Origin of the sequence: Pantoea septica, assembly GCF_002095575.1 — a bacterium.
Lineage (GTDB): Bacteria > Pseudomonadota > Gammaproteobacteria > Enterobacterales > Enterobacteriaceae > Pantoea > Pantoea septica.
The window spans coordinates 1-103,648 of sequence record NZ_MLJJ01000015.1; the positions used below are offsets into that span (position 1 = coordinate 1).

Consider the following 103,648-nt stretch of genomic DNA (forward strand, 5'->3'; position numbering starts at 1 on the left):
CCCGCGCATGATACCTGCTTTTCACCATAATGAACATCAACCGCCCGAATGTTTGGCCGTATTCAATGATTTACATTGCGACTTTCCAGCCAGCCAAATTAATATGGGAACGCATAAAATATGATCATTTTATGTTTTTAATTTTCATTAAATTTCAAATGGTTAAATTATGCATCAAGCCAAATGTCGGTCTGCGGTTAAATGCAGCGCCGGCAAGCTGTGAAAATTATTCACCTGCTGCTTTAAATAATATCCCGTTGATGAATCGGCCGCGCTGACGCTTCGTTTACGCAGGTAAATGGCGGGCTGTGATATACTGATGCACGGCTGTGCGGAACATGCCGGCACGATCGATTAACCCCCAAGGAGAACACGATGAGCGATGAAGAATTTGTTACCTCGCACGACACGCTAAAGCTGGCCGACGAAGTCGCCTGTCTGAAAATGATGGTGACGCTGATTCTGAAAGGAATGGGCCAGGCGGATGCCGGCAAAGTGATTATTAATATGGAACGCTACGTGAAGACTCTGGGTGATAAGCCGCAGGCGGAAGTGTTTAGCAATACCATCAAACAGATTAAAACCGCGTATCGTCAGTGATGCGTTCGCCCCCGCCTGACGCGGGGGCGCGCTGTCAGGTGTGCGACTGCCAGTTGACAGAGACGCCCAGTGACGGCAACACCTCTTCCGGGCTGAAGCGCCGCGTGCCGCGATACTTTTCCGCCAGCGCCGGCTGCGCCACTGGAATGCGAATGGCGAACAGGTTGTCTTCCGACTGAATCAAGCCCGGCGTGAGCGGCTCATAGGCGACCTGGTGATCCTCAAACATCTTCTCCAGCATCGGCGTCGCCGAGCTAATCAAATACTCCATGCCGTTGAGTTCAGCGAGCTGTACTGCGTGCCATAAGAGGTTGAACGGCAGTTCCGCGTCCACTTCCAGCTTCGCCGAGAAGCGCGACATCTCCCACACTTTTTCATGACTGAACGGCACCACCAGCCCTTCGCTCTGGGCGGGTTCATGCCACGGCATCAGCCGCGCGCAGCCGCTAATGCCCTCGCGCGCACTCCATGCCAGTAGCCAGGTGACATCCGAACGATCGAAACGGTCATACTCCTGACCCGGCGTGCTGAGACGCGGCGGAATCGACCAACCTTCTCCACGCGCAAATACGCTATAACGGTAGCTGCCTAACTCGGCCAGCAGAGAGGACGGCATATCCTTTAACTGGGTTTGAATTATCTTCATCATGCGCCCCTGACATCCTCATGTTTGCACTGATTTACGCTACGCCAGCCTGGCAAAGTCCCGGCGCAGGGTAGACAACTGCTTGCGGCAACGTAACTACTAAATTTAGTAGTTGCCTTTTTCTATATCAGACCAATTGCCGCCGCATAACAGGCAATTTGGGTTTTATTGGAAACATTAAATCGCTTTTGCATATTCTTTTGGTGAAAATTTACCGTATGCTGCGAAATGGCTAAAATAAGCGAAATTTCAGCCGAAGTTTTGCCCTCGGCCGTCCATTTCAAAATCTCCAGCTCACGCTGGCTGAAATCATTTTTTAGCACCATTAGCGCATCATCGGAAAAACGCTGGAGCGCACGCAAACTCAGCTCCGCCAGAAAGTGCAGTTTCACTTCCAGCTCGGTGTGCAAATCCTGCGTCTTGCTTGCCAGGCGAGATGCTATAGATAATATACCAATGGCGCGATTTGACGCCATCGCGGAGCAGGAAAATCCGCTGTTTAGCCCATATTCCTGCGCCTCTTTCCACAAATCGCCGGCCCCAGCGAAGATGTCGTCCGTCCACTCCAGCCCTCGTCCCGGCTGCTGGCAAAGCAATAACACCGGATCGACGGCGTAGTAGTTTTTTTCCTCATAGCGTTTCATCCAGGCTTTTGGATAAGTGTGATGCAAAAAAAGGCGCGGTCGGGTAAAAGGCACAGGATGCTGAATCAAAAAGGAATAGCTATCGAACCCTAATGACACTACCTGTGTCTGAATGAGCGTCTTCAATTCTTCAGTTGAAGCGAGGGCCTGAAATTCTTTTTCCGTCTCTCGGCGCCAGACGAAATAATTTTCGTTAGTCATATTGCCTCGGCGTTATCCTCACGCTGACGCGTCTGGTTATTGAGGTTGTACATTCTTAAAAAAATAAATTTATAAGAGAAAAAAGTTTTATTGAGAAAAAAACAGGGATGCCAGTAAAAGCCACGTCACATCCGGTTGTGCGTGTTTTTCTTAAAGCATGATTCCTGCGCTTCTCGAAAGAGAATCCCATTCTCAGCAGTATAGCCGCTGAAAAAACAGAATAAGATTTTTCTTAAACAGATTCAATCCGCAACACAACAATAAATTTCTCATACATTGGCCATCATTCAGCATAGCTATTAAGTGAAATTAGTTTAGACAGGTAATTTATTTGTAAACATAGAGTTAAAGTATTCTAAAGCGAAAATGCCGATAACAGGGGAAATGCTTCTTTTTTTTTGCCGTTTCGCTTAGGCCCAGATCGCTTCTTTGTGTTGCGATTGGGCTAAGCTTAACCATGGACCCCCTTACCTACCCATTACGCGCGGCATGCAGGCTTCTGGCAGCCTTCGGCCGTTTTTACGGATGCGCTTTTACCTTTGCAGGTGGGAAACACTATGTTGAATCAGCTGGCATTACCCTTCCTGGTATTAGGAGCCTGTACCGCTCTGATGATCCTTAAGGATATTTTCCGCCATCCTCATCCTGTCGGGATAATGAACATTATCTGGCCGCTGACCGGACTCTACATGCCGTTCTTTGGCTGGCTGGCCTGGTGGTATCTTGGTCGAAAACCCTCGCGTCAGCTTAAACTTGCGCTATTGGTTCCGCAAAAAATTCATCATTACGCCGGCTGGCAAACCATATTTATTACCACTTCTCTTTCGGCGGCAGCCTGCATTTTTAGCGAACTGATTACGATTCCGATTATCACTCTGCTAAATCACTATCATTTTGCTACGCCGCTCTGGATGCAGGCAATTATCTGCCTGACTATTTCCTTGATTAGCGGTTTGTTTTTACAATTTATGGCGATCAGGCAGCGCGAAGCATTTTCCATCTGGCGCGCCTTGCTGGTCGCCTTTCGCACCGAAACTTTCCCGCTGCTGGTTTATCAGGCAGGTATTTTCCTCTTTATGAGCCTGGCCCTAAAATTTGTGCTTCATCAGCAAATCAATCCGCTGATGGCGGCTTTTTGGTTCATGCTGCAGCTCGCAACGCTGACCGGGTTTATATTTTCCTGGCCCGCCAATCATTTCCTGATTAAACGCGGGCTGAACCCGGCGGTTTAATTCATCGGCAATATCCGGTTCCGCGCATGCCGAAATGAAAATGGCTGGCATGCGCGGCGTTATAATCCGGCCCAAGCACGTTGCCGAAGTTATTACACCCCTCCTGCCAGAGCTGATGCAGCAGAGCCGACTTATTCTCCGGCTGCGTCCAGTTTTTCCCCACCTCTATGCGTTGCCCATCGCCCAGCTGAAAGCCGGTGACGTCCCACGCGTCCGCGGTAGCATGCTCGCTTAAGCGCCCTTCCGTGCGGTGATAGATATTGCGGCAGGCGTAGCTGCCGACATGGTTGATGCGCGCCAGCGACGCGCCGGGCTGCGCCTGCGCCAGGCGCTGCTGGCTGCGCAGAACAAACATGGTGCTGGCGACGGCCATTGGGCAGCTGGCGAGAAAGCTGCTGCTCAGGCTGACCTTGCCGAAACGCTGGATACGCAGCGGGTCAGGCAGCGGACAGGCGCCCGTGACGGCGGGACGCGCGCTAAACGTCACCAGTCCTGCCTGCTGCGCGCGGCGCATTACGTCGAGGCAGGCAGCGGGATCGCCAGCCAGCCGTTTGAGTTTGTAGCGCGTCATCCAGCCGGGCGGATCGGTGACCGCCAGCGGCGTAAAGGGGTTAAACTGGGGCGGCAGATGCTGTTTCAGCCACGGCAGGCTCCACCATCCAACGGCTATCAGCACCAGCAGCAGAATAATCGTGCGCATTCTCCCTCTCGCAGCAGCTTGATTTAGAGAACAAAAGTGTAGAAGCTACGCGCCGGTTTAGCGCCGGAAATGACGCTTTTCGCTTAAAACAGCCGCGTTGCGCCGCAAGTTTGTGCCGCGTAAAGATTTTCTGACATGTTAATAAGACGTAAAGGTCGCATTTGTACAAAAAAATTAGCGGGCTTTTGCCTTATTCCTCTATCTTATGCCCACTTGCCTCCAGGCAAGCGATCGCAAACAGCCAGCAGAGCTGACACAACATCCAGACAGGAATAACGATTTTATGGTTGATCAAATAAAAGAAGCCGTTGCTGAACAGGAGAATCCTGACAAGCTGCGGCGCAATCTGCATAACCGTCATATTCAGCTTATCGCCATTGGCGGCGCCATCGGCACCGGGCTGTTTATGGGCTCCGGCAAAACCATCAGTCTGGCGGGTCCGTCGATCATTTTCGTTTACATGATCATCGGCTTTATGCTCTTTTTTGTCATGCGCGCGATGGGCGAGCTGCTGCTCTCTAATCTGGAATACAAATCGTTCAGCGATTTCGCCGCCGATCTGCTCGGCCCCTGGGCGGGCTACTTTACCGGCTGGACCTACTGGTTCTGCTGGGTGGTGACCGGCATTGCCGACGTGGTGGCAATATCCGCCTATTTCCAGCTCTGGTTTCCCGGCTTTTCCGTATGGATGAGCGCCCTGCTGTGTGTCTTCGTCTTCCTTGCGCTAAATATCGCCACGGTGAAAATGTTCGGCGAGATGGAGTTCTGGTTCGCCATCATTAAGATCGTCGCCATCGTGGCGCTGATTATCACCGGCATCGTGCTGGTGACTCTGCACTATCCGTCGCCAGGCGGCGGCACCGCGTCGCTGAGCAATATCTGGGATCACGGCGGCCTGTTCCCGAAAGGGCTGAGCGGCTTTTTCGCCGGTTTCCAGATTGCGGTGTTCGCCTTTGTCGGCATTGAGCTGGTCGGCACGGCGGCGGCGGAAACGCACGATCCCCACAAGGTGCTGCCGCGCGCGATTAACGCCATTCCGCTGCGCGTCATTATGTTCTACGTGCTGGCGCTGATGGTGATCATGGCGGTCACCCCCTGGACGCAGGTGCTGGCGGATCGCAGCCCCTTTGTTGAGATGTTCGTACTGATTGGCCTGCCGGCTGCAGCCAGCATCGTGAACTTTGTGGTGCTGACCTCAGCGGCCTCTTCCGCCAACAGCGGCATCTTTTCCACCAGCCGTATGCTCTACGGCCTGTCGCAGCAGGGCGTGGCGCACCGCGCCTTTGGTCGACTCTCCGCGCGTGCGGTGCCGACTGCCGGTCTCTTTTTCTCCTGCCTCTGCCTGCTTGCAGGCGTCGCGCTGATTTATCTGATTCCAGACGTGATGACAGTATTCACCATGGTGACCACAGTGTCGGCGATCCTGTTTATGTTCGTCTGGACCATAATCCTGTGCAGCTATCTGGCCTACCGCAAGAAATATCCGGAGCGCCATGCGGCGTCGGGCTTTAAGATGCCGCTGGGCAAGTTCATGTGCTGGGTGGTGATGGCGTTCTTCGCCTTCGTGCTGGTGCTGCTGACGCTGCAGGAGGATACCCGTCAGGCGCTGATGGTCACGCCGCTGTGGTTTGTCATGCTGACCATGGGCTGGCTGCTGCGCCGTCGCGCTGCCCGTTAATCGCTTTTACCCTGGCGCCAAACCGCGATAAAGACGCCGGCAGCGTTTTTGAACAACGCAACGCGTTGGCCCGGCGACGGGCGCACCTCAGGGACGAGGTGCGTAATTCGCTTTTACAAACGCTCCCCAATCTTTTTAAAACTCTGCCCCAGCGAAGGACGCGCGGAAGGCAGCCGTTCAGGATGCGCAGCAGGCGACTGCGGCGTGCCCAGCCCGAAGGTAAAGGTATAATTCCCCTCTTCCCCCATGCGTAAATCGGCAATGAGCGTTTGCCCATCCTGCTCGCGCAGCGCATAGAAGCCGTGGCTGAACCAGGCGACGCGCTCCGCATACCAGCTGCCCTGCAGCGGCGCGAACAGCGCCGTGTGTCGTGACTGCCAGCGGATCTGTAGCGGCCGCGTCGGGGACAGCAGCGACCACCAGGCTTCGCCATAGCGATCGCCGTCGATAATCACCGCGCGCCACACCAGCGTATTGAACGCGGTTGGCGTCACCAGCACCTTCTCGTCGGATACCTCCTGCTGCGCCAGCGAATGCCCGATCTGCCAGCCGGCCACGCCCTGAATCGCCACGCTCCAGGCGAGATAGAGCGTGCTCAGGGTTAATCCGGCGCGATTCCAGCGCAGACCGCTGGCGCCGCCGCGCCGCAGCGCTACCGCGAGGCAGATCAGCAGCGGCAGCGTATAGAGCGGATCGACGATATAGATGCTGCCGACGGCGAAGGGGTGATCGGTGAGCGGCAGGCCAAGCTGCGTGCCGTATACCGTCATCAGATCCAGCAGCGGATGGGTAATCAGCGCCAGCCAGATCGCCAGCCACCACTGCTGCCAGCTTACTCCGCGCCGGAAAAGGCCCGCGATAAGCCAGGCGAGCAGCGGCGAGGCGAGCGTGAGCCACAGCAGCGCATGGCTCTCGGTGCGGTGCAGCGTCATATTGCGGATGGCGTCGCCGTGATCGATAAACACATCGAGATCGGGCAGCGTGCCGCAGACGGCGCCCACCGCCGCCGCCTGCCAGAGCGGCGCCCGGCGACCCATCGCCGCGACGCTGACCGACGCGCCCAGCAGCAGTTGCGAAACAGAATCCATCGATAACTCCGTGGCAGAGCGGCGGTGCCAGCCGCCAGGCAATTAGCGCACGCGGATCCCTTCGATGATCATGCGCTGCACGTTTTCTACCGTTTCATCAAAAAAGTGGGGATCGCTCAGGGTCTGACCGGTAATCGCCTCGACCTGGCTGGCGAAATCCGCATAGTGCTGCGTCGCCGCCCACAGCATAAAAAAGAGATGCTGAGGCTGTACGCCCGCCAGCCGCCCCTCCTTGATCCAGCGCTCAACGATCGCCGCCTTATCGTCCACCAGCTGTTTGAGATCGCCTGCCAGCTCCCCTTTTAGCAGCGGCGCGCCCTGCAGCATCTCAAGACAGAAGAGTCGCGACGCCTGCGGATGATCGCGCGACACCTCAAGCTTAAGGCGGATATAGCGCCGGATGGCGCTAAGCGGGTCCATGTCGTGCTGCAGCGCGCGCAGCGGCGCCAGCCAGACGTCGAGGATCTCTTTCAGCACCGCGACATAGAGCGTTTCTTTCGAAGGATAATAGTAGAGCAGATTGGTTTTCGAGACGTCGGCGCGCTCGGCGACCTGATCCAGACGCGTGCCGTGAATACCAAACTGAGAGAAAAGCGCCAGCGCAGCCTCCAGAATGGCGGCGCGCTTCGCCGCAGTCGCGCGCGAACGTCGCGTCGGTTTTTTTTCATCGGTTTTCACAGCGTTACCTCATTCCTTAAGCGTACTGGCATCATAGCAAAGCCGCTCTGCCCTGCCCAACCCGGACGCTGCACCTTTTTTGTTCAGCTTGCCTGCAAAACGTGCAGAGATTTTTGACCATATGGTCCATAACGGACCAGCCGTTCCACCTTTCTTGACCCCGACGCATTTAACCATTTGTTAATTATAATCTTTTATTTTGTGGCACAACCTTTGCAAATTTGTCAGCAAGCGCCGCTATCAGGGATGAAGCAGGATGCCGCGCAGCGCACCACATCATTTATCACCTGGCAAAGAGGGTTTGACATGAAGATTGGCGTTTTCATTCCGATTGGTAACAACGGCTGGCTGATTTCTACCCACGCTCCGCAGTACAAACCGACGTTCGAACTGAACAAGGCGATCGTACAAAAGGCAGAGCGCTACCACTTCGACTTTGCGCTTTCGATGATCAAGCTGCGCGGCTTCGGCGGTAAAACCGAGTTCTGGGATCACAATCTTGAATCTTTCACCCTGATGGCAGGCCTGGCCGCCGTGACCTCGCGTATAGAGATCTACGCCACCGCCGCCACGCTAACGCTGCCGCCTGCCATCGTGGCGCGCATGGCGTCGACCATCGACTCCATCTCCGGCGGCCGCTTCGGCGTCAATCTGGTGACCGGCTGGCAGAAGCCGGAGTATGAGCAGATGGGCGTCTGGCCGGGCGATGACTACTTTAGCCGCCGCTACGACTACCTGACGGAGTACGTTACCGTGCTGCGCGATCTCTGGGGCAGCGGCCAGTCCGATTTCAAAGGCGAATTTTTCACCATGAACGACTGCCGGGTCAGCCCACAGCCGCAGAAGCCGATGAAAGTCATCTGCGCCGGTCAGAGCGACGCAGGCATGGCCTTTTCCGCGCAGAATGCCGACTACAACTTCTGCTTCGGCAAAGGGGTCAACACGCCGGCCGCCTTCGCCCCGACCGCCGCGCGCATGAAGCAGGCGGCGGACAAGGCGGGTCGCGACGTCGGCTCCTATGTGCTGTTTATGATTATCGCCGCCGACAGCGACGAGGCGGCGCGCGCCAGGTGGGAACACTATAAAGCAGGCGCCGACGAAGAAGCGCTCGCCTGGCTGACCACGCAGAGCCAGCAGGATAAGCGTTCCGGCAGCGACACCAACGTGCGCCAGATGGCCGACCCCACTTCCGCAGTCAATATCAATATGGGCACGCTGGTCGGCTCTTACGCTAACGTCGCGCGCATGCTGGATGAGGTGGCTCAGGTTGAAGGCGCCGAAGGCGTGCTGCTTACCTTCGACGACTTCCTGCAGGGCATTGAAGATTTCGGCCAGCATATCCAGCCGCTGATGCAGTGTCGCAGCGAGATCAATGACAACAGAGAGGTGGCCTGATGAGTACCGTTTACTGCGCCCATACTTCCACGCTGCCGCAGGTTGAGCTGCCTGCGCGCCCGGAAGCGATCGCTTTTCCGCCTACGCAAAGCGCGCTGATCGTAGTCGATATGCAAAACGCCTACGCCACGCCCGGCGGCTACCTCGACCTGGCCGGCTTCGACGTCTCCTCCACGACGCCGGTGATAGAGAAGATTGCGCAGGCGGTCGCCGCCGCGCGCGCGGCGGGCGTGCAAATCGTTTGGTTCCAGAACGGCTGGGATAACCAGTATGTCGAGGCGGGCGACGCCGGTTCGCCGAATTTTCATAAGTCCAACGCCCTGAAAACCATGCGCAAGCGTCCTGAGCTGCAGGGCTCGCTGCTGGCGAAAGGCGGCTGGGATTATCAGCTGGTGGACGCGCTGCAGCCGCAGCCAGATGATATCGTGCTGCCGAAACCGCGCTACAGCGGCTTTTTCAACACGCCGCTCGACAGCATGCTGCGCAGCCGCGGCATTCGCCATCTGATCTTTACCGGCATCGCCACCAACGTCTGCGTGGAATCGACGCTGCGCGACGGCTTTTTCCTCGAATATTTCGGTGTGGTGCTGGAAGACGCCACTTACCAGGCGGGCCCGCCCTTCGCCCAGCAGGCGGCGATTTTCAATATCGAAACTTTTTTCGGCTGGGTCTCCAGCGTCGACGCCTTCTGCGAAAGCCTGCAAGGACATAAGGAGTAACGTCATGCCGAAGTCTGTGATTATTCCCCCGGGCACCGCCACGCCTATCGCCCCCTTCGTGCCGGGTACGCTGGCCGACGGCGTGGTCTATGTCTCCGGCACCCTGCCGTTCGACAAAGAGAATAACGTGGTGCATATCGGCGACGCTGCCGCGCAGACGCGCCACGTGCTGGAAACCATTAAAACCGTGATTGAAACCGCGGGCGGCACGCTCGACGACGTAACGTTCAACTCGATTTTTCTTACCGACTGGCAAAATTACGCCGCCATCAATCAGGTTTATGCCGAGTATTTTGCCGGCGATAAGCCGGCTCGCTTCTGCATTCAGTGCGGCCTGGTGAAGCCCGACGCGCTGGTGGAGATCGCCAGCGTGGCGCATATCGGCAAGCGGGAGGCGTAATGCATCTGGAGATACTGGGACGGCAGGATCCCGCAGCGCCGACGCTGGTGTTGGCTTCCGGCCTCGGCGGCGTAGCAGGCTTCTGGCAGCCGCAGCTGGCGGCGCTGAGCGCGCGCTATCGCGTGGTGGTTTACGACCAGCGCGGCACCGGCCGTAGCGCGCAGTCGCTGCCCGCCGACTATTCGATGGCGATGATGGCGGCCGAACTGGCCGAGGCGCTGGCGCAGCACGGCATTACGCGCTTCGGCGTCATCGGCCACGCCCTCGGCGGCCTCGTCGGGCTGCAGCTGGCGCTCGATTACCCCGAACGCGTCGAGCGCGTGGCGGTCATCAACGGCTGGCTGCGGCTGCATCCCCATACGCGACGCTGCTTTCAGGTGCGGCAGGATCTGTTGCTCAAGGCGGGCGTCGAGGCCTTCGTGCGCGCGCAGCCGCTGTTCCTCTATCCGGCAGAGTGGATGGCGCAGCATCAGACGCGTCTCGCCGAAGAAGAGGCGGCGCATCTCGCCCATTTTCAGGGGCGCGACAACCTGCTGCTGCGCCTGAACGCCCTGATGCGCGCCGACTTTACGCCGCTGGCCGCGCGCATTCAGCAGCCGGTGCTGGCGATCTGCAGCCAGGACGACATGCTGGTGCCCTGGAGCTGCAACGGGGAGTTGGCGGCCGCGCTGCCCAACGCGCAGCAGATCGCGATGTCCTGGGGCGGACATGCCATGAGCGTCACCGACGCCGACGGATTCAATTCGCTGCTGCTGCAGTGGCTTAACAGGAGCGAAGCCGCGCCGCAGCGCGCGGCGAGCTAAGGAGATAACGATGAGCACCCTTACCCTTACGCCTGAGACCGCGCTGGTCGAGAAGCAGGCCTTTCGTGACGGCATGGCGCGCCTTGGCGCCGCCGTTAATATCATCACCACCGACGGCCCGGCGGGCCGCGCGGGTTTTACCGCCTCCGCGGTGTGCAGCGTCACCGATACGCCGCCGACGCTGCTGGTCTGCCTGAACCGCTCAGCCTCGGTATGGTCGGTGTTCGAGGCCAACCGCCAGCTTTGCGTCAATACCCTGGCGGCCGGTCAGGAGGCGCTCTCTGCTCTCTTCGGCGGCAAGACGCCGATGGAAGCGCGCTTTCAGGCGGCGCAGTGGCGCACGGCGGCGACAGGTTCGCCCGTGCTCGAAGGGGCGCTGGTCTCGTTCGACTGCCGCATCAGCGACATTACGCAGGTCGGCACCCACGACGTGCTGTTTTGCGAAGTGCTGGCGCTAACGTTTAGCAATGAAATGCACGGGCTGGCCTGGTTCGATCGCGGCTATCTACCGCTGCAGCGGCAGGACGCCCGCTAATCCGCCCCGCGCGGCCTGATACCCCTCTTTCTGGAGATAACGATGGCGAGTTCCTGGTTTCCTCAATGGCGTAAAAAGTCGGCGGTATCGGACGGCGGGCTTATCGCCCCGGATGAGACGCTGCCGTTTGGACAAACGGCGATCCTCGGCCTGCAGCATGCGGTGGCGATGTTTGGCGCCACCGTCCTGATGCCGCTGCTGATGGGGCTGGATCCCAATCTGGCGATTCTGGTGTCAGGCATCGGCACCCTGCTCTTTTTTGTTATCACCGGCGGACGCGTGCCGAGCTATCTTGGCTCCAGCGCGGCCTTTGTCGGCGTGGTCATCGCCGTAACCGGCTTCAACGGTCAGGGGCTGAACCCGCATCTCAGCGTCGCCCTCGGCGGAGTAATCGCCTGCGGCGCGCTCTATATGCTCATCGGTCTGCTGGTGATGAAAGTCGGCACGCGCTGGATCGAACGTCTGATGCCGCCGGTGGTTACCGGCGCCGTGGTCATGGCGATTGGGCTTAACCTCGCGCCCATTGCGGTGCACAGCGTCGCGGCCTCTGGCTTCGACAGCTGGATGGCGGTAATGACCGTGCTCGCCATCGGGCTGGTGGCGGTCTTTACCTCCGGGATGGTGCAGCGCCTGCTGATTCTGGTGGGGCTGATCGTCGCCTGGGCGATTTACGCGCTGCTGACCAACGTGCTGGGCTTCGGCAAACCGGTCGACTTCAGCGGCGTGGCGCAGGCCGCGTGGTTCGGCATGCCGCAAACCACCGCACCCAGCTTCGATCTTCAGGCGATGGTGATGATCGCGCCGGTGGCGATTATTCTGGTGGCGGAAAACCTCGGCCATCTCAAGGCGGTGGCGGGCATGACCGGCCGCAATCTCGATCCCTGGATGGGACGCGCCTTTGTCGGCGACGGCCTGGCGACCATGATCTCCGGCTCGATCGGCGGCAGCGGCGTGACCACCTACGCGGAGAATATCGGCGTGATGGCGGTCACCAAAGTCTACTCCACGCTCGCCTTCGTGGCGGCGGCGGTCATTGCGCTGATCCTCGGCTTTTCGCCGAAATTCGGCGCGCTGATCCATGCGATTCCCGCGCCGGTTATCGGCGGCGCCTCGATTGTGGTCTTCGGCTTGATCGCGGTCGCGGGCGCGCGCATCTGGGTGCAGAACCATGTCGACTTCAGCCAGAACAACAATCTGATTATGGTCGCCACCACGCTGGTGCTGGGCGCGGGCGATTTTTCTCTGAAGATCGGCGGCTTTACTCTGGGCGGCATAGGCACCGCCACTTTCGGCGCGATTCTGCTTAACGCGATTCTGCGGCGACGCGGCGCGGCGCTGGCGGAGCGTCCGGCGCGCCAGCAGGGATAACTATTCGCGCGGCGCCTCTGGCGCCGCTTTTTTTCGCCTGAGCTTCAGCTCGCTGACGATGACGCCGCAGACGATCAGCGCGCCGCCGAGAATGGCCGCCGCAGGAAGCCGCTCTCCGGCAAGACGCCCTACTACGCCCGCCCAGACCGGCTCGCCCGCGTAAATGACCGTGGCGCGCGTCGGTGAAACGCTGCGCTGCGCCCAGTTCATGGTGACCTGAATCAGCGCACTGGCCGCGCCGAGACCCAGCGCGCTCAGCAGCAGCGTCGGGCTGAGCGCCGGTATCGACTCGCCGTTCGGCGCCATCAGGGCGAAGGCGCACAGCGAGGCGACCGCCAGCTGAATCAGCGTCACGCGGCGCACGTCTACCTGGCCGGCGAAACGGCTAATCAGGATGATCTCGGCGGCGATGGCAAGCGTGCTGAGCAAGGTGGCGATTTCGCCCTGGTTAAGGCTGATGCGGCCATCCTGCGGCCCGGCCACCAGCAGCAGGCCGAGAAAAGCGAGCAGGATGCCGCACCACGCCATCACGCCCGGCGGCCGCCGCAGAAACAACCACTGCAGCAGCGGCACCACTGGCACGTAGAGCGCGGTGAGAAAGGCGGACTGACTGCTGGAGATGGTCTGCATGCCCCAGGTTTGCAGGCCATAGCCGCCGGCGATCGACAGGCCGATCAGCGCGCCTGCGATCAGCTCCTGCCGCGTGGTGTCCGCCAGCGCGCGACGAAAGACGCAGGCGAGGATCAGCGCGGCGGTGGCGAAGCGCAAGCCGACAAAAAAGAAAGGGCCTGACCAGGCCATGGCGCGATGCACCACCAGGAAGGTGCCGCCCCAGATCATGGTAATGAAAATCAGCACCAGCTCTTCGCGCGAAACGCGCAGTGCCAGGGTGCGGGAAACGTCCGACATATCTCACCTTCAGCGATTTAACGGGCGCCATTGTGCGCAGGTCGCGACCTGAATGCAATGCATCAGAAAAACCGCAAATTTTGCGATCTCGCCGCAGGGCCAAAAAGCTCTTCTATACTTCTGCTTAGGTTTTCACATGCTGAGGAGCGCGCAATGGCCAGAATTTTGGTGCTTTATTACTCAATGTACGGACATATCGAAACCATGGCGAATGCGGTAGCGGAAGGCGCGCGCCGCGTTCCGGGTGTCGAAGTCGACATCCGGCGCGTGCCGGAAACCATGGACGCCGAGCGTTTCGCCCAGGTGGGCGGAAAAACCGACCAGGCGGCCCCGGAAGCAACGCCGGACATATTGCCGCAGTACGACGCTATCCTGATCGGCACGCCGACGCGCTTCGGCAATATGTCCGGCCAGATGCGCACCTTCTGGGACCGCACCGGCGGCCTGTGGGCCTCTGGCGCCCTGCACGGCAAGGTCGGCAGCGTCTTTACCTCGACCGGTACCGGTGGCGGCCAAGAGCTGACCATCACCTCGGTCTGGACCACCTTAGCGCACCACGGCATGGTGATCGTGCCGATTGGTTACGGAACGCAAGAGCTGTTCGATATCTCGCAAACGCGCGGCGGCACGCCTTACGGTGCCACTACGCTGGCGGGAGGCGACGGCTCACGTCAGCCCACGGAAGCGGAACTGAATATCGCTCGCTATCAGGGCGAACATGTTGCCGGTCTGACGGTAAAACTCAAAGGGTAAGTTTCATTAAGGAGAAAAGTATGTCGAACGACCAAGCGAAAGCACACCACGTTGGCGAATGGGCCACGCTGCGCCACACCTCGCCGGAAATCGCCGAGGCTATCTTCGAAGTGGCCAACTATGACGAAAAGCTGGCGGAGGAGATCTGGCGTCAGCAGGGTAACGATGAAGTGCTGTTTCGCGCCTTTGACAAAACGGAAGCCGATGTGCTGACGTGGGACGATACGCCGGTAGAGCGCAAAAATATCTGATTGCGAGGCGGGATTTCCCGCCTCACTTTTTTACTGACCAAGGAGAATCTATGTCTTCCTATCAGAGCATTAACCCCGCCAATAATCAGCTGCTGAAAAGCTGGCCTTCTCACGACGCCGCTGCGGTAAGCCAGGCGCTGGAAACCGCCGATCGCCTGTTCCACTCGTCGTGGAGCAAAGGCGACATCGCGCCGCGTCTGCAGGTGCTCGCCAGGCTGGCTGATTTGATTGAAAGCCGGGTTGACGAACTGGCCGCCATTGCCAGCAAGGAGATGGGCAAGCTGATTGGTCAGAGCCGTGGAGAAGTGAAAATTTGCGCGCAGATCGCGCGCTACTATGCCGACCATGCGGCAGAGATCCTGAAACCGCAGCCCTACCCCAGCGAACTGGGCGAGGCCTGGGTCGAGTATCATCCCATCGGGGTACTGGTCGCCGTCGAGCCGTGGAACTTCCCTTATTATCAGCTGATGCGCGTGCTGGCGCCTAACCTGGCGCTGGGCAATCCGGTGCTGGCGAAACATGCCAATATCGTGCCGCACTGCGCCGACGTGTTTGCAAAGCTGGTCATCGAAGCGGGCGCGCCGGAAGGCGCCTGGACTAACCTGTTTATCAGCAGCGACCAGGTCGCCGAGCTCATTGCCGACGATCGCGTACAGGGCGTCGCCCTGACCGGCTCAGAACGCGCCGGCAGCGCGGTGGCGCAGCAGGCGGGCAAATACCTGAAGAAGTCGACGCTGGAGCTGGGCGGCAACGACGTGTTTGTGGTGCTCGACGACGCCGATATCGACGAAGCAGTGCGTCAGGGCGCGCAGGCGCGGCTTAGCAACTGCGGTCAGGTCTGTACCGCCGCCAAGCGCTTTATTCTGCACGAAAAGATCGCCAGCGCCTTTATCGATAAGTTCAGCGCGGCGCTGAAGGCGGCTCGCCTCGGCGATCCGCTCGATGAGCAGACCACGCTGGGGCCGCTCTCTTCCAAAGATGCGCGCGATCGCCTTGCGAAGCAGGTCGACGAAGCGGTGCAAAACGGCGCGACGCTGCTGATCGGCGGCAAGCCGGTTGAGGGCGTCGGCTGCTACTTCCAGCCGACGATCCTGACCGATATCCGCCCGGATAATCCTGCCTACTATGAGGAGTTTTTCGGACCGGTGGCGCAGATTTACGTGGTTGGCGATGACAACGCCGCTGTCGCGCTGGCGAATGACTCCCATTACGGCCTGGGTGGCTCGGTCTGGACGCAAGACATCGCGCGCGGGCGCCGACTCGCCTCGGCGATAGAGACCGGCATGGTGTTTATCAACTCACAGAGCGATACCTCAGCCGAGCTGCCGTTCGGCGGCGTGAAGCGCTCCGGCTATGGCCGCGAGCTGTCGGACCTGGGTATCAAAGAGTTCGCCAACCAGAAACTGGTGGTGGTTGCCGGCTAGTCCGCCCCGCCCATAAAAAAACCCCGCTGAAGCGGGGTTTTTCACTGGTGCTGGTTTTACTGGGTGACGGTCTGTTTCGCATCGCTGTTCTGCGCGGATTCCACAGGCTTCTGCGCTGGCGCGTCGGCAGCTTTACCCGCGTCGGCTTTGTCTGCCGCCGCTTTATCAGCGGCGGCCTTCTCAGCCGCTGCCTTTTGCGCCGCGGCGCGCTCTGCCTTCGCTTTCTCCTCAGCCGCTTTCGCCTTCTCTTCTGCGGCTTTCGCTTCAGCAGCTTTCTGCGCGGCGGCTTTTTCCGCTGCCGCTTTGTCCGCAGCCGCTTTATCTACGGCGGCTTTATCGGCAGCCGCTTTATCCGCGGCGGCCTTGCTGGCGGCCGGTTTATTTTCCGCCGGCTTAGCGGCGTCCTCAGCGGCTGCCGCGGTCGGCTGCGGCTGCGCGGCCGGTTCCATCGGCGTGCCCTGCAGCGCGCCGTTCAGCGCCTGAGCGAACTGATCCCAGCTGCAGTAGCCGTTGCCGTCGGTCGGGCAGCCTTCCAGCTGCAGCGTCACGCGCTTCGGCGGATTCTTCAGGCTCAGCACTTCGCCGTCGCGCAGCTGATCGGCGGTCTGGTAGACATATTCCAGCTTCAGCAGATCTTTATTGTTTTTCGCATCGTGCCAGCGTTCGAACACCAGCTGGCCACCGATGGGCGTATTTTCCCAGGTGCCCGGCAGCTCGTAAGGCTTAACCTGCAGCGCGCTCAGCAGCGAGGCGATATTGGAGTCGTGTCCGACCATCAGAGTGATTTTCGGCGCGTTGGCTTTGTCCTCATCCACTAGCTGGCTGCGGATATAGTCCACCAGCGGCGCGGCGACTTCACGTGCGATATCCGGGCTGGTGAAAAGCGCGTCCTGATAGCCGTTTTTGATCGCCGACAGGGTTTTCCACTGCTCAGGCGTTTTGATCTGGCCCCAGGCGACCTGCTCAAGCGGGAAGCCTTCGTAGTATTGCAGCGTGAAGGCGTCCATCAGCGAGTTGCCGACCTTCAGCGGGCCGCTGACGTTCGGCTCTTTGCCATTTTCGGCGCTGAAAACGTTGTCGCCGCTGCTTAAATCGCACTGTTTCTTGTTATTACAGGCCGGTGCGGATTTATAATCGACGATCTTATCCAGCTGCTGCAGCGCAGGCTTCAGCGCCAGCTTTTCGTTTTCCGCCGTCATCGCCGCCAGCGCTTTCTTATTAAAGGCCTCGCTGTCGTCGGTGATCACCGGGTTGAACACCGGATCCATGGTGCCCATGGCGTCCTGATGGGTGACGGCGATATCGCAGCCAGGGAACGCGCCGTTAACGAAGAACTGAGCCGTCGCGACGGTGCGCTGCAGGCTGTTGGCGTAGACAAAGACGTTGCTGCTGTCAGGACAGCTGCCGTTCTGCACCAGGCCCTGCTGCGCCAGCCACTGACGCGTGTAGTTGCCCATGTAGACTTCCAGCACGCCGCCTTTAGTGGTGAGCTGTCCACCTGGCACGCTCCACTGCGGCCAGCTTTTCTTCGTCGACTGTTCCAGCACGCTGCCGTTATCGGCCAGCGGCGCGCGCAGGTTGTGGCGGCTAAACATCAGTACCTGTTGCAGCTGCATGTCGCCTTCAGCCGCCTGGGCCGCCATGCCGATCGGCAGCGCGGCGAGCACCGACAGTGCGCAAAGACTCAGTTTCTTGATCATTGTGCCTATTCCATTTATTCAGTAGAGAAACACTCTGGCTATCAACCGATTAGCTCTGATCAGAGCATAGTGGCCCACAGTGTAACCTAAGCTGGCCGCGAAATGCGCCCGATGTTTGCAAAAACGTGAATGGACTATAGCAGAGCAGGCCGAAAGCAGCCTGTGAAGAGCAGCGCGAGGAGAGGCCGAAAGGCAGAAATGCAACAGGCCAGCACATTGTGCTGGCCTGTCTGGTGTGGCGGAGGAAGAGAGATTCGAACTCTCGGATGGTTTCCCATCGGCGGTTTTCAAGACCGCTGCCTTAAGCCGCTCGGCCATCCCTCCGGGGTGATGCTTTTCACATCGGCAAAACGACATTGCCGCATTGCCTCTTCCTGACTGAGCAGGAAAGTGGCGGAGGAGGAGAGATTCGAACTCTCGGATGGTTTCCCATCGGCGGTTTTCAAGACCGCTGCCTTAAGCCGCTCGGCCACCCCTCCGCAATGAGGCGCACTATAAACATCCCCCCGAAGGATGTAAAGCCTGTACGAATTCATTCGCCTGAAAAACAGACAAAATGGCGTTATTCGTTGGCAAAATCGCCATTCCGCTCAGAGAAACAGCGATTTATCGCGTAAAGAAGGGTAAAACGCCTTTCCCGTTTTGCCCCCGCTGCGTATTCTCCTCGCAAACCTCGTGTTCTGATAAAGGAGCGCATTATGGACAGAATTATTACCTCGTCTTCACGGACATCGCTGCTCAGCACCCATAAGGTGCTGCGCAATACCTATTTCCTGCTCGGCCTGACGCTGGCGTTTTCCGCCGTGACCGCCACCGCGAGCACCGTGCTGGGCCTGCCTGGTCCGGGACTGATTTTAATGCTGGTCGGTTTCTACGGCCTGATGTTCCTTACCCATAAGCTGGCTAACAGCCCGATGGGCATCCTGGCGGCCTTCGCCTTCACCGGCTTTCTCGGCTACTGCCTTGGCCCAATCCTCAGCTCGTTTTTAGCCGCAGGCATGGCTGACGTGATTGCGCTGGCGTTAGGCGGCACGGCGCTGGTCTTCTTCTGCTGCTCGGCCTATGTGCTGACCACCCGCCGCGATATGTCCTTCCTCGGCGGCATGATGATGGCGGGCTTCGTGGTATTGCTGGTGGCGGTCGTCGCTAATCTGTTCCTGCAGCTACCCGCGCTGCACCTGGCGATCAGCGCGCTGTTTATTCTCTTTTCCGCCGGTGCCATCCTGTGGGAAACCAGCAATATTATTCACGGTGGCGAAACCAACTATATTCGCGCCACCGTCAGCCTCTACGTCTCGCTTTACAATATCTTTATCAGCCTGCTGAGCATTCTGGGCTTCGCCCGCAACGACTAGCCGCTTCGCATGCAGGTAGCCCCTGCCACGAAGCGCAAAGCGTTCCGCGACAGCTCCTCCCTGACCCCGCTTCGGCGGGGTTTTGCTTTTTCTGACGGCGCAATTTGGTAGAATGCCGCCGGATACCGCAGTCAGGAGCAAACGTGGAATTTAACGGTAAGAGCATCGAGGTCGATGGCGAAGGCTATTTGAAACATCGCGACGACTGGAGCGAGGCGCTCGCAGAGCAGATCGCCGATAAAGAAGGCATCGCCATGAGCGACGCCCACTGGGAAGTGGTGCGCTTCGTGCGCGCCTTCTATCTGGAATACAACACTTCGCCCGCCATTCGTATGCTGGTTAAGGCGATGGCGCAAAAGTACGGCGAAGAGAAAGGCAACAGCCGTTACTTATTCCGTCTGTTCCCGGATGGCCCGGCGAAGCAGGCGACGAAAATCGCCGGCCTGCCTAAACCGGCGAAGTGTCTCTGATCAGCCGGTGGCGAAACGGCGCGGCGGCTCGGCGGGTTGATGCGGCTCCATTAGCACCTTGTCCACGCGCGCGCTACGCGGCCCGCCCGCCTTCAGCCAGGCGATAAGCGCGTCGACCTTGTCTGGCTCGCCCCAGGCCAGCACCTCGACGCTGCCGTCATCCAGATTCCGCGCGTAACCCAGCACGCCAAGCTGCGACGCCTGCGCCTGGGTACTGTAGCGGAACCCCACGCCCTGCACTTTACCGTGCACCCATATTTTATAACAGGCTGATGCCATCACTCTCTCCTGCCGCTGCGCGTTGCAATTTTCCGTTATCCGCCGGACAATGGCGCCTCATTTTTTCAGGTAAGCATAGCAAACTATGACCGTTCGATTGATTCTCGCTAAGGGACGTGAAAAATCCCTGCTCCGCCGCCATCCGTGGGTGTTTTCCGGTGCCGTCGCGCGCCTTGAAGGTAAAGCGCAACTGGGTGAAACCGTTGATGTCTGCGACCATAACGGCAAATTTCTCGCGCGCGCGGCCTGGTCGCCGCAGTCGCAAATTCGCGCCCGCGTCTGGAGCTGGCAGCAGGACGAATCAATTGATATCGCCTTCTTCGTACGCCGTTTCGAGCAGGCGCGGCAGTGGCGCGACTGGCTGGCGCAGAAAGACGGGCTGGACAGCTATCGCCTGATCGCCGGCGAATCTGACGGCTTGCCTGGCGTGACCATCGATCGCTTCGGCAACTTCCTGGTGCTGCAGCTGCTCTCCGCCGGCGCCGAATATCAACGTCCAGCGATTCTCTCCGCGCTGCAGCAGTGCTTTCCCCAGTGCGCCATCTACGATCGATCCGATGTGGCGGTGCGTAAAAAAGAGGGTCTGGAGCTGACGCAGGGCCCGGTGACCGGCGAACTACCGCCGCCGCTGCTGCCGATAACCGAACACGGCATGAAGCTGTTGGTCGATATTCAGGGCGGCCACAAAACCGGCTACTACCTCGACCAGCGCGACAGCCGTCTGGCGACGCGCCGCTACGCGCAAGATGCGCGCGTGCTGAACTGCTTCTCCTATACCGGCGGGTTTGCCGTCTCGGCGTTAATGGGCGGCTGCCGCGAAGTCATTAGCGTGGACACCTCGCAGGAGGCGCTCGACGTGGCGCGCCAGAACGTCGAGCTCAACGAGCTGGATCTGTCGCGCGCCCAGTTCGTGCGCGACGACGTGTTCAAGCTGCTGCGCCGCTACCGCGACGCCGGCGAGAAGTTCGATCTGATAATCATGGATCCGCCAAAATTCGTAGAGAACAAAAACCAGCTGGCGGGCGCCTGTCGCGGGTATAAAGATATCAATATGCTGGCGATGCAGCTGCTCAATCCCGGCGGCATCCTGATGACCTTCTCCTGTTCAGGCCTGATGGCCACCGAACTTTTCCAGAAAATCGTGGCCGACGCTGCGCTGGATGCGGGCCGCGAAGCGCAGTTTATTGAGCAGTTCCGTCAGGCGGCCGATCACCCGGTGATCGCCACCTATCCTGAAGGTCTTTATCTTAAAGGTTTTGCATGTCGTGTGGTGTGACTTGAAAAAGCGCCTTCTGACGCCATATTGATCAGGAGGCAGTTTTTCTGGAGGTCACTATGATTGCCACTAAATTTGGTATTGGTCAGCAGGTTCGCCACCGCCTTTCGGGCGTGCTGGGCGTAATAGTGGATGTCGATCCCGAATATTCGCTGGATACGCCGAAGCTGGACGAGGTCGGCGCGACCGAAACGCTGCGCCGCGCGCCCTGGTATCACGTGGTGATGGAAGATGAAGAAGGCGATCAGGTGCACACCTATATCGCTGAGATTCAGCTTTCCGGCGAAACCAGCTCGGAGCATCCGGAACAGCCGGAGATGGACGAGCTGGCCGCATCCATTCGCCAGCAGTTGCAGGCCCCGCGCCTGCGCCACTAATGGCAGGCGGCATTCATACGCCGCCTGTAATGTTACTGTTTCTGTCGCGTCACGCCCAGGCGCGGAATTTCCATTTTAGGACAGCGATCCATAATCACGGTGAGGCCTGCATCCTGCGCCAGCACGGCAGCCTGCTCGTTGATCACGCCCAGCTGCAGCCAGAGGGTATCCGCGCCCACCGCGATCGCTTCCTGCGCCACGCCCCACGCTGCTTCTGAATTGCGAAACACGTCAACCATATCGATTTTGCCCGGGATCTCTTCCAGTTTCGCGTAGGCCGTCTGGCCCAGCAGCGTCTGCCCGGCCAGTTTCGGGCTTACCGGGATCACTTCGTAGCCCTGATCCAGCAGATATTTCATCACGCCGTAGCTTGGCCGGTCTGGACGATCGCTGGCGCCTACCAGTGCAATGCGCTGAGTGCGCGTCAACACGTCGCGAATCGTTTGATCGTTCATCTTTCTCTCCTTATTTCAGAGCATTAAATGTAGCGTCGCCTGTTAAGCGCGCCGCTCTTCAGAAAGCGGAATTTTGCACTGGCGCACAAAAATATATGTTCAAATGTAAATTTACTGCCATAATGTAAGAATTTGCTACACACAAAACTTTGCGCCCTATTCTGGAGTCTACATGAAACTCTCTCTGGCCGTGACGGGGTTGACTGTTCTCCTCGTCTCGGCAACCTGTCAGGCCATCACGCTAAAGCTTGATCCGCAGATCGATCTGCTGGTGCTGGACGGGCGCAAAATTTCCGGTTCGCTGCTGAAAGGCGCCGACAGCCTTGAGCTGGAACGCGGGCAGCATCAGTTTCTCTTCCGCGTCGAACAGCTGCGCGACGCGCGCAAAGACGCGTCGCTGCGCTATCAGTCTGCGCCGATGATCGTCACCTTCAACGCTCAGGTCAAAACCATTACCATCCGCCTGCCCGCGCTGGAAAATCGTCGCGAGCGTCACCACTTCGACCGCACGCTCAATTTTCAGCTGGTCGACGAACACGGCAAAGAGATCGATATTCGGCGCGATCGCCTGCCGCTCTCAGCGGAAAGCGATATGGAAAAGGCGATGATCCTCTATAACCGCAACGGCCAGGTCGCCTCCGTGCCCCACTTCGCCGCCGTGCGCGACGGTGCGGCCAACCGTCCCCCCGTCGAAGCCGAATTCGTCTGGATAGATGAAGCGCAGTCGCCTGCGATTAAGCGCTGGTTTCATCGCTTCGATCAGGCGACCCGCCAGCAATTTATGTCGCTGGTCAAATTGTTAAGGACAAGTTGATAGGCGGGAAAGACGCAGGGTAAACTCGTGCCACTCTTCTTCGCACGCGACTTCACCAGGACGTCTTTATGGAACAGACCACCCGCACGCTTGGCCTCAGCAAACATATCGCGCTCGTTGCGCACGATCACTGCAAGGCCTCGCTGCTCGACTGGGTAAAACAGAACCAGCCCATCCTTGAACCCCACACCCTTTACGCCACCGGCACCACCGGCAATCTGATTAATCGCCATACCGGCCTGAACGTGAATGCGATGCTGAGCGGCCCGATGGGCGGCGATCAGCAGGTGGGCGCGCTGATTGCGGAAGGCAAAATCGACGTGCTGATCTTTTTCTGGGATCCCCTTAACGCGGTGCCGCACGATCCCGACGTTAAGGCGCTGCTGCGCCTCGCCACCGTCTGGAACATTCCGGTTGCCACCAACCGCGCCACGGCCAACTTTATTATTCAGTCGCCGCTGTTTGCCCAGACGGTGGAGATCGCCATCCCCGATTATCAGCGTTATCTGCAGGCGCGCCTGAGCTAATCAGGCTTTACGCAGCAGCGGCACGCCGAGCTGACGAAACGCCTCGACAAAGCGCGAAGGCTGCTCACGATCGTAGAGCATCCACACCTGCTGGCGCGCGCGCGTTAACGCCACATAGGCCAGACGCCGCTCCTCCGCATCCGGAAAATCCTCCGGCTGCGGCAGCAGTCCCTGCTCGATCACCGATTCGCGCGCCTCGGCGGGAAAGCCCTCTTTGCCCGCCTGCAATCCCAGCAGAATAACGAAATCGGCTTCCTGTCCCTTACTGGCGTGAATGGTCATAAAGTCGAGGTTGAGCTTCGGCCAGCGGGTTTTGGCTTTATCCAGCACATCCGGGCGCAGATGGTGATAGCGCGCCAGCAGCAGCACCCGCTCGTCAGTTTTCACGTAGCCGCTCAGCTTGTTCAGCAGCGGCTCCAGCTGCTCTTGCGGGAGGAGTCCGGCGGCTTTTTTGCTGCCTTTGATCAGGCTGTTGAGCGGCTTGCGCAGCTGGTGCGGGTTCTGCTGGACGAAGCGGTTAGCGATATCGCCGATACGATCGTTAAAGCGATAGGTGGTATCCAGCATGCAGCGATCGCCGTCGCCGAAGTAGTGATGAAAGGCGGTGGTCAGCGTCATCTCTGCGCCGGTGAAGCGATAGATCGCCTGCCAGTCGTCGCCTACGGCGAACAGCGTGGCGCGCTTGTTCTGCTGGCGCAGCGCCGCAAGCAGCGCGGCGCGCTGCGGCGAGATATCCTGAAATTCGTCTACCAGAATATGCTTCCACGGGCTGATAAAGCGTCCCTTGTCGAGAATCGCCACGGCCTGATGGATCAGCCCGGAAAAATCGACCGCGCCTTCCTCTTTCAGCGCGCTTTTCCAGGCTTTCAGCAGCGGCGCCATCAGCTTCACACGCTTGCCGAACAGCTCGCGCACCTCTTCCGGCGCGTGAGCGATCATCGCCGCCTGCGCGCCGCCGTGCATGCGCATCAGTCCCAGCCAGCGTTCTAGGCGCGACGCCAGCAGTTTCGCCAGCCGATCGTCCTGCCAGAAGTGCCCTTCAGGCAGCTCCCACTCCAGCTCGTCGCGCAGCCACTGACGCCAGCCGTTCGCCTGCGCCTTCTTCTCGTCGCACTGCTGACGCCAGGTGTCGATCAGCAGCGCATGACGCGCCGCGATATCGCTCTCCAGCTTGCTGATGACCGGCTGCTTATTGCTGCCTTCGCGGATAATGTGCAGCGCCAGCGCGTGAAAGGTGCGCGCCTGAATGTCAGCGACGCCCAGCCGCGACCGAATGCGATCGTTCATCTCTTCCGCCGCCTGACGCCCAAACGCCAGCAGCAGAATTTGTTCGGGCGCGGCCAGCTTGCGCCGCAGCAGCCAGCCCGCCCGCGCCACCAGCACCGAGGTTTTGCCACTGCCTGCGCCAGCGAGCACCAGCACCGCATCTTCGCCGTTCACCACCGCTTCGCTCTGCGACACATTGAGCGGCGAGGATTCCACCGTGGCGAAAAAGTCGTGATGCGCGCTCAGCATGCGCGCCGTCCAGTCGCGGTTACGCCGGCGCAGCGCCGCGTCGCCCTGCTCCAGCCAGCGCTGGCACAGCAGGTAAGGCTCGCGGCAGTCGCTGAACTCCTCCAGGCGTGCCAGCGGCAGCGGCAGCGCGGCGAACTGTTTTTCGATGGTGCCGCGCAGCGCCTGCAGCTCGCTGCGTTTGATCCAGCGATCCTGCTCGCCGAAGCGCTCGATCTCCTGCCTGAGTTCGCCTAACACTCCGGCGCAAATCGCGCTCATCTCGGCGCTCCACGCCTGCCAGGCCTGCAGCAGATAGTGGTAGAAGCGCTGTGTCTCCTGCCATTCGGTGCCGTGCAGCCGCACTACCTTGTCGTCAGGGAGTAAAAATTCCAGCTCGCCCCAGACCATGCCGCGCTTGCAGCTGATATTGAGCAGCTCGTTGAAAGGAATCAGGTATTCGTGTCGTTCTCCGCTTACTTCCACCCCAGCCGCCAGCAGGCGTACCCGGTTATAGGGATGCTGGGCAAGCCGTTTGCCCATCGATGTCGCTTTGAGTTCCATGTCCACACCGTCGAACCTGGGAAAAGAATATCGGGAGTTTACCTGTCAGACTCTTGGCGCTCCAGCCTTAAAACAGGCTAAACTTGGCGGCACATCTTGCGGAAAGCAAAAGGAAAAAAACGCCATGCGCACTGTGTTGAACATTCTCAATTTTATCCTCGGCGGGTTTATCACCACCCTTTGTTGGCTGTTCGCCACGCTGGTGAGTATCGTCCTGATCTTTACCCTGCCGCTGACGCGTTCCTGCTGGGAAATCACCAAACTCTCTTTGCTGCCTTACGGCAACGAGGCGGTGCACGTGGATGTGCTGCGCCCGGAGAGTAAAAGCGCGCTGCTGAACACCGGCGGCACCTTTCTCAATATTTTCTGGCTGATCTTTTTCGGCTGGTGGCTCTGTCTGACCCATATCTCCACCGGGATCGTACAGTGCATCAGCATCATCGGCATCCCGGTAGGCCTCGCCAACTTTAAAATCGCCGCCATCGCGCTCTGGCCGGTCGGCCGCCGCGTGGTCTCGGTTGAAGAAGCTCGCGCCGCGCGCGACGCCAACGCCCGTCGGCGCTACTGAGGCCGCTATATGATGTCCAAAGCCTTGCCGGGCTGGCGCAACTATCTCTTTAACAGCAGCTGGCGTTATCTGCTGCGCATTTTTCTGGCGCTGACCGGCTGCGCGGCGGTGCCCTGGTGGCTGCATCAGATAGACTGGACCATCCCGCTGACGCTCGGCGTGGTGGCCGCGGCGCTGGCCGATCTCGACGATCGTCTTACCGGTCGGCTACGCAATCTGCTGATTACCCTGCTCTGCTTCTGTATCGCCTCGGTGTCGGTAGAGCTGCTTTTTCCCCATCCGCTGGCCTTTATGGCCGGTCTGGCGATCTCCACCTGGGGCTTTATTCTGCTGGGCGCGCTCGGCCAGCGCTACGCCACTATCGCCTTTGGCGCGCTGCTGATTGCGGTTTACACCATGCTGGGCATCGGGCTTTTTTCGCAATGGTATATGCAGCCGATACTGCTGCTGGTCGGGGCGCTCTGGTACAACGTGCTGACGCTGCTTGGCCATCTGATGTTCCCGGTGCGGCCGGTTCAGGAACAGCTGGCGGGTAGCTACGCGCAGCTGGCGCAATACCTTGAAGCCAAGGCGAATCTGTTCGATCCCGACGGCGAGGCGCAGGACGACGCCACGCTGATCCGCACCGCGATGGTCAACAGCCAGCTGGTGGCGCAGCTGAATCTGACGAAAAGCACGCTACAGAGCCGCCTGCGCGGCGATCGCGGATCGCGCAGCACCCGCCGCAGCCTGCACTACTACTTTGTGGCGCAGGATATCCACGAGCGCGCCAGCTCCTCCCATCTGCAGTATCATCTGCTGCGCGACGACTGGCGCTACAACGAGATCCTGTTCCGCTTTCAGCGGCTGCTGAATATGCAGGCGCAGGCGTGCCGTCAGCTCTCTCAGTGCATTTTGCTGCGCGAGCGCTGGGAACACGATCCGCGCTTCGAGCGCGCCTTCGATCGCTTGCAGACGGCGCTGGAGCGCCTGCAGCAAAACGAGCCTGATGCCCCCCATCTGCGCCCGCTTTTCTGGCTGCTGCGCAATTTGCGCGCTATCGACGCGCAGCTGGGATCGATAGAGTCTGAGCAGTCTTTAGCCAGCGAAAACCTGGCGGGCGATAATCGATTGTCGCGCGAAGGGCTAAGCGGCTGGAGCGACATTCGCCTGCGGCTGAGCCGCCATATGACGCCCGCCTCCGCGCTGTTCCGCCATGCGGTGCGCATGACGGTGGTGCTCTGTATTGGCTACGGCTTTATTCAGATTACCGGCCTCCATCGCGGCTACTGGATCCTGCTTACCAGCCTGTTTGTTTGCCAGCCTAACTATAACGCCACGCGGCGCAGGCTCGCGCTGCGTATCGGCGGTACGCTGGCGGGCATCGCCATCGGCCTGCCAGTGCTCTGGCTGGTGCCTTCAACCGAAGGCCAGCTGGTGCTGATCGTAGTCAGCGGCGTGCTGTTTTTCGCCTTTCGTCAGGTGCAGTACGCGCAGGCGACGCTGTTTATCACCCTGCTGGTACTGCTCTGCTTCAATTTGCTGGGAGAGGGGTTTGAGGTGGCGCTGCCGCGCATCGTGGACACGCTGCTGGGATGCGCGCTTGCCTGGCTGGCGGTGGCGTTTATCTGGCCCGACTGGCGTTTTCGCCAGTTGCCCGCCGTGGCGGCGCGCACCCTGAACGCCAACTGCCGCTATCTGGATGCGATTATGGAGCAGTATCACCAGGGCAAAGACAACCGCCTCGCCTATCGCATCGCGCGCCGCGACGCCCACAACGCCGATGCGGAGCTGGCTTCGGTGGTTTCCAATATGAGCGGCGAGTCGCGGACGCAGCAGAAACATAAAGAGTCCGCTTTCCAGCTGCTCTGCCTTAACCACTCTTTCCTGAGCTATATCTCCGCGCTGGGGGCGCACCGCGATAAGCTGAACGACGGCGCGCTGCTGACGCTGCTCGACGATACGGTTTGCTATGTCGAAGACGTGCTGCAAACCGATGTGGTAAGCGACGCCGAAGCGGAAACGATGCAGAGCGCGCTGACGCAGCGCATCAGCGATATGGCTGCCAATCAGGAGACGCGCGCTCCGCTGGTGCTGCAGCAGCTAGGCTTGCTGGTCGCCCTGCTGCCGGAGATCGCCCGACTGCGCCGCACGCTGGCGCAGCCTTAAGAGGGGTCGCCTTTTAACGTCTCCTGATACCATTCATTCAGTTCCGCCCTGACCGTTTGCGGCAGGGCGGCTTCATGGCGCCCTTCTATCGCCCCTTCCAGCGCCAGCAGCGTTTTAAAGCCGATATGCTGGTTGATCGCTCTGAGCCTGAGCCAGCACCGTTTTGATCCCAGATCCCTCAGATGGCGCACGGTCCTTACGCCCGCCTCGTGCAGCAAGAGCTCCATACGCAGGCTAAGATTGGGCAGATCTTTCAGCCGCAGCGGACGCTGCCTGGCCAGCGTCTCCTGACGGGCGGTGCGCAGCGAGGCGGCGGAGAGCGACAGCAGGCGATCGGTGTCGCGCCATAGCGCGTCGTCGACGCGAAAGTAGTTAAGGCTCACCTCGGCGCCGCGCTTGTGAAACACCAGCGGCTGCATCGGCTGCCGCGCCGCATATTCCCGCAGCGCTTCGCTGGCGCGCAGGTAGAGCGCGTCGTCGTTGACCAGCGCGAAAACCACTTTTTCTACCGCCAGCGCATAGCCGCCGAACTGAGTGCGCGACTCGATTTGGCCTAGCGCGGCCAGACGACTGCGGGACATTTCTACAATGGGATGCTGTTTTTTCATGACACGCTCTCCTTGTGTGCAATTAATAAAAAACCATCTCTATCAATCCGTTAGAGATATAGAAAAAATCAATTAAGGGTTCAATTAATTCTTTTGTTCGAGCCCGACCTTCTCCCTTTTTTGCGAGCCGTTTTCCAAATTTGAGGTTGATCTTTATCCAGGAAGTCATTACTGTATATCCATACAGTCCAATGCTGAGTGGTTAACTTATGCGCACCCAACACTTTAATAATGCAGGCTTCGCTCACCGTCACGTATCCGCTTCTAAACCGTCGCAGCACAGCGGCTGGATTACGGAACTGCGCTACAGCGAACAACCCGGCATGATGCAAATGTTGCTGCTGCCGTTACTGCAACAGCTCAGCCGGGAGTCTCGCTGGCAGCTGTGGCTGACGCCCGCGCACAAGCTCAATCGCGCCTGGCTGCAGCAGTCGGGTCTGCCGCTGGAAAAAAGCATGCACGTCGCCGATTCCGAGCGTTGCACCTCTGTCGAGGCGATGATTAAAGCTTTGCGCACAGGGAATTACAGCGTCGTGCTGGCGTGGATACCTTACGATCTGGATGAGGAAGAACGGCGCGAATTAGAGCAGGCCGCCGCGGAAGGCAAAGCGCTGGGGTTGATTATGCGTCCGAATGGGACGACAGAACCTTCGCTGCGACCAAATAAAGGACTAAAAATTCAGTCGGATTTGTTTCATTAAGTAAAAATAAGATTTTTCTCGGGCCAATTGCCTTTTTTGATTCAGCTAAACCACTGATTCTTTTCCCTCCAGCTTTGACAATGGTTTAGCTGCATTTTGCCTTAAAGCGCGACGGCATTAAGACCGGGCGAAATGTTAGAATATGTGTATAAAGCCCTGTTTTTTTGCAGCATCCCCTCACATCATACTTGTAACTTTCCAATCTCGTTGTAGACTTTACCTCGCCAGGGTGCTCAATAATCTCCGTTTTTTAATCGGTAGAGTCATAAGCGAGCGTATTAACCCGGCGAAGGATTACAACCAAGAGCATCCCTTTTTGCTCATTGCCTATTTGGATGATAACGAGGCGCAAAATGAAAAAGACAGCTATCGCAATTGCAGTGGCACTGGCTGGCTTCGCTACCGTAGCGCAGGCCGCTCCGAAAGATGACACCTGGTATACCGGTGCTAAACTGGGCTGGTCTCAGTATCACGATACTGGTTACTACGGTAACGGTTATGGCAACAACAATGGCCCGACTCACGAATCTCAGCTTGGCGCTGGTGCATTCGTAGGTTACCAGGCTAACCCGTACCTGGGCTTCGAGCTGGGTTACGACTGGCTTGGCCGTATGCCGAACAAAGGCACCGTAAACAACGGCGCATTCAAAGCACAGGGCGTTCAGCTGGCTGCTAAACTGAGCTATCCGATCGCTGACGATCTGGATGTCTACACCCGTCTGGGTGGTATGGTATGGCGCGCTGACGCAACTCAGAACAACGCTGTCAACGGCCGCATCAGCGACCACGACACCGGCGTTTCTCCGCTGGCAGCAGTGGGTGTTGAATACGCTCTGACTCAGAACTGGGCAACTCGTCTGGACTACCAGTGGGTTAACAACATCGGCGACGCACAGACCGTTGGCGCACGTCCTGACAACGGCATGCTGAGCGTAGGCGTTTCATACCGCTTCGGTCAGGATGAAGCAGCACCGGTTGTAGCTCCGGCTCCGGCTCCGGCTCCAGTTGTTGAAACCAAGCGTTTCACCCTGAAGTCTGACGTGCTGTTCACCTTCAACAAATCTACCCTGAAGCCGGAAGGCCAGCAGGCTCTGGATCAGCTGTACAGCCAGCTGAGCTCAATGGATCCGAAAGACGGTTCAGTCGTCGTTCTGGGCTTCACTGACCGCATCGGCTCTGAACAGTACAACCAGAAACTGTCTGAGAAACGCGCTCAGTCAGTGGTTGACTACCTGGTTTCTAAAGGTATCCCGTCTAACAAGATCTCTGCACGTGGCATGGGCGAATCTAACCCAGTTACCGGCAACACCTGTGACAGCGTGAAAGGCCGTCAGGCTCTGATCGACTGCCTGGGCCCGGACCGTCGCGTAGAAATCGACGTGAAAGGTATCAAAGACGTTGTAACTCAGCCGCAGGCTTAAGTTACTACGTAAGAAAAAACCCCGCAAAGCGGGGTTTTTTTATGTCTCTCTTCTGGCGTTTAACGTGCCGCGCTAGTCGCTTCCCGTTTCTGATTTGCCGAGAATCGCCTGAAGATCCTGTTTCAGGCTCGACATCTGGGTGGCGTATTTCTCTTTACGTTCGGCATCTTCGATCAGCTGAACGATAGTTTCCGACAGCGTGCAGCCGCGACGCTGCGCCAGCCCCGCCAGCCGCTGCCACACCAGATACTCGAGATCGATCGATTTCTTACGCGTATGCTGATGCTCAGCGTTGAAGTGCCGCTTACGGCGCGCGCGAATCGTTTGTTTCAACCGGTTATCCAGGTCCGGATGAATATGTTGCGCGATCCATTCAGCCACATCGACCGGACGGTTTTCCATTGAGAGCAGTTCATCCACGGCTGCCTGCGCAGCGCTAAGTTCAAGATGACGCGTGATCAGCTCGCCTTCCCGGTGCTTCTTCACCAGGTATTTCCATTTCCATCCACTTTCAAGATTTTCGAGTTGTTGGTATTTCATCGGAATCTCATCGTGACCGCGTAACAAACTTAGAATAACAGTTTTTTTCCTGGATGCAGTAAGGAAAAAGGCGTTGTATGTCTCAGGGTTAATCCGAACCATGCAGTGCTTAGTAAAGGGGTTTCCTGTATAATCCCGCTTTTCTTTAATTAACCAAATGCGATTATTTTGACCAGCTCCCAACTTTCCTGGCAAGACCTGCAGCCGAATACTACCGGATACGCGTCCGTTTTCTCCCGTATTACCGAAGAAGAAACTGATAGCCTGGCGACGGTACAGCCGCGTTTGCTGAATGCGCTGGCCTGCCTCGATCAGCAGAGCGAAGGCTTTCCCCTTCTGCTGGTGTGCAGTCAGGAGAATCTGGACTATCTGGCGCTTATTGCGCGCCAAATGGAGCGTATCGCCGACGAGCCTACCGAGCTGTTCGGCGGACATTATCATATCATCGCGGATAACGTGACCCTTCAGCCGCCCGGTGATGCCTCGCATCCTTTTACCGGCAGCGGTCAGGTTCAGTTCGCAGAGTGGATTGAAAACGATCAGCTATTTGGCTGCGTGCGCCTGCATCGCGACCGACTGCAGCTTGAGCCGGGCCTGATTCACCGCGCCAACGGCGGAACGCTGGTGCTGTCGCTGCGCACCCTGCAGGCGCAGCCGCTGCTGTGGCTGCGGCTGAAACGTGCTATCCAGCTGGGCCGCCTGGAATGGCAGTCGCCCGATGAACGTCATCCTCTGCCGGTCTCTGTTCCCCCGCTTCCGCTTAGCCTGAAGCTGGTGCTCTGCGGCGACCGCGATGCGCTGGCGGCGTTTCAGGAGAGCGATCCTGAACTGCACGAGATGGCGATCTATACTGAATTCGAAGAGAACATGCAGATCGTCGACGAAGACGACATGCTGGCCTGGTGCCGCTGGGCGCAGGATGTCGCGCTGCAGGCGGGACTGCCCGCTCCGCAGGCCGATTTCTGGCCGCCCCTGATCCGCGAAGCGGTGCGCTACACCGGCGATCAGGAAGTGCTGCCGCTTTGCCCGCGCTGGCTGCTGCGTCAGATGCGCGAAGCCTTCGCGCAGGAGAACGCGCTTAACGAGGCGGCGCTAGTCAGCGCCCTTGACGTGCGCACCTGGCGCGAAGCCTTCCTCGCCGAGCGCATGCGCGACGAAATTTTGCTGAAGCAGATCCTGATTGAAACCGAAGGCGAAGTCGTCGGTCAAATCAACGGTCTTTCCGTGGTGGAGTTTCCGGGCCATCCGCGCCCGTGGGGCGAACCTTCGCGCATTACCTGCGTAGTGCATCCGGGCGACGGCGAGTTTACCGACGTCGAACGCAAAGCTGAACTGGGCGGCAACATCCATGCCAAAGGCATGATGATTATGCAGGCGTATCTTATCGCCGAGCTGGAGCTCGATCAGCAGTTGCCCTTCTCGGCCTCGCTGGTATTTGAACAATCTTACTCGGAAGTCGACGGCGACAGCGCCTCTCTGGCGGAACTCTGCGCTCTCGTCAGCGCGCTGGCTAACCAGCCGATTAATCAGCAGATTGCCGTCACCGGATCGGTGGATCAGTTCGGCAACGTTCAGCCAGTCGGCGGCCTGAACGAGAAGATCGAAGGCTTTTTCACTATCTGCAACGAGCGCGAACTGACCGGCCAGCAGGGCGTAATTATTCCGGCGTGCAATGTGCGTCACCTCTGCCTGAGTCAGGATGTGGTCGACGCGGTTGAACAGGGCCGCTTTCATATCTGGGCGATCGATCGCGCCGATGAGGCGCTGCCGCTGCTGACCGGCGTGGTCTGGCGCAGCGAAGAGGATAACGGCGACGCGCTGCTGCGCCGGATTCAGGATCGTATTACCCAACTCAATCAGCAGGAAGCGAGTCATCGCCCCTGGCCGCTTCGCTGGCTAAACTGGTTCAACCAGAACTGATTGAATTGCTCAGCGTACAGCTGTTCGCTAAACTTCGTGCTTCACTAAAACAAGGCTTATTGAAAACATGGTTGATAAACGCGAATCCTATAGCAAAGAGGACCTGATTGCGTCAGGTCGCGGTGAACTGTTTGGCGAGAACGGTCCGCCGCTTCCGTCAGGCAACATGTTGATGATGGACCGCGTGGTCAAGATGACCGAAGATGGCGGTAAGTTCGACAAAGGTTTCGTTGAAGCCGAGCTGGATATTAATCCGGACTTATGGTTTTTCGCCTGCCACTTTATCGGCGATCCGGTCATGCCGGGCTGTCTCGGTCTGGATGCGATGTGGCAGCTGGTAGGATTCTATCTGGGCTGGCTGGGCGGCGAAGGCAAAGGCCGCGCGCTGGGCGTTGGCGAGGTGAAATTCACGGGCCAGGTGCTGCCGACCGCCAAAAAAGTGACCTACCGCATTCACTTCAAGCGCGTCATTAACCGTAAGCTGGTGATGGGCGTCGCCGATGGCGAAGTCTTCGTCGATGGTAACCTGATTTACTCTGCCAGCGATCTGAAAGTCGGTCTGTTCAAAGACACCAACGCTTTCTGATAGCGCACATGAAAACCTCCGCCAGCGCGGAGGTTTCTTCCTTTTCCTGACGGTCGATTACGCCGTAACCGCCCTGTCCTCCATGGCTTGTCGCCAACCTCCCAACCAGTGAGACTTAGCCTCAATCATCTGATACGGACACATCTCTTTTGAGCGTCCTGTAATACCGGCCTGGTAGCCACGTGCATGAGCGCGTTCAAGGCGGTCTCGTTTCTGTCTCTTCATACTCCGTATCCCTCATATCAGGTCTGTGGAATCTGGTGGAAAGAAATAGAGTGGCGAATTATTACTCAGCCACTATTAAGTTCTACCTGCCCCGCTTCGAAAGGTCAATGCGCAAATTTCACGCCATTGTCATCATTTTGACGCTTTATTGTTCTTTTTCTTCGTTGCGAAGCGTTACAGGTTCGCTTATCGCCTTGAAGCGGCAACAAAAAAAGCCCCCGACCGCCGTCGCATTTCGCGGACGACAATCAGGGGCTGAGCACATCTTTAGCGAATTTTATTCTGTGGTTATCGCTGCGTTGGCGATTTGCTGCGCTGTTTGCTGCCAGCCGATAGCCAGAGTGCGCACCAGCGCGTCATAACCATCCTCGTTCTGCGGCAGCGCCACGTCGAATCCCTGCTTCACCACATGACCATTATGCTGCAGCACCCATTCGCCGCTCACCACGCCGCGCCCGTCATAGCGGCCCTGGAATCCGGTCACCGTCACGCTCAGCGTGTCATGCTTTTCGCCCAGCGGCGCGGCGGAAACCAGCCGGCCCGGCAGCGCCTTGCTCAGGTTCGCCACCAGCGTTTGCTGGAGCTGCTGATCCAGCGGGCTGGCCCAGAGATTATTGGCGGCGATAACGTACTTCACGTCGCTGGTCTGATAGACCAGGCCGTTGCCCGCCAGGTAATCAGGCACCGCCACCTGCTGAACCCACAGCGCCGGCGGCTGCGCTTCGCCGCCGCTGCGTACCTGCATTGCCGCCGGCTTCGACGGCAGCTGGTAGTAGGTGTTATCGATGGTGCTGCTGCATGCGCTTAACAGCAGCGCGGCGCAAAAAACGGCTCCTTTTCTCACTGTTTCGCCCTCTTTGGCTGTGGATCCTGACCCGGTTTGGCCTCGAAGACCAGCGCGTTGCTCTTGGTATTAAGGGTTTTTAACACCGGCTGCAGTTCGCGCAGCACCTGATCCAGTCGCTGCATATCGCCTACCAGCTTGTTATAGGCCGGTGAGCCTGGCTGCAGCCCCTTCATGCTGCGATTCAGCTCGCGCAGCGTTTGCTGCATATCTTCCGGCAGCGTTTTCATCGCCGGGCTGGCGGTGATCTGATTGAGGTTTTTCAGCGTGCCCTGCATTTCACGCAGCGTGCGCTGGCTCTCTTTCAAGGTGCCGGTCGCCTCGGTCACCACGTTGTTAAGCGGCAAGGCGTTGATCTTGTCGAGCGCCGCCACCAGTTTTTGCTGGATCTGGCTCAGGCCGCCGCTGGTGGTCGGAATGATCTCATAGCCTGCGATTTTGTTCGGGCCTTTGTAGGCCGGCACGTTATCGTAGAAATCGAGATCGATATAGAGCGAGCCGGAGAGCAGATTGCCGGTTTTCAGCGAGGCGCGCAGGCCGCGTTTTTTGCCGTCCTGCAGATGCTGCTCCAGGTTGAAGTCCTGACCCAGTCTGGCGGTGAAGCGGTCAGGCTCAATGCGGATCAGCACCGGCACGCGATAATCGTTGTTCAACGCCTGATTCACCCCTTCGGTCATAAAGGGCGCCTGCGCCACCGTACCCAGACGGATGCCGCGGAACTCGACCGGCGCGCCCACCTGCAGGCCGCGAATCGAATCGGGGAAGAACATCAGGAAATCGACGTGATTGGTGTAGAGCGAATCCTGGATGCTGCGCTGATCGTCGAACAGATGATAGTCGGCGTTGTTCGTCGCCGCCTGGCCTAGATCCCAGCCGTCCGGCACGTCGAAGCTGACCCCGCCGCTGAACAGCGTAGTCAGCGAGCCCATCTCGACGCGCATGCCCGATGCCGACATATCCACCGCGATGCCGCTGTCCTTCCAGAAACGGACATTGGTGGTCACCAGCCGATCGTAGGGCGCGGCGATAAACAGCTGATAGGTCATCATGCGCTTATCGGTATCAAAGGTGCTGGTCTCCACGGTGCCGACGCGATAGCCGCGGAACAGCACCGGATCGCCTGCGTTGAGCTGCCCCGCTTTTTTGCTGTCGAGCGTAATGCGGATGCCTTTGGCGTCCGGCGGCGCCAGCGGCGGCGCGTCGAGCAGCTCATAGCGCTCTTTCGGCTCCTCTTTTTTGCCCGGCTGCAGTTCGATATAGTTGCCGGAGAGCAGCGTATTCAGGCCAGTTACCCCTTCGCGGCCAATCTGCGGCTTCACCACCCAGAACACGCTGTCGCCGTGCAGCAGCTTTTCCATGCCGGAGTTGAGCCGCGCGGTAATTTCTACGTGATGCAGGTCGTCGGTCAGCTCCGCTTTTTCCACCACGCCGACGTCAACGCTGCGGCTTTTGATGGTGGTTTTCCCCGCTTCGATACCTTCCGCATTTTCCGTAATCAGGGTCACTTCCGGCCCGAGATGGCTGAAGTGGTAAAACAGGATCCATCCGCCGATCAACAGCGTCACGATGGGGACAATCCAGACCGGCGACCAGCGTTTAATCTGGTCGACCCTGGCATGGCCGTGGTTACTTTCCGTCAAGGCGCGGCTCCTTTGTAGTATGTTCCCGTACGCGATCCCAGGTCAGGCGCGGGTCAAACGTCATGGCGGCGATCATAGTAAGGATCACCACCAGCGCAAACAGCAGCGCGCCCGTCGCGGGATAAACATTCATCAGTTGCCCCATGCGCACCAGCGCAGAGAGCACGGCGATAACAAACACGTCGATCATCGACCAGCGGCCGACAAATTCGACGATTTCATAAATCAGATGCATCCGTTCGCTGTCGCGATGGCCGCGTCCGCTGGCGTTCCAGCAGAGCCAGCCAATCGCCAGCATCTTCAGCGACGGCACCATGATGCTGGCGATAAAAATCACCAGCGCCACCGGATAGGATCCGTCGCTCCAGAGCAGGATTACGCCCGCCATAATATTAGACGGATAAGGCGTACCGAGAGTTTCGGTCACCATAATCGGCAGCATGTTGGCGGGAATATAGATCATCAGCGAAGTAAACAGCAGCGCCAGCGTCCACTGCAGGCTGTGCTTGCGGCGCGGCGCGGCGATCACGCCGCAGCGCGGACAGTCGGGATGGTCCGCGGCCAGGATCGCGGTGCAGCAGGGACAGGAGCGCATCCCCTGCTCCAGCCCGCTGACGCCCTTTTCCGGCGCATGCGGCAGCGGCGGCATCGGCGCGATCTGCTCCCACAGCCAGCGTCGATCCACGCACTGAAAGGCGCGCAGCTGCAGCAGGCAGAACAGGCACCAGGGCCAGAAGCTGGTCTCAAGACCGATATCGCCGTAGGCCATCAGCTTGACGAAGCTGACCAGCACGCCGGCCATAAAGATCTCCGCCATGCCCCAGCTGCGCAGCTGGAACAGGATGCGCGCCAGGCCCAGACGCAGGCTTACCGGCATCGGTATGCGGTTCACCAGCAGAATAATGGTCAGCATGCAGAGCGCAGGGATCGCCTGAACGAATGCCAGAAACAGCGTGGCCAGGCTGCTGTAATCCTCCGACACCATCACCCGCGGGATCTCCAGCAGCGAGATCTGGCTGCTGAGACCCGCGACCTTCATGGTGATGAAGGGAAACAGGTTGGCCAGCAGCAGCATAAACAGCGCAGCCAGCGCGTAGCCGGTCGGCCGTTTACGTGGCTCGGGCCAGTTCGCGGTCAGCACCGAATGACAGCGCGGGCAGGATGCACGGCTGCCCTGCGGCACGTCCGGCAGTTTTACCATTAAATCGCACTGTGGACAAAGCATCCACGCCTGACTTTCAGCGGCTGAACACATCCCGACTCCCTTATGGTTACGCGCCGTTTTTCAGCGCTTCCAGCTCTTCCCAGCGAGCGAACGCCGTTTCCAGTTCCTGCTCGGTCTGCGCCAGCGCGTCCAGTACCGGCTGAGTCTGGTCATGCGGCTGGCTGAAGAAGTCAGGATGGCTCATTTTTGCCTGCAGCTCGCCGATGCGCGCCTCCAGCGTCTCCAGCTTCTGCGGCAGCTGCTCCAGCTCTCGCGTCAGGTTATAGCTTAGCTTGCCGCCGCCGCGTTTCGCGCCGTCAGCTTTTTCCGCCGCCGGTTTCGCCGCGGCGGCAGGCTTGTTTCCCTGGGCGCTTTTCTGCTGTTTGTAAGCGGCGCGCTGCTGCTGCGCGTCGTGATAGCCGCCGACGAAGCTGCCGATTTCGCCGTTGCCTTCGAAAATCCAGCACTCGGTCACGGTGTTGTCGACGAACTGACGATCGTGGCTCACCAGCAGCACGGTGCCCTGATAGCCGTCGATCAGCTCTTCCAGCAGCTCGAGGGTTTCGACGTCGAGGTCGTTGGTCGGTTCATCGAGAATCATCAGGTTGCTGGGACGCAGGAAAAGGCGCGCCAGCAGCAGGCGGTTGCGCTCGCCGCCGGAGAGCGCGCGCACCGGCGTCATGGCGCGTTTTGGATGAAACAGGAAGTCCTGCAGGTAGCCGAGCACATGGCGCGGCTTGCCGTTCACCATCACCTCTTGCTTGCCTTCCGCCAGGTTATCCATCACGGTGCGATCGGGATCCAGCTCGGCGCGATGCTGGTCGAAGTAGGCGACTTCCAGCTTTGTGCCGCTGTGCACGCGGCCGCTGTCGGCTTTCAGCTGCTGCAGCATCAAACGCAGCAGCGTGGTTTTGCCGCAGCCGTTGGGGCCGATGAGCGCGATCTTGTCGCCGCGCTGCACCTGCGCGGAGAAGTCATGCACCAGCGTCTTGCCGCCCACGCCATAGTTGACGTGCTCCAGCTCGAAAACGATTTTGCCCGAGCGCGACGCTTCGCCCACCTGCATATTGGCTTTGCCCATCACTTCGCGGCGCTCGGAGCGTTCGCGACGCAGCGCTTTCAGCGCGCGCACGCGGCCCTCGTTGCGGGTGCGGCGCGCCTTGATGCCCTGACGGATCCACACCTCTTCCTGCGCCAGCTTGCGGTCGAACTCGGCGTTCTGCATCTCTTCGACGCGCAGCGCCTCCTCTTTCCCCTCCAGGTAGAGATCGTAATTGCCCGGCCAGGAGACCAGCTTGCCGCGATCGAGGTCGACGATGCGCGTCGCCATATTGCGGATAAACGAACGGTCATGGGAAATAAAAACGATGCTGCCGCTGAAGGTTTTCAGGAAGGTTTCCAGCCAGTCGATGGTTTCGATATCGAGGTGGTTGGTCGGTTCGTCCAGCAGCAGCACGCGCGGGTTGCTCACCAGCGCGCGGCCCAGCGCCGCTTTGCGCAGCCAGCCGCCCGACAGCGACGACAGCTCGGTATCAGGCTCCAGACCGATCTGCTGCAGCACATCGTTGATGCGGCTCTCCAGCTGCCACAAATTGTGGTGGTCGAGGATAGTCTGCAGGCGTCCCATCTCGTTGAGGTTTTTCTCGCTGGGATCGAGCATCACCGCATGCGAAATCGCGTGATAGGCTTTGAGGTGCTCGGCCTGCTCTTCCACGCCCTCCGCCACAAAGTCATAGACGGAGCCGGTAATATTGCGCGGCGGATCCTGCTGCAGACGCGCCACCACCAGGTCCTGCTCGAAAATGATGCGGCCGTCATCCAGCGGCTGCTCCCCGTTAATGATTTTCATCAGGGTCGATTTGCCTGCGCCGTTACGGCCGACCAGACAGACGCGCTCGTTCTCTTCGATATGCAGCTCGGTGTTGTCGAGCAGTGGCGCATCGCTGAATGAGAGGTAAGCGCCGTGAATACTGATTAATGACATCTGAACTTATTCCTTACCGGCGTGAGTAATCAGCCAGCAGTTGTGAATTTGACGGTTGCGGGCAAAATCCTGCGACAGGGTTTTCTGGGTAATGTCCTGCGCCTTCAGGCCCAGCGATGCCAGCCCCTCAAGGTCCATTTTAAAGCCGCGCTTGTTGTTGGAGAACATGACGGTGCCGCCCGCGCGCAGCAGGCGTTTCAGGTTGCGCATCAGCATAATGTGATCGCGCTGCACGTCGAAATCCTCTTCCATGCGTTTGGAGTTGGAGAAGGTCGGCGGATCGATAAAGATCAGATCGAACGTCTCGTCGCTCTCGCGCAGCCAGCTCAGGCAGTCGGCCTGCATCAGGCGATGCTGACGGCCGGTCAGCCCGTTCAGACGCAGGTTGCGCTCCGCCCACTCCAGATAGGTGCGCGACATGTCGACCGTGGTGGTGCTGCGTGCGCCGCCCAGCCCGGCGTGCACGCTGGCGCTGCCGGTATAGGAGAAGAGGTTGAGGAAATCTTTATCCTTGCTCATTTTGCCGAGCATTTGGCGCGCGATGCGGTGGTCGAGGAACAGCCCGGTGTCCAGGTAGTCCGTCAGGTTCACCAGCAGGCGCGCGTTATACTCCTGCACTTCGAAGAAATCGCCCTTCTCGCCCAGTTTCTGATACTGATTCTTGCCTTTCTGCCGCTCGCGCGTTTTCAGCACCAGACGGTTGGCGGGCAGCTCCAGTACGCTGAGCGTCGCGCCGATAACGTCAAACAGGCGCTGGCGCGCTTTCGCGGCGTCGATGGTCTTGGGCGGCGCATACTCCTGCACCACCACCCACTCGCCGTAGCGATCCACCGCCACGTTGTATTCCGGCAGATCGGCGTCATAGAGGCGATAGCAGGCGATACCTTCCTGACGTGCCCACTTCTCTAGCTTCTTCATGTTTTTACGCAGGCGGTTAGCGTAATCCTCGGCGATCTGCGCGCCGTTTTCGCTGCTGTTTTCCGCCAGCTGATAGTTCTTCTGCACGCACTCGATAGGGCCGTTTTTCGCCTTGAACTGGCGCTCCGCGCGCAGCTGCAGGCAGCTCAGCAGCTCAGGCGAACCGCTGAAGAGCGACAGGGTCCAGCCGCCGAAGTGCTGTTTCATGATGCGGCCAAGCTGGCTGTGCAGCGCGATCAGCGCCGGCTCGCTCTCCAGGCGTTCGCCGTAAGGCGGGTTGCTCAATACCGTGCCGCGCTGCTCGCCAGGCAGCGGGTTTTTCAGCTGCAGCACATCCTGACGCGCGAAGGTAAAGAGATCGGCGACGCCGGCGCGGCGGGCGTTAGCCTGCGCCCATTCCAGCACGCGGCCGTCGCTGTCGTAGCCGAAGAAGCGCGCCTGCGCGGCGGCGGTGCCAGCGCGCGCGCGCTGCTGCGCCTCGCTTTTCACATCGCGCCACAGCGCGTCGTTATGCTGACGCCAATGGGTGAAGCCCCAGCGGCTACGCAGCAGGCCCGGCGCGCGATCGCAGGCGATCAGCGCCGCTTCAATCAGCAGCGTGCCAGAGCCGCACATAGGATCGAGCAGCGGCGTGGTCGGCTGCCAGCCGGAGCGCAGCACGATCGCCGCCGCCAGGTTCTCCTTGAGCGGCGCCTGGCCGGTCTGCTGACGATAGCCGCGCTGATGCAGCGCGTCGCCGCTCAAATCCAGCGCGATGCTGGCGCGATCTTTATTCAGCCAGACGTTGATGCGGATATCCGGCTGCTCGCGATCCACATTGGGACGCGGTAGCTTCTGACGGGTAAAGGAATCGACAATCGCGTCCTTGACCTTCAACGCGCCAAACTGGCTGTTGCGAATCGATTCGTTGGTGCCGCTGAAGTGCACCACGAAGGTATGCTGACTGCCGAACAGTTCGGTCCAGTCGATGCTCTGTACGCCGACATAGAGATCGAGATCGCTGTAGACGCCAAATTCGCCAAGCGGCAGCAAAATACGCGACGCCAGCCGGCTCCACAGCAGACTCTGATACATCGTACGGTCATCGGCTTCAAAGTGAACGCCTCCCTGTACCACCTGCAGATCCTGCGCGCCCAGCGCGTCCAGCTCACTTTTTAACAGCTCTTCGAGCCCACGCGCCGTACTGGCAAAGAGAGAATTCATATCGTCACTATTACTCTTGAGAAAATTGCTGCGCATTATACCCTAATTACGCCTCATTGTTGGAAAGCTACACGCGCCTATCACCCGGCCGATCACGAGGCTATAGCGTCCCGACGCCATGTATCATAAAGTTAGCTTCTTTTGCCGCCCACGCCCGCTTCTCTGGAGATCGCCATGCTTACGCTGTCCCGTCTGTTCATTCATCCGGTCAAATCGATGCGGGGTGTACACCTTTCCCATGCGCAGGCGCTGGAGAGCGGACTGGCTTTCGACCGCATTTTTATGGTGACGGATCTGGACGGCACCTTTATTACCGCGCGCCAGTATCCGGAGATGGTGCGCTTTACCCCGGCGCTGTTGGCCGACGGCCTCTCTCTGCAGGCGCCCGACGGCAGCCAGGCGACGATCCGCTTCAGCGATTTCGCCGCGCAGGAGGCGCCGACGGAAGTCTGGGGCAACCATTTTACCGCGCGCATCGCTCCCGACGACATCAACGCCTGGCTCAGCGCCTTTTTCCCCCGTCCGGTGCAGCTGCGCTGGGTTGGGCCGCAGCCGTCGCGCCGGGTGAAACGCTTTAACGAGGTGCCGCTGGGTTTTGCCGACGGCTATCCGTTTCTGCTGGTTAACAGCGCCTCGCTGCAGGATCTGCAACAGCGCTGCCCGGCCAGCGTGCGCGCCGAGCAGTTTCGCGCCAACCTGATTGTGAGCGGCGCGCCGGCCTGGGATGAAGACAGCTGGGCAACGGTGCAGATCGGCAGTGTAATTTTCGACGTGCCCAAACCCTGCAGCCGCTGCGTCTTTACCACCGTCGGCACCGAAAGCGGCCGCAAGCATCCAGACGGCGAGCCGCTAAAAACCCTGCAGGGCTTCCGCAGCGCGCAGGACGGCAGCGGCGATATCGACTTCGGCCTGAATTTGATTGCGCGCGGCAGCGGCATCGTTCGCGTCGGAGACGAGGTGCAGGTGCTGGCGCGCCATACGCCGCGCGCCTACGGGCCTGGCGCAGTGGTCGAAACCCTTAAGCCGCAGCAGCAAACGGCGGCGGCGGTCTCTGTGACCTGGCAAGGCGAGCAGTTTCAGGGCGATAACCAGCAGGTGCTGCTGGAGCAGTTAGAGCAGCAGGGTTTTAAAATCCCCTACTCCTGCCGGGCTGGGCTGTGCGGCAGCTGTAAAGTGACGCTGGTTGCGGGAGAGGTAAAAGCGCTGAAGAAGAGCGCCATTCGCGACGACGGCACCATTCTGAGCTGCAGCTGTATTCCCGCTGGCGATATAGAACTGGCGTGAAAATCAGACCGCGTAAGCGAAGCGCGGCGCACTCTCCGCATGGTGCGGCAGCAGGCGATCGTTCATGATTTTAATGGCGTCGCCTAACACCATCTGTTTGCCCGCGAGCGTCAGCGTAGGCTGCGCCAGCAGGCAGAGGGTGGCATTGCCGCCGCTTTCCACCGCCAGCAGCCGCGCCTGTTCGCCATTCTCCGCCAGCGTGACCTCCACCATGTCGCCCGCCTCCGGCTGCAGCACGCAGGTCCAGGCGGTAAAATGCCAGCTTTTCGGCATCAGCGGCTTCAGAAAGCGGCTCGCCACCAGCGCGTTGAGCGTCAGCTCGGCGCGCTGATTAACGCTTAGCGAACTCTGTCGGCAGCGTTCTTCGAAGGTATAGTAGAGGGCGGCGTCGTCAACGCTGAATCCGGTCTGGGTGAAGGCGTCGGGGGTCAACATTTTGCGGGGAAAGCGAGAGCGGAAAAGCATACCGTCAGCCAGGTCCAGCATCATCCGGTCATGGTCGGCGTCAAAATACCAGCGCCAGTTATCGTCAGGTTTGATTTTCATAATTTGCCTCGTCATTAACCGCCGCGTTTCTCTGCACAGACTCAGCGAAGCCCTGTTTGTGGGGAAAAAGCTGAAAATACGCACAACAGGGGAAAAATATAAACGAGCCGAAGTGAGAAATAAACCCCCCGGCATCGTTTTATTAGAAATGTCTTAGAGATGGGTCACGATATCTTTTATTAATCCCGGCCCTTTATAAATAAAGCCGGAGTAAATCTGTACCAGCGCGGCGCCCGCGGCCATTTTTTCTCGCGCCGCGGTTAATGAATCAATACCGCCAACGCCGATAATCGGCAGCGCGCCGTCCAGCTCCTGCGCCAGCCGCTTGATCACCGCCGTGCTACGCGACTGCACCGGACGACCGCTCAGACCGCCTGATTCCGTGCTGTATTGCAGGCCGCTGACCAGCGAGCGATCCAGCGTAGTATTGGTGGCTATCACGCCGTCGATATTATGGCGCACCAGGCTGTCGGCAATTTGTATTAATTCTTCTTCAGAAAGATCGGGCGCAATTTTTACCGCGACCGGCACATATTTCAGATGCTGCTGCTCCAGCGCTTTCTGTTTGGCTTTAATCGACGCCAGAAGATCGTCGAGCGCTTCGCCATATTGCAGCGTACGCAATCCCGGCGTATTTGGCGAGGAGATATTTATCGCGATATAGCCGGCATGCGCATAAACCTTCTCCATGCAAATGAGGTAATCCTCTTTGCCGTTTTCCACCGCCGTATCTTTATTTTTGCCGATATTAATGCCGAGAATACCTTTGAGCCGCGCTTTTTTGACGTTCTCCACCAGGTGATCGACGCCGAGATTATTAAAGCCCATGCGGTTGATAATGCCCTCGGCCTCGACCAGCCGGAACATGCGCGGCTTATCGTTGCCCGCCTGCGCGCGCGGCGTGACGGTACCGACCTCCACGAAGCCGAACCCCATCGCGCCGAAGGCGTCGATGCATTCCGCGTTTTTGTCCAGTCCCGCCGCCAGCCCCAGCGCATTGTCAAACCGTAAGCCCATGCAGGTCACCGGACGGGAAGGAAGACGCTGACGTATCAGCGCCTCCAGCGGCGTGCCGCTGATGAAACGCAGTTGCTGAAAAGTGAGTTCGTGAGCGCGCTCGGGGTCGAGCTTAAACAGCGCAGGTCGGACGATAGGATAAAGCATGCACTCTCCTGGAGGTCGGAAGCGATGAGTTGTCGGGGTGCACGGGAAAATGTGCGCCAGAATGTTAAAGGCCTCTGGCGCAAAAGTAAATTACTGACGGGACAAGATTATTGATCGCGATCAGCGCTTGCTGGCATAACGCGCCAGACGGCGACACGCCTGCAGACCGCTGTAAATCGTCGGATAGTACCAGAGCAGTTTAAGACGTTTGCTTTCGCCCGTCACCTTGCGCACCAGCTGATCGATGGTGGTATGCCAGGAGGCGGGCACCGCAATATTGTTTTTGCGGATTTCGATCAGGCAACCATACATCACCGGCTGATAGTAGATGTCCAGCAGCTTCTCTTCCGGGGGCAATCCCTGCTCGCGCAGGAAGCTTTCGCTGCTGCGGCGGGCGATATAGTAGTTCTCCACCCACGAGAAGGTCGCCTTGCCTTGCGACAGCGAAGTCGGCATAAAGCGCTTGTTGTAGTAGCTTTTCCGCGTAAAGCCGATCTGCCGCGCCGACATATAGAGCGCGAACATATAGGGCGCGTCTTCATGGTTCTGGATCGGCAGAAACTGCACGCCGGTGCGCATAATAAGATCCCGCGAGAGAATGCTGCTCCACAACGTGCGGTGGGCCGAACGGTGCGGGATCATGCTGCGCAGCGTGTCGGCGCCGCCGGGCAGGACGGCGTCGACGTGGCGCTGATGGAATTGCTCATACTGGCGCTCGGCGACTGGTTTGTCAGTAAACATGCGCGCGCCGAAGCAGAACATCTCCATCTCGGGATGCTGCGCCAGCGCGCTGCGGAAGTCGGCGAAGAGATCTTTCGAGACAAAATCGTCGGCGTCCATAAAGTAGATAAAGTCGCCGGTGGCGATCTCCAGCCCTTTGGTGCGTGCCGCGCTGACCCCGCCGCGCTCGCCGCGCAGCAGCGTCAGCTGCGGATGGCGAGCGGCCAGCGCCTCCAGCAGGGCGACGCTGTTGTCGGTGGAGCCGTCGTCGATAACGATCACCTGCTCCGGCGGAGATGACTGACCCAGCAGCGAATCGATCGCTTCCGGCAGCCAGGGCGCGCAGTTCCAGTTCGGCACGATAACAGAGATCGTCGCTGCGCGGCTGTCAGGGTTCCGTGTGCTCATTCTCGCTCCTCAATAGTAAAAGCTTTGGCTCGGGCAGGCAGCAGACGCTTAATCACCAGGCTGTGCAGCAGACAGCAGACTGAAAGGTTAACCAGGCCGATCAAACCCAGCCACAGCAGGTTAAGCCAGCGGTTCTGGTTCCACTCGATTGGCAGGAAGGTGCAAAGCCAGGCGATTAGCCCTGCAACCGCCCAGATCAGCAGCACGTCGCGCGTCAGCCAGGTAAAGTGAATGCCCGGCGCGAAACGGCGGTGCACCAGCCATGCCCAGCCGGCCAGATAGAAGACGTTCTGGCCCAGCCACAGCCAGCCGGTGCCCTCCGCACCATAGTGAATCGCGGCCCAGATATTGAGCGGAACCAGGATCACGGCGAAGCAGGAGAAGCCCTTCAGATGCAGCTTGAGATTGCCGTTGACGTACTGCAGATGGTAAAGCAGGCCGCAAATCGCCTGCACGCCGCTGCCCAGCGCGTAGAGGCTAAGCACGAACGACATATCCGTCACGACCTGCGTGTTCTGCGTCCAGGCCCAGAGCAGCGGCGTGGCGAACATCGCGATAGTAATGCTGAGCGGCGCCATAAAGATCGCCACCGCCTGCGTGGTGTAGCGGTAGAGCGTCAGAGATTCGGCATCGCCCTCTTTGCGCGTTTTAATGCCGGTCATGCGCGGCACGATCGCCTGCATAATCGGGCTGCTGAGCAGGATAATGCCGGTAGCCGCGGTGGCGACGACGGTAAAGGAGCCGTAGGCGCTCAGCGGCAGGGTTTTCGACAGTACCAGACGGTCGATTTGCGAAATAAAGGTCCAGATTGCACTGGCGAACGCCGCGCTCAGCGCAAAGCGAATAAAGGGTTTTAACACCGCCTTTAAGTTTTCGTGCTTCTGTTTACGCGCGGCGGCAGGCACCAGCTGATAGGATTTAGCAATCAGGCAGATCGCTTCCGCTATCGACACCGCCAGCTGCCAGATAAAGAAGCTCAGCACCGGATTGGAGAAGAGCTGAATGATCAGCACCGCGCCGAAGGTGCGCAGCGTGACGATGACCAGGTTGACGCCGTTGAGCCATACCTGATGCTCAAAGCCGACAATAACGCTGCGATAGGGGCTGGTACGCCAGCGAATAGCCGCCGTAATCACCATGATAGCGACAGCGAGCGTCACGTCCGCTGAAGGCAGATGGCGCGCGTCGAGCCAGTTATGGGCGATCCATGGCGTCGCCAGCCAGCCGATCACCACCAGAATCACCGTGGAGATAAGAAAGAATTTCGACAGCGCGGAGAAGAGCGCCGGGAACCAGATAAATTCCGCCTGATTGGCGCGATAGCGCGCCGCTTCGCGCATCAGCGTGGTCGATACGCCGGCGTCGAGCAGCTGGAGCCAGGTTAACAGAATCGAGAAAAAACCCACTAGCCCGTAAGCTTCCATCCCGAGATGTTGAATATAGAGCGGCACGACCAGAATGCCTGACAGCGTCAGGTATATCTGACCGACATAATTGGCGATCGCGTTACGTTTAATTGACATAAGTATGATTGTATCTGGGCAGTTTTCTCGGAGGCCACAAGCGTGGCACACATCATCAGACCTGCCTACCAGACATAGTCTTAAATTTATCTCTGGCGCTGCGCGCCAGCTTTAATCTGACCTGCCGCGGGAAAAGTCAGAGGGTGAAATAATATTTATCCGCGGCGAATCGTCCGGTAAGCAGGCATTTCGATGCGAGCGAAAAGTCAGGCGGCTTTTTTCAGCTCTTTTGTAACTTTGTATTTTTGCAGCAGGATAAACATGCGCGGGCGATTAATAAGCAGCCACTCTTTAGCGTTGACCGGCTTAAATTTGCCGCCCATAAAGCGAATCGCATTATTGACATATTCCGGCACCGGCGTGCCGTTGTAGAGCGACAGATAAATCATCAGGCGAAAAGAGTGCATTAAATAGGCTTTCTCCAGCTGCGTCTTCAGCGGCGAATGATCTAAATTATGCTTGAGTATGCCGTAGGTCTGCATAAAGGCGTTATAACGCTGCAGGAAATAGTCGTCGTCTTTGCGACTGTTGGTGAGCGAGCCGCTGCGTACGCGCTGGCGATAGTAAACGTGCTGGCTTACCCAGGCATGCGTGGCGTGAACGAATACCGACAGCGTAAATTTATGATCTTCATGTACCCGGTCGACAAAACGCAGGCCGTGCTGCGTAATCAGGCTTCTTTTCACCGCGTAGTTCCAGGCGGCGGAGGTATAGGAGCCATTATTCAACAGGCGCGACAAAACCTGCTGCGGCGACTGCAGACCGAATTGGTCGTGGCGCACTTTAGGACGGGTCTGATTTTCCCGGCCATCTTCGAACATCTGCGAATTAAAGCAAAAGAGATCAATCTCAGGGTGCGCAGCGGTAACCTGCTGCAGCTCTGCTACGAAGCCTTCCGGCACGATATCGTCCGGGTCGCAGAAGAAGACAAACTCCCCTTGCGCGGCGTCGATGCCGGTATCGCGCGCTTTGCCCGCGCCGCCGTTGGGCGTGGTAATAACGCGAACCTGCGGCTGGTGACCATATTTCTGCTCTACCAGCGCCAGGGTGCCATCGGTTGAGCTGTCGTTAACAATGATAATTTCTGTCGGCGCGTCAATCTGACGCAACAAGGAGTCGACACATTCGACTATATATTTCTCCACGTTATACGTGGGAATAATGACTGATAGCAGCGTCTTTGCCATACATCTTTCTCTGGGTCGATTAAAAGAAAAGGCACGAGCGTTACACAAATATTAAGGTTGTGTTAAAGCATGGCGCAGAAAGAATTAAACGAGACCTAAGCAGTAAGTCTCTCGTGGTGGAATAGTATAGGCAGAAGCTTTTTTCTATTAACAGGGCCAGCGATTTATTCAGACTCGCGCTCAGCGCGTAATCTATCACGCCAGGTAAAGTGTCAGAGGCAAAGCGTGGTTTTTGCTTAACATCATGTAACTTTTCTGGCTAAACCCTCAGCGCTTTTAGAAGAGAAAAAGGTCACAAAGCGTTTCAGTCTGATAGCTTTATTATCACTTAGCGAAAGTTGCCTCTCCCCGGCGCCGGTTATCGGCATGGCGATATTCCGATAATAGCGCCTGCGATCCCCTGACAGAGGCGGCATGATTAGCTCTCCCGCCTTTATGCCGCGTAAAAGGGGTTGCAGCAAATAAATAACTCTGCGCGCAGGTCTGATTAATAAGTCTGCGGCAGAGAATTCGCAGATACTTTTGCTGCTATTTGTTAAGTCGGCATAAACAATGCCTCTGGATCTGTGCCAGCCTTTTAGGATTATTCGGAACTCTGTGCTGCCGCTTCCGGCGAGGCTTTCATTAATAACGCTGTGCGTTTTGCGCTTTTCGCCTTTCGATTGCCGGATAAATCATTTAAGCCCTCCCCCCCTCTCTGTCAGGATGTGAGCATCAGTTCTCAACAATAGCTAATCAATAACTTTCAGTTATAAGGAGTAACGATGCGAGTTATTACGCTAGCTGGCAGCCCGCGTTTCCCGTCACGTTCGACCTCGCTGCTTACCCTGTGCCAGCGCGCGCTGGAAGCGCGCGGCGTTGAGGTGATCCCCTGGAATATCCAGAACTTTCAGCCAGACGATCTCATTAACGCGCGTTTCGATGCCCCGGCGCTGCTGGCGCTGCGCGAAGATTTGCTTGCCGCCGACGGCGTGATCGTCGCCACGCCGGTCTATAAGGCTTCTTTCTCAGGCGCGCTGAAAACCCTGCTCGATCTGCTGCCCGAACGCGCCCTGGAGCACAAAGTGGTGTTGCCGTTGGCCAGCGGCGGCAGCGTGGCCCATATGCTCGCGGTCGATTACGCCCTGAAACCGGTGCTGAACGCGCTAAAGGCGCAGGAGATCCTGCACGGTGTGTTTGCCGAAGATCATCAGATTACCCACTACGATCGCCAGCCCGAGCTGCAGGCGGCGCTGGCGCGCCGACTGGATGAGGCGGTTGAGGCGTTCTGGCTGGCGCTGACCCGCCATCACAAACCTCTGGCACAGGCTGTTTAAAGGAAGAAACCGACATGAAGAGCATCACCGGCTGGCTACTCGCCGCACTTGCCATGTTAAGCCTGCAAACGCAGGCGGCGGAGGCGCCCGCGCAGATTCGCATCGGCTACCAGAAAGGTTCCGTCAGCATGGTGCTGGCCAAATCGCACCGGCTACTGGAGCAGCGCTTCCCCGACACCAAAATTCAGTGGATCGAATTTCCCGCCGGTCCGCAGATGCTGGAGGCGCTAAACGTCGACAGCATCGACCTCGGCAGCACCGGCGATATACCGCCGCTGTTCGCCCAGGCGGCGGGCGCCGATCTGCTTTACGTCGGCTCGGAGCCGCCTAAGCCGCAGGCTGAAGTGATTCTGGTGGCAAAGAACAGCCCGCTGAAAAGCGTCGCCGACCTGAAAGGCAAGAAAGTCGCCTTTCAGAAAGGCTCCAGCTCGCACAACCTGCTGCTGCGCGCCCTGCAGCGTGAAGGGTTGAGCTTTAAGGATATTCAGCCGATCTATCTGACGCCCGCCGACGCGCGCGCCGCCTTCCAGCAGGGCGACGTGGACGCCTGGGCGATCTGGGATCCTTACTATTCCGCCGCGCTGCAGCAGGGCAACGTGCGCGTGCTGGCCGACGGCAGCCAGCTCAATCTTACCGGCTCATTCTACCTGGCGACGCGCAAGTTCGCCGAGCAGAACGGCGCCTTCGTTCAACAGATGCTGGATACCTTTAGCCAGGCGGATGCGCTGACGCTCAGCCAGCGCGATCGGAGCATCGATCTGCTCGCCGCCGCGATGGGCCTGCCGAAGCCGGTTATCGCCAGCTATCTCGATCACCGTCCGCCGACCCGTATTTCGCCGGTCAGCGCGCAAACCGCAGCGGCGCAGCAGCATACCGCCGATCTGTTCTATTCCAGCCACCTGGTGCCGGTCAAACTGACGATCGCCGATCGCATCTGGCATCCCAGCGCCCAACTTCAGTAAGGAGCGAATAATGAGCTTATCCGTATTCTGGTTTCTTCCGACGCACGGCGACGGACACTATCTCGGCACCTCGGAAGGGGCGCGCCCGGTCGACCACGCCTACCTGCAGCAGATCGCGCAGGCCGCAGACCGCATGGGCTTCGGCGGCGTTCTCATCCCGACCGGCCGTTCGTGCGAAGACGCCTGGCTGGTCGCCGCCTCGCTGATCCCGGTAACGCAGCGCCTGCGTTTTCTGGTGGCGCTGCGCCCCGGCGTTATTTCGCCGACCCAGGCGGCGCGCCAGGCCGCGACGCTGGATCGTCTTTCTAACGGCCGCGCGCTGTTTAATCTGGTGACCGGCGGCGATCCCGAAGAACTGGCGGGCGACGGCGTGTTTCTCGATCACCACGAGCGCTATGTCGAGTCGGCGGAGTTCACCCGCGTCTGGCGTCGCGTGCTGGAGGGCGAAACGGTCGATTACGCCGGCAAATATGTCAAGGTGCGCGGCGCGCGTCTGCTGTTCGACCCGGTGCAGCAGCCGCGTCCGCCGCTCTGGTTCGGCGGCTCTTCTGAACCCGCGCAGGATCTGGCCGCTGAGCAGGTCGACGTCTACCTCACCTGGGGCGAGCCGCCGGCGCTGGTGAAAGAGAAGATTGAACAGGTGCGCGCCAAAGCGGCGGCGCAGGGACGCAAGGTGCGCTTCGGCATTCGTCTGCACGTCATCGTTCGCGAAAGCAATGATGAAGCCTGGCGCGCCGCCGATCGTCTGATCGCCCATCTCGACGACGACACCATTGCAAAGGCGCAGGCCGCATTCGCCCGCACCGACTCGGTAGGCCAGCAGCGCATGGCAGCGCTGCACAGCGGGCGCCGCGACCAGCTGGAAATCAGCCCGAACCTGTGGGCGGGCGTCGGTCTGGTGCGCGGCGGCGCCGGCACCGCGCTGGTGGGCGACGGCCCGACCGTGGCCGCGCGCATGCAGGAGTACGCCGACCTCGGCATTGAGACCTTTATTCTTTCCGGCTATCCGCATCTGGAAGAGGCGTATCGCGTCGGCGAGCTGCTCTTCCCGCATCTCGACCTGGAGGTGCCGCAGATCCCGCAACCGCGCGACGTGCAGGCATTCGGCGAAACCGTCGCCAACGATTTCCGTCCGCAAAAAGTGTCGCAGAGCTGAGAGAGAGATCATGGCGAAAACCACTAAACGCATTACCAACCAGCTGGTGCCCTGGATTTTCCCGGCGCTGCTGGTGGCGATCTGGCAAATTGCCTCCCAGACCGGGCTGCTGTCGACGCGCATTCTGCCCTCGCCGGAAAATATCGTCATTACCTTCTGGCATCTGGCCGCCAGCGGCGAGCTGTGGCAGCACCTCGCCATCAGCGGCTGGCGCGCGCTGATCGGCTTTAGCATCGGCGGCTCCATCGGGCTGATGCTGGGGCTGATCACCGGCACCTCGCGCCTTGGCGAGCGCCTGCTCGATACCTCGGTGCAGATGCTGCGCAACGTGCCGCATCTGGCGCTGATCCCGCTGGTGATCCTCTGGTTCGGCATCGACGAAGCGGCGAAGATTTTTCTGGTGGCGCTCGGCACGCTGTTTCCCATCTACCTCAATACCTACCACGGCATTCGCAATATCGATCGCGGCCTGGTGGAGATGGCGCGCAGCTACGGCCTTTCGGGCTGGAGCCTGTTTATTCAGGTGATCCTGCCCGGCGCCCTGCCCTCGATTATGGTCGGCGTGCGTTTCGCGCTCGGCCTGATGTGGCTGACGCTGATCGTCGCCGAGACCATTTCCGCCAATTCGGGCATCGGCTATCTGGCGATGAACGCGCGTGAATTTCTGCAAACCGACGTGGTGGTGGTGGCGATTATTCTTTACGCCCTGCTCGGCAAACTGGCGGATGTCGCCGCCCTGCTGCTGGAGCGCATCTGGCTGCGCTGGCATCCAGCCTGGCAACTGAAGGAGGAGAACGCATGAGCACTTCACTCTCTCCGGCGCGGCTCAACGCCGGCACGCCGGTCGGCGTCAACGGCGTCAGCAAGCAGTACGGCAGCCGCACCATCCTGAATCATATCGATCTGCATATTCCTTCCGGCCAGTTTGTCGCGGTGGTCGGCCGCAGCGGCTGCGGCAAGAGCACGCTGCTGCGCCTGCTGGCGGGGCTGGAGCAGACCACGCAGGGCGAGCTGTTGGCGGGCAACGCGCCGCTGCACACCGCGCGCGAAGATACCCGTCTGATGTTTCAGGACGCGCGTTTGCTGCCGTGGAAGCGGGTTATCGATAATGTCGGTCTCGGCCTGAAGGGTCGCGAGTGGCGCAGCGCGGCGCTCGAGGCGCTGGAGGCGGTGGGGCTGGCGGAGCGCGCCCATGAGTGGCCCGCTGCGCTCTCCGGCGGACAAAAGCAGCGCGTGGCGCTGGCGCGCGCGCTGATCCACCGTCCGGGTCTGCTGCTGCTCGACGAGCCGCTCGGCGCGCTTGACGCGCTGACGCGTATTGAAATGCAGGGGCTGATAGAGTCGTTATGGCAGCAGCACCATTTTACCGTACTGCTGGTTACGCATGACGTCAGCGAGGCCGTCGCGATGGCGGATCGCGTGCTGCTGATCGAAGAGGGTCAGATTGGGCTCGATTTGCTGGTGGATTTGCCGCGTCCGCGCCGTCGCGGGTCGGTCAGGCTGGCGGAGCTGGAGGCGGAGGTGCTGGATCGCGTGATGCGCCGCAGCGAAAGCGAGCAGCCGGCGCGCTACGCCCACCAGCGCTAAAAAGAGTTGGTAACACCGGGATCAGATGACAACGCGGGTAGCAGGGACCGATCGCAAAGTCGCTCAAGGCATCCTTGCGCGCTCGTCCCGCGACATCCCTGTCGCGGGACGCTTTGCTCTCCGGTCTCTGCTACCCGCGTTTTATACTTTTCTGCGGCCTGTAAGGCGGGAATATTTCCCGCCTTTGCCATTTAAGCGTTCAGCGCGCGGGTAATCTTCTCATAAAGATCGCCCGACAGCTTATCCAGCCCCTGCAGCGTTTCCAGCGTCTGACGCATCAGCGCCTGACGGTCGGCGTCGTAGCGCTTCAGGCGAATCAGCGGCTCGATCATACGCGCCGCCACCTGCGGGTTGCGGGTATTAAGATCGGTCAGCATCTCCACCAGGAACTGATAGCCGCTGCCGTCTTTGGCGTGGAACGCTGCCGGGTTGCCGGAGACGAACGCGCCGATCAGCGCGCGGATGCGGTTAGGGTTGCTCATGGTGAACGAGCGATGATGCAGCAGCTCGCGCACCTTCTGCAAGACGTCCGGCGACGGGCTGGTGGCCTGCAGCATTAACCATTTATCCATGACCAGGCCATCGCGATGCCAGCGCTCGTCGTAGTGCGCCAGCAGCGCGCCGCGGCACGGCAGCTGTGCCGCCACCGACGACGCCAGCGCCGCCAGCGCGTCCGTCATATTGTTCGCCTGCTGATACTGCGTCTGCACCAGCCTGTCCGCCAGCGTTGTTTCGCCAAAGGCCAGATAGTACAGGCAGATATTCTTCAGCGCGCGCTGCCCCATCGCATCGTGCTCGATGCGGTACTCGCCCTGCTGATTAGCGTTGTAGACGGCATAAAACTCGTCCGCCAGCTCGGTGGCCAGCGTGCGCACCAGCGCCTCGCGCACCACCGTAATCGCCTGCGGATCGATCACCTCGAACAGCTCGGCAATCTCGTTCTCGCCCGGCAGCGTCAGAATCTGCGCGGTCAGCGCCGGATCGCGCCCTTCGTCCAGCAGCACCGCGCGGAAAGCGTCGGCAACGTGCAGCGGCAGCGACAGCGGCTGGCCCTGCTGATGGCGCGCCACGTTAAGGCGGATATAGGTGGCCAGCAGACTCTGCGCCGCATCCCAGCGTGCAAAGTCGTTGCGCGCATGGCGCATCAGGAAGGTGAGCTGAGCATCGCTCCATTTATAATCCAGCTTCACCGGCGCGGAGAATTCGCGCAGCAGCGACGGCACCGGCTGGAAGTAGACGTTATCGAAGATAAAGGTCTGGAACTCCTCGGTCACGTTCAGCACATGATGCACCGGATGGCCGTTATGCTGCAGCGGAATCACCTTGCCTTCGCCGTCATAGAGTTCGATATCGAGCGGAATATGCAGCGGCAGCTTCTCTTTCTGGTCGGCGGTCGGCGGCGTGTGCTGCGTGACGTGCAGCGTGTACTGCTCCAGCTCGGGGTTGTAGTCATCGCGCACCGTCAGCACTGGCGTGCCGCTCTGGCTGTACCAGCGGCGGAACTGCGACAGATCGACATTCGAGGCATCTTCCATCGCCTGCACGAAGTCGTCGCAGGTCGCCGCACTGCCGTCGTGGCGCTCAAAGTAGAGCTGCATGCCTTTCTGGAAGTTCTCTTCGCCGAGCAGCGTGTGCATCATGCGGATCACTTCCGATCCCTTTTCGTAAACGGTCAGGGTATAGAAGTTATTCATCTCCATCACCTGATCCGGGCGGATCGGGTGCGCCATCGGGCTGGCGTCCTCGGCGAACTGCGCGCCGCGCATCACGCGCACGTTATCGATGCGGTTGACCGCGCGCGAGCCGAGATCGGAGCTGAACTCCTGATCGCGGAATACCGTCAGCCCCTCTTTCAGGCTGAGCTGGAACCAGTCGCGGCAGGTGACGCGGTTGCCGGTCCAGTTGTGAAAGTATTCATGGCCGATTACCGCTTCGATGCCGAGATAGTCTTTGTCGGTCGCGGTTTCCGCCTTCGCCAGCACATATTTGGCGTTAAAGACGTTCAGGCCTTTGTTCTCCATCGCGCCCATATTGAAGAAGTCGACGGCGACAATCATAAAGATGTCGAGATCGTACTCGAGGCCGAAGCGCTCCTCATCCCACTTCATGCTGTTTTTCAGCGAGGTCATCGCCCAGTCGGCGCGATCCAGGTTGCCGCGATCGACGAAGATCTCCAGCGCCACGTCGCGGCCGGAACGGGTTTTGAAACTGTCGCGCAGCACGTCGAAATCGCCCGCCACCAGCGCAAAGAGATAGCAGGGTTTCGGGAAGGGATCCTGCCATTTCACCCAGTGCTTGCCCTGCTCCGCTTTGCCGCCGTCGATGCGGTTGCCGTTGGAGAGCAGATAGGGGTAGCGCGCCTCGTCGGCGATAATGGTAGTGGTGAAGCGCGCCAGCACGTCCGGGCGGTCCAGATACCAGGTAATATGGCGGAAACCTTCGGCTTCGCACTGGGTACAGAGCGCTTCCCCAGACTGATAAAGCCCTTCCAGCGCGGTATTTTTATCAGGATGGATATCGTTGACGATCTTAAGCTGAAACTGCTCCGGCAGCTGGCTCAGCACCAGCGCGCCCTCTTCCTGACGGTACGCGCTCCACGGCAAGCCATCCACTTCAATGGCGATCAGGGTTAACGCTTCGCCATCGAGGCGCAGCTCAGCCTGCGCGTCGCCGAGACGTTTAACCTGACTGACGGCGGTGACGCGCGTCGTCGCGGCGTCGAGCGCAAAGGTCAGGTCGATGTCGGTGATGGTGTAATCCGGCGCACGATAGTCGTGGCGATATTTAATGTGGTGCTGTTGCGTCATATTCCGTCTCGCATTGTTATAGGTTTACCGCCAAAGTCTAAGCGCGTTGCCTTTAGCTTGCCATGCACAATGCGCATCGCGGCGTAAATAGCTACAATTCATTAACAACGGCACGTTTTAACCTCGACCTGCGGGCTTGAAATATGCTGTGATCGGTCGCAGTTACTGATTTATACTCCTGCGTCTTTATGACTCTCACACACCGGGCTCTGCGCCGCCGAACAGGATGCTGAAACGCACCATGACAGGACATGCTTCCCCGATACTGACCTCCCTGCTGGATACTGACGCCTACAAGCTTCATATGCAGCAAGCCGTATTCCACCGTTATCACGATGTCACGGTGGCGGCTGAGTTTCGTTGCCGCGGCGACGATCTGCTCGGTCTCTATGCGAACGAGATTCGCGAGGCCATTAACGCCATGCAGACGCTAGCGCTGACCGATGACGAACATACGTATCTCTCTAGCCTGCCCTTCTTCCACGCCGACTACCTTAACTGGCTGCGCGATTTTCGTTATAACCCCGACCAGGTGCAGGTGCGCAACCGCGATGGCCATCTCGCTATTCGCATCACCGGGCCCTGGCGCGAAGTGATTTTATGGGAGGTGCCGCTGCTGGCGCTGATCAGCGAAGTGGTGCATCGTCACCGCTCGCCGCTGGTGAGCGCGCAGCAGGCGGTCGACCATCTGCAGCAGAAGCTGAGCGCTTTCCGCCGCGACGTCGCCGACATCGATATGTCGCGCTTTCGCCTGATGGATTTCGGCACCCGCCGCCGTTTCTCGCAGGAGGTGCAGCAGGCCATCGTCGCCACCCTGAAGCAGGACTTCCCCTGGCTAATCGGCACCAGCAACTACGATCTGGCACGCCGCCTGGCGCTGACGCCGGTCGGCACCCAGGCGCACGAATGGTTTCAGGCTTTTCAGCAGATTAGCCCGGTGCTGGCCAACAGCCAGCGTGCGGCGCTGCAGGCGTGGCTCGACGAGTATGACGGACAGTTGGGCATCGCGCTCACCGACTGCATCGCGATGGACGCCTTCCTGCGCGACTTCGGCGTCAATTTCGCCAGTCGCTATCAGGGACTACGCCACGATTCAGGGGACCCCGTCGAGTGGGGCGAAAAGGCGCTGGGCCACTATGAAAAGCTGGGCATCGATCCGCACAGCAAAACCCTGGTCTTTTCCGACAATCTCGATCTGGATAAGGCGCTGGCGCTCTATCGTCACTTCGGCCAGCGCACCAACGTCGTCTTTGGCATCGGCACCCGCCTGACCTGCGATATACCCGGCGTCAGGCCGCTCAATATCGTGATCAAACTGGTAGAGTGCAACGGCAAGCCGGTGGCGAAACTGTCTGACAGTCCAGGCAAAACCATCTGTCAGGATCAGGCCTTTGTCCGCGCCCTGCGCAAAGCTTTCGATCTGCCACTGGTTAAAAAAGCCAGCTAATCCTCGCGTTATCGGGGCGTTGATGCGCCCCGCTTCTGCTGTAATAAATCTGCCGTCCCGCCGGATTTTGCTTGTTTCCTTGCGACTCGCAAGTAACATAGCAACACCCCGGTGTGGGGAGATTGTTTAAACTCACTTCTTCTATATAGAGAGATATTTATGAGCGTAGTGCCTGTAGCGGACGTACTGCACGGTCGCGTCGCGGTTGACAGTGAAGTCACCGTACGTGGTTGGGTGCGTACCCGAAGAGATTCAAAAGCCGGTCTTTCCTTCGTCGCCGTTTATGACGGTTCCTGCTTTAATCCCGTTCAGGCCGTTGTGAATAATTCTCTGAATAATTATCAGGACGAGGTTCTGCACCTGACCACCGGCTGCTCCGTGATCGTGACCGGCACCGTGGTGGCCTCGCCGGGCCAGGGCCAGGCGTTTGAAATCCAGGCGACCCGCGTGGAAGTGACCGGCTGGGTCGACGATCCCGACACCTATCCGATGGCGGCAAAGCGTCACAGCATCGAATATCTGCGCGAAGTGGCGCACCTGCGTCCGCGCACCAACCTGATCGGCGCCGTGGCGCGCGTGCGACATACCCTGGCACAGGCGCTGCACCGCTTCTTCCACGAGAACGGCTATTTCTGGGTATCGACCCCGCTGATTACCGCCTCGGACACCGAAGGCGCCGGCGAAATGTTCCGCGTTTCGACGCTGGATCTGGAAAACCTGCCGCGCACGCCGCAGGGCGCCGTCGACTTCAACGAAGATTTCTTCGGCAAAGAGGCCTTCCTGACCGTTTCTGGCCAGCTGAACGGCGAAACCTACGCCTGCGCCCTGTCGAAAATCTACACTTTCGGCCCGACCTTCCGCGCGGAAAACTCCAACACCAGCCGTCACCTCGCGGAATTCTGGATGCTGGAGCCGGAAATCGCCTTCGCCACGCTGGATGACGCCGCCGCGCTCGCCGAGGCGATGCTGAAATATGTATTTAAAGCGGTGCTGGACGAACGCGCCGACGATATGGCCTTCTTTGCCGAGCGCGTGGATAAAGAGGCGGTCGATCGTCTGGAGCGCTTTATCTCCACCGACTTCGCGCAGGTAGACTACACCGACGCCATCACCATTCTGGAAAACTGCGGTCAGACCTTTGAAAACCCGGTCTCCTGGGGCATCGATCTCTCTTCCGAGCACGAGCGCTATCTGGCCGAGCAGCACTTTAAAGCGCCTGTGGTGGTGAAAAACTACCCGAAAGAGATCAAAGCGTTCTATATGCGCCTTAACGAAGATAACAAAACCGTGGCGGCGATGGACGTGCTGGCGCCGGGCATCGGCGAAATTATCGGCGGTTCGCAGCGTGAAGAGCGTCTCGACGTGCTGGACGCGCGTATGGAAGAGATGGGGCTGAATAAAGAAGATTACTGGTGGTATCGCGATCTGCGTCGCTACGGCACCGTGCCGCATTCTGGCTTCGGTTTAGGCTTTGAACGTTTAATCGCCTATGTCACCGGCGTACAAAATGTAAGGGACGTTATCCCTTTCCCACGCACCCCGCGCAATGCAAATTTCTAAAATAATCTATTAATTATAAGAAATTCATATATATAACGAGGTCGGCACTGCCGGCCTTTTTTTATTTTTGTAAATTTTGAGTTCTCTCACAAAGTTCCCCGATATTTACATTTTGTAATACAAATTTTCTTTTAGAAACCAGATTACGAGTTTAGTAGCATTTTCAGTGTGGCATATCCTGCTTCGGGATGGAAAGATGCGTGCAGACACAGGAAGACACCAAACTTCTCTCAGGGTTCCGTAACGGTTTCTTGACGGCAGTGGCAGGTGTCCGAATAAACTCCAATGAGGGTAATAAATAATGATGAAGCGCAACATTCTTGCAGTGGTTATCCCTGCTCTGTTAGCTGCCGGCGCAGCAAACGCAGCAGAAATTTATAATAAAGACGGCAATAAGCTGGACCTGTACGGCAAGGCTGTTGGTCTGCACTATTTCTCTGATAATACTGATAACGATGGCGATAAAACTTATGTTCGCTTCGGCTTCAAGGGTGAAACTCAGATCAACGACCAGCTGACCGGTTACGGCCAGTGGGAATATAACGTTCAGGCCAACAACTCTGAAGGCTCTGACGCGCAGGACGGCAACCGTACCCGTCTGGGCTTCGCCGGTCTGAAATTCGGCGACGCGGGTTCAATCGACTACGGTCGTAACTACGGCGTTGTCTACGACGCCATCGGCTGGACCGATATGCTGCCAGAATTCGGCGGCGACTCTGGCTACTCAGACAACTTCATGAACGGTCGTAGCACCGGCCTGCTGACCTACCGCAACAAGAACTTCTTCGGCCTGGTAGACGGCTGGGACTTCGCGGCACAGTATCAGGGCAAAAACGAGCGTTCAGATAACGATCGTCGCGCTAACGGCGACGGCTGGGGCCTGTCAACCTCCTACACCTCGCCGATTGGCCTGGGCATCGTAGGCGCATACAGCAGCAGCGATCGTACCGACAGCCAGGCTGCGGGCGCGAAAACTACCGTTACTCCTCCTGCTGCAGTTGGCGGTAATAGCGTTACTACCACCACAGGTCAGGGCGCTGGCAAGCGTGCTGAGAACTGGGCTACCGCGATCAAATATGACGCGAACAACATTTACCTGGCGGCAATGTACGGTGAAACCCGTAACTCTACTCCGGTAACGGCAACAGGTACGCTGGCAAACGGCTCAACCTTCACCACTACTGGCTTCGCCAACAAAGCGCAGAACATCGAGCTGGTTGCACAGTATCAGTTCGACTTCGGTCTGCGTCCGTCTATTGCCTACGTACAGTCTAAAGGCAAAGACATCGAAGGCGTGGGCGATACCGACCTGGTTAAATACATCGACGTGGGCGCAACCTACTACTTCAACAAAAACATGTCAGTCTATGCTGACTACCAGATCAACCAGCTCGACGACAACAACGCGCTGGGTCTGAACACCGACGACACCGTAGCAGTAGGCCTGGTTTACCAGTTCTAAGTTACCTGTCGCAGAAAAAACGGAGCTTCGGCTCCGTTTTTTTTATGCCTGCTATTCGCCGCATAGCCGCGCCCTCCTTATCTTTTCCGCAGCCAGCGCACTCTCCGACGCCCGGCGACGTTTTTTTGCGTAAACGGTTGGCAATGCGCAGCGCTGACGTTAACCTGAAGGCTCATTTCGTTAAAGTTCACGCTACTGGACACGACTCATGTTTGAATCTATCTCTGCGGCACCCGCCGATCCTATTCTTGGGCTGGCCGATCTGTTTCGCGCTGACGACCGCCCGCACAAAATTAACCTTGGCATCGGCGTTTATAAAGACGAAACCGGCAATACGCCGGTGCTCACCAGCGTAAAAAAAGCCGAGCAGTATCTGCTGGAAAACGAAACCACCAAAAACTACCTCAGCATTGATGGCCTGGCCGATTTTGGGCGCTGTACCCAGGAGCTGCTGTTTGGCGCAGAGAACCCGCTGATCGCCGCTGGCCGCGCGCGCACCGCGCAGACCCCTGGCGGCACCGGCGCGCTGCGCGTCGCGGCAGATTTTCTCGCCACGCAGACAGCCGTTAAGCGCGTCTGGGTAAGCAACCCGAGCTGGCCGAACCACAAAAACGTCTTTAACGCGGCGGGCCTGGAAGTGTGCGAATACGCCTGGTACGATGCGGAAAATCATCAGCTCGACTTCGACGGCATGCTGGCCGCCCTGCAGGAAGCCAAAGCAGGCGACGTGGTGCTGTTCCACGGCTGCTGCCATAACCCGACCGGCATCGATCCGACGGCGGAACAGTGGAGCCAGCTGGCGCAGCTCTCACAGGCGAAAGGATGGCTGCCGCTGTTCGACTTCGCCTATCAGGGCTTTGCGCGCGGCCTGAATGAAGATGCGGAAGGACTGCGTATTTTCGCCGCCTCGCATCAGGAGCTGATTGTCGCCAGCTCATACTCCAAGAACTTCGGCTTATACAACGAGCGCGTCGGCGCCATTACCCTGGTGGCGGCCGATGCGGCTACCGCAGATACCGCCTTCAGCCAGGTGAAATACACCATTCGCGCCAACTACTCTAACCCGCCGGCGCACGGTGCCGCGGTGGTAGCGACCATACTCAGCAATCAGGCGCTGCGCACTATCTGGGAGCAGGAGCTGGCCGATATGCGCCAGCGCATCCAGCGCATGCGTCAGCTGTTTGTGAATACCCTGGCGGAGAAAGGCGCCACGCGCGACTTCAGCTTTATTATTCAGCAGAACGGCATGTTCTCTTTTAGCGGCCTGACCAAAGATCAGGTGATCCGCCTGCGTGACGAGTTTGCCGTCTATGCGGTGAATTCGGGCCGGGTTAACGTGGCGGGCATGACGCCGGATAATATGTCGGCGCTGTGCGAGGCGATTGTCGCGGTGCTGTAAGTCAGCCACGCTTCCCGCGCCTGTGCGGGAAGCGTCGCGCTGAGACGCGCGTCAGCAAACAGAATGGGCCGCGACGGCCCATTTTTTATTGCAGAAAGGGGTTGCTGATACGCTCGCGCCCCAGCGTCGAGATACCGCCGTGGCCGGGCACGAAGGTGATATCGTCGCCCAGCGGCAGCAGTTTCTCTTTAATCGAGGCGATCAAATCCTGATGGCTGCCCTGCGGGAAGTCGGTTCGCCCTACGCCGCCGTGAAAAATCACATCGCCGGAAATCAGCAAGCGTCCTGCGCGATCGAAAAAGACGATATGGCCCGGCGTGTGGCCTGGCGTATGCAGGATCGTCAGCTCGACGTCGCCGACCTGTACGCTGTCGCCCTCTTCCAGCCAGCGATCCGGCGTAAAGGGCGCGCACTCCGCCAGACCAAACATCCGGCTCTGCGTCGGCAGCGCTTCCAGCCAAAAGGCGTCCAGGCGGTGCGGACCGACAATCGGCGCCTGATAGTGCGCCGCCAGCTCAGCCGCCGCGCCAACGTGATCCAGATGGCCGTGCGTCAGTAAAATCTGGCGAGGAGTAAGATTAAGCTGCTGGAGCGTTTCGATAATGGTCGCCGCATCGCCGCCCGGATCGACCAGGGCGGCGTCGCGCGTCGCCTCGCACCAGATAACCGAACAGTTCTGCGCAAAGGCGGTAACAGGAATAATGTGGTAGTTCATAACGCTCCATGACCGGCGCACGCAGCGTTGCCGGCGTCGTTACCAGTGCCGTACCGGCCCGGTATCAATATGAACGAAGTTGCTGCGAGGATAATATCCTACACCACCGGCGCGCATTGTTAAGGCCGCTTTGCGAATGTTATTCAGCGCAATGCCTTCGATGTGAAAATCCATCGCCTGACCTTTGGTGTGGTAGCTGTGCTTCGCCACGCCCGGGCCGCTTTCACGCAGCATATTGTTGGTTGCCAGCGAGCGATAGCCGGAAATCAGCTGAATCGGCTTACGGGTCTCCAGCAGCGCCTGCAGGCGATAGATCTGATCGAAGAGATGAGGATCGATGCTTTTCGTCAGATTGGCGCGATAATCGCGGAAAAAGTGGTTCAGACGAGCCAGCTCGCTCTTATCGTAACTTTTCCCATTAAAAAACTCAGTTTTAAGGGTTTCACCGGTGTGAAGATTGCTCAGCGTCAGCACGCGAGGACGCGACGTTGAAAGCGAGGCCATAGCTGCGTTGGGCAGCAGCGCCATGCCGGCCGCAGCCGTTCCGCCAAGAAGCAATTTGCGACGTGTTAAGTTAAAACTGGACATGAAAAACGGTTACCTGAGATTGAAGCCATCGAAATGTGCAAAAACCGCACAAGGCCGCACCATAACCGGCCATCCGGGTCACGTCAACCCGCCGTAAAGAGGTTTGTGCGGCGATCCCGGTCGGGATCGCCATTCTGGAATCCTTGTCGCAGCGGCGGCGAAAAGGAACAGGGTTGGAAAATCAAGGATTAGAGCAGCAGCTGGCCAGCGCGCGCTAACGCCTGACTGCCGGAACGGGCAGGATTATCATAATTGTAAATATCTGTGCGGAACTGCGGCTTGCCGTCATCGGCGACCCAGGCGGTCAGATAGTACAAATTCACCGGAATGCGGTGTCGAATCGGCACGTAGCGCGTATCGCCCTGTTTTAACTGGTCGGAAATGCGCGAATCATTCCAGCCAGCATCCTGCAGCAGCAGTCCCGCCAGCTCTGACGCTTTGTTGACGCGCACGCAGCCTGAGCTAAGCGCGCGGATATCGCGCTGGAACAGGGCGTGATTGGGCGTGTCGTGCAGGTAGATGGCGTCCGAACTCGGCATGTTGAACTTATAGCGGCCCAGCGAGTTGGTGTTGCCCGGCGCCTGACGCAGGCGATAGGGGAATGACGAAGCGGAGACCATGCTCCAGTCAATCATGCTGGGATCGATCACCTCCGCGTCCGCGCTCCAGCCGGAGAGCAGCGTATAGCCGTGCTTGTAGAGATAATTCGGATCCTGCTTCACCTTGGGAATGATGTCCTGACGCACCAGCGTCGTCGGCACGTTCCACGGCGGGTTAAGCACCACGTTATTCAACGCGCTGCGCATCAGCGGCGTTTTACGATCGGGACGGCCGACAATCACGCGCGACGACAGGATCTTGTTGCCGTTGTTGTAGTAGGTAAGCGAAAAGTTGGGAATGTTGACCATGATGCCGTTATGCATATCGTCCGGCAGCAGGCGCAAGCGCTGAATATTCAGCGCCAGCAGCGCGGCGCGCATCTGCGGCGTTACGTTGAGCCATTCGCGGGTGCGTGGACCGATAGCGCCGTCGCCGCCTAATCCCTGCCACTGCTGGAAGCGTTTAACGCCCTCCACCAGCGCAGCGTCATAGACGTTGTCGCTAACCGCGTCAGCGGCGCCGTTTTGCACGTTGCCCGTCTGCTGCGGCGTCTGCGCGGCGAGGTCGCCGACGCTGGCCGCTGAAGGGCTCACCGCCGCGGGCTGGCCGCTCAGGCTCGCCGAGACCGGCGCGACAGGCACCGCATCGTCCGCAGGGCCCGGCGCGACAGGCTGCGCGGAGAGCATGCCGGTGCGCTGTAAAATCTCGCGCAGCGCCGGCACGTCGTCGCTTACCTGACCCGGACGCAGCGTTTCGCGGTTTTTCAGCTGCGGCCAGGGACGCGAATCGGCGAGCATCTGCTTCAGCGCGGCGTGCATCGGCGCATATTGCGGGTGCTGCGGCACCAGCGAGGCGACGAACGCGGCGGAGCCGCCCGCCAGCACTGCGTTTTGCCACTGGTTCACTACCGATACCGGCGGCTGCGCCAGCTTATAGGGCACATTGCTGTAGAGCCAGCTTTCGCCCTGGGTCGGCACGCTCGAGACGAACTGCAGATAGCCCAGCATCGCGTCGCTAAGCACCACGTCGCGCGCGAAGCCGTTGATGCCGGGATCGGTCAGCCGATCGACCCAGCGCGTAAACTGCGGCTGCACGCCCGACATCGCGACTTCCGCCAGCTGCTGCTGGAACTGCTGCACCGCCGCGCGATCCTGCCACATCGGCTGCATATTGTGCGCCGCATAGAGGGTCGCCAGCGAGGCTAAATAGAACGGCGGCTCTTTACCGGCGAACGCCTGACGCAGGCGCTGTTGGCTATCGCTGACTGAAATGGTCGTGTGCGTAGTACCAGGCAACGCCGCAATAACGGCCGCATGCGTCAGATGCAGCGGCGTCAAGGCCAGCGCGAGCGCCAGCAGTGAAAACAGATAATTGTTGGTTTTATTGGTCAGCAACATCCCTGCCCCCTCATTTGTTTACCACGCAGCGTTTCCTGAATACGCTGCAACTGGGTTGCTACTCATGACCTGAGTATACAAATAAAAAACGGCATTTGCCTCACAGGACAAATGCCGTTTACAGATTACCCAATGCGGTAATTATTAACCAGATTAAACCTGCGAGTTTTCCGCTTCCGCCCCGGCCAATGCTTCGCTGTCGCGGCGCGTCGTCGGCGCATCGGCAGAGAAGCCGCGCAGACCGACTACGTGCACATGTTCAGTGTTATTGAACACTTTACGGACCAGTTTATACGTCGTGCCTTTTTCCGGGCTGATGTTTTCCGGCGCCGCGATCACCAGCTGCATCTCCAGACGCTCGCAGAGTTCAAACAGCGTGGCGATAGAGCGCGCATCCAGGCGCGCCGCTTCGTCGAGGAACAGCAGGCGACAGGGAGAGATATCCTTGCCGCGCAGGCGGCGCGACTCCTCTTCCCAGCTCTGCACCACCATCACCAGGATCGACATCCCGGTGCCGATCGCCTCGCCGGTCGACAGCGCCCCGCTCTCGGCGCGCAGCCAGCCGTCGGAGCCGCGGTTGACCTCTACCTCCATCTCGAGGTAGTTGCGGTAGTCCAGCAGCTCTTCGCCGATGGTCTGCGGCGTGCGCTGCCCCATATCGATGTGCGGATTGAGGCGCTGATAGAGCTTCGCCAGCGCTTCGGAGAAGGTCAGGCGGCTGCTGTTGAAGAGATCCTGATGCTGCTCATGCTCTTCCGACAGCGTATCAAGCAGCGTGGCGTGGGCTTCGCGCACGTTGACGTTAAGCCGCACGCTACGCACCTGGCCGAAGCTCACCATCTGCAGTCCCTGGTTGAGCTGACGGATACGGTTCTGCTCGCGCTGAATGGTTTTACGAATAATATTCGACACGCTGCGCGAACTGATCGCCAGCGTCTGCTCGCGCGCCGTCAGCTCTTCGGTCAGGCGGTTCAGTTCGATCTCCATCTGCTCGATCGCCTCGACCGGATCGTCGGTGCGAATAATATCCTGACGGATACGCTCGCGCAGATGCTGATAGACGGCGATAAAGAACTGAATCTTGCGCTCTGGACGCTTCGGATCTTCCGACAGGCGCAGCACGTCGCGCAGATGCTCGTTATCCGCTACCGCCAGGCGCAGGGCGCCCAGCGCCTTATCCGACATCGAGCGCAGCTCGTCGCCGCTCAGATAGGCCAGCTCGCGACGGTGCAGGCGTCGCTCGACGCCGTTCTCTTTTACCAGCCGCAGCACGCTGCACCAGCCCGCTTTAGCGCTCACCACCTGCTCGCGAATGCGGTGATAGTCGCGCTCCAGCACGCGCAGCCGTTTCTGCAGGTTCTCCATTTCCGCTTCACAGAAGGTGAGCTGCTTTTCCAGCTGATTGCGACGGGCGCGGTTGTGGCTCAGCGCCGCGTAGAGCTCGTCGCGGCGAATGCGCGCGCGCTCTTCCGCGCTGGCGTCGGCGTGCACGCCGATCTCCTGCATCTCCTGCAGCAGCTCTTTCAGCATGTCGCGCTTGGTGTCGTGCGAGCTCTTCAGGGAAGCCAGCACCTGGCTGTACTGCGCCATCTGCGCCCGCTGCTCGCGCAGGCGTTCGCGCGCGCGGCTGCGCTCGCCTTCCGCCTGCTCCAGCTGGCGACGCAGCTTATCGCTGAGATCGTTGTTGCCGTTCAGCATGCCGGCGGAGTCGCCGTAGCTGAAGTGGGCGCGGCGCTGCACCACTTCCGTCAGCGCGAACGCCTGCTGACGCGCGACGCGCTGCTGCTGCTGCGCCTGCTGATAGTCCGCCTGCAGCTGTTCGTGCTGTTCGGGATCGCTCTGCAACACGCCGATCAGCGACTCGAGTTTCGTCAGCTTCGCGCCGTGCTGATGCAGGAAGCGCGCCGCCTCCTGCGCCTCTTCGACCTGCTCGCGGATTTCGTCGCAGCGATCGGCCAGCGTGTCGTCCAGCAGCAGATTGACGCGCGGCAGCAGGCGGTTTAGCTGCGCTACCCCCTCTTTCGCTAGCTCATACTGCTGACGCTGCTGCTGATTGTCGCTTTCGTGCTGCGCCAGCGCGCGCTCCAGCTCGGTGCGGCGGGCGTTGAACTGGCGGAGCTGCGCTTCGGGATCTTCCTCGAAGGCGACCGCCAGATGCGTGCCGATAAAGCGGCTGAACGACTGATGCAAACGCTGCGTTTTCTGTACGTCGAACGAGAGCGTGGCGTAGCGTTCCGCCAGGCGATCGCGCTCGATGTGCAGCTGCTCCAGCTGATTTTCACGCGCGGCGCGGCCGAACAGCGGCACCTTGGGAAAGCGGGAATAGCGCCACTGACGCTCCGCCACCTTCACCACCACCGCGTTCTGCAGCTCTTCCACGGCGAAGACGCTGTCGTCGAACGACTGCGGATCGCCCTCAATCAGGTAGAGATCTTCCGGGCACTCTTCCAGACCGTCGAGCTGCTCGCGCACCAGCGACAGATCCGGCACCACGATAGCGTGGCGCGACGGGCCGTAGAGCGCCGAGAAGTAAGGCGCATCCTCCAGCGTGACGTCGTCGTAAATTTCAGAAAGCAGCACGCCGCCGAAGCGTTCCGCCAGCTGCGTCAGACGCGCATCTTCCGCGCCGCCAGGCTGGCTGAGGCGTTCAATTTTACGTTCCACGCTGCGTTTGCGCGCGGCAATCTCGTCGCGCTCCACCGTGGTTTCGCGCTCGCGCTCCAGCAGCTGCTGCATGTATTCGGTAATCTGCTGGCTGTTTTCCAGCGCCTCGCCGGTCTGCTCGCTGAGCTGCGTCAGGATCTCCTGCGCCGCCAGCCAGTGCGGCGCGCGCGAGGTCAGGGTCGCGATGCGCTCGCGCAGCGACTCCAGCTCCTGGCGCATCACCATACGGCGCTCGCCGGCATCGGAGACGCTGGCGTTTAGCTGTTCGATCTGCGCTTCCAGTTCGTCGTGCAGCCCTTCCAGCGCGTCGGCGTCATAGTGCGCGCCCTGCCGTTTGCAGAACTCCGCCAGCAGGCGTTCCGCCTCATGCTGTTCGCGCAGGCGCTGCTCCATCTCATTCAGGCGCAGGCGCAGCGAGGAGAGCTGCTCGGCGTAGTGACGCTGATTGGCGGCGTCGCGCAGCAGCTCGCGGCCGGTTTGCCAGGCTTCCTGGCGCGGCACATCGCCGGCGATGCTGGTCACCAGCGCCAGCGCCTGTTCAAACTGGCTGTGCGCCGCCTCCGCCACGCTCAGCTTCTGTTCAAGACGCAGCAGGGTATCCGTCGCTTCTTCTTCGGTCGCCTGGAAACGCGCCTGCCACTCATCGGCGTTGTCGATGGTCAGATCGGGCAGCTGGCACAGCGTCTTCGCGCGCTCCAGCGCCTGCAGCGCCTGCTGATACTGAATCGCCCGCGTCTGCTGAACGTCGAGCGCCTGCTGGAAATCGGCCAGCTGGTTTTTCAGCTCGTCGACCTCCAGCTCTGCCGCTTCGGCGCGCGCCTCGTTCTCTTCCTGCGCCTCGCGCGCTTCCGCCACCACTTCGTTCTGCTCTTCCAGACGATGCGTCAGCTCGTCGAGGTCAGCTTCGTAGCGCTCGATTTTTTCCTGCTGGCGCATCGCGGTTTGCACCAGATTCAGATGATCGCTGGCGGCCTGATAATCCGCTTCCAAATCGTTCTCTGCCCCGCCATGCTCGGCGAGTTCGCGCGCCATCTCGATATGGCGATACTGCTCCGTGGCCAGCTGTTTGCGGCTGGAGAGGAGATCGCGGCGCAGCTGCAGCGCGCCGTCGAGATGAATGCGCCGCTCGTTGGCGTGACGCATATAGTCCGCCGAGACGTAGCTGGTGGCTTCGGAGATCAGATGCTTAAACAGGTCGCGATCGGACTGCGTGACGCGGATCGCCTCGAGCGTCATGCGGTTCTCGCGCAGCGCCGCTTCCATATCCTGAAACGCTTTGCGCACGCCGCCGTTTTCCGGCAGCAGATAGTCGCGCAGCGAGCGGGTGATGGCGCTGGAGATGCCGCCGTAGAGCGACGCTTCGATCAAACGGTAGAATTTGCTGCGGTCGCCGGCGGAGCGCAGGCGGCGCGGCACGATGCCGTGCTCAAACATCATCGCGTGGTAGTCGGTGACCGAACTGAACTGGCGGAACTGCACCTCTTCCTGCGCTTCGACGCGATCTTTAACCTCGCTCAGCGGCAGGACGCGCGCCTGGCGGCTGTTCATAATCTCGGTCAGCATGTCGGTCGGCTGGCTATCCATCGGCAGCCCGTGAATGCTGAACGGTTTAATATCGACCTTTTTATCGCGGCCCGCTACCTGCTGCAGACGCACGCCAGCGATAACGCGCTGGTGACGCGAGTTAACAACGTCGAGCACCGCGTAGCAGACGCCGGCGCGCAGCTTGCCATGCAGGCCTTTATCGCGCGAGCCGCTGGTGGCGCCCGCCTCCGTGGTGTTGCGGAAGTGCAGCAGCGTCAGATCCGGGATCAGCGCCGTCACGAAGGCGGCCATGGTGGTGGATTTGCCTGCGCCGTTGCCGCCCGACAAGGTGGTGACCAGTTCATCGAGATCAAAAGTGCGGGCAAAAAAGCCGTTCCAGTTGATCAGGGTAAGCGAACGAAATTTTCCGCGTTCAATCATGCCTGTTCTTCCTCCGCGCTATCACTCGCGTCGCTGTCAATATCATCCTGTTCGCTGGTCGCGCTCACGCTGTCGAGCGCCATGGCTTCGCCGTCGCGGATCAGGCGCAGCTGCGCCTCGCGCGGATCGTCGCCGCTGCGCACGTCGGCGCCGAAGCGGAACACCGATTCGGTAATGCGGAATTTGCTGCTGTCGTTGCCCATAAACCACACCATGCCGAGTCGACGCAGTCGGCTCAGCGAGGCGCGCATTTTCTCCTGCAGCCTGGCGCGATCGAGATCGGAGCCGGTAGAGCGCTGGTTCACCAGCCTGAGCAGCTTGTTCTCGTCGGCCAGCGTCAGCAGCTCGTCATACAGCTCCTGCTGGGTGAAGATGCCTTCGTTCGCCAGACGCTCCGGGCTGAGATAGAGATAGCAGAGCAGCTTCCCGACCATCATATCCAGCTCAGAGAGCACCGAGCGCGGGATCAGCGTGGTGGAGCGCGGACGCAGATAGAAAAAGCCCTCTGGCGCGCGAATTAATTCGACGTTGTAGCGGGCGTAAAACTCTTCCAGAAAGGTCTGGTAGTCCATCAGAAAAGCGTGCTGGTCCAGCTCCTCGATGCCGATATGTCGACCGGCGCGCAGCTGGCTGTCGAGCGCGGGAAAAATCGGGTTCGCCAGTGCCTGCGCCAGCTTAAGCGGCATCACTTGTTCAATATTTGTCGATGACATGTGCCTGCACCTTGGCTCCGTAATCATTAATGGCCTGCCACTGCGCGGGCAGACCGGCTAAATCGGCTTCCGCCACGCCGAGGCGAACCGCCTGATCGACGACAATACGCGCCAGATCAAAGTGGCGCGCGCGCGGATACTGGGCAAGATAGTCGCGTATCACCGTGGCGAGGTTGAGCGGTTTCTGTTCGGATTTGTAGCTCAGCAGCGCCTCTTCGATCATCGCCGCCAGCTGTTCGCGGATCTCGTTGAACTCTTCATACTCCAGCTCGGCGGGCAGTTCGCCCATCACCTCGTCGTTGCGCAGCGTCAGATCCTCGTCGCGCATATCAAACAGGCGATCGGCGCTGGCGTAGGTCAGCACCCACGGCTGGTCGAAGTAGTTCTGCACCGACTGGCGCAAGCGCTGCGCAAAGACGCGGTTCTTGTCCATATCGATGGCGGTTCGAATGAATTTGTGGACGTGGCGGTCGTAGCCGATCCACAGGTCGATCGCCTGCTGGCCCCAGCTGATAATGCGATCCAGCTTGTTTTGCAGATCGAACACCAGCTTATCGACAAAACCGAGATCGGGGCTGCTGAGCGTGGCGTCCTGGATGCGCAGCAGGTTGGCCTGCAGCTTATCGCCTGCCGCCTCCAGCGTATCCTGCAGCTCGCGCAGCGTGCCGGAGGTTTCCGACAGCAGCATTTCGCAGCTGGAGATCGCCGCGCGCCAGTCTTTGTTCAGCAGATCGGCGATATCGTTCTTGACCGCCTGCTGCTGTTCATCCATCAGGCGCTGCGTCATGTCGATGCTGTCGAAGATCTCAGCCACGGAGTATTTCAGCGGCGCGAAGACGTTGCGGTGCCAGTGGAATTCGTCGCCGTCCTCTTCCGCTGCATCGGCGGCGCGTTTCAGCTCGCCCGCCACGATAGAGAGCTGCATCGACAGGCGCAGCGTCGAGAATTCGCGCTGGCGGATGTAGTAGTCGGTGATGCCGATCGCCAGCGGCGTCAGGCGATAAATGGCGTGTCCTTCCGTCATCTCGCTGGTAAAGCGGTTGATCAGGCGCTGGCGCACCATATCGTTGATGGCGTTGTTGGCGCGCACCACCACGGTTTCATGGGTTTGCTCAAAAGCTTTGCTGACGTGCTGAAAAGCGTCGATCAGCTCGCCCTCGCTCATTTCGCCATCCATTCGCTCGCCGTTCAGGGTGGCGATGGCCAGCAGAAAAGCCAGACGATCGACCGGCAGCGCAAGGGAAAAATCATTTTTGCGCGCCCAGCTGACCAGCTCGGGTACCGTCTGGGAAAATTCACTCATAGTTCGTCCTTCTGCCCTGGTTTACGCGCGGTCACGTGGATGTAGCGTCCCAGGCTTAAAAAGGGTTCCTGGCGACAGTAGCGTCGCTCCATCTCAAGAATGCTCGCGTCGCCTCCGCCGTCCGCCGGCGGGGCTTTCATATAGTCGCTGAAGACGCGCACGCCCGTACGCTGTTCAATTTCGAAGCCGCACGCGGCGAGCCAGCGATAGACATCTTCCGGGTCGCGCGGATAATCCGGCGACAGAGAGCGCTTCTTCTGCTTCGCCATATTGACGCGCAAATAGCCGAAGTTCCCCAGCGTCAGGTTGCGAAACACCAGGCTGTGGCGGTTAAAAAACATCAGCGACATCACACCGCCGGGCCGCAGCGCGTCAAACAGCGCCTGCAGCGCTTTTTCAGGCTCTGCGACCCACTCAAGCACAGCGTGAAACAATACCAGATCCACCGGCGTATCCAAATGCTCGCCCACCTGCTGCACGGCGATTTGTCTGAATTGCATGTTGTGGCTCACCTGCTGCGCCTCTGCATGCTGCTGCGCGCGGCGCAGCATCTCCGCCGAGAGATCGCACAGCAGAATTTGGTGGCCGCGCTGCGCCAGTCCGCTGGAGATTTGCCCCAGCCCGCCGCCGGCATCCAGCACGCGCAGCGGCGCCGCGCCGAGCGTCGGCAGAATCGCCTCAAGCTCGTCCCAGAGGATCGCCTGACGCACGATCCCCTTGGTTGTGCCGTAAATGTTTTGCGAAAATTTTTCCGCGAGATCGTCGAAGTTACGATCCTGCATGGCGTGGGCTCCGGTATGCTGCGCTCAGACTTGTGCTATTTTGTCACAGGCTCATGAAGAATGAACCTTTCATCCCCTTCTTCCTTTCCAGCTGCTGTTTTTTCGGACAACAAGGAGTTTTTTTGATGTTTTTTGGGCTGAAAAAACTGGTGGGCGGTCTGTTGATGCCTTTACCGCTGCTGCTGCTGTTGATGGCAGCAGGTATTTTACTGCTTTGGTTTAGCCGCTGGCACAAAAGCGGCAAAATTTTAGTCTCGCTGAGTTGGGCGCTGCTGCTGCTGCTGAGCCTGCAGCCGGTCGCCGATCGCCTGCTGCTGCCGCTGGAGTCGCGTTACCCTACCTGGAACGGCAGCGAGAAGGTCGACTTTATCGTGGTGCTGGGCGGTGGCTATACCTTTAACCCCGACTGGGCGCCGAGCTCGAACCTGATCGGTAACAGTCTGCCGCGCGTCGCCGAAGGCGTGCGCCAGTGGCGACGCAACCCGCAGGCGACGATGATCTTCACCGGCGCCGCCGCCGGCCAGAACCCCGTCAGCAACGCGCAGGTCGCCGCCTCGGTCGCGCTGAGCCTGGGCGTGCCGCCGGATCATATTCAGGTGCTGGATCGGCCGAAAGATACCGAACAGGAGGCGCGTGCGGTGCGCGGCGTCGTCGACCAGCGTCCTTTCCTGCTGGTCACCTCCGCCAATCATATGGCGCGCGCCCTGAATTTCTTTCACGCTGCCGGCCTCACGCCGCTTGCCGCGCCCGCCAATCAGCTGGCCATCGCTTCGCCGCTCAACTGGTGGGAGCGCGCTATTCCTTCGCCGCTCTGGCTGAGCCACAGCGACCGGGTCGTCTATGAGACGCTGGGACAGGCGTGGCAGTGGCTAAAAGGCGGCGACGCGCCCTCAGCCGAGCCAGGGCAGTAATTGAGCATGGGCGTAATCGAAGCGCGCGCGGTCGAATTCGCCATACTGCACCAGCCCGTCGATGCAGTCCCAGAGTTGATAAAGCCAGCGCCGCCAGAGAAAGCCTTCGGAGACCGGCGCGCACTGTAGGTAGCGCGCCATCAGCGCCTGCTCCGCCGGACTTTCGCCGAGCTGCATGAGCTCATATTCGCGCGGCCCCCATAAAATGGCGCCGGGCTGGGTCATCGCCAGCAGCTGATCGCTGCGCGCATTTTTGACGATGCTGGTCAGACGCAGATTGCCATGCAGCATAACGCAGGGATCGTCGAAGTCGCGAAAGAGATGCGCCAGCTGCTCGCGGCTGCGAAACAGCACCTGGCGGTCGGCATGGGTGAACGCGGGCGGCTGCAGGTAACTGAGCGTGGACCAGAGCACTTCCACGCGCTGATGGAACCAGGCGGGCCAGCTGTTTTGCTGGGTGCTGTCGACGGTGCCGACCAGGCCATGCCCGCTGATGCGATGCCAGGCGAGCAGCCCTTCCACCACCTCTTCGCACAGCTGCTGCCAGCGAGCGGCGTCGCGGGTCGGCGCCTCGGCGGAGACGCCGTTCAGGCGCGCCATCAGCAGCATTTCATGCGCCGGTGGCTGCTGGCTCAGCACCAGACCATAGACCGCCGGCACGGCGATCAGCCCTTCATGACCGAGCAGCGCCAGCTTTTTCGCTTCCAGCGCGGCGCGTCCCTGATGACGGAAATATTTCGCCACCAGCGGCATCGGTTTGTCCTGGCGATCGTAGAGCGCATAGAGCCGCGTCGGCGGCTGTTCGCTGATGGTTTCGAGCCGGCCGACCGTCTCGCCCAGCACCAGCGAGAGTTCAGATTTGAGACTTTCCATGCATCCTCCTCAAGGAAAACATCACACCATCCTGGAGGCCTCAGCGGGCGAAAAAGCAGAAATAGATCAATAAAAGCGTCGGGGATGGCTCCCCGACGCCGTCAGCCCTGCAGCGCGGCGCGCACGCGCGCCAGATCTTCCGGCGTATCCACGCCTGTGCCTGGCACGGTTTCCGCGACGGCGACATGGATCTTTTCACCGTACCAGAGCACGCGAAGCTGCTCCAGCAGTTCGATCCGCTCCAGCGGGCAAGGCGCCCAGGAGACGTAGCGACGAATAAAGCCGGCGCGATAGGCGTAGATGCCGATATGGCGCAGCAGCGTATCGCCGATTTCCTCGCGGGACGCGGCGTAACGCTCGCGATCCCAGGGAATAGTGGCGCGAGAGAAATAGAGCGCGTAGCCCTGCGCGTCCATCACCACCTTCACCGCGTTGGGGTTAAACGCCTCTTCCGCATCATGAATCGGCACCGCCAGCGTCGCCATGCCCGCCTGCGCGCCTGCCAGATTCGCCGCCACCTGGCGTACGATCTCCGGCGGGATCAGCGGTTCGTCGCCCTGCACGTTAACGATAATCTCATCGTCGGCGAACCTGCAGGTTTCGATCACCTCAGCCAGCCGCTCTGTGCCGGACTGATGATCGGGCCGCGTCATGCAGACTTCGCCGCCCGCCGCTTCAACCGCCGTTTTCACATCCGGATGGTCGGTGGCGACAATCACGCGGCTGGCGCCGGAGGCGCGCGCGCGCTCCATCACGTGAACGATCATCGGCTTTCCGGCGATATCGACCAGCGGTTTGCCGGGCAAGCGCGTCGAGGCGTAGCGCGCGGGAATAATCGCCGTGAAACTCATGGATGGATCTCTTCCACGGCGAGCGTGCGCGCTTCGTTTTCCAGCAGCACCGGAATGCCGTCGCGTACCGGAAAGGCGAGCGCGTCAGGTTTGCAGATCAGCTCCTGCTGGGCGTTGTTGTAGTAAAGCTTGCCGTTGCACACCGGGCAGGCAACAATTTCGAGTAAACGGTGATCCATATGTCCTCCATTGCGGACCGATTGCATAAGGCGCTAAGGATACCATAGCGCAGTGTTTCAGCGTGCGCGGAAAGCGGCCGCGAAACTGCGGCGCAGACCGCAAAGCTCAGGAATCGAGCGTCCAGACGCCAGGCCAGTGCGGCTGCAGCGCGGCGGGCATCTTTTCGAACAGCACGCTCTCCGCGCCCTGCCAGGCCGCAAAGCGTTCAATCGCCTGGCGTATATCCCTGACGAATGCGGCGGTGACGCGCGCGTCCGGCTCCAGCCAAAAATGCTTGATCACCAGCTGCCGCGCCTGCCGCTGCATGCGGGCGTCCAGCCTGGCCTTGATTGCGCCGCGATGCAGCACCGGCAGGACGAAATAGCCATATTTGCGCTTCGCCTCCGGCGTATAGCATTCGATGCGGTAATCGAACTGGAATAGCGCCAGCGCACGCCGCCGATCCCAGACCACCGGATCAAACGGCGACAGAATAGCGCTGTGCGTGGCGTTAAGCGGCGCGTCGAGCAGCGGCAGCAGATCGCGATGCAGCCACATCTCGCCGAGTCCGGCCACCTCGACCGGCATAATCTCGCCCGCCTGCTGCGCTTTTTCCAGGTAAGGCTTCAGCGCCACGCGTTTTAGGCGATAGTAATCCGGCAGCCAGGCGGCGCGAAAAATACCGAGGCTGCGCGCGCTGTTGCGCAGCATTTCCCACTGCGCGTCCGTTTCGCTGAGGGCGTGCAGCGCATCCTGCCACTCCGGCAGCACGCGCGATCGAAGATCGTAGACCCGCTGAAAATTGCGCCGCTCGCTGACCATCAGCTCGCCCGCGCTGAAGAGATTTTCCAGATGCCGCTTGTGCGGCTTCCAGGCCCACCAGCCAGGTTTGTGATCGGCGCCGCTGGCGAAGTCGGCGGCGCGAACCGGCCCCTTTTCGGCAATATGCCGCAGCAGGTCGGCGATCTCCTGCTGATGATCCTGCATCCACCGGGCGTTATATTTCCAGCCAAGGCGTTCGGGTTCGAGCATGCGGTGGCGCAGCAGCCGGTAATCTTCGCGGGGAATAAAGCAGGCCTCGTGCGCCCAGTATTCAAACAGCTCGCCCTGCGCCAGCGCCTCTTCCAGCCAGCGCGGCGGGTAGTTGCCGAGGCGGCTGAACAGCACCAGATAAGGGCTGCGCGCAACGACGTGGATGGTATCGATTTGCAGCAGCGACATGCGCCGTACCGCCGCAAGCAGATCCGTATAGCGCGCCCGTTTCGACGGCGCGCGCAGCAGACCCTGCGCCGCCAGATGAAGATTTCGTGCCTGTTGAAGCGAAAGCGAAAGCGTTGTGTTCATTCCCTTCCTGCATTCGGCGAGAGGTTAGTCTGCGGCCCTGCCTGCGTGCTGCCGCGCCAGACGTTCGATATCATCCAGCAGCGGCGCGACGGCGCTGCCGCTCAGCTCGGCTTCGACCGGCAGATACCACCAGTTGGGCTGGGCGAAGCGACGGCACTTAACCGCGTCTTTTTCGGTCATCAGCAAGGTTTGGCCCCTGGCCGCTAAGCCGGCCAACTCCTCCTGACTGTAGGCGTGATGATCGGCGAAGGCGATCTCGGCGACCGGCGTGACGCCATGCTGGTTAAGGGTAGCGAAAAAGCGCGGCGGATGCCCTATGCCGGCCATCGCCACCACATTTTCCAGCGAGGAAAGCGCCGCGCGCTGCTGCGTGTGCAGGTTGACCGCATCGCCGGGCCGCAGCGACATCGCGATTTCGCCCGTTTCGGCGCGGTCGCCGTTAACAATCACGGCGTCCACCTGCCGCAGACGCGAAGCGCGCTCGCGCATCGGTCCGGCAGGCAGCCACCAGCCGTTGCCGAAGCGGCGGACGCCGTCGACCACCACGATTTCGCGATCGCGCTGCAGCGCGTAGTGCTGCAGGCCATCGTCGGTAATGATGAGATCGACAGGCTGGCTGGCGAGCAGCGCTTCAACCGCGGCGCGGCGCTTCGGCGCCACCGCGACCGGTGCGCCGGTGCGCTGGGCGATGAGCACAGGTTCGTCGCCCGCCTGCTCCGTCGACGTATCGGCGTCGACCAGCAGCGGATAGCGCTCCGCTTTGCCGCCGTAGCCGCGCGACACCACGCCGACGCGTAGGCCGCGGCGCTGTAATGCCTGCACCAGCCAGATCGCGACCGGCGTTTTGCCGTTGCCGCCTGCGGTGAGATTGCCGACCACCACCACCGGAACCGGCGCGCGCCAGCTTTTACGCCAGCCGCGCTGATAGCTAAGACGAATCAGAGAGGAGACCGCGCCGTAGATGAGGCTAAGCGGCCACAGCAGCAGCCACAGCGGCGAGCGTCCACTCCAGATACGCTCGATCATTGCCCAAACTGCATCTTATGCAGCTGAGCATAGGCGCCCCGCTGAGCCAGCAGATCGGCATGGGTGCCGCGCTCAACGATACGGCCATCTTCCACCACGACGATTTCGTCGGCTTTCTCGATGGTCGACAGGCGGTGAGCGATAACCAGCGAGGTGCGGTTTTTCTGCAGCTCGTCCAGCGCCGACTGGATGGCGCGTTCCGACTCGGTATCGAGTGCGGAGGTCGCTTCGTCCAGGATCAGAATCGGACAGTCGCGTAGCAGCGCGCGCGCAATGGCGATACGCTGACGCTGACCGCCGGAGAGCAGCACGCCGTTTTCGCCGATCACCGTATCCAGCCCGTTATCCATCTTGTTGATGAAGTCCATGGCGTGCGCCATGGTAGCGGCGCGCTCGATCTCGGCGCGGCTATACTGCTCGCTGCGCGCATAGGCGATATTGTTGGCGATGGTGTCGTTGAACAGGTGAACATTCTGCGAGACCAGCGCGACCTGATTGCGTAGCGAACGCAGCCTGTACTCGCGCAGGTCGTGACCGTCCAGCAAAATTTCACCCTGCTGAATATCGTAAAAACGCGTCAGCAGGCTGGCCAGCGTCGACTTGCCTGAGCCGGAACGTCCAACCAGCGCCACGGTTTTGCCTTCCGGTAGCGCCAGGTTGATGTCGCGCAGCGCTGGCGTATCGCGGCCAGGATAGGTAAAGGTGACATTGCGAAACTCCACGTCGCCTTTGGCGCGCTGAATTTCGCGCGTGCCGGTGTCGATTTCCTGCTCGCTGTCGAGGATCGAGAAGAGCGTCTGGCACGCCGCCATACCGCGCTGGAACTGCGCGTTGACGTTAGTCAGGGATTTCAGCGGACGCATCAGCGCGATCATCGACGAGAAGACCACGGTGATGGTGCCCGCGGTCAGCGTATCCATAACGCTGGGAAAGCTGGCGGCATAAAGCACGAATGCCAGCGCCAGCGAGGCGATCAGCTGGATCACCGGATCGGAGATGGATGAGGCCGATACCAGCTTCATGCCCTGTTGACGCATGCGGTTGCTGACGCGGGCGAAACGCTCCGACTCCACTTCCTGGCCGCCGAAAATCAGCACTTCTTTGTGCCCTTTCAGCATCTGCTCCGCGCTGGTGGTGACCTGCCCCATGGTGTTTTGCATGGTTTTGCTGATGCTGCGAAAGCGCTTAGAGACTGAACGAATCGCCAGAGAGACCACAGGCGCCAGAACAATCAGGATGAGCGACAGCTGCCAGCTGTAGTAGAACATCATGATAAACAGGCCGATAATCGACGCGCCTTCGCGCACTACGGTAACCAGCGCGCTGGATGAGGAAGAGGCAACCTGCTCAGAATCGTAGGTGATGCGCGACAGCAGCGTGCCTGTCGACTGCTGGTCGAAGAACGAGACCGGCATGCCCATCATATGGCTGAAGAGGCGACGACGCATGTTCATCACGACGTTGCCGGAAACCCAGGAGATGCAGTAGCTGGAAATATAGCTGGTGACGCCGCGAACCAGCATCAGCCCAATAACGGCCAGCGGCATCCAGATCAGCACCGACTTGTCCGCTTTACCAAACCCATCATCCAGTAAAGGCTTCAACAGGGAGAGCATGAGCGTGTCGCCCGCGGCGTTAATTATCAGGGCCACAGCGGCCACACATAAACCCGCTTTATGGGGCGCGATCATCGGCCAGAGTCGACGAAATGTCTGCCACGTTGAGAGATCTTTATCTTGATGCATTATTTATTCACGCTGTTTGAAATAGCCGCTCATTCTACCTGGATTCCCGTTTGACGCCAAACCACTGATGGTACCATCGGGGCAAAATTTGCTCTCTCAGGCCAGAAACCACGATTTCACCTCCGATAACAGAAAGGGTTATCTGCCCGGACAGGGCGGTGTCGTGCCAGACGAAGCCGGCGCGGCGGTAGTTTTCCAGCACGCTGGTGACCGGCATTCGCCAGGCGTTGTAGCGCGCCATGGAGGCGATAGCGACAGGTCCAGCGACGTTGCGCAGCAGCAGCGGCGTTGACGAGGTGCGGCTGCCGTGATGCGGAACCTGGATGATGTCGGCCCTCAGACGGCTTTTTTCCAGCGCCACCAGTTGCCGCTCCGCCGGCGCCTCCAGATCGCCCATCAGCAGCAGACGCGTGGTGCCGTCGTCCACGCTCAGCACGCAGGAGTCGTTATTGTTGCTGATTTTCGAGCGCGCTGGCGGCCACAGCGCTTCGATATTCAACGCTTTCCAGCGCCAGCGCGCGCCGCGTACGCAGGGGAGATGATCCGCCTCAAGGGTGGCGCTGCGTATCGGCACCTCGGGCCAGCGCCGTTTTATCGCGTTCAATCCGCCGCTGTGATCGAGGTGGCGATGGCTGAGCACCACCGTCTGAAGGCGCAGCCGTTTGCGCGCCAGCCAGGGAATAACGTGGCGCGTGCCGGCGTCGCCGTTTTCCCAGGCCGGGCCGGTATCATAGAGTATCGCCTCTCTGCCCTGACGGATAACCACGCTTAACCCCTGTCCGACATCCAGCATATCGATATGCCAGCCCGGCTCGTCGCGCGGCCAGCGCCAGACCAGCAGCGCCACAATGACGGCTGCGCAGCTAACCGGGGCGGCGTAAAACAGCGCGCCGCGCCAGACAATCAGCCCGCCCCAAAGCAGCAGCGCCAGCGTGCCGGCGTCATAAAACGCCCACCAGCCATCGGGCAATGCCTCGAGCGCCGCCATCAGCCAGACGACAGAAATGTCGGCCAGTCGCCACAGCGCGGCGCAAATCGCGCTGACTGGCGTCAGCATCGCCGAGAGAATAAGCGGCACGCTGATAAAAGAGATCACCGGTATCGCCAGCATATTCGCCGCCAGCGACGAGAGGCTGAAGCCCTCGAATAGCATGACCTGAAGCGGCGCCATCAGCAGCATCATGCCGAGCTGCAGGTGCAGCAGCTGAAGCGGAAGCCAGCGCCAGCCGCGTCGGCAGCGCGCCGGTAAAGGAAACCAGCGATACCAGGTGAGTAAAATGGCGACCGCCAGCGCCGAGAGCCAGAAACTCTCCGAGAGCACATTGAGAGGATCGAGCAGCAGCAGCCCGCCGACGCACAGGCTCCAGACCTGCCAGCCGCTGAGCTGCACGCCTTTGATACGAAAGATAAGCCACAGCGTCAGGGCGATCAGCGCGCGCTGGGCGGGCGCGTGACTACCGGAGAGCCAGGTATAAAGCGCCGCCAGCAGCCAGCTCGCTAGCAGCGGGAACAGATAGCCAATAAAGCGCGCCGGCAGCGCCAGCTGGACCGCACGCGCCATAATCCAGCCGATGCTGGCGGCCAGCGCGATGTGCATGCCTGAAATCGCCATCAGATGCGCCGTGCCGGTTTCCCGCAGTAGCTGGCGCAGCGCGTCGCTCATTTCCGCTCGCTCGCCAAAAGCGAGCGCCTCGACAACGGCGCGCTGCCGCAGCGCGCTAATCATGGGCAGATCGCGCAGAATGCGCTGCCAGCGCCAGCTGCAGGTCACGGATTCGGGCCGCTGCTGCTGAATACGGCCTCGCAGCCCCATATGATTCGCCAGCGCGAAACGCTGCGCATCGAACTCGCCTTCGTTGAGCTTTGCGTGCACAGGCCGCAGACTGAGCTGCATCGACCAGCGCTGTCCCGGGCACCAGGCCTGCTGGCCCTCTCCGATCGACAGCCAGGCGAAACGCGGCGGAAACAGGTAGCGCCCTTCTTGCTTTATCAGCTGCACCTTTATCTGCCGTCTCTCTTGCCGGACTTCATCAATGCGCACGCTGTAGGTCGCGGGCGCGGCGCTGGCGGTTTCTATCGCGGTGACCGCTGAACGCGCGGCGCCCAACATCCAGGCGCACAGCAGCAGCGCTATCGCCGCGATGCGCAGCCAGGGCGCCTGCGTCCACAGCATTAAGGCGCCTGCGCAGGCGAGCGCCGCGACAGCCGCCGCCGACGGAAGGCGGTGAAGAAACAGCAGCGGCAGCGCGGCGAGAATAGCAATTCTGGCAATTAGCGTCGCTGTCATCTTGCTCTCGTCCCGATTTAACACGCTGAGAGTATGCAGATAACGCGGCGCGCGGTCAGGCGCAGGCTGGCGCGCTTCAGCGCGGCCTCGCAATAAAAGGGGAAGATTTCAGTTCGATTGCAAAGAGCGTCAGGCAGGCTCGCAGAGAAACAGCGGGCAAAAAAAAACGACATCCTGAGATGTCGTTTCTGCGTTCGGTTACGGCTTAACCGTAAATGTTTGCACGGTCTCGCAGCTCTTTGCCCGGCTTAAAATGGGGAACGTATTTACCTTCCAGTTCCACTTTATCGCCCGTTTTCGGGTTACGACCCGTACGCGGTGCGCGGTAATGCAAAGAAAAGCTGCCGAATCCCCGGATTTCAATGCGTTCGCCCTGGGCCAGCGTAGTGGCCATGTGCTCCAGCATCTCTTTTACAGCATCCTCAACGACTTTCGCCGGAATATGAGTCTGCTGGCCAGCAAGTCTTTCAATCAGTTCTGACTTGGTCATGTAACCTCCGGTTAATCCTTGTGGGAAAGGTATGACAGCTTGCTACCGTAACCGGGCAGATTTCCCTGCCCGGTTGCTTCAGGTCGATTACTCGCCTTTAGCTGCTTTGAACGCTTCAGCCATAGCATTAGAGAAATTGCTTTCTTCCTGCTTGTTGTTCACAGTCGCGATGGCATCTTTCTCGTCAGCTTCGTCTTTCGCACGGACAGACAGGCTAACAACGCGGTTTTTACGATCAACGCCGGTGAATTTAGCTTCAACATCGTCGCCAACATTCAGAACCAGAGTTGCGTCTTCAACGCGGTCACGTGAAGCTTCTGAAGCGCGCAGGTAGCCTTCAACGCCGTCTGCCAGTTCAACTGTAGCACCTTTAGCGTCAACTGCCGTTACTTTACCAGTAACGATGGCGCCTTTCTTGTTCAGGGTGATGTAGTTGTTGAACGGATCTTCAGCCAGCTGTTTCACGCCCAGAGAGATGCGCTCACGCTCTGCGTCAACCTGCAGTACAACGGCAGCGATTTCGTCGCCTTTTTTGTACTCACGAACGGCTTCTTCGCCAGTCGCGTTCCAGGAGATGTCAGACAGGTGAACCAGGCCGTCGATGCCGCCGTCCAGGCCGATGAAGATACCGAAGTCAGTGATTGACTTGATTTTACCTTCAACGCGGTCGCCCTTGTTGTGGGTCTCAGCAAACTGCTGCCATGGGTTGGCTTTGCACTGCTTCAGGCCCAGGGAGATACGACGACGCTCTTCGTCGATGTCCAGAACCATAACTTCAACCACGTCGCCCACGTTAACAACTTTAGACGGGTGGATGTTTTTGTTGGTCCAGTCCATTTCAGAAACGTGTACCAGACCTTCAACGCCTTCTTCGATTTCTACGAAGCAGCCGTAATCAGTCAGGTTGGTCACACGACCGGTCAGGCGAGTGCCTTCCGGGTAGCGCTTAGCGATAGCCACCCACGGATCTTCGCCCAGCTGTTTCAGGCCCAGAGATACACGGGTACGCTCGCGGTCGAACTTCAGCACTTTAACAGTGATTTCGTCGCCCACGTTGACGATTTCGCTCGGATGCTTAACGCGTTTCCACGCCATGTCGGTGATGTGGAGCAGGCCATCGACGCCGCCCAGATCAACGAATGCGCCGTAGTCAGTGAGGTTCTTAACGATACCTTTGACTTCCATGCCTTCCTGCAGGTTTTCCAGCAGCTGATCGCGCTCAGCGCTGTTCTCAGATTCGATAACCGCGCGGCGAGAAACCACGACGTTGTTACGCTTCTGATCAAGCTTGATTACTTTGAATTCAAGCTCTTTGCCTTCCAGGTGCAGCGTGTCGCGTACCGGACGCACGTCAACCAGTGAACCTGGCAGGAACGCACGAATACCGTTCAGCTCAACTGTGAAGCCACCTTTAACTTTGCCGTTGATAACACCGGTAACAGTTTCAGCGTCTTCGTAAGCTTTTTCCAGCGTGATCCAGGCTTCATGACGTTTAGCTTTCTCACGGGACAGCAGGGTTTCACCGAAGCCGTCTTCCACTGCATCCAGGGCAACGTCAACTTCGTCACCAACCTGGATTTCCAGTTCGCCGGCTGCGTTCTTGAACTGCTCTGCCGGAATGGCAGACTCAGATTTCAGACCCGCATCAACCAGAACGACGTCTTTGTCGATAGAGACAACAACGCCACGAACGATGGAACCCGGGCGGGTTTCGATTTCTTTCAGGGACTCTTCAAAGAGTTGAGCAAAAGATTCAGTCATATTGATAATCTTAGGATTCTTCAATTTAACGTCCACCTGACGTCATTGTCGGATGGGGTTGTTTCACATGCCCTGCGCGCTTTCCCTGGCACAGGGTTACTGCAATTCTGTTTGGCCGAAAAAATTAAATGCCCAGCTTTGTGCGGGCATATTCCAGCGCCTGATCAATGACTTGTTCGATGGATAACTGCGTAGAATCCAGAACCAGCGCATCGGCGGCGGGGACTAAAGGCGCAATGGCGCGGTTGCGATCGCGGTCATCACGTTCTTTTATCTCGGCTAAAAGGCGATCAAAGTTAACACTAAAGCCGCTCTCCTGCAACTGTAGCATACGGCGCTGGGCGCGCTCTTCCGGGCTGGCGTCGAGGAAAATTTTTACCGGCGCGTCAGGGAAAACCACCGTCCCCATATCGCGGCCGTCGGCGATTAAGCCGGGCTCGTCGCGAAAAGCGCGCTGGCGGCGCAGCAGCGCTTCGCGCACGCGGGGGAAAGCGGCGACGCGCGACGCGGTGTTGCTGACATCCTGCGTGCGGATTTCGCCGGTAACCTCTTCGCCCTCCAGGATCACCCGCAGTTCGCCCTCTTGCGAGACGAAACGCACGTCCAGATGGGCCGCCAGCGGCACCAGCGCCTCTTCGGCTTCAATATCCACCTGATGGTGCAGCGCAGCCAGCGCCAGAACGCGATAGATGGCGCCGGAGTCAAGCAGATGCCACTGCAGCGCCTCCGCCATCGCTTTGCACAACGTGCCTTTGCCTGCGCCGCTAGGTCCGTCGACAGTTATAACCGGGGCAATTGCCGTCATTATTCTCTCCTGTTGCTGCGCGAAATAGTTCAGCCTTCAGGCTGTTCAGAACAGAAAGCATTATACGCGGCCCAGGCTAATGTCGTTACCTTTTAGCGGAGACATCGCTATAAATTGCAGCAGATTCAGAACATATCTTGGCCAATGAGCCCAGAGGCAGTGAGAATGCCGGAGAAACTCGCTCTCCGGCTCGATGAGAATCAGGCGTTCTGGCTGATTTTGGCCAGCTGCTGGAAATAGTCGGGGAAGGTTTTCGCGGTACAGCCGGGATCGAGAATAGTCACGGGCGTATCGGAGAGCGCCACCAGCGAGAAGCACATCGCCATCCGGTGATCGTTATAGGTGCCGATCTTCGCGTGACGCAGTTTTTCCGGCGGGGTGATGCGGATAAAATCATGCCCCTCTTCCACTTCCGCGCCCACTTTACGCAGCTCGGTTGCCATCGCAGCCAGGCGATCGGTCTCTTTAACGCGCCAGTTGTAGATGTTGCGCAGCAGCGTTGGGCCTTTGGCGAACAGTGCCGTCGTGGCGATGGTCATCGCGGCGTCAGGAATATGGTTCATATCCATATCAATGCCGTTGAGCTCGCCGGCGGTACAGGCGATATAGTCGCTGCCCCACTCAACGGTTGCGCCCATTTTTTTCAGCACGTCGGCAAAGCGGATATCGCCCTGCACGCTGTCGCGGCCGATGCCGGTGACGCGCACGGTTCCGCCTTTAATGGCGGCGGCGGCCAGAAAATAGGAGGCGGAAGAGGCGTCGCCCTCTACCAGGTAGTCGCCTGGCGACTGATACTGCTGCTGGCCTTTAATGATAAAGCGCTGGTATTGCTGGTTTTCGACCTCGACGCCGAAGCAGCGCATCAGATGCAGCGTAATATCGATATAGGGTTTGGAGACCAGCTCGCCTTTAATAGTAATGCGGGTATCGCGCTCCGCCAGCGGCGCGGTCATCAGCAGCGCGGTCAGGAACTGGCTGGAAACGCTGCCGTCCACGCTGACGTCGCCGCCGGTGAAACCACCCTTCAGGCGCAGCGGCGGATAGTCGCTGTTCTCCAGATACTCAATCTGCGCACCGCCCTGACGCAGCGCGTCGACCAGATGCCCGATTGGACGCTCTTTCATGCGCGGTTCGCCGGTCAGAACGATATCCTGCTCGCCGAGACAGAGCGCCGCCGCCAGCGGCCGCATCGCCGTGCCCGCGTTGCCGAGAAAAAGCTCCAGCGGCTGAGAGGCGCGCAGCGCCCCTGCCTGTCCCACCACGTCGCACTGCGTGCGGTCGGCTGATAGGGTAAAATCGACGCCCAACGCCTTAAGGGCGTTCAGCATATGTTTAACGTCATCGCTGTCCAGCAGGTTCGTCAGACGTGTAGTGCCTTTCGCCAGCGCAGCCAGCAGCAGTGCGCGGTTAGAAACGCTTTTTGAACCCGGCAGGTTAACGGTGCCGTCAACGCGTGCAATCGGTTGTAAGGTCAGGGAGTCCTGCATGTGAAACCAAATCTCCAGAAAAGGACAAAACCCCGCCGCGAGACGGGGTCTAAAGTCGGCGCTTGCGCCGACGCTACAGCTCAGGCTTAACCGTGGCGACGCGCGAAGTCGGCCATAAAGTCGGTCAGCGCTTTGACGCCTTCCAGCGGCATCGCATTGTAGATCGATGCGCGCATGCCGCCTACCACGCGATGGCCTTTCAGAGCGTGCAGGCCCGCGTTGAACGACTCTTCCAGGAAAAGTTTGTCCAGCGCGGCATCCGCCAGCTGGAAAGGCACGTTCATGCGCGAACGGTTTTCCGTCGCGACGTCGTTGCGGTAAAACGGATTGCTGTCGATCAGGCCGTAGAGCAGATCGGCTTTAGCCTGATTGATTTTGTCGATTTCGCTCACGCCGCCTTTCTCTTTCAGCCATTTAAACACCAGGCCGGAGAGATACCAGGCGAAGGTCGGCGGCGTGTTGAACATAGAGTCGTTCTCCGCCAGCACCTGATAGTCGAGAATAGAGGGAACAGACTGGCGGGCTTTGCCCAGCAGGTCGTCGCGTACGATTACGATGGTTAACCCGGCCGGGCCGATATTCTTCTGCGCGCCGGCGTAGATTACGCCGTAGCGGTTGATGTCCAGCGGCCGCGACAGAATGGTAGAGGAGAGATCGGCGACGACGATTTTGTCGCCGAAGTCGGGCTGTTCGTCGATCGCGATGCCGTCGATGGTTTCGTTCGGGCAGTAGTGCACGTAAGCGGCGTCGCTGCTCAGCGCCCACTGGCTCATCGGCAGGATAGCGCGCTTGCCGTCACGGGTAGTTTTGACGTCCAGGATACGCGGCGTGCAATACTTTTCCGCTTCCTTAATGGCGCTGTGCGCCCAGTAGCCGCCGTCGACATAATCCGCCGTGGTCGCCTCGCCCAGCAAATTGCCCGGCACCGCAGCGAACTGCGCGCGCGCGCCGCCGTGGCAGAATAAAACTTTGTAATTAGCCGGGATTTTCAGAAGATCGCGTAAGTCCTGCTCCGCCTCTTCCGCTACGTTGAGAAACTCTTTGCTGCGATGGCTGATCTCCATAACGGAGGTCCCCAAACCGTGCCAGTTTGTCAGTTCTTGTTCTGCACGACGGAGCACTTCAACCGGCAGCATCGCTGGACCGGAACTAAAATTATAAATCTGCGTCATTTCCCCTCACCACGGTTATCCAGAACGGTTATGAATTGCTTACCGGTTTTATCACTGCCTTATGGCGCCTGCAATGATAAATCGGGAAGGGATCACATTTTCTGAATCTGCCGCGCCGCAGCTTATGTTACAAATGCAGCGCAGCGCGAAATTTTGTGAGGCGGCTCGTCCAGAGCGAAAAGCGAGCCCTTCTGCCACGCCGGTTTCAGGATTATGGCGGGTAGAAATTTATCGCGTCTTCATAGCGCCACGGCGGCAAAGTCCGTATCATTGCGCGCTTTACGCCCACTATATATGAGAGAGCGGTCCCATGACGCAAACGTTCATTCCCGGTAAAGACGCAGCACTGGAAGATTCCATCGCGCGCTTCCAGCAAAAGCTGACCGACCTTGGCTTTAATATTGAAGAAGCCTCCTGGCTTAATCCGGTTCCTCACGTCTGGTCCGTGCATATTCGCGACCGCGACTGCCCGCTCTGCTTTACCAACGGCAAAGGCGCCAGCAAGAAAGCCGCGCTGGCGTCGGCGCTGGGCGAATATTTCGAGCGTCTCTCCACTAACTACTTCTTCGCCGACTTCTGGTTAGGCAAATCGATCGCCAACGGCGATTTCGTTCACTACCCGGACGAGAAATGGTTCCCGATCCCGGCGGACGGCTCGCTGCCGGAAGGCATTCTGGATGCGCGCCTGCGCGCCTTTTACGATCCTGACGACGCGCTGACCGCGCCGGAGCTGGTGGATCTGCAGTCCGGCAACGCCGAGCGCGGCATCTGCGGCCTGCCGTTTACCCGTCAGTCCGACCAGCAGACCGTCTATATCCCGATGAACATCATCGGCAACCTCTACGTCTCCAACGGCATGTCGGCGGGCAATACGGCTAACGAAGCGCGCGTGCAGGGGCTTTCCGAGGTGTTTGAGCGTTATATCAAAAACCGCATTATCGCCGAAGCGATCAGCCTGCCGACTATTCCTGAAAGCGTGATGCAGCGCTATCCCGGCGTGGTGGAGGCGATTGCCCGCCTCGAAGCGGAAGGCTTCCCGATTTTTGCCTATGACGCCTCGCTGGGCGGCAAATATCCGGTGATCTGTGTGGTGCTGTTCAACCCGCAAAACGGCACCTGTTTCGCCTCTTTCGGCGCGCATCCCGATTTCGGCGTCGCCCTTGAGCGTACCGTTACCGAGCTGCTGCAGGGCCGCAGCCTGAAAGATCTCGACGTCTTTACGCCGCCGACCTTCGACGATGAAGAAGTCGCCGAGCATGCCAACCTCGAGACGCACTTTATCGACTCCAGCGGCCTAATCTCCTGGGATCTGTTCAAAGAGAAAGCGGATTACCCCTTTGTCGACTGGTCGTTCAGCGGCACGACCCAGGAAGAGTTCGCCACCCTGATGGGGATCTTCCGCCAGGAAGAGCAGGAAGTGTATATCGCGGATTACGATCACCTGGGCGTCTACGCCTGCCGCATTATCGTGCCGGGCATGTCCGATATCTACCCGGCGGAAGATCTGGTGCTGGCGAACAACAATATGGGCGCGGGCCTACGCGACACGCTGCTGGCGCTGCCTGCCAGCAACTGGAATCCGGAAGAGTATCTCGACCTGATCGCCCAGCTGGATGAGGAAGGCCATGACGACTTTACCCGCGTGCGCGAACTGCTGGGCCTGGCGAGCGGCAAGGACAACGGCTGGTACACGCTGCGCATCGGCGAGCTGAAGGCGATGCTGGCGCTGGCTGGCGGTGACCTGGATCAGGCGCTGATCTGGACCGAATGGACCATGGAGTTCAACGGTTCAATCTTTTCGCCGGAACGCGCCAACTACTACCGCTGCCTGCAGACGCTGTTGCTGCTGGCGATGGAAGATGAGCGCGACCCGCTGCAGTATCATCACGCCTTCACGCGCATGTACGGTGCGGACACGCTGGAAGCGGCGTCGGCGGCCATCAGCGGCGAAGCGCCCTTCTACGGTCTGCAGGCCGTCGACGACGATCTCAAAGCCTTCCCGGCGCACCAGGCTCTGCTGCAGGCTTATGAAAAACTCCAGGCGGCAAAGCGTCGTCACTGGAAAAATAGTTAACCCCTTCAGCTGCGCAACGCTGAATTAAATAGCCATGGCGTCAATATTATTGACGCCATTTTTTTATCGTGGGATAGCATCTTTTATTATTTCTAATCGATTATCACTTGGCTTTTTTAACACTATTGACTCGCTTGATCATATTCCTTAACAAGAGAGGCTGCCGCACATTGCTAACGATTAAAATAAAAACATAAAATTTAAAAAATTTTTATTTATTAAAATTCAGTGTATTAACGCATTTCCACCGCTCCTCACCCCGCTCTTTTCCGCCATCTTCTGGTCAAATATGATCCAGATCAAATCCTGTCCTATACTCCTTTGTTAGTATTTTTCCAGACATCTTTTGGAGAGCGTTAGTGTGAAAGCTGACAACCCTTTTAATCTGTTATTACCGGCCGCAATGGCCAAAGTGGCGGAAGATGCTGGAGTTTATAAAGCCACTAAACATCCCTTAACCACTTTTTTCCTTGCCATCACCGCCGGCGTTTTTATTTCCATTGCGTTTGTTTTTTATATCACTGCGACCACCGGCACCGCAGGCATGCCCTATGGCGTAGCGAAGCTTATCGGCGGCATCTGCTTCTCGCTGGGGCTGATTCTGGTGGTGGTATGCGGCGCCGATCTCTTTACCTCCACCGTGCTGATTGTCGTCGCGAAAGCGAGCGGACGCATCACCTGGGGCCAGCTGGCGCGCAACTGGATCAACGTCTATTTCGGCAACCTCGTCGGCGCGCTGTTTTTCGTCGCCCTGATCTGGTTCGCCGGCGAGCATATGACGGCGAACGGCGCATGGGGCTTGAATGTGCTGCAAACCGCCGATCATAAAATGCACCACAGCTTTATTGAAGCCGTCTGCCTGGGCACGCTGGCGAATCTGATGGTCTGCCTGGCGGTCTGGATGAGCTATTCCGGCCATAGCCTGACGGATAAAACGCTGGCGATGATTCTGCCGGTCGCCATGTTCGTTGCCAGCGGCTTCGAGCACAGCATCGCCAATATGTTCCTTATTCCGTTAGCGATCGTTATTCGCGATTTTTCTGGCCCGGCTTTCTGGCAAGCCGCTGGCGCCAGCGCCGACCAGTTCCAGGCGCTTACGCCCGTCAACTTTATTATCGACAACCTGATTCCGGTCACGCTCGGCAACATCATCGGCGGCGGTCTGCTGGTTGGGTTGACCTACTGGGTAATCTATTTACGCAACGGTTCTACCGCACATTAATGATTCTGACCGACGCCGCGTAGCTGGCGGCGCCAACGTAACGTCTTCTTAGATAAGGCAGGTATATCATGACCGATCTGAATACAAAACAGGCTGCGGCCTGGGAAGGGTTCGCCGAGGGCGAATGGCAGAACAGCGTCAACGTTCGCGATTTTATTCAAAGGAACTACACGCCGTATGAGGGCGATGAGTCCTTCCTGGCTGGCGCGACCGAAGCAACCACTAAGCTGTGGAACGACGTGCTGGAAGGCATCAAAATTGAAAACCGCACGCATGCCCCCGTCGATTTCGATACCGATCTCGCCTCAACCATTACCGCGCACGATGCCGGCTATATCAATAAATCGCTGGAAAAAATCGTCGGCTTGCAGACTGAAGCTCCGCTGAAACGCGCCATTATCCCGTTCGGCGGCATCAAAATGGTGGAAGGCTCCTGTAAGGTTTACGGCCGCGAGCTGGACCCTACGCTGAAAAAAATCTTCACCGAATACCGTAAAACCCATAACCAGGGCGTGTTCGACGTCTATACCCAGGATATCCTGCGCTGCCGTAAATCGGGCGTGCTGACCGGTCTGCCGGACGCCTACGGCCGCGGCCGCATCATCGGCGACTATCGCCGCGTCGCGCTGTACGGCATCGACTTCCTGATGCAGGACAAACTGGCCCAGTTCCATTCGCTGCAGAACGATCTGGAAAATGGCGTGAACCTGGAAGCCACCATTCGTCTGCGCGAAGAGATTGCCGAACAGCATCGCGCGCTGGCCCAGATTAAAGAGATGGCCGCCAAATATGGCTGCGATATCTCTGGTCCGGCGACCAACGCGCAGGAAGCGGTACAGTGGACCTACTTCGGCTATCTCGCCGCGGTGAAATCGCAGAACGGCGCCGCGATGTCCTTCGGCCGCGTTTCTACCTTCCTGGACATCTATATCGAACGCGATATTCAGGCAGGCAAACTCACCGAAGAGCAGGCGCAGGAGCTGATTGACCATCTGGTGATGAAGCTGCGTATGGTGCGCTTCCTGCGTACGCCGGAATATGACGAACTCTTCTCCGGCGACCCGATCTGGGCAACAGAATCGCTGGCGGGCATGGGCGTCGACGGTCGTACTCTGGTGACGAAAAGCACCTTCCGTTTCCTGAATACCCTTTACACCATGGGTCCGTCGCCTGAGCCGAACATGACCATTCTGTGGTCAGAAAAACTGCCGGTGAACTTCAAAAAATATGCCGCTAAAGTCTCCATCGATACCTCGTCTCTGCAGTATGAGAATGACGACCTGATGCGTCCGGACTTTAACAATGACGACTACGCCATCGCCTGCTGCGTCAGCCCGATGATTGTCGGCAAACAGATGCAGTTCTTCGGCGCGCGCGCCAACCTGGCGAAAACCCTGCTGTACGCAATCAACGGCGGCATGGATGAAAAAATGAAAATGCAGGTAGGCCCGAAAGAGGCGCCTGTAATGGACGACGTGCTCGATTTCGATACCGTTATGGCGCGTATGGACCACTTCATGGACTGGCTGGCGAAACAGTACGTGACCGCGCTGAACATCATCCACTACATGCATGATAAGTACAGCTATGAAGCTTCGCTGATGGCGCTGCACGATCGCGATGTCTATCGCACCATGGCGTGCGGTATCGCCGGCCTGTCAGTGGCTGCCGATTCGCTCTCCGCGATCAAATACGCCAAAGTGAAACCGGTGCGTGACGAAGACGGCCTTGCGGTCGACTTTGAAATCGAAGGCGAATATCCGCAGTTTGGTAATAACGATCCGCGCGTCGATGACCTGGCCTGCGACCTGGTTGAACGTTTCATGAAGAAAATTCAGAAACTCACCACTTACCGCAACGCCGTGCCGACGCAGTCTGTGCTGACCATTACCTCTAACGTGGTTTACGGTAAGAAAACCGGTAATACACCGGATGGTCGTCGCGCCGGCGCGCCTTTCGGTCCAGGTGCCAACCCGATGCACGGCCGCGATCAGAAAGGTGCCGTCGCCTCGCTGACCTCTGTGGCTAAACTGCCCTTTGCCTATGCGAAAGATGGTATCTCTTATACCTTCTCTATCGTGCCGAACGCGCTGGGTAAAGACGACAACGTGCGTAAAGCTAACCTTGCTGGCCTGATGGATGGTTACTTCCATCATGAAGCAAATATTGAAGGCGGCCAGCACCTTAACGTGAACGTGATGAACCGCGAGATGCTGCTGGATGCGATGGAACACCCGGAAAACTATCCGCAGCTGACCATCCGCGTTTCCGGCTATGCCGTGCGCTTTAACTCGCTGACGAAAGAGCAGCAGCAGGATGTGATTACCCGTACTTTCACTAACTCGCTGTAAGCCTGATGCTCTAAGCTGTAAAAAGGCTCCTTCGGGAGCCTTTTCTCCAAGGCCCGTTTTGTCTGCGCTCTCACTGCAGAAATCAGTCAAAACCGACTTTATCATTGAGCGCAACAGAGATTGTGCGCCTGCTACAGGCTAACCTGGAGAAACATCGCAATGTCTTGCAACGGTCGTATCCACTCATTCGAATCCTGCGGGACGGTTGACGGTCCCGGCATCCGTTTTATCACCTTCTTTCAGGGCTGCCTGATGCGCTGCCTCTACTGCCATAATCGCGATACCTGGGATACGCACGGCGGAAAAGAGGTTACCGTCGAAGAGCTAATGAAAGATGTACTTTCCTATCGCCACTTTATGAACGCCTCTGGCGGCGGCGTAACCGCCTCTGGCGGCGAAGCGATTTTACAGGCTGAGTTCGTGCGCGACTGGTTCCGCGCCTGCAAGGCGGAAGGCATTCATACCTGTCTGGACACCAACGGCTTTGTGCGTCGCTACGATCCGGTCATTGACGAACTGCTGGAGGTCACCGATCTGGTGATGCTCGATCTCAAGCAGGTGAACGATGACGTCCATCAGATTCTGGTCGGCGTCTCTAACCATCGCACGCTCGACTTTGCCCGCTATCTGCAGAAGAAGGGCAAGCGCACCTGGATCCGCTATGTGGTGGTGCCTGGCTATTCCGACGACGACGATTCGGCGCACCGGCTCGGTGAATTCACGCGCGATATGGATAACGTAGAGAAGATCGAGCTGCTGCCCTATCACGAGCTCGGCAAGCATAAATGGATTGCGATGGGCGAAGAGTACAAGCTTGATGGCGTGAAACCGCCGACGAAAGAGACCATGGAGCGCGTGAAAAACATTCTCGCCGGCTACGGCCATCATGTGATGTATTAACGGAAAGGGAGCCCTGGGCTCCCTTTTCTTTGTCGCGCTTAAGCCGGCCGTACGGTGATATCAGGCGTGCGCCACCGGCGTCGCCTGCTGATCGGCTTTACGCAGCAGCATCATCAGATAGACCAGCGCCACACCGGCGATCATCACAAACAGAATGCGATCGGAATAGCTCTGCATCAGAACCGCCGTCATGCTGGGTCCCGCCAGGCTGCCGATGGTGTAGCTCAACAGCAGCGCCTGATTCATCGCCACCAGCTCATGATGCGCCACGGTCTCGCAAGCCCATGACATCGCCACCGGATAGAGCGTAAAACCTGCCAGGCCCAGCACAAAGAGCGCGGGCGCCATCGCGGCGTTGCTCAGCATGGCAATTGCGCCCAGAATCACGACAAACACCTGAACGCGCAGCACCAGCAGGCGGCCGAAACGATCCGCCAGGCGGCCCACCGGCCACTGTCCCACAATGCCGGCGCTGACCAGCAGCGCCATCCAGTAGCCGACGTTGGCGTCGCTCATGCCCTGATGCGAGAGATAGAGCGGCATCAGGCCATAGAGCGATCCCAGCACGATGCCGGAAATAATACAGCCGTTAATGCCGAGTCGTGAGCTGCGACGACGCAGCATCGGCCAGATTTTGCCCGGCCCGGCGTCGGTCGCCTCGCTGGCGGCAGTGACCTTCACGAACACCAGCGGCAGAATGGCGCAGAGCATCAGCGCGGTCAGCCAGGGAATCACGCTGAACAGCTCGGTGGAGACTTTGCTTACCAGCAGCTGGCCTGCCACGGTGCCCAGATAGTAGACAATCATATAGGCGGCCAGCAGCTGGCCGCGATTGCGTACCGTACCGCTGCAGAGCAGCGCGCTCTCTACCACCACCCAAATCAACGCGCAGCCGACGCCCGCGCCGAAGCGCAGCAGGGACCAGGCCCAGAAGCCGTCCATCATTAGTAAACCGGCGGTCGCGGCCGCAAACACCGTAGTGGCCAGATAGTAGCTGCGGTTAGAACCGTAATGCTTGATCAGCCAGCCGGCCACCAGCGTTCCCGCCAGATTACCGGTATAGAAAGAGGAACTCACCACGCCTACCTGCCAGGTAGCCAGCGCATCGTGAGTCAGCCACAGCGGAACCAGCGTATTGAGCACAGCAATTGCAACCGTCAGCAAAAGCAGGCCGCAAAGCAGCAGCACCACGGGACGTGACCAGGTGGACATAGGAATAAAAACCAAAGAAAAGAGAGGAAGTTGCGCGCAGTTTGCCACTGGCTAATTTAAAGGAAAAGCACAAAAAAATAGCGCAGCACATTTTGCTGCAAGATAATTTAATTTATTAATCTTCAGTAGGTTATAGAAGTGTCAAACGAGACGAGATTTATCGCTATCTTAATGAAAAACAGGCTTTTTAAGCGCGACGCTGCCGCGCAGGTCGATAACGTTTATTTCTGATAGATTTTTACCGCGAACGTGCTTTGCAGATAAAAAAACCCGGACAGGTCCGGGTTTCCGCTTAACGCGCGTATCAGCCGATAAACTCGACGCCGTTCATATAGGGACGCAATACTTCCGGCACCTGGATACGGCCGTCAGCCTGCTGATAGTTCTCCAGCACCGCTACCAGCGTACGACCTACGGCCAGGCCAGAGCCATTCAGGGTGTGCACCAGACGCGGCTTCTTGTCGGCTTTGCTGCGGCAGCGCGCCTGCATGCGACGCGCCTGGAAATCCCACATATTGGAGCAGGAGGAGATTTCGCGATAGGTATTCTGCGCCGGCAGCCAGACTTCCAGATCGTACGTCTTGGCAGAGCCGAAGCCCATGTCGCCGGTGCAGAGCAGCACTTTGCGGTACGGCAGGTTCAGCAGCTGCAGCACTTTCTCTGCATGACCCACCAGCTCTTCCAGGGCGTCCATCGAGGTTTCCGGCGCGACAATCTGCACCATCTCCACCTTGTCGAACTGATGCATGCGGATCAGGCCGCGCGTATCGCGACCGTAAGAGCCGGCCTCAGAGCGGAAGCAAGGCGTATGCGCGGTCAGTTTGATCGGCAGGCTCTCTTCTTCCACGATCTCGTCGCGCACCAGGTTGGTCAGCGGCACTTCCGCGGTCGGGATCAGCGCATAGTTGCTGCTCTCTGACTCCTCTTCCAGCGGTCGGGTATGGAAAAGATCTTCGCCAAACTTCGGCAGCTGACCGGTACCGTACAGGGTCGCATGGTTAACCAGATAGGGAACGTAGGTTTCCAGATAGCCGTGCTGCTCAGTGTGGAGGTCGATCATAAACTGGCTCAGGGCGCGATGCAGACGGGCAATCTGTCCCTGCATCACCACAAAGCGCGAGCCGGTCAGCTTCACCGCAGAGGCGAAGTCGAGGCCTTTCGCCATCTCGCCCAGCTCAACGTGATCTTTCGCCGGGAAATCAAACTGGCGCGGCTCGCCCCAGCGGCTGACTTCCTGGTTCTCGCTGTCATCTTTGCCCAGCGGCACTTCGTCCGCCGGGAGGTTCGGCAGCGCCAGGGTAAAGTCACGAATTTCGTTTTGCAGGGCATCCAGTTCCGCTTTGGCCGCATCCAGGCGTTCGCCCAGCGCGTTCACTTCCTGACGCAGCGGCTCGATATCTTCCCCACGGGCTTTGGCCTGACCGATGGATTTGGATCGGGAGTTACGCTCGGCCTGCAGATTTTCCGTTTCTACCTGCAGGACTTTACGGCGCTCTTCTAAGGAGCGCAGCGTTTCCACATCCAGTTTGAATCCTCGGCGTGCCAGTTTTTCTGCGACTGCGTCTGGCTCATTACGCAGCAGATTGGGATCGAGCATGCTTATCCTGTGTAATAAAAGTTTAAAAAGAGGGATGCATTCCCGCTGGAATGCATTGAAATCCTTGCCCACCTTACCGTAACGCCTGTTTTAGCGGTAGCGTTTTGTCGGGCTATTTTGATCCTGTTCAGCCAGCCAGGCGAGCTTTTCGCCAATTTTGCCTTCAAGGCCACGCTGGGTCGGCGTGTAGTAGCGCGTCTGCGCCATTTCCGGCGGAAAATAGACCTCACCTGCCGCGTAGGCATGCGCTTCGTCATGGGCGTAGCGGTACTCTTTGCCCAGGCCCATCTCTTTCATCAGCCGGGTCGGCGCGTTGCGCAGATGCTCCGGCACGTCGTAGTCGGGATGCTCGCGCGCATCACGCATTGCCGCTTTGAAGGCGTTATAGACGGCGTTGCTTTTCGGCGCGCAGGCGAGATAGACGATCGCCTGAGCGATAGCGCGTTCCCCTTCGGCTGGCCCGACGCGGGTAAAGCAGTCCCAGGCGGCGATCGCCACCTGCATGCCGCGCGGATCGGCGTTGCCGACATCTTCAGAGGCGATCGCCAGCAGACGTCGCGCGACATAGAGCGGATCGCCGCCGGCGGTGATAATGCGCGCGTACCAGTAAAGCGCCGCATCCGGCGCTGAACCGCGTACCGATTTGTGCAGCGCCGAAATCAGGTCGTAAAAGCGGTCGCCCTTATTATCGAAGCGCGCGGCGCGCTCGCCGGAGACTTCGGTCAGCAGCTGCGGCGTCAGCTCGCGTTTGCCCTGCGCGTTGCTCTCCGCCATATCCGCCATCATTTCCAGCGTATTGAGCGCGCGACGCGCATCGCCGCTGACCAGTTCGGCGATCATGCGTCGCGTATTGTCGGGCAGAAGAATATCGCTGTCGCCGTAGCCGCGCGTTTTGTCCTGCATCGCCTGATCGAGCACCTGCTCGATATCTTCCGTGGTCAGCGATTTCAGCAGATAGACGCGCGCGCGGGAGAGCAGCGCGGAGTTGAGTTCGAACGAAGGGTTTTCGGTCGTGGCGCCGATAAAAGTGATGGTGCCGTCTTCGATATGCGGCAAAAACGCATCCTGCTGACTTTTGTTGAAGCGATGCACTTCGTCGACGAACAGAATGGTGCGGCGGCCGACCTGACGGCTATGGCGCGCCCGCTCGATCGCCTCGCGGATCTCTTTGACGCCCGAGGTGACGGCGGAGATACGCTCGACGTCGGCATTGCCGTAGCGCGCGATAATCTCCGCCAGCGTGGTTTTACCTGTACCCGGCGGCCCCCAAAGAATCATCGAGTGCAGATGGCCAGCCTCGATTGCGCGGGGCAAGGGCTTGCCGGGCGCCAGCAGATGCTGCTGCCCGATATACTGCTTAAGCGTTTCGGGGCGCATGCGCGCCGCCAGCGGCTTAAAATCTTCAGAGGAGAAATCCAGAGACAGATTACCCACGCTCACCTCACTGACGCTGGTCGTCTACCGTCACCCCTTTAGGCGGCGTGAAGGTAAATTTATCCGGACTGATAGCGCCGTTTTTCTGGCTTTTGAGCTGATAGCTGCTGCGCTGGCCATCCTGCTCAATGGCGCTGAACTGATTGATGGTGCCCGTGGGGGTGACAGAGAGAGTGAACTGTTTGAGATTGCCGTCGCTGTTTTTCGGCGTCAGCTCAAAGGTATCGCCCTGCTGTTTGATGTTGTACTGCTGCCAGTCGCTCGGCTGGTTGCGGGCAATCAGCATAAAAGGCGTGTTGCTGGTGGCGTTTTTCAGCAGGCTGACGCTCGCCTGTTCCACGAACGGATTATAAAACCACAGGTTTTTGCCGTCAGAGATAATCACGCTCTCGTCCGGCGCGGTCATGTGCCAGTTAAACAGGCTGGGACGCTTCACCCACAGCTCGCCCTCGCCTTCCTGCACGTTGGCACCGCTGCTGTCGGTCACTTTCTGGCTGAAGCTGGCGTGGAAGCTGTTCACTTTGTTCAGACGCTGCTGAAGATCGCTGGAGGCGTCCGCCATTACGCTGGCAGACGCAAAAACGGCCAACAGGCCAGACACGATTACGCTTGATTTCATCCGCTTCAATTCCTTATTTATCTCTATCCAGTGAATACCGTTTTAATTCTGGTCGCCGTTTTAGCATTGGGCCAGGAGAAAAACCTGAAAGCTTTCTCTGATATGAGGGGCAAATGTCGCCTGAACAATGGGCCAGTAAAAACTGGCCCATGATTGTTTGTTGCAAAGCGTGTCGCGCTACATTTCGTGCGGCGGCGGCGAAAGCACCTCGCGGTTGCCGTTGTGACCTGGCTCAGAAACGATGCCCTGCGCTTCCATCTGTTCGATAATGCGCGCGGCGCGGTTATAGCCGATACGGAACTGGCGCTGTACGCCGGAGATAGAGGCGCGTCGCTTGTCGACCACAAAGGCCACCGCCTGATCGAACAGCGGATCCAGCTCTTCGTCGCCTTCCAGGCCGCCAGCACCGCCTTCACTCTCTTCGCCTGCGGTAATGCTTTCGATATACTGCGGGCGTCCGCGCGCCTTCCAGTCCTGCACCACGGCGTGCACTTCCTGATCGCGTACGAAAGCGCCGTGCACGCGCACCGGCATTGAGGAGTTAGGCGGCATATAGAGCATATCGCCCATGCCCAGCAGCGATTCGGCGCCGCCCTGGTCGAGGATGGTGCGCGAGTCGATTTTGCTTGAGACGGTAAAGGCGATGCGCGTCGGGATATTGGCCTTGATCAGGCCGGTAATCACATCCACTGACGGGCGCTGGGTCGCCAGCACCAGGTGGATGCCCGCGGCGCGCGCTTTCTGCGCCAGACGCGCGATCAGCTCTTCCACTTTCTTGCCGACCGCCATCATCAGGTCGGCGAATTCATCCACCAGCACCACGATGTAAGGCAGTTTTTCCAGCACCGGCGGCGTCATATCCATACTGTCGCCCGGTTTCCAGAACGGGTCGGGAATCGGACGGCCCATCGCTTCCGCCTGTTCGACTTTTTCGTTGTAACCGGCAAGGTTACGCACGCCGAGCGCCGACATCAGCTTATAGCGGCGCTCCATCTCACCGACGCTCCAGCGCAGCGCATTAGCCGCGTCTTTCATATCGGTAACGACTTCAGTCAACAGATGCGGGATACCCTCATAGACCGACAGCTCGAGCATTTTCGGGTCGATCATGATAAAGCGCACCTCTTCCGGCGTCGCTTTATAGAGCATGCTGATGATCATGGTGTTAACGCCGACTGACTTACCGGAACCGGTGGTGCCGGCAACCAGCAGATGGGGCATTTTCGCCAGATCGGCGACCACCGGCTGACCGGCGATATCTTTGCCCAGCACTACCGACAGCGGCGACGGGTTGTCACGGAATTTGGCGCAGTCGAGTACTTCGCGCAGATAGACCGTCTGGCGATGCTTGTTAGGCAGCTCCAGGCCGACATAAGGCTTGCCGGGGATCACTTCAACCACGCGCACCGCAACCGCGGAGAGCGAGCGCGCCAGATCGCGCGACAGGTTGGAGATGCGCGCGGCTTTGACGCCAGGGGCCAGATCCAGCTCGAAGCGGGTAATAACCGGACCCGGCGAGATGCCGACCACTTCCGCTTTGACGCGATAGTCGCCCAGTCGCGCTTCGACCAGGCGCGCCGTTTGCTCCAGCGCGAACATATCGACCGGCTCCTCTTCCGCAGGCGGCGAGGTGAGCAGATCGAGCGTCGGCAGCGGCGTGGAAGGTTTTTCCAGCGGCTGATTGTGGCGCATCAGGAAAGGATGGATCAGGCTGTTATCCAGCGAAGCGGGCTGTGAGGCCGTCGGCTGCGCAGCGGCTGGCGCAGGCGTCTGAAACGCGGGCGTCGGCTCCGGCTCGGCGTCGGGCGTGAAAGCAGCAGCGGGTTCGAACGCGGCGGAGACCGTCGGCGCGGCCACGGAGACCGCTGGCTGGACAGCCGCCGCTTCAGCAGGCTGCTGCCACGGCGTATGGGTCGCCGCGGGCGCTTCCGGCTCCGGGGCGCTGGCGATGGTAAAGATCGGTTCGTTCGGGCCCTCATCCACCAGATCTTTCATCGGCGAGAAGTCGAACGCGGCGGAGGTATCCAGGCTGAAGGCTGGCGCCTTCTCTTCCTGCTCTTCGGCGCCGTAACGCTGCTGCTGCTGAGCGGCAAACTGCTGCGCAAGCGCGGCCTGTTCGATCGCCTCTTGCGCTTCAGCCTCCGCTTCCTGCTGCCAGCTCTCGCCGTAGCGCTGCCGCTGCTGGCTGGCGAAGGCGTCGCGCAGCTGCGCCTGCTCTTCAGCCTGCTGCTGCTGTTCAGTCCAGTCGGCGTGCGCCTCTGCAGGCCGCTCGGCCTCGGCGCGCTGCTGCTCCTGCGCTTTGGCTTTTTCTTCCGCCATACGCTGAGAAGGCAGCTTGATGCCGTAGGAGGCGAGCTCGCGGCGCGTCGGCAGTTTTACCGGATTAGGACGCGGCAGCGCCGGTCCAATGCCCTGCTTCACCTGCGGATTGGGGTTGGTTTCCGGGACGATATCGAACAGCGGCGCAGAGCTTGCCTGCGCGGCGGCGGCGGCGGTCGCGCTCGCCGTTGCGGTCATATCGGCGTCGCGCCAATTGCCCATCTGCGGACCTTCGTCCTCTTCCCAGCCGGTAAAAGCAGGCGCGGCAGGCTGTTCCGGCATGTCGAAACGGTAGCGCGGCGGCTCGGCAGGCACAGCGGGCTGCTCGGTCGCTGGCGCAAAGGCGCTAGCGGGCTGCTGAGGTGCGGAAAAGGCGTCGGGCGCCGTGGCCTGTCCGGCGGCCTGCGTCTGTACGGCCGCGGCCGCTACAGGCGCGGCGGACGTTGCAGCAGGCGCGGAGAATGCCGGCGCCGCTGCCGAAGTATCAAAAGCTGGCGTAGCCGCCGGAGCAGGCGTAACGGCCGGGGCCGCATTCGCTGCCGGAGAGGCGGCGGTCGGCGCGGGCGATGCGACAGCGGACACGCCTGCGGCCTGGGCGGCCGACGTCAGCGCGGCATCGGTCGCCGCAGCGGCTTTCGCCAGCAGCGGATCGGCGGCATCAGGCGCCGCGCGATCGGCCTGAGCGCGCGGCGCGGCAAGCAGCACATCATCTTCATCCTGCGCGCCCGCCTTAACGCGCGGCGCGAGGTCGGTATCAACCTCGTCCTCGTCTTCCTGCCACGGCTCGTCGCGGCGCGAACGGTTGCTGGCGAACGTCAGCACGCCCATCACCACGCCGCCGATGCGCTCGGCGATGGTTAGCCACGACCAACCGGTATAGAGCGTAATGCCCGCCGCCCAGACGCAGAGCAGCGCCAGCGTGCCGGTAGCCGGCGAGAACCAGGGCGCAATGGCGTTGCTCACCAGACTGCCGATAACGCCGCCAGAGGCGAAATACCAGATATCGTCGGCGTTGAGCGCGGCCAGGCCGCAGGTGGTCACCACCAGCGCCAGCACGCCGATCAGGCGCAGGCCGATAGCGAAATAGTCGATGTAGTCCTGCTGTTCGCGCTGGCGAAAGGCGATCCAGCACAGTCCGACGATCACCGGCGGAATGGCGTAGGCCATCACGCCGAAGATAAACAGCAGCGTATCCGCCAGCCAGGCCCCCACGCCGCCGCCGAGATTATGAATCGGCTCATGCCAGGCAGTTTGCGACCAGCTCGGATCGGAAGGATTGAAGCTGACGAGCGAGACCATCAGATAGACGGCGAAAAGCGAGACGAGAATAAGCAACGCTTCCAGCAGACGGCGTCCACTGCTCAGCGGTTTTAACGAAACTTCTTTGTCTTCTGTGTATTCCTGGCTCAAGAGAACTCTCCAGGTGCCTGTAAATTATGAAGGCAACAGCGTCGGGCAAGCCCGACGCTGGTCCTGTATGAATTCACAGGAGTGTATCGAAATATCGCAGGTTTTGCACCTGCGCTGCGTTATCGGGTTTTGATCACCAGCCGATTACTCTGTTTGACCTCTTCCATCACCACGTAAGTGCGGGTGTCGTTGACCCCCGGCAGGCGCAGCAGGGTTTCGCCAAGCAGCTTACGGTAGGCGGACATATCCGGCACGCGCGTTTTCAGCAGGTAGTCGAAGTCGCCGGAAACCAGGTGACACTCTTGAGTTTCCTCAAGTTTTTGCACAGCGGCGTTAAACTGTTCAAACACATCCGGCGCGCCACGATTCAGAGTAATCTCAACAAAAACCAGCAGCGATGCATCGAGATAGTGCGGGTTAAGTTGCGCGGTATAGCCAAGAATAAAACCCTGACGTTCCAGACGACGCACACGCTCAAGACATGGCGTAGGCGATAATCCGG

General features: G+C 59.3%; 88 protein-coding genes and 2 tRNA genes. 39 read left to right on the forward strand and 51 right to left on the reverse strand.

The annotated features are described in order from the left end of the window. Window positions 1-375 precede the first annotated feature (375 nt). Window positions 376-600, forward strand: coding sequence for a DUF2594 family protein (locus tag HA46_RS10060; protein ID WP_033789419.1), 225 nt, complete (start codon window positions 376-378; stop codon window positions 598-600). A gap of 34 nt (window positions 601-634) precedes the next feature. Here HA46_RS10060 and HA46_RS10065 read toward each other — a convergent pair whose 3' ends face one another. Together HA46_RS10065 and HA46_RS10070 are read right to left on the reverse strand one after the other, a co-directional pair. Then, on the reverse strand, window positions 635-1,246 hold the full coding sequence (locus HA46_RS10065; RefSeq protein ID WP_033789573.1) for an acyl-homoserine-lactone synthase: 612 nt from the start codon (window positions 1,244-1,246) through the stop codon (window positions 635-637). A gap of 122 nt (window positions 1,247-1,368) precedes the next feature. Beyond that, entirely contained in the window at window positions 1,369-2,091 is a 723-nt protein-coding gene (locus HA46_RS10070) for an autoinducer binding domain-containing protein (protein ID WP_084884010.1), read from the reverse strand. Between the two features lie 557 nt (window positions 2,092-2,648). Between HA46_RS10070 and HA46_RS10075 the strand changes: the two genes are divergently transcribed. Then, entirely contained in the window at window positions 2,649-3,323 is a 675-nt protein-coding gene (locus HA46_RS10075; protein ID WP_033789415.1) for a DUF4396 domain-containing protein, read from the forward strand. 1 nt (window position 3,324) lies between these two features. Here HA46_RS10075 and HA46_RS10080 read toward each other — a convergent pair whose 3' ends face one another. Then, window positions 3,325-4,023, reverse strand: coding sequence for an extensin-like domain-containing protein (locus tag HA46_RS10080; protein ID WP_033789413.1), 699 nt, complete (start codon window positions 4,021-4,023; stop codon window positions 3,325-3,327). Between the two features lie 283 nt (window positions 4,024-4,306). Between HA46_RS10080 and cycA the strand changes: the two genes are divergently transcribed. Then, on the forward strand, window positions 4,307-5,701 hold the full coding sequence (gene cycA / locus HA46_RS10085) for a D-serine/D-alanine/glycine transporter (protein WP_084884013.1): 1,395 nt from the start codon (window positions 4,307-4,309) through the stop codon (window positions 5,699-5,701). 113 nt (window positions 5,702-5,814) lie between these two features. Here the strand turns inward: cycA and HA46_RS10090 are convergent, their stop codons facing one another. Together HA46_RS10090 and rutR are read right to left on the reverse strand one after the other, a co-directional pair. Beyond that, complete coding sequence (locus tag HA46_RS10090; RefSeq protein ID WP_084884014.1) at window positions 5,815-6,789, reverse strand: metal-dependent hydrolase; 975 nt, start codon at window positions 6,787-6,789, stop codon at window positions 5,815-5,817. Window positions 6,790-6,831: 42 nt separating this feature from the next. Beyond that, on the reverse strand, window positions 6,832-7,467 hold the full coding sequence (gene rutR, locus HA46_RS10095; RefSeq protein ID WP_033789410.1) for an HTH-type transcriptional regulator RutR: 636 nt from the start codon (window positions 7,465-7,467) through the stop codon (window positions 6,832-6,834). 306 nt (window positions 7,468-7,773) lie between these two features. Between rutR and rutA the strand changes: the two genes are divergently transcribed. The 6 genes from rutA to rutG are packed head-to-tail and all read left to right on the forward strand — an operon-like array spanning window position 7,774 to window position 12,687. Then, a complete protein-coding gene (rutA, locus tag HA46_RS10100) occupies window positions 7,774-8,862 on the forward strand; it encodes a pyrimidine utilization protein A (RefSeq protein ID WP_084884110.1) in 1,089 nt (362 codons plus the stop codon). Continuing rightward, entirely contained in the window at window positions 8,862-9,581 is a 720-nt protein-coding gene (rutB, locus tag HA46_RS10105; protein ID WP_084884016.1) for a pyrimidine utilization protein B, read from the forward strand. The genes rutA and rutB overlap by 1 nt, the downstream gene beginning before the upstream one ends. 4 nt (window positions 9,582-9,585) lie before the next feature. Continuing rightward, complete coding sequence (rutC, locus tag HA46_RS10110) at window positions 9,586-9,981, forward strand: pyrimidine utilization protein C (RefSeq protein WP_033789402.1); 396 nt, start codon at window positions 9,586-9,588, stop codon at window positions 9,979-9,981. Beyond that, complete coding sequence (rutD, locus tag HA46_RS10115; protein WP_084884019.1) at window positions 9,981-10,784, forward strand: pyrimidine utilization protein D; 804 nt, start codon at window positions 9,981-9,983, stop codon at window positions 10,782-10,784. The genes rutC and rutD overlap by 1 nt, the downstream gene beginning before the upstream one ends. A gap of 10 nt (window positions 10,785-10,794) precedes the next feature. Further along, window positions 10,795-11,319, forward strand: a complete 525-nt coding sequence (rutF, locus tag HA46_RS10120; protein ID WP_084884021.1) for an NADH-dependent FMN reductase RutF — start codon at window positions 10,795-10,797, stop codon at window positions 11,317-11,319. Window positions 11,320-11,361: 42 nt separating this feature from the next. Beyond that, on the forward strand, window positions 11,362-12,687 hold the full coding sequence (rutG, locus tag HA46_RS10125) for a pyrimidine utilization transport protein G (RefSeq protein ID WP_033789393.1): 1,326 nt from the start codon (window positions 11,362-11,364) through the stop codon (window positions 12,685-12,687). Here rutG and HA46_RS10130 read toward each other — a convergent pair whose 3' ends face one another. Then, window positions 12,688-13,596 (reverse strand): DMT family transporter, encoded by a 909-nt coding sequence (locus tag HA46_RS10130; protein ID WP_033789388.1) that lies wholly within the window; start codon window positions 13,594-13,596, stop codon window positions 12,688-12,690. It abuts the gene before it with no gap. Window positions 13,597-13,749: 153 nt separating this feature from the next. Between HA46_RS10130 and wrbA the strand changes: the two genes are divergently transcribed. From wrbA to HA46_RS10145, 3 genes are read left to right on the forward strand one after another with little or no spacing between them, the layout of a single operon-like run. Beyond that, the gene (gene wrbA, locus HA46_RS10135) at window positions 13,750-14,349 is read left to right on the forward strand and encodes an NAD(P)H:quinone oxidoreductase (RefSeq protein WP_033789385.1); all 600 of its coding nucleotides are present in this window, start codon (window positions 13,750-13,752) and stop codon (window positions 14,347-14,349) included. 20 nt (window positions 14,350-14,369) lie between these two features. Continuing rightward, complete coding sequence (locus HA46_RS10140; RefSeq protein ID WP_033751138.1) at window positions 14,370-14,600, forward strand: YccJ family protein; 231 nt, start codon at window positions 14,370-14,372, stop codon at window positions 14,598-14,600. A gap of 50 nt (window positions 14,601-14,650) precedes the next feature. Next, the gene (locus HA46_RS10145) at window positions 14,651-16,024 is read left to right on the forward strand and encodes an NAD-dependent succinate-semialdehyde dehydrogenase (protein ID WP_033789382.1); all 1,374 of its coding nucleotides are present in this window, start codon (window positions 14,651-14,653) and stop codon (window positions 16,022-16,024) included. Window positions 16,025-16,080: 56 nt separating this feature from the next. On the opposite strand, the gene agp is transcribed toward HA46_RS10145, so the two are convergent. The 3 genes from agp to HA46_RS10160 form a co-directional block, all read right to left on the reverse strand. Continuing rightward, window positions 16,081-17,724: a bifunctional glucose-1-phosphatase/inositol phosphatase gene (agp, locus tag HA46_RS10150; RefSeq protein ID WP_084884024.1), complete on the reverse strand. Its 1,644-nt coding sequence runs from the start codon at window positions 17,722-17,724 to the stop codon at window positions 16,081-16,083. Window positions 17,725-17,960: 236 nt separating this feature from the next. Next, window positions 17,961-18,048, reverse strand: a tRNA-Ser gene (locus tag HA46_RS10155). A gap of 67 nt (window positions 18,049-18,115) precedes the next feature. Continuing rightward, window positions 18,116-18,203: transfer RNA gene (locus tag HA46_RS10160), tRNA-Ser, on the reverse strand. Window positions 18,204-18,422: 219 nt separating this feature from the next. On the opposite strand from HA46_RS10160, the gene yccA reads away from it, so the two are divergent. Next, window positions 18,423-19,079, forward strand: a complete 657-nt coding sequence (gene yccA, locus HA46_RS10165; protein WP_033789375.1) for an FtsH protease modulator YccA — start codon at window positions 18,423-18,425, stop codon at window positions 19,077-19,079. Window positions 19,080-19,222: 143 nt separating this feature from the next. Then, window positions 19,223-19,549 carry a sulfurtransferase TusE gene (tusE, locus tag HA46_RS10170; RefSeq protein WP_033789372.1) on the forward strand — a complete coding sequence of 109 codons (327 nt, stop codon included), beginning with the start codon at window positions 19,223-19,225 and terminating at the stop codon, window positions 19,547-19,549. On the opposite strand, the gene yccX is transcribed toward tusE, so the two are convergent. After that, window positions 19,550-19,828, reverse strand: coding sequence for an acylphosphatase (yccX, locus tag HA46_RS10175; protein ID WP_084884027.1), 279 nt, complete (start codon window positions 19,826-19,828; stop codon window positions 19,550-19,552). A gap of 85 nt (window positions 19,829-19,913) precedes the next feature. Between yccX and rlmI the strand changes: the two genes are divergently transcribed. Together rlmI and hspQ are read left to right on the forward strand one after the other, a co-directional pair. Next, window positions 19,914-21,104 carry a 23S rRNA (cytosine(1962)-C(5))-methyltransferase RlmI gene (rlmI, locus tag HA46_RS10180; RefSeq protein WP_084884029.1) on the forward strand — a complete coding sequence of 397 codons (1,191 nt, stop codon included), beginning with the start codon at window positions 19,914-19,916 and terminating at the stop codon, window positions 21,102-21,104. A gap of 59 nt (window positions 21,105-21,163) precedes the next feature. Further along, entirely contained in the window at window positions 21,164-21,481 is a 318-nt protein-coding gene (gene hspQ, locus HA46_RS10185; protein ID WP_033751160.1) for a heat shock protein HspQ, read from the forward strand. 32 nt (window positions 21,482-21,513) lie between these two features. Here hspQ and HA46_RS10190 read toward each other — a convergent pair whose 3' ends face one another. Continuing rightward, a complete protein-coding gene (locus tag HA46_RS10190) occupies window positions 21,514-21,936 on the reverse strand; it encodes a CoA-binding protein (protein WP_033789366.1) in 423 nt (140 codons plus the stop codon). 172 nt (window positions 21,937-22,108) lie between these two features. Here HA46_RS10190 and HA46_RS10195 point away from each other — a divergent pair, with 172 nt between their 5' ends. After that, the gene (locus tag HA46_RS10195) at window positions 22,109-22,750 is read left to right on the forward strand and encodes a YccT family protein (RefSeq protein WP_033789363.1); all 642 of its coding nucleotides are present in this window, start codon (window positions 22,109-22,111) and stop codon (window positions 22,748-22,750) included. 68 nt (window positions 22,751-22,818) lie between these two features. Then, the gene (gene mgsA, locus HA46_RS10200) at window positions 22,819-23,277 is read left to right on the forward strand and encodes a methylglyoxal synthase (RefSeq protein WP_084884031.1); all 459 of its coding nucleotides are present in this window, start codon (window positions 22,819-22,821) and stop codon (window positions 23,275-23,277) included. On the opposite strand, the gene helD is transcribed toward mgsA, so the two are convergent. Then, complete coding sequence (gene helD, locus HA46_RS10205) at window positions 23,278-25,332, reverse strand: DNA helicase IV (RefSeq protein ID WP_084884034.1); 2,055 nt, start codon at window positions 25,330-25,332, stop codon at window positions 23,278-23,280. Window positions 25,333-25,456: 124 nt separating this feature from the next. On the opposite strand from helD, the gene HA46_RS10210 reads away from it, so the two are divergent. Together HA46_RS10210 and yccS are read left to right on the forward strand one after the other, a co-directional pair. Then, entirely contained in the window at window positions 25,457-25,900 is a 444-nt protein-coding gene (locus HA46_RS10210) for a YccF domain-containing protein (RefSeq protein ID WP_033789356.1), read from the forward strand. A gap of 9 nt (window positions 25,901-25,909) precedes the next feature. Next, the gene (gene yccS / locus HA46_RS10215; protein WP_084884037.1) at window positions 25,910-28,048 is read left to right on the forward strand and encodes a YccS family putative transporter; all 2,139 of its coding nucleotides are present in this window, start codon (window positions 25,910-25,912) and stop codon (window positions 28,046-28,048) included. Here the strand turns inward: yccS and HA46_RS10220 are convergent. Next, the gene (locus HA46_RS10220) at window positions 28,045-28,656 is read right to left on the reverse strand and encodes a TfoX/Sxy family DNA transformation protein (RefSeq protein ID WP_084884039.1); all 612 of its coding nucleotides are present in this window, start codon (window positions 28,654-28,656) and stop codon (window positions 28,045-28,047) included. The two genes, yccS and HA46_RS10220, sit on opposite strands and share 4 nt — an antisense overlap. Window positions 28,657-28,865: 209 nt before the next feature. Here HA46_RS10220 and sulA point away from each other — a divergent pair, with 209 nt between their 5' ends. Further along, entirely contained in the window at window positions 28,866-29,357 is a 492-nt protein-coding gene (gene sulA, locus HA46_RS10225; RefSeq protein ID WP_033789349.1) for an SOS-induced cell division inhibitor SulA, read from the forward strand. Window positions 29,358-29,710: 353 nt separating this feature from the next. Then, a complete protein-coding gene (gene ompA, locus HA46_RS10230; protein WP_084884042.1) occupies window positions 29,711-30,778 on the forward strand; it encodes a porin OmpA in 1,068 nt (355 codons plus the stop codon). A gap of 72 nt (window positions 30,779-30,850) precedes the next feature. Here the strand turns inward: ompA and matP are convergent, their stop codons facing one another. Continuing rightward, window positions 30,851-31,318, reverse strand: coding sequence for a macrodomain Ter protein MatP (gene matP, locus HA46_RS10235; protein ID WP_143807619.1), 468 nt, complete (start codon window positions 31,316-31,318; stop codon window positions 30,851-30,853). 162 nt (window positions 31,319-31,480) lie between these two features. Here matP and HA46_RS10240 point away from each other — a divergent pair, with 162 nt between their 5' ends. Both HA46_RS10240 and fabA read left to right on the forward strand, forming a co-directional pair. Continuing rightward, window positions 31,481-33,238 (forward strand): AAA family ATPase, encoded by a 1,758-nt coding sequence (locus HA46_RS10240; RefSeq protein ID WP_244277517.1) that lies wholly within the window; start codon window positions 31,481-31,483, stop codon window positions 33,236-33,238. Window positions 33,239-33,305: 67 nt separating this feature from the next. Next, the gene (gene fabA / locus HA46_RS10245; protein WP_033751185.1) at window positions 33,306-33,824 is read left to right on the forward strand and encodes a bifunctional 3-hydroxydecanoyl-ACP dehydratase/trans-2-decenoyl-ACP isomerase; all 519 of its coding nucleotides are present in this window, start codon (window positions 33,306-33,308) and stop codon (window positions 33,822-33,824) included. 57 nt (window positions 33,825-33,881) lie between these two features. Here the strand turns inward: fabA and rmf are convergent, their stop codons facing one another. The 6 genes from rmf to rlmKL form a co-directional block, all read right to left on the reverse strand. After that, on the reverse strand, window positions 33,882-34,049 hold the full coding sequence (gene rmf / locus HA46_RS10250) for a ribosome modulation factor (protein WP_071997392.1): 168 nt from the start codon (window positions 34,047-34,049) through the stop codon (window positions 33,882-33,884). 277 nt (window positions 34,050-34,326) lie between these two features. Continuing rightward, a complete protein-coding gene (gene pqiC / locus HA46_RS10255; protein WP_084884048.1) occupies window positions 34,327-34,893 on the reverse strand; it encodes a membrane integrity-associated transporter subunit PqiC in 567 nt (188 codons plus the stop codon). Beyond that, window positions 34,890-36,533, reverse strand: a complete 1,644-nt coding sequence (gene pqiB / locus HA46_RS10260; protein ID WP_084884051.1) for an intermembrane transport protein PqiB — start codon at window positions 36,531-36,533, stop codon at window positions 34,890-34,892. The genes pqiC and pqiB overlap by 4 nt, the downstream gene beginning before the upstream one ends. Further along, window positions 36,520-37,788, reverse strand: coding sequence for a membrane integrity-associated transporter subunit PqiA (pqiA, locus tag HA46_RS10265; protein ID WP_084884054.1), 1,269 nt, complete (start codon window positions 37,786-37,788; stop codon window positions 36,520-36,522). The genes pqiB and pqiA overlap by 14 nt, the downstream gene beginning before the upstream one ends. A gap of 16 nt (window positions 37,789-37,804) precedes the next feature. Next, complete coding sequence (locus tag HA46_RS10270; RefSeq protein WP_033789339.1) at window positions 37,805-39,721, reverse strand: ABC transporter ATP-binding protein; 1,917 nt, start codon at window positions 39,719-39,721, stop codon at window positions 37,805-37,807. A 6-nt stretch (window positions 39,722-39,727) separates the two neighbouring features. After that, window positions 39,728-41,842 carry a bifunctional 23S rRNA (guanine(2069)-N(7))-methyltransferase RlmK/23S rRNA (guanine(2445)-N(2))-methyltransferase RlmL gene (rlmKL, locus tag HA46_RS10275; RefSeq protein WP_084884056.1) on the reverse strand — a complete coding sequence of 705 codons (2,115 nt, stop codon included), beginning with the start codon at window positions 41,840-41,842 and terminating at the stop codon, window positions 39,728-39,730. Window positions 41,843-42,016: 174 nt separating this feature from the next. Here rlmKL and HA46_RS10280 point away from each other — a divergent pair, with 174 nt between their 5' ends. Beyond that, window positions 42,017-43,126: a YcbX family protein gene (locus HA46_RS10280; protein ID WP_084884058.1), complete on the forward strand. Its 1,110-nt coding sequence runs from the start codon at window positions 42,017-42,019 to the stop codon at window positions 43,124-43,126. A 3-nt stretch (window positions 43,127-43,129) separates the two neighbouring features. Here the strand turns inward: HA46_RS10280 and HA46_RS10285 are convergent, their stop codons facing one another. From HA46_RS10285 to HA46_RS10305, 5 genes are all read right to left on the reverse strand, one after another. After that, window positions 43,130-43,672 carry a cell division protein ZapC gene (locus HA46_RS10285; RefSeq protein ID WP_033751204.1) on the reverse strand — a complete coding sequence of 181 codons (543 nt, stop codon included), beginning with the start codon at window positions 43,670-43,672 and terminating at the stop codon, window positions 43,130-43,132. A gap of 153 nt (window positions 43,673-43,825) precedes the next feature. Next, the gene (gene pyrD, locus HA46_RS10290; protein ID WP_084884060.1) at window positions 43,826-44,836 is read right to left on the reverse strand and encodes a quinone-dependent dihydroorotate dehydrogenase; all 1,011 of its coding nucleotides are present in this window, start codon (window positions 44,834-44,836) and stop codon (window positions 43,826-43,828) included. A gap of 120 nt (window positions 44,837-44,956) precedes the next feature. Next, window positions 44,957-45,964, reverse strand: coding sequence for a glycosyltransferase family 2 protein (locus HA46_RS10295; RefSeq protein WP_033789326.1), 1,008 nt, complete (start codon window positions 45,962-45,964; stop codon window positions 44,957-44,959). After that, a complete protein-coding gene (locus HA46_RS10300) occupies window positions 45,961-47,487 on the reverse strand; it encodes a lipopolysaccharide biosynthesis protein (protein WP_033789324.1) in 1,527 nt (508 codons plus the stop codon). Before HA46_RS10300 ends, HA46_RS10295 begins: the two co-directional genes overlap by 4 nt. Window positions 47,488-47,693: 206 nt before the next feature. After that, entirely contained in the window at window positions 47,694-48,674 is a 981-nt protein-coding gene (locus HA46_RS10305; protein WP_084884063.1) for a glycosyltransferase family 2 protein, read from the reverse strand. 764 nt (window positions 48,675-49,438) lie between these two features. On the opposite strand from HA46_RS10305, the gene ssuE reads away from it, so the two are divergent. From ssuE to ssuB, 5 genes are read left to right on the forward strand one after another with little or no spacing between them, the layout of a single operon-like run. Beyond that, complete coding sequence (gene ssuE / locus HA46_RS10310) at window positions 49,439-49,990, forward strand: NADPH-dependent FMN reductase (RefSeq protein ID WP_033789321.1); 552 nt, start codon at window positions 49,439-49,441, stop codon at window positions 49,988-49,990. Between the two features lie 14 nt (window positions 49,991-50,004). After that, complete coding sequence (locus HA46_RS10315; RefSeq protein WP_084884065.1) at window positions 50,005-50,952, forward strand: sulfonate ABC transporter substrate-binding protein; 948 nt, start codon at window positions 50,005-50,007, stop codon at window positions 50,950-50,952. 10 nt (window positions 50,953-50,962) lie between these two features. Further along, the gene (ssuD, locus tag HA46_RS10320; RefSeq protein ID WP_084884070.1) at window positions 50,963-52,108 is read left to right on the forward strand and encodes an FMNH2-dependent alkanesulfonate monooxygenase; all 1,146 of its coding nucleotides are present in this window, start codon (window positions 50,963-50,965) and stop codon (window positions 52,106-52,108) included. A gap of 10 nt (window positions 52,109-52,118) precedes the next feature. Next, window positions 52,119-52,910 carry an aliphatic sulfonate ABC transporter permease SsuC gene (gene ssuC, locus HA46_RS10325; RefSeq protein WP_084884071.1) on the forward strand — a complete coding sequence of 264 codons (792 nt, stop codon included), beginning with the start codon at window positions 52,119-52,121 and terminating at the stop codon, window positions 52,908-52,910. Then, window positions 52,907-53,695, forward strand: a complete 789-nt coding sequence (gene ssuB, locus HA46_RS10330; protein ID WP_033789312.1) for an aliphatic sulfonates ABC transporter ATP-binding protein — start codon at window positions 52,907-52,909, stop codon at window positions 53,693-53,695. Before ssuC ends, ssuB begins: the two co-directional genes overlap by 4 nt. A gap of 191 nt (window positions 53,696-53,886) precedes the next feature. On the opposite strand, the gene pepN is transcribed toward ssuB, so the two are convergent. Next, window positions 53,887-56,502 carry an aminopeptidase N gene (gene pepN, locus HA46_RS10335; RefSeq protein WP_084884074.1) on the reverse strand — a complete coding sequence of 872 codons (2,616 nt, stop codon included), beginning with the start codon at window positions 56,500-56,502 and terminating at the stop codon, window positions 53,887-53,889. Window positions 56,503-56,743: 241 nt separating this feature from the next. On the opposite strand from pepN, the gene pncB reads away from it, so the two are divergent. The 4 genes from pncB to HA46_RS10355 all read left to right on the forward strand — a co-directional run bounded on the left by pncB (window position 56,744) and on the right by HA46_RS10355 (window position 62,370). Then, window positions 56,744-57,949 (forward strand): nicotinate phosphoribosyltransferase, encoded by a 1,206-nt coding sequence (gene pncB, locus HA46_RS10340; RefSeq protein ID WP_084884112.1) that lies wholly within the window; start codon window positions 56,744-56,746, stop codon window positions 57,947-57,949. A 159-nt stretch (window positions 57,950-58,108) separates the two neighbouring features. Then, on the forward strand, window positions 58,109-59,509 hold the full coding sequence (gene asnS, locus HA46_RS10345) for an asparagine--tRNA ligase (protein ID WP_033789306.1): 1,401 nt from the start codon (window positions 58,109-58,111) through the stop codon (window positions 59,507-59,509). Between the two features lie 301 nt (window positions 59,510-59,810). Beyond that, the gene (gene ompF / locus HA46_RS10350; RefSeq protein WP_033789304.1) at window positions 59,811-60,971 is read left to right on the forward strand and encodes a porin OmpF; all 1,161 of its coding nucleotides are present in this window, start codon (window positions 59,811-59,813) and stop codon (window positions 60,969-60,971) included. A gap of 208 nt (window positions 60,972-61,179) precedes the next feature. Then, window positions 61,180-62,370 carry an amino acid aminotransferase gene (locus HA46_RS10355; protein ID WP_084884076.1) on the forward strand — a complete coding sequence of 397 codons (1,191 nt, stop codon included), beginning with the start codon at window positions 61,180-61,182 and terminating at the stop codon, window positions 62,368-62,370. An 85-nt stretch (window positions 62,371-62,455) separates the two neighbouring features. Here HA46_RS10355 and HA46_RS10360 read toward each other — a convergent pair whose 3' ends face one another. The 7 genes from HA46_RS10360 to cmoM form a co-directional block, all read right to left on the reverse strand. Continuing rightward, a complete protein-coding gene (locus HA46_RS10360) occupies window positions 62,456-63,085 on the reverse strand; it encodes an MBL fold metallo-hydrolase (RefSeq protein ID WP_084884078.1) in 630 nt (209 codons plus the stop codon). Between the two features lie 39 nt (window positions 63,086-63,124). Beyond that, window positions 63,125-63,673 carry a peptidoglycan L,D-endopeptidase MepK gene (gene mepK / locus HA46_RS10365; protein ID WP_033751243.1) on the reverse strand — a complete coding sequence of 183 codons (549 nt, stop codon included), beginning with the start codon at window positions 63,671-63,673 and terminating at the stop codon, window positions 63,125-63,127. A 188-nt stretch (window positions 63,674-63,861) separates the two neighbouring features. Beyond that, entirely contained in the window at window positions 63,862-65,670 is a 1,809-nt protein-coding gene (ldtD, locus tag HA46_RS10370; RefSeq protein WP_033789296.1) for a L,D-transpeptidase, read from the reverse strand. A 153-nt stretch (window positions 65,671-65,823) separates the two neighbouring features. After that, the gene (gene mukB / locus HA46_RS10375) at window positions 65,824-70,299 is read right to left on the reverse strand and encodes a chromosome partition protein MukB (RefSeq protein WP_033789294.1); all 4,476 of its coding nucleotides are present in this window, start codon (window positions 70,297-70,299) and stop codon (window positions 65,824-65,826) included. Continuing rightward, window positions 70,296-71,012 (reverse strand): chromosome partition protein MukE, encoded by a 717-nt coding sequence (gene mukE / locus HA46_RS10380; RefSeq protein WP_084884081.1) that lies wholly within the window; start codon window positions 71,010-71,012, stop codon window positions 70,296-70,298. The genes mukB and mukE overlap by 4 nt, the downstream gene beginning before the upstream one ends. Next, entirely contained in the window at window positions 70,993-72,315 is a 1,323-nt protein-coding gene (mukF, locus tag HA46_RS10385) for a chromosome partition protein MukF (RefSeq protein ID WP_033789290.1), read from the reverse strand. Before mukF ends, mukE begins: the two co-directional genes overlap by 20 nt. Continuing rightward, entirely contained in the window at window positions 72,312-73,097 is a 786-nt protein-coding gene (gene cmoM / locus HA46_RS10390) for a tRNA uridine 5-oxyacetic acid(34) methyltransferase CmoM (protein WP_033751258.1), read from the reverse strand. The genes mukF and cmoM overlap by 4 nt, the downstream gene beginning before the upstream one ends. A gap of 125 nt (window positions 73,098-73,222) precedes the next feature. Here cmoM and elyC point away from each other — a divergent pair, with 125 nt between their 5' ends. Then, window positions 73,223-74,008 (forward strand): envelope biogenesis factor ElyC, encoded by a 786-nt coding sequence (gene elyC, locus HA46_RS10395; RefSeq protein ID WP_033789287.1) that lies wholly within the window; start codon window positions 73,223-73,225, stop codon window positions 74,006-74,008. Here the strand turns inward: elyC and HA46_RS10400 are convergent. The 12 genes from HA46_RS10400 to serC all read right to left on the reverse strand — a co-directional run bounded on the left by HA46_RS10400 (window position 73,988) and on the right by serC (window position 88,008). After that, window positions 73,988-74,881 carry a fructosamine kinase family protein gene (locus HA46_RS10400; protein WP_084884084.1) on the reverse strand — a complete coding sequence of 298 codons (894 nt, stop codon included), beginning with the start codon at window positions 74,879-74,881 and terminating at the stop codon, window positions 73,988-73,990. The two genes, elyC and HA46_RS10400, sit on opposite strands and share 21 nt — an antisense overlap. Before the next feature lie 101 nt (window positions 74,882-74,982). Then, complete coding sequence (gene kdsB, locus HA46_RS10405; protein ID WP_084884087.1) at window positions 74,983-75,732, reverse strand: 3-deoxy-manno-octulosonate cytidylyltransferase; 750 nt, start codon at window positions 75,730-75,732, stop codon at window positions 74,983-74,985. Further along, a complete protein-coding gene (locus HA46_RS10410; protein WP_033751266.1) occupies window positions 75,729-75,911 on the reverse strand; it encodes a Trm112 family protein in 183 nt (60 codons plus the stop codon). Before HA46_RS10410 ends, kdsB begins: the two co-directional genes overlap by 4 nt. A gap of 106 nt (window positions 75,912-76,017) precedes the next feature. Further along, window positions 76,018-77,235 (reverse strand): winged helix-turn-helix domain-containing protein, encoded by a 1,218-nt coding sequence (locus HA46_RS10415; RefSeq protein ID WP_084884090.1) that lies wholly within the window; start codon window positions 77,233-77,235, stop codon window positions 76,018-76,020. A gap of 24 nt (window positions 77,236-77,259) precedes the next feature. After that, window positions 77,260-78,261, reverse strand: a complete 1,002-nt coding sequence (gene lpxK, locus HA46_RS10420) for a tetraacyldisaccharide 4'-kinase (RefSeq protein ID WP_084884093.1) — start codon at window positions 78,259-78,261, stop codon at window positions 77,260-77,262. Further along, window positions 78,258-80,006, reverse strand: coding sequence for a lipid A ABC transporter ATP-binding protein/permease MsbA (gene msbA, locus HA46_RS10425; protein ID WP_033789275.1), 1,749 nt, complete (start codon window positions 80,004-80,006; stop codon window positions 78,258-78,260). Before msbA ends, lpxK begins: the two co-directional genes overlap by 4 nt. 34 nt (window positions 80,007-80,040) lie before the next feature. Continuing rightward, window positions 80,041-82,293 (reverse strand): DNA internalization-related competence protein ComEC/Rec2, encoded by a 2,253-nt coding sequence (locus tag HA46_RS10430; RefSeq protein WP_084884114.1) that lies wholly within the window; start codon window positions 82,291-82,293, stop codon window positions 80,041-80,043. A gap of 205 nt (window positions 82,294-82,498) precedes the next feature. Then, window positions 82,499-82,783, reverse strand: coding sequence for an integration host factor subunit beta (gene ihfB, locus HA46_RS10435; RefSeq protein ID WP_033751281.1), 285 nt, complete (start codon window positions 82,781-82,783; stop codon window positions 82,499-82,501). Between the two features lie 87 nt (window positions 82,784-82,870). Next, window positions 82,871-84,544 carry a 30S ribosomal protein S1 gene (gene rpsA, locus HA46_RS10440; RefSeq protein WP_048784670.1) on the reverse strand — a complete coding sequence of 558 codons (1,674 nt, stop codon included), beginning with the start codon at window positions 84,542-84,544 and terminating at the stop codon, window positions 82,871-82,873. 124 nt (window positions 84,545-84,668) lie between these two features. After that, complete coding sequence (gene cmk, locus HA46_RS10445; protein ID WP_084884096.1) at window positions 84,669-85,349, reverse strand: (d)CMP kinase; 681 nt, start codon at window positions 85,347-85,349, stop codon at window positions 84,669-84,671. Between the two features lie 200 nt (window positions 85,350-85,549). Next, the gene (gene aroA, locus HA46_RS10450; RefSeq protein ID WP_084884099.1) at window positions 85,550-86,836 is read right to left on the reverse strand and encodes a 3-phosphoshikimate 1-carboxyvinyltransferase; all 1,287 of its coding nucleotides are present in this window, start codon (window positions 86,834-86,836) and stop codon (window positions 85,550-85,552) included. A gap of 86 nt (window positions 86,837-86,922) precedes the next feature. After that, window positions 86,923-88,008 carry a 3-phosphoserine/phosphohydroxythreonine transaminase gene (gene serC / locus HA46_RS10455; RefSeq protein WP_033789271.1) on the reverse strand — a complete coding sequence of 362 codons (1,086 nt, stop codon included), beginning with the start codon at window positions 88,006-88,008 and terminating at the stop codon, window positions 86,923-86,925. A gap of 310 nt (window positions 88,009-88,318) precedes the next feature. Here serC and ycaO point away from each other — a divergent pair, with 310 nt between their 5' ends. The 4 genes from ycaO (at window position 88,319) to pflA (ending at window position 94,555) form a co-directional block, all read left to right on the forward strand. Then, window positions 88,319-90,082, forward strand: coding sequence for a 30S ribosomal protein S12 methylthiotransferase accessory factor YcaO (ycaO, locus tag HA46_RS10460; protein ID WP_084884101.1), 1,764 nt, complete (start codon window positions 88,319-88,321; stop codon window positions 90,080-90,082). Between the two features lie 361 nt (window positions 90,083-90,443). After that, a complete protein-coding gene (gene focA, locus HA46_RS10465; protein WP_033751296.1) occupies window positions 90,444-91,304 on the forward strand; it encodes a formate transporter FocA in 861 nt (286 codons plus the stop codon). Window positions 91,305-91,372: 68 nt separating this feature from the next. Beyond that, window positions 91,373-93,655 (forward strand): formate C-acetyltransferase, encoded by a 2,283-nt coding sequence (gene pflB / locus HA46_RS10470; RefSeq protein ID WP_084884104.1) that lies wholly within the window; start codon window positions 91,373-91,375, stop codon window positions 93,653-93,655. A gap of 159 nt (window positions 93,656-93,814) precedes the next feature. Then, window positions 93,815-94,555 (forward strand): pyruvate formate lyase 1-activating protein, encoded by a 741-nt coding sequence (gene pflA / locus HA46_RS10475; protein ID WP_033751298.1) that lies wholly within the window; start codon window positions 93,815-93,817, stop codon window positions 94,553-94,555. 60 nt (window positions 94,556-94,615) lie between these two features. On the opposite strand, the gene HA46_RS10480 is transcribed toward pflA, so the two are convergent. The 6 genes from HA46_RS10480 to lrp all read right to left on the reverse strand — a co-directional run. Continuing rightward, window positions 94,616-95,767, reverse strand: a complete 1,152-nt coding sequence (locus tag HA46_RS10480) for an MFS transporter (protein WP_084884116.1) — start codon at window positions 95,765-95,767, stop codon at window positions 94,616-94,618. Window positions 95,768-96,071: 304 nt separating this feature from the next. Next, on the reverse strand, window positions 96,072-97,364 hold the full coding sequence (serS, locus tag HA46_RS10485) for a serine--tRNA ligase (protein WP_033789266.1): 1,293 nt from the start codon (window positions 97,362-97,364) through the stop codon (window positions 96,072-96,074). Between the two features lie 90 nt (window positions 97,365-97,454). Continuing rightward, on the reverse strand, window positions 97,455-98,798 hold the full coding sequence (locus tag HA46_RS10490) for a replication-associated recombination protein A (RefSeq protein ID WP_033789565.1): 1,344 nt from the start codon (window positions 98,796-98,798) through the stop codon (window positions 97,455-97,457). Between the two features lie 7 nt (window positions 98,799-98,805). Beyond that, window positions 98,806-99,417, reverse strand: coding sequence for an outer membrane lipoprotein periplasmic chaperone LolA (gene lolA, locus HA46_RS10495; protein WP_033751302.1), 612 nt, complete (start codon window positions 99,415-99,417; stop codon window positions 98,806-98,808). A gap of 177 nt (window positions 99,418-99,594) precedes the next feature. After that, window positions 99,595-103,146, reverse strand: coding sequence for a DNA translocase FtsK 4TM domain-containing protein (locus tag HA46_RS10500; RefSeq protein ID WP_084884107.1), 3,552 nt, complete (start codon window positions 103,144-103,146; stop codon window positions 99,595-99,597). Between the two features lie 119 nt (window positions 103,147-103,265). Next, the coding region (lrp, locus tag HA46_RS10505; protein WP_084884119.1) for a leucine-responsive transcriptional regulator Lrp at window positions 103,266-103,648 on the reverse strand (383 nt) is incomplete at its 5' end.

Excerpts from the sequence above, each read along its gene's own strand:
- HA46_RS10060 (WP_033789419.1), top strand. The coding sequence starts at position 376 with ATGAGCGATGAAGAATTTGTTACCTCGCACGACACGCTAAAGCTGGCC.
- HA46_RS10065 (WP_033789573.1), bottom strand. The coding sequence starts at position 1,246 with ATGAAGATAATTCAAACCCAGTTAAAGGATATGCCGTCCTCTCTGCTG.
- HA46_RS10070 (WP_084884010.1), bottom strand. The coding sequence starts at position 2,091 with ATGACTAACGAAAATTATTTCGTCTGGCGCCGAGAGACGGAAAAAGAA.
- HA46_RS10075 (WP_033789415.1), top strand. The coding sequence starts at position 2,649 with ATGTTGAATCAGCTGGCATTACCCTTCCTGGTATTAGGAGCCTGTACC.
- HA46_RS10080 (WP_033789413.1), bottom strand. The coding sequence starts at position 4,023 with ATGCGCACGATTATTCTGCTGCTGGTGCTGATAGCCGTTGGATGGTGG.
- cycA (WP_084884013.1), top strand. The coding sequence starts at position 4,307 with ATGGTTGATCAAATAAAAGAAGCCGTTGCTGAACAGGAGAATCCTGAC.
- HA46_RS10090 (WP_084884014.1), bottom strand. The coding sequence starts at position 6,789 with ATGGATTCTGTTTCGCAACTGCTGCTGGGCGCGTCGGTCAGCGTCGCG.
- rutA (WP_084884110.1), top strand. The coding sequence starts at position 7,774 with ATGAAGATTGGCGTTTTCATTCCGATTGGTAACAACGGCTGGCTGATT.
- rutB (WP_084884016.1), top strand. The coding sequence starts at position 8,862 with ATGAGTACCGTTTACTGCGCCCATACTTCCACGCTGCCGCAGGTTGAG.
- rutC (WP_033789402.1), top strand. The coding sequence starts at position 9,586 with ATGCCGAAGTCTGTGATTATTCCCCCGGGCACCGCCACGCCTATCGCC.
- rutD (WP_084884019.1), top strand. The coding sequence starts at position 9,981 with ATGCATCTGGAGATACTGGGACGGCAGGATCCCGCAGCGCCGACGCTG.
- rutF (WP_084884021.1), top strand. The coding sequence starts at position 10,795 with ATGAGCACCCTTACCCTTACGCCTGAGACCGCGCTGGTCGAGAAGCAG.
- rutG (WP_033789393.1), top strand. The coding sequence starts at position 11,362 with ATGGCGAGTTCCTGGTTTCCTCAATGGCGTAAAAAGTCGGCGGTATCG.
- HA46_RS10130 (WP_033789388.1), bottom strand. The coding sequence starts at position 13,596 with ATGTCGGACGTTTCCCGCACCCTGGCACTGCGCGTTTCGCGCGAAGAG.
- wrbA (WP_033789385.1), top strand. The coding sequence starts at position 13,750 with ATGGCCAGAATTTTGGTGCTTTATTACTCAATGTACGGACATATCGAA.
- HA46_RS10140 (WP_033751138.1), top strand. The coding sequence starts at position 14,370 with ATGTCGAACGACCAAGCGAAAGCACACCACGTTGGCGAATGGGCCACG.
- HA46_RS10145 (WP_033789382.1), top strand. The coding sequence starts at position 14,651 with ATGTCTTCCTATCAGAGCATTAACCCCGCCAATAATCAGCTGCTGAAA.
- agp (WP_084884024.1), bottom strand. The coding sequence starts at position 17,724 with ATGATCAAGAAACTGAGTCTTTGCGCACTGTCGGTGCTCGCCGCGCTG.
- yccA (WP_033789375.1), top strand. The coding sequence starts at position 18,423 with ATGGACAGAATTATTACCTCGTCTTCACGGACATCGCTGCTCAGCACC.
- yccX (WP_084884027.1), bottom strand. The coding sequence starts at position 19,828 with ATGGCATCAGCCTGTTATAAAATATGGGTGCACGGTAAAGTGCAGGGC.
- rlmI (WP_084884029.1), top strand. The coding sequence starts at position 19,914 with ATGACCGTTCGATTGATTCTCGCTAAGGGACGTGAAAAATCCCTGCTC.
- hspQ (WP_033751160.1), top strand. The coding sequence starts at position 21,164 with ATGATTGCCACTAAATTTGGTATTGGTCAGCAGGTTCGCCACCGCCTT.
- HA46_RS10190 (WP_033789366.1), bottom strand. The coding sequence starts at position 21,936 with ATGAACGATCAAACGATTCGCGACGTGTTGACGCGCACTCAGCGCATT.
- HA46_RS10195 (WP_033789363.1), top strand. The coding sequence starts at position 22,109 with ATGAAACTCTCTCTGGCCGTGACGGGGTTGACTGTTCTCCTCGTCTCG.
- mgsA (WP_084884031.1), top strand. The coding sequence starts at position 22,819 with ATGGAACAGACCACCCGCACGCTTGGCCTCAGCAAACATATCGCGCTC.
- helD (WP_084884034.1), bottom strand. The coding sequence starts at position 25,332 with ATGGAACTCAAAGCGACATCGATGGGCAAACGGCTTGCCCAGCATCCC.
- HA46_RS10210 (WP_033789356.1), top strand. The coding sequence starts at position 25,457 with ATGCGCACTGTGTTGAACATTCTCAATTTTATCCTCGGCGGGTTTATC.
- yccS (WP_084884037.1), top strand. The coding sequence starts at position 25,910 with ATGATGTCCAAAGCCTTGCCGGGCTGGCGCAACTATCTCTTTAACAGC.
- HA46_RS10220 (WP_084884039.1), bottom strand. The coding sequence starts at position 28,656 with ATGAAAAAACAGCATCCCATTGTAGAAATGTCCCGCAGTCGTCTGGCC.
- sulA (WP_033789349.1), top strand. The coding sequence starts at position 28,866 with ATGCGCACCCAACACTTTAATAATGCAGGCTTCGCTCACCGTCACGTA.
- ompA (WP_084884042.1), top strand. The coding sequence starts at position 29,711 with ATGAAAAAGACAGCTATCGCAATTGCAGTGGCACTGGCTGGCTTCGCT.
- matP (WP_143807619.1), bottom strand. The coding sequence starts at position 31,318 with ATGAAATACCAACAACTCGAAAATCTTGAAAGTGGATGGAAATGGAAA.
- fabA (WP_033751185.1), top strand. The coding sequence starts at position 33,306 with ATGGTTGATAAACGCGAATCCTATAGCAAAGAGGACCTGATTGCGTCA.
- rmf (WP_071997392.1), bottom strand. The coding sequence starts at position 34,049 with ATGAAGAGACAGAAACGAGACCGCCTTGAACGCGCTCATGCACGTGGC.
- pqiA (WP_084884054.1), bottom strand. The coding sequence starts at position 37,788 with ATGTGTTCAGCCGCTGAAAGTCAGGCGTGGATGCTTTGTCCACAGTGC.
- HA46_RS10270 (WP_033789339.1), bottom strand. The coding sequence starts at position 39,721 with ATGTCATTAATCAGTATTCACGGCGCTTACCTCTCATTCAGCGATGCG.
- rlmKL (WP_084884056.1), bottom strand. The coding sequence starts at position 41,842 with ATGAATTCTCTCTTTGCCAGTACGGCGCGTGGGCTCGAAGAGCTGTTA.
- HA46_RS10280 (WP_084884058.1), top strand. The coding sequence starts at position 42,017 with ATGCTTACGCTGTCCCGTCTGTTCATTCATCCGGTCAAATCGATGCGG.
- HA46_RS10285 (WP_033751204.1), bottom strand. The coding sequence starts at position 43,672 with ATGAAAATCAAACCTGACGATAACTGGCGCTGGTATTTTGACGCCGAC.
- pyrD (WP_084884060.1), bottom strand. The coding sequence starts at position 44,836 with ATGCTTTATCCTATCGTCCGACCTGCGCTGTTTAAGCTCGACCCCGAG.
- HA46_RS10295 (WP_033789326.1), bottom strand. The coding sequence starts at position 45,964 with ATGAGCACACGGAACCCTGACAGCCGCGCAGCGACGATCTCTGTTATC.
- HA46_RS10300 (WP_033789324.1), bottom strand. The coding sequence starts at position 47,487 with ATGTCAATTAAACGTAACGCGATCGCCAATTATGTCGGTCAGATATAC.
- HA46_RS10305 (WP_084884063.1), bottom strand. The coding sequence starts at position 48,674 with ATGGCAAAGACGCTGCTATCAGTCATTATTCCCACGTATAACGTGGAG.
- ssuE (WP_033789321.1), top strand. The coding sequence starts at position 49,439 with ATGCGAGTTATTACGCTAGCTGGCAGCCCGCGTTTCCCGTCACGTTCG.
- HA46_RS10315 (WP_084884065.1), top strand. The coding sequence starts at position 50,005 with ATGAAGAGCATCACCGGCTGGCTACTCGCCGCACTTGCCATGTTAAGC.
- ssuD (WP_084884070.1), top strand. The coding sequence starts at position 50,963 with ATGAGCTTATCCGTATTCTGGTTTCTTCCGACGCACGGCGACGGACAC.
- ssuC (WP_084884071.1), top strand. The coding sequence starts at position 52,119 with ATGGCGAAAACCACTAAACGCATTACCAACCAGCTGGTGCCCTGGATT.
- ssuB (WP_033789312.1), top strand. The coding sequence starts at position 52,907 with ATGAGCACTTCACTCTCTCCGGCGCGGCTCAACGCCGGCACGCCGGTC.
- pepN (WP_084884074.1), bottom strand. The coding sequence starts at position 56,502 with ATGACGCAACAGCACCACATTAAATATCGCCACGACTATCGTGCGCCG.
- pncB (WP_084884112.1), top strand. The coding sequence starts at position 56,744 with ATGACAGGACATGCTTCCCCGATACTGACCTCCCTGCTGGATACTGAC.
- asnS (WP_033789306.1), top strand. The coding sequence starts at position 58,109 with ATGAGCGTAGTGCCTGTAGCGGACGTACTGCACGGTCGCGTCGCGGTT.
- ompF (WP_033789304.1), top strand. The coding sequence starts at position 59,811 with ATGATGAAGCGCAACATTCTTGCAGTGGTTATCCCTGCTCTGTTAGCT.
- HA46_RS10355 (WP_084884076.1), top strand. The coding sequence starts at position 61,180 with ATGTTTGAATCTATCTCTGCGGCACCCGCCGATCCTATTCTTGGGCTG.
- HA46_RS10360 (WP_084884078.1), bottom strand. The coding sequence starts at position 63,085 with ATGAACTACCACATTATTCCTGTTACCGCCTTTGCGCAGAACTGTTCG.
- mepK (WP_033751243.1), bottom strand. The coding sequence starts at position 63,673 with ATGTCCAGTTTTAACTTAACACGTCGCAAATTGCTTCTTGGCGGAACG.
- ldtD (WP_033789296.1), bottom strand. The coding sequence starts at position 65,670 with ATGTTGCTGACCAATAAAACCAACAATTATCTGTTTTCACTGCTGGCG.
- mukB (WP_033789294.1), bottom strand. The coding sequence starts at position 70,299 with ATGATTGAACGCGGAAAATTTCGTTCGCTTACCCTGATCAACTGGAAC.
- mukE (WP_084884081.1), bottom strand. The coding sequence starts at position 71,012 with ATGTCATCGACAAATATTGAACAAGTGATGCCGCTTAAGCTGGCGCAG.
- mukF (WP_033789290.1), bottom strand. The coding sequence starts at position 72,315 with ATGAGTGAATTTTCCCAGACGGTACCCGAGCTGGTCAGCTGGGCGCGC.
- cmoM (WP_033751258.1), bottom strand. The coding sequence starts at position 73,097 with ATGCAGGATCGTAACTTCGACGATCTCGCGGAAAAATTTTCGCAAAAC.
- elyC (WP_033789287.1), top strand. The coding sequence starts at position 73,223 with ATGTTTTTTGGGCTGAAAAAACTGGTGGGCGGTCTGTTGATGCCTTTA.
- HA46_RS10400 (WP_084884084.1), bottom strand. The coding sequence starts at position 74,881 with ATGGAAAGTCTCAAATCTGAACTCTCGCTGGTGCTGGGCGAGACGGTC.
- kdsB (WP_084884087.1), bottom strand. The coding sequence starts at position 75,732 with ATGAGTTTCACGGCGATTATTCCCGCGCGCTACGCCTCGACGCGCTTG.
- HA46_RS10410 (WP_033751266.1), bottom strand. The coding sequence starts at position 75,911 with ATGGATCACCGTTTACTCGAAATTGTTGCCTGCCCGGTGTGCAACGGC.
- HA46_RS10415 (WP_084884090.1), bottom strand. The coding sequence starts at position 77,235 with ATGAACACAACGCTTTCGCTTTCGCTTCAACAGGCACGAAATCTTCAT.
- lpxK (WP_084884093.1), bottom strand. The coding sequence starts at position 78,261 with ATGATCGAGCGTATCTGGAGTGGACGCTCGCCGCTGTGGCTGCTGCTG.
- msbA (WP_033789275.1), bottom strand. The coding sequence starts at position 80,006 with ATGCATCAAGATAAAGATCTCTCAACGTGGCAGACATTTCGTCGACTC.
- HA46_RS10430 (WP_084884114.1), bottom strand. The coding sequence starts at position 82,293 with ATGACAGCGACGCTAATTGCCAGAATTGCTATTCTCGCCGCGCTGCCG.
- ihfB (WP_033751281.1), bottom strand. The coding sequence starts at position 82,783 with ATGACCAAGTCAGAACTGATTGAAAGACTTGCTGGCCAGCAGACTCAT.
- rpsA (WP_048784670.1), bottom strand. The coding sequence starts at position 84,544 with ATGACTGAATCTTTTGCTCAACTCTTTGAAGAGTCCCTGAAAGAAATC.
- cmk (WP_084884096.1), bottom strand. The coding sequence starts at position 85,349 with ATGACGGCAATTGCCCCGGTTATAACTGTCGACGGACCTAGCGGCGCA.
- aroA (WP_084884099.1), bottom strand. The coding sequence starts at position 86,836 with ATGCAGGACTCCCTGACCTTACAACCGATTGCACGCGTTGACGGCACC.
- serC (WP_033789271.1), bottom strand. The coding sequence starts at position 88,008 with ATGACGCAGATTTATAATTTTAGTTCCGGTCCAGCGATGCTGCCGGTT.
- ycaO (WP_084884101.1), top strand. The coding sequence starts at position 88,319 with ATGACGCAAACGTTCATTCCCGGTAAAGACGCAGCACTGGAAGATTCC.
- pflB (WP_084884104.1), top strand. The coding sequence starts at position 91,373 with ATGACCGATCTGAATACAAAACAGGCTGCGGCCTGGGAAGGGTTCGCC.
- pflA (WP_033751298.1), top strand. The coding sequence starts at position 93,815 with ATGTCTTGCAACGGTCGTATCCACTCATTCGAATCCTGCGGGACGGTT.
- HA46_RS10480 (WP_084884116.1), bottom strand. The coding sequence starts at position 95,767 with ATGTCCACCTGGTCACGTCCCGTGGTGCTGCTGCTTTGCGGCCTGCTT.
- serS (WP_033789266.1), bottom strand. The coding sequence starts at position 97,364 with ATGCTCGATCCCAATCTGCTGCGTAATGAGCCAGACGCAGTCGCAGAA.
- lolA (WP_033751302.1), bottom strand. The coding sequence starts at position 99,417 with ATGAAATCAAGCGTAATCGTGTCTGGCCTGTTGGCCGTTTTTGCGTCT.